Origin of the sequence: Mesorhizobium erdmanii (genome assembly GCF_013170725.1) — a bacterium.
GTDB lineage: Bacteria > Pseudomonadota > Alphaproteobacteria > Rhizobiales > Rhizobiaceae > Mesorhizobium > Mesorhizobium erdmanii.
This window is the reverse complement of sequence record NZ_CP033361.1, coordinates 1083676-1195347: the sequence shown is the minus strand read 5'-3', so window position 1 is coordinate 1195347 and position 111672 is coordinate 1083676. Positions and strand designations below refer to the sequence as shown.

At 63.9% G+C, this 111672-nt stretch carries 118 protein-coding genes and 1 tRNA gene (1 of these 119 only partly in view); 53 read left to right on the top strand and 66 right to left on the bottom strand.

The window, feature by feature from the left end; genetic code table 11:
• Positions 1–289: the beginning of a LemA family protein gene (locus EB233_RS05720; RefSeq protein WP_027053113.1), read on the bottom strand. Its footprint begins 350 nt before the window's first position; only the first 289 of its 639 coding nucleotides appear in the window; it begins with the start codon at positions 287–289; the stop codon falls past the left edge of the window.
• Between the two features lie 162 nt (positions 290–451).
• Here EB233_RS05720 and EB233_RS05715 point away from each other — a divergent pair, with 162 nt between their 5' ends.
• The 6 genes from EB233_RS05715 (at position 452) to EB233_RS05690 (ending at position 5771) form a co-directional block, all read left to right on the top strand.
• The gene (locus EB233_RS05715) at positions 452–703 is read left to right on the top strand and encodes a hypothetical protein (protein WP_064991253.1); all 252 of its coding nucleotides are present in this window, start codon (positions 452–454) and stop codon (positions 701–703) included.
• A gap of 13 nt (positions 704–716) precedes the next feature.
• Positions 717–1601, top strand: coding sequence for a pyridoxal kinase PdxY (gene pdxY, locus EB233_RS05710; protein WP_064991115.1), 885 nt, complete (start codon positions 717–719; stop codon positions 1599–1601).
• The gene (locus EB233_RS05705; protein WP_064991114.1) at positions 1598–2383 is read left to right on the top strand and encodes a DUF429 domain-containing protein; all 786 of its coding nucleotides are present in this window, start codon (positions 1598–1600) and stop codon (positions 2381–2383) included. The genes pdxY and EB233_RS05705 overlap by 4 nt, the downstream gene beginning before the upstream one ends.
• A gap of 167 nt (positions 2384–2550) precedes the next feature.
• Positions 2551–3195, top strand: coding sequence for a carbonic anhydrase (locus EB233_RS05700; RefSeq protein WP_064991113.1), 645 nt, complete (start codon positions 2551–2553; stop codon positions 3193–3195).
• Positions 3192–3626 (top strand): hypothetical protein, encoded by a 435-nt coding sequence (locus EB233_RS05695; protein WP_064991112.1) that lies wholly within the window; start codon positions 3192–3194, stop codon positions 3624–3626. The genes EB233_RS05700 and EB233_RS05695 overlap by 4 nt, the downstream gene beginning before the upstream one ends.
• A 90-nt stretch (positions 3627–3716) precedes the next feature.
• Positions 3717–5771 carry a M3 family metallopeptidase gene (locus tag EB233_RS05690; protein ID WP_064991111.1) on the top strand — a complete coding sequence of 685 codons (2055 nt, stop codon included), beginning with the start codon at positions 3717–3719 and terminating at the stop codon, positions 5769–5771.
• A gap of 156 nt (positions 5772–5927) precedes the next feature.
• On the opposite strand, the gene EB233_RS05685 is transcribed toward EB233_RS05690, so the two are convergent.
• From EB233_RS05685 to EB233_RS05670, 4 genes are all read right to left on the bottom strand, one after another.
• Positions 5928–7406, bottom strand: a complete 1479-nt coding sequence (locus EB233_RS05685) for a M81 family metallopeptidase (protein ID WP_064991110.1) — start codon at positions 7404–7406, stop codon at positions 5928–5930.
• A gap of 23 nt (positions 7407–7429) precedes the next feature.
• Complete coding sequence (locus EB233_RS05680) at positions 7430–8254, bottom strand: carbohydrate ABC transporter permease (protein ID WP_027053121.1); 825 nt, start codon at positions 8252–8254, stop codon at positions 7430–7432.
• On the bottom strand, positions 8251–9120 hold the full coding sequence (locus EB233_RS05675) for a carbohydrate ABC transporter permease (RefSeq protein ID WP_027053122.1): 870 nt from the start codon (positions 9118–9120) through the stop codon (positions 8251–8253). Before EB233_RS05675 ends, EB233_RS05680 begins: the two co-directional genes overlap by 4 nt.
• Positions 9121–9237: 117 nt before the next feature.
• Positions 9238–10470: an ABC transporter substrate-binding protein gene (locus EB233_RS05670; RefSeq protein ID WP_064991109.1), complete on the bottom strand. Its 1233-nt coding sequence runs from the start codon at positions 10468–10470 to the stop codon at positions 9238–9240.
• Between the two features lie 184 nt (positions 10471–10654).
• Between EB233_RS05670 and EB233_RS05665 the strand changes: the two genes are divergently transcribed.
• The 3 genes from EB233_RS05665 to EB233_RS05655 all read left to right on the top strand — a co-directional run bounded on the left by EB233_RS05665 (position 10655) and on the right by EB233_RS05655 (position 13441).
• Positions 10655–11425 carry an SDR family NAD(P)-dependent oxidoreductase gene (locus tag EB233_RS05665; protein ID WP_064991108.1) on the top strand — a complete coding sequence of 257 codons (771 nt, stop codon included), beginning with the start codon at positions 10655–10657 and terminating at the stop codon, positions 11423–11425.
• Positions 11426–11427: 2 nt separating this feature from the next.
• Complete coding sequence (locus EB233_RS05660) at positions 11428–12495, top strand: ABC transporter ATP-binding protein (protein WP_064991107.1); 1068 nt, start codon at positions 11428–11430, stop codon at positions 12493–12495.
• A gap of 64 nt (positions 12496–12559) precedes the next feature.
• A complete protein-coding gene (locus EB233_RS05655) occupies positions 12560–13441 on the top strand; it encodes a MurR/RpiR family transcriptional regulator (protein WP_027053126.1) in 882 nt (293 codons plus the stop codon).
• Positions 13442–13469: 28 nt separating this feature from the next.
• On the opposite strand, the gene EB233_RS05650 is transcribed toward EB233_RS05655, so the two are convergent.
• On the bottom strand, positions 13470–13781 hold the full coding sequence (locus EB233_RS05650) for a DUF167 family protein (protein WP_064991106.1): 312 nt from the start codon (positions 13779–13781) through the stop codon (positions 13470–13472).
• A 13-nt stretch (positions 13782–13794) separates the two neighbouring features.
• Complete coding sequence (locus EB233_RS05645; RefSeq protein ID WP_027053128.1) at positions 13795–14085, bottom strand: YggT family protein; 291 nt, start codon at positions 14083–14085, stop codon at positions 13795–13797.
• A gap of 145 nt (positions 14086–14230) precedes the next feature.
• Between EB233_RS05645 and EB233_RS05640 the strand changes: the two genes are divergently transcribed.
• The 6 genes from EB233_RS05640 to EB233_RS05615 all read left to right on the top strand — a co-directional run bounded on the left by EB233_RS05640 (position 14231) and on the right by EB233_RS05615 (position 17861).
• A tRNA-Ala gene (locus tag EB233_RS05640) sits at positions 14231–14306 on the top strand.
• Positions 14307–14629: 323 nt separating this feature from the next.
• Positions 14630–15379 carry a helix-turn-helix domain-containing protein gene (locus EB233_RS05635; protein ID WP_064991105.1) on the top strand — a complete coding sequence of 250 codons (750 nt, stop codon included), beginning with the start codon at positions 14630–14632 and terminating at the stop codon, positions 15377–15379.
• Between the two features lie 513 nt (positions 15380–15892).
• Positions 15893–16951: a SagB/ThcOx family dehydrogenase gene (locus EB233_RS05630; protein WP_244277757.1), complete on the top strand. Its 1059-nt coding sequence runs from the start codon at positions 15893–15895 to the stop codon at positions 16949–16951.
• A gap of 66 nt (positions 16952–17017) precedes the next feature.
• Positions 17018–17269 carry a hypothetical protein gene (locus tag EB233_RS05625; protein ID WP_064991103.1) on the top strand — a complete coding sequence of 84 codons (252 nt, stop codon included), beginning with the start codon at positions 17018–17020 and terminating at the stop codon, positions 17267–17269.
• A 4-nt stretch (positions 17270–17273) separates the two neighbouring features.
• Positions 17274–17516: a hypothetical protein gene (locus tag EB233_RS05620; RefSeq protein WP_154674578.1), complete on the top strand. Its 243-nt coding sequence runs from the start codon at positions 17274–17276 to the stop codon at positions 17514–17516.
• A 24-nt stretch (positions 17517–17540) separates the two neighbouring features.
• Positions 17541–17861, top strand: a complete 321-nt coding sequence (locus EB233_RS05615) for a hypothetical protein (RefSeq protein WP_064991102.1) — start codon at positions 17541–17543, stop codon at positions 17859–17861.
• Positions 17862–17918: 57 nt separating this feature from the next.
• Here the strand turns inward: EB233_RS05615 and EB233_RS05610 are convergent, their stop codons facing one another.
• The 5 genes from EB233_RS05610 to EB233_RS05590 all read right to left on the bottom strand — a co-directional run bounded on the left by EB233_RS05610 (position 17919) and on the right by EB233_RS05590 (position 21385).
• The gene (locus EB233_RS05610) at positions 17919–18869 is read right to left on the bottom strand and encodes an energy transducer TonB family protein (protein WP_064991101.1); all 951 of its coding nucleotides are present in this window, start codon (positions 18867–18869) and stop codon (positions 17919–17921) included.
• Positions 18866–19333, bottom strand: coding sequence for a TonB system transport protein ExbD (gene exbD / locus EB233_RS05605; protein WP_064991100.1), 468 nt, complete (start codon positions 19331–19333; stop codon positions 18866–18868). Before exbD ends, EB233_RS05610 begins: the two co-directional genes overlap by 4 nt.
• Before the next feature lie 13 nt (positions 19334–19346).
• On the bottom strand, positions 19347–20306 hold the full coding sequence (gene exbB, locus EB233_RS05600; RefSeq protein ID WP_064991252.1) for a tonB-system energizer ExbB: 960 nt from the start codon (positions 20304–20306) through the stop codon (positions 19347–19349).
• A 50-nt stretch (positions 20307–20356) separates the two neighbouring features.
• Positions 20357–21142, bottom strand: coding sequence for an ATP-binding cassette domain-containing protein (locus tag EB233_RS05595; protein ID WP_064991251.1), 786 nt, complete (start codon positions 21140–21142; stop codon positions 20357–20359).
• 90 nt (positions 21143–21232) lie between these two features.
• A complete protein-coding gene (locus tag EB233_RS05590; protein ID WP_155765419.1) occupies positions 21233–21385 on the bottom strand; it encodes a hypothetical protein in 153 nt (50 codons plus the stop codon).
• 163 nt (positions 21386–21548) lie between these two features.
• On the opposite strand from EB233_RS05590, the gene EB233_RS05585 reads away from it, so the two are divergent.
• Positions 21549–22277: a cysteine hydrolase family protein gene (locus EB233_RS05585; protein WP_064991099.1), complete on the top strand. Its 729-nt coding sequence runs from the start codon at positions 21549–21551 to the stop codon at positions 22275–22277.
• On the opposite strand, the gene EB233_RS05580 is transcribed toward EB233_RS05585, so the two are convergent.
• The 9 genes from EB233_RS05580 to EB233_RS05540 form a co-directional block, all read right to left on the bottom strand.
• Complete coding sequence (locus EB233_RS05580; protein ID WP_064991250.1) at positions 22235–23176, bottom strand: LLM class flavin-dependent oxidoreductase; 942 nt, start codon at positions 23174–23176, stop codon at positions 22235–22237. The genes EB233_RS05585 and EB233_RS05580 overlap by 43 nt on opposite strands.
• A 139-nt stretch (positions 23177–23315) precedes the next feature.
• Entirely contained in the window at positions 23316–23471 is a 156-nt protein-coding gene (locus EB233_RS05575) for a hypothetical protein (protein WP_010912229.1), read from the bottom strand.
• 303 nt (positions 23472–23774) lie between these two features.
• A complete protein-coding gene (locus EB233_RS05570) occupies positions 23775–24719 on the bottom strand; it encodes an ABC transporter permease (protein ID WP_064991098.1) in 945 nt (314 codons plus the stop codon).
• The gene (locus tag EB233_RS05565; RefSeq protein WP_064991097.1) at positions 24716–25771 is read right to left on the bottom strand and encodes an ABC transporter permease; all 1056 of its coding nucleotides are present in this window, start codon (positions 25769–25771) and stop codon (positions 24716–24718) included. The genes EB233_RS05570 and EB233_RS05565 overlap by 4 nt, the downstream gene beginning before the upstream one ends.
• Entirely contained in the window at positions 25771–27261 is a 1491-nt protein-coding gene (locus EB233_RS05560; protein WP_064991249.1) for an ABC transporter ATP-binding protein, read from the bottom strand. Before EB233_RS05560 ends, EB233_RS05565 begins: the two co-directional genes overlap by 1 nt.
• 243 nt (positions 27262–27504) lie before the next feature.
• Positions 27505–28536, bottom strand: a complete 1032-nt coding sequence (locus EB233_RS05555; protein ID WP_064991096.1) for a BMP family protein — start codon at positions 28534–28536, stop codon at positions 27505–27507.
• 149 nt (positions 28537–28685) lie between these two features.
• Positions 28686–29891, bottom strand: coding sequence for a 3-oxoadipyl-CoA thiolase (pcaF, locus tag EB233_RS05550; protein WP_064991095.1), 1206 nt, complete (start codon positions 29889–29891; stop codon positions 28686–28688).
• Position 29892: 1 nt separating this feature from the next.
• Positions 29893–30693 (bottom strand): CoA-transferase subunit beta, encoded by an 801-nt coding sequence (locus tag EB233_RS05545; RefSeq protein WP_064991094.1) that lies wholly within the window; start codon positions 30691–30693, stop codon positions 29893–29895.
• Entirely contained in the window at positions 30690–31547 is an 858-nt protein-coding gene (locus EB233_RS05540) for a CoA transferase subunit A (RefSeq protein WP_064991093.1), read from the bottom strand. Before EB233_RS05540 ends, EB233_RS05545 begins: the two co-directional genes overlap by 4 nt.
• A gap of 112 nt (positions 31548–31659) precedes the next feature.
• On the opposite strand from EB233_RS05540, the gene EB233_RS05535 reads away from it, so the two are divergent.
• Positions 31660–32430: an IclR family transcriptional regulator domain-containing protein gene (locus EB233_RS05535; protein ID WP_064991092.1), complete on the top strand. Its 771-nt coding sequence runs from the start codon at positions 31660–31662 to the stop codon at positions 32428–32430.
• A 230-nt stretch (positions 32431–32660) separates the two neighbouring features.
• On the opposite strand, the gene EB233_RS05530 is transcribed toward EB233_RS05535, so the two are convergent.
• From EB233_RS05530 to EB233_RS05515, 4 genes are read right to left on the bottom strand one after another with little or no spacing between them, the layout of a single operon-like run.
• On the bottom strand, positions 32661–33959 hold the full coding sequence (locus tag EB233_RS05530; RefSeq protein WP_064991091.1) for an NAD(P)/FAD-dependent oxidoreductase: 1299 nt from the start codon (positions 33957–33959) through the stop codon (positions 32661–32663).
• A gap of 2 nt (positions 33960–33961) precedes the next feature.
• Complete coding sequence (locus EB233_RS05525) at positions 33962–35338, bottom strand: glutamine synthetase family protein (RefSeq protein WP_064991248.1); 1377 nt, start codon at positions 35336–35338, stop codon at positions 33962–33964.
• 5 nt (positions 35339–35343) lie between these two features.
• Positions 35344–36627, bottom strand: a complete 1284-nt coding sequence (locus tag EB233_RS05520; protein ID WP_064991090.1) for a nucleotide disphospho-sugar-binding domain-containing protein — start codon at positions 36625–36627, stop codon at positions 35344–35346.
• 10 nt (positions 36628–36637) lie between these two features.
• Entirely contained in the window at positions 36638–37576 is a 939-nt protein-coding gene (locus EB233_RS05515) for a GntR family transcriptional regulator (protein ID WP_064991089.1), read from the bottom strand.
• A 252-nt stretch (positions 37577–37828) separates the two neighbouring features.
• Between EB233_RS05515 and EB233_RS05510 the strand changes: the two genes are divergently transcribed.
• The 9 genes from EB233_RS05510 to EB233_RS05470 all read left to right on the top strand — a co-directional run bounded on the left by EB233_RS05510 (position 37829) and on the right by EB233_RS05470 (position 45665).
• Entirely contained in the window at positions 37829–38893 is a 1065-nt protein-coding gene (locus EB233_RS05510; protein WP_064991088.1) for a polyamine ABC transporter substrate-binding protein, read from the top strand.
• A gap of 93 nt (positions 38894–38986) precedes the next feature.
• A complete protein-coding gene (locus tag EB233_RS05505; protein ID WP_064991087.1) occupies positions 38987–39829 on the top strand; it encodes an ABC transporter permease in 843 nt (280 codons plus the stop codon).
• Entirely contained in the window at positions 39822–40616 is a 795-nt protein-coding gene (locus EB233_RS05500; protein WP_064991086.1) for an ABC transporter permease, read from the top strand. The genes EB233_RS05505 and EB233_RS05500 overlap by 8 nt, the downstream gene beginning before the upstream one ends.
• Positions 40613–41686 carry an ABC transporter ATP-binding protein gene (locus tag EB233_RS05495; protein ID WP_064991085.1) on the top strand — a complete coding sequence of 358 codons (1074 nt, stop codon included), beginning with the start codon at positions 40613–40615 and terminating at the stop codon, positions 41684–41686. The genes EB233_RS05500 and EB233_RS05495 overlap by 4 nt, the downstream gene beginning before the upstream one ends.
• Positions 41687–41703: 17 nt before the next feature.
• On the top strand, positions 41704–42978 hold the full coding sequence (locus EB233_RS05490; RefSeq protein ID WP_064991084.1) for a glycosyltransferase: 1275 nt from the start codon (positions 41704–41706) through the stop codon (positions 42976–42978).
• Entirely contained in the window at positions 42975–43325 is a 351-nt protein-coding gene (locus EB233_RS05485; RefSeq protein ID WP_064991083.1) for a cupin domain-containing protein, read from the top strand. Before EB233_RS05490 ends, EB233_RS05485 begins: the two co-directional genes overlap by 4 nt.
• Positions 43326–43396: 71 nt before the next feature.
• Positions 43397–43738 carry a cupin domain-containing protein gene (locus EB233_RS05480; protein ID WP_064991082.1) on the top strand — a complete coding sequence of 114 codons (342 nt, stop codon included), beginning with the start codon at positions 43397–43399 and terminating at the stop codon, positions 43736–43738.
• A 22-nt stretch (positions 43739–43760) separates the two neighbouring features.
• On the top strand, positions 43761–44105 hold the full coding sequence (locus EB233_RS05475; protein WP_064991081.1) for a cupin domain-containing protein: 345 nt from the start codon (positions 43761–43763) through the stop codon (positions 44103–44105).
• A gap of 51 nt (positions 44106–44156) precedes the next feature.
• Positions 44157–45665, top strand: a complete 1509-nt coding sequence (locus tag EB233_RS05470) for an aldehyde dehydrogenase family protein (RefSeq protein ID WP_064991080.1) — start codon at positions 44157–44159, stop codon at positions 45663–45665.
• 69 nt (positions 45666–45734) lie between these two features.
• Here the strand turns inward: EB233_RS05470 and EB233_RS05465 are convergent, their stop codons facing one another.
• Complete coding sequence (locus EB233_RS05465) at positions 45735–46136, bottom strand: GNAT family N-acetyltransferase (RefSeq protein ID WP_064991247.1); 402 nt, start codon at positions 46134–46136, stop codon at positions 45735–45737.
• A gap of 96 nt (positions 46137–46232) precedes the next feature.
• On the opposite strand from EB233_RS05465, the gene EB233_RS32120 reads away from it, so the two are divergent.
• Positions 46233–46364: a helix-turn-helix domain-containing protein gene (locus EB233_RS32120; protein ID WP_279626498.1), complete on the top strand. Its 132-nt coding sequence runs from the start codon at positions 46233–46235 to the stop codon at positions 46362–46364.
• Between the two features lie 27 nt (positions 46365–46391).
• Here the strand turns inward: EB233_RS32120 and EB233_RS05455 are convergent, their stop codons facing one another.
• The 5 genes from EB233_RS05455 to EB233_RS05435 form a co-directional block, all read right to left on the bottom strand.
• Positions 46392–48464 carry a 3-hydroxyacyl-CoA dehydrogenase NAD-binding domain-containing protein gene (locus EB233_RS05455; RefSeq protein WP_064991079.1) on the bottom strand — a complete coding sequence of 691 codons (2073 nt, stop codon included), beginning with the start codon at positions 48462–48464 and terminating at the stop codon, positions 46392–46394.
• Between the two features lie 173 nt (positions 48465–48637).
• Positions 48638–49585 (bottom strand): ABC transporter permease, encoded by a 948-nt coding sequence (locus EB233_RS05450; RefSeq protein ID WP_064991078.1) that lies wholly within the window; start codon positions 49583–49585, stop codon positions 48638–48640.
• Positions 49586–49588: 3 nt separating this feature from the next.
• Positions 49589–50569 (bottom strand): ABC transporter permease, encoded by a 981-nt coding sequence (locus tag EB233_RS05445; RefSeq protein ID WP_064991077.1) that lies wholly within the window; start codon positions 50567–50569, stop codon positions 49589–49591.
• A gap of 1 nt (position 50570) precedes the next feature.
• Positions 50571–52085, bottom strand: coding sequence for a sugar ABC transporter ATP-binding protein (locus tag EB233_RS05440; RefSeq protein ID WP_244277755.1), 1515 nt, complete (start codon positions 52083–52085; stop codon positions 50571–50573).
• Between the two features lie 50 nt (positions 52086–52135).
• The gene (locus EB233_RS05435) at positions 52136–53149 is read right to left on the bottom strand and encodes an ABC transporter substrate-binding protein (protein ID WP_064991076.1); all 1014 of its coding nucleotides are present in this window, start codon (positions 53147–53149) and stop codon (positions 52136–52138) included.
• 221 nt (positions 53150–53370) lie between these two features.
• Here EB233_RS05435 and EB233_RS05430 point away from each other — a divergent pair, with 221 nt between their 5' ends.
• The 8 genes from EB233_RS05430 (at position 53371) to EB233_RS05395 (ending at position 63653) form a co-directional block, all read left to right on the top strand.
• The gene (locus EB233_RS05430) at positions 53371–55779 is read left to right on the top strand and encodes a glucan 1,4-alpha-glucosidase (RefSeq protein WP_064991075.1); all 2409 of its coding nucleotides are present in this window, start codon (positions 53371–53373) and stop codon (positions 55777–55779) included.
• A gap of 55 nt (positions 55780–55834) precedes the next feature.
• Positions 55835–56851, top strand: a complete 1017-nt coding sequence (gene gnd / locus EB233_RS05425; RefSeq protein ID WP_064991074.1) for a phosphogluconate dehydrogenase (NAD(+)-dependent, decarboxylating) — start codon at positions 55835–55837, stop codon at positions 56849–56851.
• Between the two features lie 22 nt (positions 56852–56873).
• Positions 56874–58250 carry a glucose-6-phosphate dehydrogenase gene (zwf, locus tag EB233_RS05420; RefSeq protein WP_064991073.1) on the top strand — a complete coding sequence of 459 codons (1377 nt, stop codon included), beginning with the start codon at positions 56874–56876 and terminating at the stop codon, positions 58248–58250.
• A 29-nt stretch (positions 58251–58279) separates the two neighbouring features.
• Positions 58280–58984, top strand: coding sequence for an ROK family protein (locus EB233_RS05415; protein ID WP_064991072.1), 705 nt, complete (start codon positions 58280–58282; stop codon positions 58982–58984).
• Between the two features lie 216 nt (positions 58985–59200).
• Positions 59201–59659, top strand: a complete 459-nt coding sequence (locus tag EB233_RS05410) for a Ros/MucR family transcriptional regulator (protein ID WP_027053170.1) — start codon at positions 59201–59203, stop codon at positions 59657–59659.
• A gap of 123 nt (positions 59660–59782) precedes the next feature.
• A complete protein-coding gene (locus EB233_RS05405) occupies positions 59783–60883 on the top strand; it encodes an aminotransferase class I/II-fold pyridoxal phosphate-dependent enzyme (RefSeq protein WP_064991071.1) in 1101 nt (366 codons plus the stop codon).
• Between the two features lie 262 nt (positions 60884–61145).
• Positions 61146–62384 (top strand): MFS transporter, encoded by a 1239-nt coding sequence (locus tag EB233_RS05400; protein ID WP_064991070.1) that lies wholly within the window; start codon positions 61146–61148, stop codon positions 62382–62384.
• Positions 62385–62600: 216 nt separating this feature from the next.
• The gene (locus tag EB233_RS05395) at positions 62601–63653 is read left to right on the top strand and encodes an aromatic ring-hydroxylating oxygenase subunit alpha (RefSeq protein WP_064991069.1); all 1053 of its coding nucleotides are present in this window, start codon (positions 62601–62603) and stop codon (positions 63651–63653) included.
• A gap of 41 nt (positions 63654–63694) precedes the next feature.
• Here EB233_RS05395 and EB233_RS05390 read toward each other — a convergent pair whose 3' ends face one another.
• A complete protein-coding gene (locus EB233_RS05390; RefSeq protein ID WP_064991068.1) occupies positions 63695–64339 on the bottom strand; it encodes a TetR/AcrR family transcriptional regulator in 645 nt (214 codons plus the stop codon).
• Between the two features lie 200 nt (positions 64340–64539).
• Here EB233_RS05390 and EB233_RS05385 point away from each other — a divergent pair, with 200 nt between their 5' ends.
• From EB233_RS05385 to EB233_RS05375, 3 genes are all read left to right on the top strand, one after another.
• Positions 64540–65433 (top strand): NAD(P)/FAD-dependent oxidoreductase, encoded by an 894-nt coding sequence (locus EB233_RS05385; protein WP_064991245.1) that lies wholly within the window; start codon positions 64540–64542, stop codon positions 65431–65433.
• Positions 65434–65510: 77 nt separating this feature from the next.
• A complete protein-coding gene (locus tag EB233_RS05380; protein WP_064991244.1) occupies positions 65511–66326 on the top strand; it encodes an oxidoreductase in 816 nt (271 codons plus the stop codon).
• Positions 66327–66401: 75 nt separating this feature from the next.
• Positions 66402–67262 (top strand): class I SAM-dependent methyltransferase, encoded by an 861-nt coding sequence (locus EB233_RS05375; RefSeq protein ID WP_064991067.1) that lies wholly within the window; start codon positions 66402–66404, stop codon positions 67260–67262.
• A gap of 71 nt (positions 67263–67333) precedes the next feature.
• Here the strand turns inward: EB233_RS05375 and EB233_RS05370 are convergent, their stop codons facing one another.
• The 6 genes from EB233_RS05370 to hemC form a co-directional block, all read right to left on the bottom strand.
• Positions 67334–68056 (bottom strand): glutamine amidotransferase, encoded by a 723-nt coding sequence (locus EB233_RS05370; protein WP_064991066.1) that lies wholly within the window; start codon positions 68054–68056, stop codon positions 67334–67336.
• Between the two features lie 18 nt (positions 68057–68074).
• A complete protein-coding gene (locus EB233_RS05365; RefSeq protein ID WP_064991065.1) occupies positions 68075–68554 on the bottom strand; it encodes a tellurite resistance TerB family protein in 480 nt (159 codons plus the stop codon).
• Positions 68555–68586: 32 nt separating this feature from the next.
• Positions 68587–70188, bottom strand: coding sequence for a heme biosynthesis protein HemY (locus EB233_RS05360; protein ID WP_064991064.1), 1602 nt, complete (start codon positions 70186–70188; stop codon positions 68587–68589).
• Between the two features lie 10 nt (positions 70189–70198).
• Entirely contained in the window at positions 70199–71671 is a 1473-nt protein-coding gene (locus tag EB233_RS05355; RefSeq protein WP_064991063.1) for a COG4223 family protein, read from the bottom strand.
• Positions 71672–71782: 111 nt separating this feature from the next.
• The gene (locus tag EB233_RS05350; protein ID WP_064991062.1) at positions 71783–72499 is read right to left on the bottom strand and encodes a uroporphyrinogen-III synthase; all 717 of its coding nucleotides are present in this window, start codon (positions 72497–72499) and stop codon (positions 71783–71785) included.
• A gap of 2 nt (positions 72500–72501) precedes the next feature.
• Positions 72502–73428 (bottom strand): hydroxymethylbilane synthase, encoded by a 927-nt coding sequence (gene hemC / locus EB233_RS05345; RefSeq protein WP_064991061.1) that lies wholly within the window; start codon positions 73426–73428, stop codon positions 72502–72504.
• A gap of 157 nt (positions 73429–73585) precedes the next feature.
• On the opposite strand from hemC, the gene tsaD reads away from it, so the two are divergent.
• From tsaD to EB233_RS05310, 7 genes are all read left to right on the top strand, one after another.
• Positions 73586–74671 (top strand): tRNA (adenosine(37)-N6)-threonylcarbamoyltransferase complex transferase subunit TsaD, encoded by a 1086-nt coding sequence (tsaD, locus tag EB233_RS05340; protein WP_171892284.1) that lies wholly within the window; start codon positions 73586–73588, stop codon positions 74669–74671.
• Positions 74668–75684, top strand: coding sequence for an NAD(P)H-dependent glycerol-3-phosphate dehydrogenase (locus tag EB233_RS05335; RefSeq protein WP_064991059.1), 1017 nt, complete (start codon positions 74668–74670; stop codon positions 75682–75684). Before tsaD ends, EB233_RS05335 begins: the two co-directional genes overlap by 4 nt.
• A gap of 37 nt (positions 75685–75721) precedes the next feature.
• Positions 75722–76018 carry a YciI-like protein gene (locus EB233_RS05330; RefSeq protein WP_064991058.1) on the top strand — a complete coding sequence of 99 codons (297 nt, stop codon included), beginning with the start codon at positions 75722–75724 and terminating at the stop codon, positions 76016–76018.
• Positions 76019–76056: 38 nt separating this feature from the next.
• Entirely contained in the window at positions 76057–76482 is a 426-nt protein-coding gene (locus EB233_RS05325) for an EVE domain-containing protein (RefSeq protein WP_027053183.1), read from the top strand.
• Positions 76437–77135, top strand: coding sequence for a class I SAM-dependent methyltransferase (locus EB233_RS05320; RefSeq protein WP_171892211.1), 699 nt, complete (start codon positions 76437–76439; stop codon positions 77133–77135). The genes EB233_RS05325 and EB233_RS05320 overlap by 46 nt, the downstream gene beginning before the upstream one ends.
• A gap of 69 nt (positions 77136–77204) precedes the next feature.
• The gene (locus EB233_RS05315; RefSeq protein ID WP_064991057.1) at positions 77205–77621 is read left to right on the top strand and encodes a DUF1761 domain-containing protein; all 417 of its coding nucleotides are present in this window, start codon (positions 77205–77207) and stop codon (positions 77619–77621) included.
• A gap of 15 nt (positions 77622–77636) precedes the next feature.
• Positions 77637–78380 carry a glycosyltransferase family 25 protein gene (locus EB233_RS05310; protein WP_064991056.1) on the top strand — a complete coding sequence of 248 codons (744 nt, stop codon included), beginning with the start codon at positions 77637–77639 and terminating at the stop codon, positions 78378–78380.
• A gap of 28 nt (positions 78381–78408) precedes the next feature.
• Here EB233_RS05310 and gcvA read toward each other — a convergent pair whose 3' ends face one another.
• Positions 78409–79338, bottom strand: coding sequence for a transcriptional regulator GcvA (gcvA, locus tag EB233_RS05305; RefSeq protein ID WP_064991055.1), 930 nt, complete (start codon positions 79336–79338; stop codon positions 78409–78411).
• Positions 79339–79468: 130 nt separating this feature from the next.
• Here gcvA and EB233_RS05300 point away from each other — a divergent pair, with 130 nt between their 5' ends.
• Entirely contained in the window at positions 79469–79738 is a 270-nt protein-coding gene (locus tag EB233_RS05300) for a hypothetical protein (RefSeq protein ID WP_064991054.1), read from the top strand.
• Positions 79739–79860: 122 nt separating this feature from the next.
• Here the strand turns inward: EB233_RS05300 and EB233_RS05295 are convergent, their stop codons facing one another.
• The gene (locus EB233_RS05295) at positions 79861–80397 is read right to left on the bottom strand and encodes a L,D-transpeptidase family protein (protein ID WP_064991242.1); all 537 of its coding nucleotides are present in this window, start codon (positions 80395–80397) and stop codon (positions 79861–79863) included.
• Between the two features lie 144 nt (positions 80398–80541).
• Between EB233_RS05295 and EB233_RS05290 the strand changes: the two genes are divergently transcribed.
• Entirely contained in the window at positions 80542–81225 is a 684-nt protein-coding gene (locus tag EB233_RS05290; RefSeq protein ID WP_027053190.1) for a response regulator transcription factor, read from the top strand.
• 181 nt (positions 81226–81406) lie between these two features.
• Positions 81407–81862, top strand: coding sequence for a cyclic nucleotide-binding domain-containing protein (locus EB233_RS05285; protein WP_027053191.1), 456 nt, complete (start codon positions 81407–81409; stop codon positions 81860–81862).
• 239 nt (positions 81863–82101) lie between these two features.
• Here EB233_RS05285 and EB233_RS05280 read toward each other — a convergent pair whose 3' ends face one another.
• The 7 genes from EB233_RS05280 to tesB form a co-directional block, all read right to left on the bottom strand.
• Complete coding sequence (locus tag EB233_RS05280) at positions 82102–82908, bottom strand: exodeoxyribonuclease III (protein WP_064991053.1); 807 nt, start codon at positions 82906–82908, stop codon at positions 82102–82104.
• Positions 82909–83255: 347 nt separating this feature from the next.
• Entirely contained in the window at positions 83256–83936 is a 681-nt protein-coding gene (locus EB233_RS05275; RefSeq protein ID WP_064991052.1) for an outer membrane lipoprotein carrier protein LolA, read from the bottom strand.
• 130 nt (positions 83937–84066) lie between these two features.
• Positions 84067–86724, bottom strand: a complete 2658-nt coding sequence (locus tag EB233_RS05270) for a DNA translocase FtsK (protein WP_064991051.1) — start codon at positions 86722–86724, stop codon at positions 84067–84069.
• Positions 86725–86928: 204 nt separating this feature from the next.
• Complete coding sequence (locus EB233_RS05265; protein ID WP_027053195.1) at positions 86929–87204, bottom strand: hypothetical protein; 276 nt, start codon at positions 87202–87204, stop codon at positions 86929–86931.
• Positions 87205–87530: 326 nt separating this feature from the next.
• Positions 87531–88892, bottom strand: coding sequence for an ammonium transporter (locus tag EB233_RS05260; protein WP_064991050.1), 1362 nt, complete (start codon positions 88890–88892; stop codon positions 87531–87533).
• A gap of 31 nt (positions 88893–88923) precedes the next feature.
• Positions 88924–89262, bottom strand: coding sequence for a P-II family nitrogen regulator (locus EB233_RS05255; RefSeq protein WP_013528889.1), 339 nt, complete (start codon positions 89260–89262; stop codon positions 88924–88926).
• 321 nt (positions 89263–89583) lie between these two features.
• A complete protein-coding gene (gene tesB / locus EB233_RS05250; RefSeq protein ID WP_064991049.1) occupies positions 89584–90444 on the bottom strand; it encodes an acyl-CoA thioesterase II in 861 nt (286 codons plus the stop codon).
• Between the two features lie 116 nt (positions 90445–90560).
• Between tesB and EB233_RS05245 the strand changes: the two genes are divergently transcribed.
• From EB233_RS05245 to EB233_RS05235, 3 genes are all read left to right on the top strand, one after another.
• A complete protein-coding gene (locus tag EB233_RS05245; RefSeq protein ID WP_064991048.1) occupies positions 90561–91820 on the top strand; it encodes a ubiquinone biosynthesis hydroxylase in 1260 nt (419 codons plus the stop codon).
• A gap of 254 nt (positions 91821–92074) precedes the next feature.
• A complete protein-coding gene (locus EB233_RS05240; protein ID WP_244277765.1) occupies positions 92075–92497 on the top strand; it encodes an IS110 family transposase in 423 nt (140 codons plus the stop codon).
• Entirely contained in the window at positions 92494–93000 is a 507-nt protein-coding gene (locus tag EB233_RS05235; protein ID WP_081294230.1) for a transposase, read from the top strand. Before EB233_RS05240 ends, EB233_RS05235 begins: the two co-directional genes overlap by 4 nt.
• Positions 93001–93195: 195 nt before the next feature.
• Here the strand turns inward: EB233_RS05235 and EB233_RS05230 are convergent, their stop codons facing one another.
• From EB233_RS05230 to EB233_RS05220, 3 genes are all read right to left on the bottom strand, one after another.
• On the bottom strand, positions 93196–93726 hold the full coding sequence (locus tag EB233_RS05230) for a hypothetical protein (RefSeq protein WP_064991047.1): 531 nt from the start codon (positions 93724–93726) through the stop codon (positions 93196–93198).
• Between the two features lie 261 nt (positions 93727–93987).
• The gene (locus EB233_RS05225; protein WP_064991046.1) at positions 93988–94344 is read right to left on the bottom strand and encodes a YciI family protein; all 357 of its coding nucleotides are present in this window, start codon (positions 94342–94344) and stop codon (positions 93988–93990) included.
• Entirely contained in the window at positions 94341–94568 is a 228-nt protein-coding gene (locus tag EB233_RS05220) for a hypothetical protein (protein ID WP_064991241.1), read from the bottom strand. Before EB233_RS05220 ends, EB233_RS05225 begins: the two co-directional genes overlap by 4 nt.
• A 219-nt stretch (positions 94569–94787) precedes the next feature.
• On the opposite strand from EB233_RS05220, the gene EB233_RS05215 reads away from it, so the two are divergent.
• Entirely contained in the window at positions 94788–95213 is a 426-nt protein-coding gene (locus EB233_RS05215; RefSeq protein WP_064991240.1) for an OsmC family protein, read from the top strand.
• A 214-nt stretch (positions 95214–95427) separates the two neighbouring features.
• On the opposite strand, the gene EB233_RS05210 is transcribed toward EB233_RS05215, so the two are convergent.
• From EB233_RS05210 to EB233_RS05175, 8 genes are all read right to left on the bottom strand, one after another.
• Positions 95428–96057: a YceH family protein gene (locus tag EB233_RS05210; RefSeq protein WP_064991045.1), complete on the bottom strand. Its 630-nt coding sequence runs from the start codon at positions 96055–96057 to the stop codon at positions 95428–95430.
• Between the two features lie 250 nt (positions 96058–96307).
• Positions 96308–98026, bottom strand: a complete 1719-nt coding sequence (locus tag EB233_RS05205; RefSeq protein WP_244277754.1) for a sulfatase-like hydrolase/transferase — start codon at positions 98024–98026, stop codon at positions 96308–96310.
• A 291-nt stretch (positions 98027–98317) separates the two neighbouring features.
• Entirely contained in the window at positions 98318–99097 is a 780-nt protein-coding gene (locus tag EB233_RS05200; RefSeq protein WP_027053204.1) for a succinate dehydrogenase iron-sulfur subunit, read from the bottom strand.
• Positions 99097–99534 (bottom strand): DUF3052 family protein, encoded by a 438-nt coding sequence (locus EB233_RS05195; RefSeq protein ID WP_064991043.1) that lies wholly within the window; start codon positions 99532–99534, stop codon positions 99097–99099. Before EB233_RS05195 ends, EB233_RS05200 begins: the two co-directional genes overlap by 1 nt.
• A 2-nt stretch (positions 99535–99536) precedes the next feature.
• On the bottom strand, positions 99537–101372 hold the full coding sequence (gene sdhA, locus EB233_RS05190; RefSeq protein WP_064991042.1) for a succinate dehydrogenase flavoprotein subunit: 1836 nt from the start codon (positions 101370–101372) through the stop codon (positions 99537–99539).
• A 1-nt stretch (position 101373) separates the two neighbouring features.
• Positions 101374–101772, bottom strand: a complete 399-nt coding sequence (gene sdhD / locus EB233_RS05185) for a succinate dehydrogenase, hydrophobic membrane anchor protein (protein ID WP_064991041.1) — start codon at positions 101770–101772, stop codon at positions 101374–101376.
• 2 nt (positions 101773–101774) lie between these two features.
• On the bottom strand, positions 101775–102194 hold the full coding sequence (sdhC, locus tag EB233_RS05180) for a succinate dehydrogenase, cytochrome b556 subunit (protein ID WP_064991040.1): 420 nt from the start codon (positions 102192–102194) through the stop codon (positions 101775–101777).
• A gap of 259 nt (positions 102195–102453) precedes the next feature.
• The gene (locus EB233_RS05175) at positions 102454–102885 is read right to left on the bottom strand and encodes a hypothetical protein (RefSeq protein ID WP_064991039.1); all 432 of its coding nucleotides are present in this window, start codon (positions 102883–102885) and stop codon (positions 102454–102456) included.
• 316 nt (positions 102886–103201) lie between these two features.
• On the opposite strand from EB233_RS05175, the gene EB233_RS05170 reads away from it, so the two are divergent.
• Complete coding sequence (locus EB233_RS05170; protein ID WP_027053210.1) at positions 103202–103564, top strand: hypothetical protein; 363 nt, start codon at positions 103202–103204, stop codon at positions 103562–103564.
• 113 nt (positions 103565–103677) lie between these two features.
• Here EB233_RS05170 and EB233_RS05165 read toward each other — a convergent pair whose 3' ends face one another.
• From EB233_RS05165 to EB233_RS05130, 8 genes are all read right to left on the bottom strand, one after another.
• Entirely contained in the window at positions 103678–104886 is a 1209-nt protein-coding gene (locus tag EB233_RS05165) for a GGDEF domain-containing protein (protein ID WP_064991038.1), read from the bottom strand.
• A gap of 74 nt (positions 104887–104960) precedes the next feature.
• Positions 104961–106157: a diguanylate cyclase gene (locus EB233_RS05160; protein ID WP_064991037.1), complete on the bottom strand. Its 1197-nt coding sequence runs from the start codon at positions 106155–106157 to the stop codon at positions 104961–104963.
• 164 nt (positions 106158–106321) lie between these two features.
• Complete coding sequence (gene leuC / locus EB233_RS05155; RefSeq protein ID WP_027053213.1) at positions 106322–107731, bottom strand: 3-isopropylmalate dehydratase large subunit; 1410 nt, start codon at positions 107729–107731, stop codon at positions 106322–106324.
• 288 nt (positions 107732–108019) lie between these two features.
• Positions 108020–108655 carry a class I SAM-dependent DNA methyltransferase gene (locus EB233_RS05150; RefSeq protein ID WP_064991036.1) on the bottom strand — a complete coding sequence of 212 codons (636 nt, stop codon included), beginning with the start codon at positions 108653–108655 and terminating at the stop codon, positions 108020–108022.
• A gap of 54 nt (positions 108656–108709) precedes the next feature.
• Entirely contained in the window at positions 108710–109522 is an 813-nt protein-coding gene (locus EB233_RS05145; RefSeq protein ID WP_064991035.1) for an amino acid ABC transporter permease, read from the bottom strand.
• 146 nt (positions 109523–109668) lie between these two features.
• On the bottom strand, positions 109669–110466 hold the full coding sequence (locus tag EB233_RS05140; RefSeq protein WP_064991034.1) for a transporter substrate-binding domain-containing protein: 798 nt from the start codon (positions 110464–110466) through the stop codon (positions 109669–109671).
• Positions 110467–110621: 155 nt separating this feature from the next.
• Positions 110622–111152 carry a MarR family winged helix-turn-helix transcriptional regulator gene (locus EB233_RS05135; protein ID WP_064991033.1) on the bottom strand — a complete coding sequence of 177 codons (531 nt, stop codon included), beginning with the start codon at positions 111150–111152 and terminating at the stop codon, positions 110622–110624.
• Complete coding sequence (locus EB233_RS05130; protein ID WP_064991032.1) at positions 111149–111562, bottom strand: organic hydroperoxide resistance protein; 414 nt, start codon at positions 111560–111562, stop codon at positions 111149–111151. The genes EB233_RS05135 and EB233_RS05130 overlap by 4 nt, the downstream gene beginning before the upstream one ends.
• Between the last annotated feature and the right edge of the window lie 110 nt (positions 111563–111672).

Below are 111672 nucleotides of genomic sequence, written 5' to 3'. Positions count from 1 at the left end.
CCGGCGTCACCGTGATCTGCGTTGCCTTGGCGCGCGCTTCGACAACCGCGTCGAGCGTGTCCTTTTCATGCGAGGCATAGCCTTTGACCGTTTCGACCAGGTTGGGAATGAGGTCGGCGCGGCGCTGATATTGGTTCAGCACCTCGCTCCAGGCCGCCTTGGCGTTTTCCTCCGCCGTCGGGATCGTGTTGTAACCGCAGCCGGCAAGCAGCGGCAGCACGATTGCCATCATCAGGAAGGCGGGCAGCGTGCGGAATGTCGATGGTCGAGCAAGGCGCTGGGCAAGCATGATGGTTCCCTCGGTAGAAGTTGCATGCGAAGCATTACCACAATCGGCGCGCAAGAAAACGGCCACCGGCCGCTACTGCCGCCCCGGAACGCTCCACGCCTCGCAAGGCCCTGTGATTGGCCGCGCGAACGCGATAAGGTCCGGTCAAAACGGGACATCATGATGGCGCAACGCCAGGACAGCGACAGGGAATCGCGCCGTATCCTCGAGCGCGTCGCGCAAGAGACCGATCCGGCCGGCACCTCCTTCGTGGCGCGGACGACGAAAGGCATGCGCGACCATGTCGCCGCCACCGACGCCGACCGCACCGATCCGATCGAAGTCTGGGGCACGCGCATTGGCAGGATACTCGGCCTGCTTCTGGCGCTGGGCCTGATGGTCTGGCTCGTGCTTTTCCTCACCCGGGGCAGCTAGGAATCAAAAAACAATGAGCGCCGAAAAACCCGACGCGCCGCGTGCGGTCATCGTCATTTCGAGCCATGTCGCCCGCGGTTCGGTCGGCAACCGTGCCGCCGTCTTCGCGCTGGAGACGCTGGGCTTTCCGGTCTGGGCGGTGCCGACCATTATTCTGCCCTGGCATCCAGGCCACGGCCGGGCGACGCGCATCGTTCCACCGCTCGACCAGTTCAAGGCGCTGATGGCCGATCTCGAGCGCGCGCCATGGCTGGGCGAGGTCGGCGCCGTGCTGTCAGGCTATCTGGGCGAAGCCGGCCAGGCCGAGGCCGTCGCCTCGCTGGTTGCCGCGGTCAAGGCCAGGACGCCGGGTGCCGTCTATATCTGCGACCCGGTGATGGGCGATTCCGGCGGCCTTTATGTGCCCGAGCCCACCGCCGCCGCCATGCGCGACCGGCTGATGCCGATCGCCGACATAGCCACCCCCAACCGTTTCGAACTGGAATGGATGGCCGGCGCGCCGCTGCCTGATTTGAAATCGGTGATCTCGGCCGCACTTCACGCCGGACCGTCGACCATGCTGGTCACCTCGGCACAGTCGATGATTTCAGGCGGCACCGGCAACCTGCTGCTCGACGGCACCCAGGCACTGCTCGCCGAACACCGCCTGATCGACAAGCCGCCAAACGGCCCGGGGGACCTGACGGCGGCCGTCTACCTCGCCCGCATCCTCTCCGGCCAGCCGCCGATCAAGGCGCTGCAATCGACCACGGCGGCGGTCTACGAAATCCTGGCGCGCACCTCAAAACGCGGCGGCGACGAATTGCAGCTTGAAACCGATGCGCAAAGCCTGTCGCACCCGATGGCCATGGTGCAGCTGCGCCACCTCACGCATCCGGGGCGGGACCGCCGGGCGTGACTTCGACGGAGGTTGTGCCGGCCAAGGTTGTGCTTGTCGGCGCCGATGGCTGCAAGGACGGCTGGATCGCCGTGCGGCGCGAGCCCGGCATGGCACCTTCGGTCAATGTCTTCGCCAGCTTCAGCGCGTTGCTCAAGGCAGTTCCCGACGACGCGGTGGTCGCCGTCGACATGCCGATCGGCCTGCCGGAGTTTTCGGGCAAAGGCGGGCGTGGACCGGAGGCGCTGGTGCGGCCGCTGCTCGGGCCACGCCAATCCAGCGTGTTTTCGATCCCTTCGCGGTCGGCGCTCTATGCCGACACCAGCGATTTCACCACCGTCGAAGCCTGGTACGCCGCGCATCGCAGGGCAAGCGAGGTGGCAAGGGCCACATCCGACCCGCCACGCGGCGTTTCCATCCAGGCCTTCGGCATCTTCTCGAAAATCCGCGAGATCGACACCTTGCTGATCGCACGGCCCGATCTGCGTGGCCGCATCTTCGAATCGCATCCGGAAGTCGCCTTCCGTCGCCTGAATGGCGGTGAGGCCATGCAATTGCCGAAGAAGATCAAGGGCAGCGTCAATCCGGCCGGCATGGCGGAGCGCAAGGCGCTGCTCTGCCGACACGGCTATGCCATGGACTTCCTCGACCGGCTGCCGCCGCGCGGTGCGGCCGCCGATGATTTTCTCGATGCCGCCGTCATGATGCTGATCGCCGGCCGCATCGCCGGCGGCACGGCCAGGCCGCTGCCTGACCCGCCACACTCTGACGGTTTTGGCATACCGGTCGCCATCTGGGCGTGACAGTATCGGCGGATGTCGCGCTTTGACGCATGGCATTTCTGCCCAGCCCCCACAATTCTGCATTGCTCGTGACGGGCTTTTGCCGTTAGAGCCTTTCACGATCGCACCATGAGTAAAGCACAATAGCAGAGCTGCCGCCTCCAACCCCGGAAAGGCCTTAGCCGCCCATGCCTCATCTTCCTGACCACCTCGTCGCCGGCTACCGCAATTTCATGAATGGCCGCTACCTCACCGAGAGCGGCCGCTATCGCGACCTCGCGCGTGAGGGGCAGGCCCCGGAGACGATGATCGTCGCCTGCTGCGATTCGCGCTCGGCCCCCGAAGCGATCTTCGACGCCGGGCCGGGCGAACTCTTCGTGCTGCGCAATGTCGGCAATCTGGTGCCGCCTTACGAGCCGGACGGCGAGTTCCATTCGACCTCGGCCGCGCTCGAATTCGCTGTGCAGAGCCTCAAGGTCAAGAACATCGTCGTCATGGGCCACGGCCGCTGCGGCGGCATCCGCGCCGCGCTCGACACCACATCGGCGCCGCTGTCTCCAGGCGACTTCATCGGCAAATGGATGAGCCTGATCGCGCCCGCCGCCGAGACCGTCGCCTCCAGCACCTTGATGACGGCGACGGAGCGCCAGACTGCCTTGGAACGCATATCGATCCGCTATTCCATCGCCAACCTCAGGACTTTTCCCTGTGTCTCGATCCTTGAAGGCAAGGGGCGGCTGTCGCTGCACGGGGCCTGGTTCGACATTTCGACCGGCGAGCTCTGGGTGATGAACAAGGAGACTGGCGACTTCGAGCGGCCAGTGCTGGAATGAACGGCGCGGCGCGCCGGGTGACGAACGTCCGCTCGGTCGTTTTAACGGCCGCCGCATTGCTTATAGCGATTATTGCCGCGCGCGCCGATGACGGCGCCATCATCAGCCGCTGGTATTCGGCGCTGCTGGTCGCAGACCGCACCGAACTCGCCGACCTGCTTGCCGACGACGTCCGGATCAAACTTGACGACCTTGGCATCGTTCAGAGCAAGCAGGAATTCATTGCCGCGCTCGATGAATGGAAGGGTGCCGTCGCGGGCGCCGCGATCCGCCATCGGATCGCAAAGAGCGAAGGCGGCGTCACAACGGTGATCGCCTGCTACGACTTCCCCGACAATGACGTGTTGATGCGGGAAACCTTCGCGGTGACCGACAACCACATCACCGCCAGCTCGCAAGCGGCCATCGCCGAAAACTGCGAGGGCTATTGAGCCGGACCGGCCAGCTGCCATATTGCGGGCTCGTGGGCCGCGCCCTACATCCGAGACACCCTCCTCCTTGATGCCAGCGAAAGACCCTCCATGCCCTCTCCGAAAGCCGTCGACCTCGCCGCCCATCCGCTGACCGCCTGGCAAGGGCCGCTCGGCCTACCTGATTTTGCCCAGATCGGCGACGGCGATTTCTCCCCGGTCTTCGACGCGGCGCTGAAGGCGCATGAGGCGGAGATCGATGCGATCGCCGGAAACAAGGATGCGGCGACCATCGACAACACGCTTGCCGCGCTGGAACTCGGCGGCGAGGCGCTCGACCACGTCTCGTCGATCTTCTGGTGCCGCGCCGGCGCCCACACCAACGATGCCATTCAGGCACTGGAGCGCGACATCTCGCCGAAAATGTCCAGGCATTTCTCGGCGATCTCGATGAACGAGAAACTTTTCGCCCGCATTGACGACCTCTACCAGCGCCGCGAGAGCCTCGGCCTCGACGCCGAAACCCTGCGGGTGCTGGAGAAGACCTGGAAAGGTTTTGTCCGCTCCGGCGCCAAGCTCGATGCCGAGGGCAAGAAGCGGCTGGCCAGGATCAATGAGGAACTGTCGTCGCTCGGCACGACTTTCGGCCAGAATGTGCTGGCCGACGAACGCGACTGGGCGTTGTTCCTCGACGAGGCCGATCTTGCCGGCCTGCCGGATTTCCTGAAAAGCTCGATGGCCGAGGCCGCCGAGATGCGCGGCCAGAAGGGCCGTTACGCCGTCACCCTGTCGCGCTCGATCTACGAGCCGTTCTCGACCTTCTTGGAACGCCGCGATCTGCGCGAGATCGCCTTCCGCGCCTTCACCATGCGCGGCCAGAATGGCGGCGCCTCCGACAACACGTCCGTGGTACGCGACATGCTGAAGCTGCGCGCCGAAAAGGCGAAGCTGCTCGGCTACGCCTCCTTCGCTGCGCTGAAGCTCGACGACACCATGGCCAAGACGCCGAAGGCGGTGCACGACCTGCTCGACCCGGTCTGGGAAAAGGCGCTGGAAAAGGCCGCCGCCGACCAGAAGGAGTTGGAACGGCTGGCGGCGGAAGCCGGCAGCAACGAAAAATTCGCCGCCTGGGACTGGCGCTTCTACCAGGAGAAGCTGCGCGCGGAAAAATTCGCCTTCGACGAGGCGGAACTGAAGCCTTATCTGCAGCTCGACCGCGTCATCAACGCCTGCTTCGATGTCGCGACAAGACTGTTCGGCATCACTTTCGAGGAGAGAAAGGGCATTGTCGCCTGGCATCCGGACGCGCGCGTCTTCGTCGTGAAGAATGCCGACGGCAGTGAGCGCGGCCTGTTCCTCGCCGACTATTTCGCGCGGCCCTCGAAGCGTTCCGGCGCCTGGATGAGTGCGCTGAAGTCCGGTTACAAGCTTGGCCACGGCTCGAAGCCGGTGATCTACAACATCATGAACTTCGCCAAGCCGCCTGCGGGAGAACCGGCGTTGCTGTCGGTCGACGAGGCGAAAACGCTGTTCCACGAATTCGGCCACGCGCTGCACGGCATGCTGACGGACGTCACCTGGCCGTCGGTGTCAGGCACTTCCGTCAGCCGCGATTTCGTCGAACTGCCCTCCCAGCTCTACGAGCATTGGCTGACGGTGCCGGCGGTGCTGGAAAAGCACGCGCTGCACGTTAAGACCGGCAAGCCGATGCCGAAAGCGCTGCTCGACAAGATGCTGGCCACGCGCACCTTCGGCGCCGGCTTCGCCACGGTCGAATTCACGTCTTCCGCCTTGATGGACATGGCCTATCACGCGCGGCCGGATGCCCCGGCGGAACCGCTTCGTTTCGAAACCGAAACGCTCGAAAAGCTGGACATGCCCGACACGATCGCGATGCGCCACCGCACCCCGCATTTCGGCCATGTCTTCTCGGGCGACGGCTACTCCGCCGGCTACTACTCCTACATGTGGTCGGAAGTGCTCGACGCCGATGCCTTCGCCGCCTTCGAGGAGACTGGCGATCCCTTCAACCCGGCGTTGGCCGAACGGCTGCGCAAGAACATCTACGCCGCCGGCGGTTCGAAGGACCCGGAAGAACTCTACACCGCGTTTCGCGGCAAGATGCCTTCGCCCGAAGCGATGATGGTGAAGCGGGGATTGGTGTAGCGCCGATCTCCCCCCTCGAGGGGGAGATGGCCGCAAAGCGGCCAGAGGGGGTCGGTCCGACAGGGCGCGACCTGCTGCGGCGGATGAAGGTTGGCGCTTCACGTGAGGCGACCCCCTCTGTCGCCTTCGGCGACATCTCCCCCTCAAGGGGGGAGATCAGCGGCTCTCCCAAGGATCCTTCACCCGTGGCCATACCGGCCGCGTCAGCTTCTTGTAGTCCGTCACCGCCGGGTTGCTGGGATACGAACTCGGCGCCGTGACATAGATGATCTCGGCGGCGATCGGCTCGAAGCCGGCGTAGAAATGGTTGGTCGACTTGATCAGCAGGATATCCTTGCCCAGCGGATCGACGCCGATGTTGGAGAAGATATCCGGCTCGAAGGTTTGCGTTCGGTTGGTGTTGAGGATGATGTCGACCTCGGTGCCTTCGATGCGGACCAGCGCGGTCGGCCCGAGCGTCACCCGGCTTGGTCCGAAACTCTGCCAGCCCTCGGCAACGGCCTTCAGCACCTTGACGCGCGCGTCGATCGGCTCACCGGCCTGCGGACCGGCCTTGCCGCCGAAACGCAGGTCGATGAGCGCGCCTTCGCCGGCGGCCAGGCAGAAGGTGACGGCGATCGGGTCCCAGATCGTTGCCACGCCGACATTGTCCAGCCCACGCGCCAGCATTCGGCGCAGCACGAACGTGCCGTCGCCGGGAACGCCGCCGCCGGGATTGTCCCAGACGTCGGCAATAACCACCGGTTTGCCCGGATTTTCAGCGCGAACCGCAAGCGCCCGGTCGATGCCATCATCGGTGTTCAGCATCGTCATCGCCGTCTTTTCGCGTAAGCCGTAGAGCTCGCGCCCGAGCCGCTCCGCCAGCGCGTCGCCCTTGGCCTTGTCATTGTCGGTGACGACAAGGATCCGCGTGCCCATTTCCGGCACGTCGGCCGCCATGAAGCCGTGGACGACCGAGACCGACAGCACGCCGTCCCTGCCATGCAGCGCCTTGATGCGGTCGACAAAGGAGCGCATCGGCTCGCGGCTGGTCGGCAGCACCTGGATCATGCGGCAGTCGAAGGTCGAAATGACGGGCTTGATCTCGCCCCGCGCCGCCGCCAGCCCAAGCTCGACGACATGCTCGCCGCGCTCGTAGAAATCGGTGTGCGGGAATTCGAGGAAATAGGCCATGATGTCGGAGGCCGCCACGCGCTTCGGCGTCAGATGGCTGTGCGGATCGAACTCTGAGGCGATCACCACGTCAAGCCCGACGATTGCCCGCACGCGCTCGAGCAGGTCACCCTCGCAATCGTCATAGCCCTGCGCCACCATGGCGCCATGCAGCCCCAGGATGACCGCATCGACCGGCAGCGCCGCCTCTAGCTGCCCAAGAATCTCGTCGCGCAGCGCCTCGAAGGTCTGCCGCTGCACTAGACCGCCGGGCTCGGCCCAGGTGGCGGTGCCTTCGATCACGGTCAGCCCTTCTTTCGCCGCGCGCCGGCGCAAGGCGACGATTGGCGAGGAACACAGTGTCGGCGTCTCGGGATGCTTGCCCGGCCCGGCATAGAACGCCATCTCGAACGAGGCCCGGTCGGTCGGGACCGGCGAGAAGGTGTTGGTTTCCGTCGCCAGTGAGGCGGTGAAGATACGCATGTAAACTCCGTGATGAATCGCGGCTATTTGACCGCCCCGAGCGCCAGTCCCCTGACTAGGTAGCGCTGCAGCCAGATGAACAGGATCGCCACCGGCAAGGTCGCCAGCAGCGTCGCCGCCATGACGTGGTGCCACTCGATCGTGTAGCGGCCCGCAACGAGAGAAAAGACCTGGATCGGCAGCGTGTAACTCTCCTGGCTGCGCAGCATGGTCAGCGCCACGACAAACTCGTTCCAGGCGTTGATGAAGGTGAAGATCGCCGTCACCGCGATCGCCGGCAGGCAAAGCGGCAGGAACACTTTGCGCAGGGTCAGCCAGCGGCCGGCGCCCTCCATCCAGGCGGCTTCCTCGAGATCGCGCGGGATGGTGTCGAAATAACTCTGCAGCATCCACACCGTGAAGGCGACGTTGAAGGCCATGTAGATGAAGCCCAGCGCCGTCGTTGATTCGACCAGCCCCCAGGCGGCCATCAGCCGGAACAAGCCAAGCACCAGCACGATCGGCGAAATCATCTGCGAGATCAGCAGGAATTGGCGGAAGGCGCCATAGCCGGCAAAGCGAAAGCGCGACATGGCGTAGGCGGCGGGAACCGAGATCAGGATGGCGCCGACAGTGGCGATAACCGACACGTAGAGCGAGTTGGCCAGCGCCTGGCCGAAGCCGGTCGCCACCCACATGTCGGAGAAGTTCGACCAGCGGAACTCGCTCGGCCACCATGTCGGTGACAGCACTTCCTGCCGTGGCTTGACCGCGGTCAGGAACATCACCGCGAAGGGAAACAGCGTCACCACGATCAGCGGCGCCAGCAGCAGCCAGGCGATGACGGTCCGCTTCAGCTTGCTGCTCATGCGCGCTGCTCCCGCATGGCGAGGCGTACATAGATCATGGTGAAGACCAGCAATATGGCGAACATCACCAGCGACACCGCCGAGGCTTCACCCAGTTTGCCGATGCGGAAGGCGAGCTTGTAGAGGTGGGTGACCAGGATGTCGGTCGAGTTGGCCGGCCCGCCCTGCGTCATCACCCAGATGATCGGGAACGAATTGAAGACATAGATGGTGTTGAGCACGATGGCGATGTTGATGAACGGTTTTAAGAGCGGAAAGGTGATCTCGCGGAACTGCTGCAGCGGCGTGGCCCCTTCGAGCGCCGCCGCCTCGTAAAGATCGTCCGGGATCGACGACAAGCCGCCGAGGAAGATCGTCGTGGTGAACGGCACCGTCACCAATATGCCGATCATCACCTGCATCGGGAAGGCGGTTTCCGCCTGGGCCAGCCATTGGATGTTGTGATCGATCAGGCCGAGGCCGAGCAGTGCCGAATTCAGCATGCCGCTTTCACCGCTCAGCGCCCAGCGCCAGACTACGGCGGTCATGGTCAGCGACACCGCCCAGGGCAGCATGATGATGACGCGGGCGACGCCGCGGCCATAGAAGTCGGTGTTGAGGATCATCGCCACCGGCACCGACAGCAGCAGCGCGCCACCGACCACCAGCACGGTCCACAGACCGGTGCGCCAGAGTGCCGCGACGAAGTCGGGATCGCCGATGAGCGCCGCGAAATTGGTCAGGCCGCTGAAGTCGCGCAGCTGGCCGAAGCGGCTGACATCATGGGTCGAGATCTGAATCAGGTCCCAGACCGGCCAGAAGATGACGACTGCCGCCAGGAACAGGCTGGGCAAGGTCAGGAGATAGGGCAGGAAACGATTTTGCATCGGCTGGCCTGGCTGGCGAATTCAGAATTCGCATCGGCAAGATGTGGCGCGCCCCGCCTGAGTCTGGGGCGCGCCACGGGCGCAGGGAGATACGCCCTTATGTCTTCGGCACTGTCCCTATTTCTTCAACACGGCATTGGCCTTGGCCGCCGCATCCTTCAGGCCTGCCTCGGGGTCGCCGCCGAGATAGATCTTCTGCATCGCGTCGGACGTGATCTGGGCGACTTCTTCCCAGCCCGGGATGACCGGCGCGAAGCGTGCGTCGGGCAAGAGCGCGGTGAAGGCGGCGAGGTCCGCGTTGTGGACGTAATAGTCCATCTTGGCCTCTTCCTTGTTCACCGGCAGGAAGCCTTCGCCTTGCGTGAACTTGGCGCGCTGCTCCGTGGTGAACAGGAAGTCCATCAGCTTCCAGGCTTCATCCTTGTTCTTGGAGTTCTTGAACATGATCATGGAATCGGTGACGCCATAGGTGCCGCGTGCGCCGGTCGGGCCGGCCGGAATGGCGGCGACGCCATATTTCAGGCTCGGCGCCTCGTCCTTGATCTGGTTGGAGAGGAAGGGCGCGGTGATCATCATGCCGACCTTGCCCTGCTTGAACAGGTTCTGCACGTCCTCGCGGTTGTTGGAGGTGACGCCCGGCTCCGTCAGCCCTTCGTCGATCATTGACTTGTAGAGCTTGGCGGCCTCGAGCGCGCCCGGGGTGCCGAGGCCCGACGTGCCGTCCTTGTTGAGGATCTCGGTGCCCTGCGACCACATCGCATAGTAGTAATAGACGTCGGTTTCGATCTCCTTGCCCTGCAGGCCGAAACCGAACGTGCCGGAGCCGAGCGCCTTGATCTTGCGCGCATCGTCCTGCAGCTCGGTCCAGGTTGCCGGCGGCTTGGCGATGCCGGCCTTCTCGAACAGCTCCTTGTTGTAATACATGGCGCGCGCCGAGGCGGCGATCGGCAGGCCGTAGGTCTTGCCGCCCATGATCGACGGCGACAGGAACGTGTCGATGAATCGGCCCTTGAATTCGGGCGTGATGTAGCCGTCGAGCGGCTCGGCGACATCCTGCTGGACGAAATCGATCAGCCAGCGCGTGCCGATGATCGACAGATCCGCATTGGTGCCGGCGGTGATGTCGGTGGTCAGCTTCTGCAACAACACATCCCACGGCACCACTTCGAACTTGACGGTAATGCCGGGGTTCTTCGCCTCGAATTCCTTCTTCACTTCCTCGAAATAGGGGCCGGTCTTGGCGCTGTATTCGGCGACGGTGACGCGCACTTCACCCGCATTCGCCTGCGCCGCGAAGGCCAGCATGCTCATTCCGGCCATCAGGCCGGCAGTCCATTTGGCAAGGCTCATCTCATCTCTCCCATTTGCTCCGCGCATTTGCGCTCCCTGTGCCGATGGGCTGGCACAAGATTTATGTGACTTTCCTACATTATCGATGAATTTACGGCATGCAAGCGGATTATTATGTTGCTTAATTACATTCCTTTCAATAGCCTGCGGGGGATCTGCCTGATCTGCGGAAGGAGCGAGCGCCGTGGTTTCGAAAGCCGAATTCGAAGGCAGGACTGCCGTCGTCACCGGGGCCGGTGGCGGTCTTGGCTCGGCGATCGTCGCATTGCTGGCAGACAGGGGCGCACGCGTGGTCGGCTGCGACCAGTCAGAGGAGGCGCTGGCAAGCCCGCGGCTGGCCTCGCGCCATGTCTTCAACCTTCTCGACCGGGCTTCGATCGAGGCAGGGATCGCTGCCGTGCTGGACAGGGATGGCGTGCCCGACATCCTGATCAACAATGCCGGCTGGACGCGCGCCGAGACGATTTATGCGCTCGACACCGACAGAATTGAGCACGAGCTCGATCTCAACCTGACCGGGGTGATGACCTTCGCCGACCCACTTGCGAAGGCGATGGCCGCGCGCGGTTCAGGTAGCATCGTCTTCATCTCGTCGGTCAATGCCATCGCGCATTTCGGCAACCCGGCCTACGCCGCCGCCAAGGCCGGCATCAACGCCTATGCCAAATCGGTCGCCGTCGAACTTGGCCGCAGCGGCGTGCGCGCGAACGTCGTCTGTCCCGGATCGATCCGCACCGCTGCCTGGGACCACCGCCTCGCCAAGGACCCGGAGATCCTGGGCAAGCTCAAGCGGCTCTATCCGCTCGGCCGCATCGTCAATGCCTCGGAAGTGGCGGAAGCAGTTGCTTTCCTTGCATCGGACCGCGCCTCGGGCGTAACAGGCGTGGTGATGCCCGTCGATGCCGGGCTGACCGCCGGCTGCCTGCCGTTCATCGACGACATATTGGGAGCGTGACCATGACCGACGTCCAGTTCCGCAACCTGTCGAAATCCTTCGGCCAGCACAGGATCCTCGAGGACATCAGCCTCGATATCAAGAGCGGCGAGTTCGTGGTGCTGGTCGGCCCCTCCGGCTGCGGCAAGTCGACCTTGCTGCGCATGCTGGCCGGGCTGGAGACGATCAGCTCCGGCGACCTGCTGATCGGCGGCCTCCGCGCCAACGACCTGCCGCCGCAGCAGCGCAACATCGCCATGGTATTCCAGTCCTATGCGCTGTTCCCGCACCTGAAGGCCTCGGACAATATCGGCTTCGGCCCGAAAATCCGCGGTGAGAGCCGCGCCGCGATCGACGACAAGGTCAAGAAGGCATCCGGCGTCCTCAACCTCTATTCCTATCTCGACCGCTATCCTCGCCAGCTCTCGGGCGGCCAGCGCCAGCGCGTCGCCATGGGCCGTGCCATCGTGCGCGAACCCTCGGTGTTCCTGTTCGACGAGCCGCTCAGCAATCTCGACGCGCAATTGCGCGTGCAGATGCGCACCGAGATCAAGGCGCTGCACCAGCGGCTGAAATCGACCATCGTCTATGTCACCCACGACCAGATCGAGGCCATGACCATGGCCGATCGCATCGTCGTGATGGATCGAGGCCGGATCCAGCAGGTCGGCGCGCCGCTGGAGCTCTATGACAGGCCGGCCAACAAATTCGTCGCCGGCTTCCTCGGCTCACCCTCGATGAGCTTTGTCTCCGGCGCTCTGAAGACAACGCCCGAAAAGACATGGTTCGAATCGGCCGGCGGCGGCCGGCTTGCCCTTGCCGGCAAGGCGCTGCCGGCGGGTAGCACCGTGGAGGCAGGCATCCGGCCCGAGCATTTCGTTATCGGCGAGGCGACCGACGCCATGGCGCTCAAGGTGGATGTCGTGGAGCCGACCGGTTCCGAGACCCATGTCTATGGCGCCATCGGCGCCGACACCGTGCGGGCCGTGTTCCGCGACAGGGTGCCGGTCAGGCCAGGCGATCTGCTGCCGGTCTCGGTCGATCCCGGCAACATCCATCTGTTCGACAAGGCGACCGGCCTGCCGCTATAACGCCACCCCTGCGAAGGCAATGGCATGAAGACGAAGCGACCAACGTGATGACGAAGACACGGGCATGAAGACGCCGGCCGACATCATCACGCGGCTGCAGCTGATGTCGCAGGACGGCACCAAATCGGACCGCCGGCTGGCTGGCCTTGTGCTCTCCGATCTCGATTTCGCCTCCAAGGCGGCGATCTCCGAAATTGCCGCGCGCGTCGGCGTCAGCGAACCGACGGTAACCCGTTTCTGCCGCAATCTCGGCTGCGAGGGCTTGCGTGATTTCAAATTCTATCTGGCGCAGGCCATCGCCATAGGCGGCCAGTATCTGTCACCCGAGCCGTTGAGCCGGGACGCCCGCGAGCAGCGCATCGCCACGGCCATCACCGAAGCGGCCGTTACGGCCATCCAGCGCGCCAGCGAGAACCTCGACATGACGACGCTGGTCGCCGTCGCCGCGCGGCTGGCGACGTCGGGCAACGTGCTGTGCATTGGCTCCGGCGGCATCTCCTCGATGATGGCGACCGAAATGCAGAACCGGCTGTTCCGGCTCGGCCTGCCCGTGCTGGCGCAGATCGACGGCCAGTTGCAGCGCATGTACGCTGCCGTCGCCACGCCGGAGACCACGCTGGTCGCCTTTTCGGTGTCGGGCTATGCGCGCTCGGTCATCGAGGCGGTGCAGGTCGCCCAGCAATATGGCGCCACCACGGTCGCCATCACCGCTCCCGATTCGGCACTGGCCAAGGCTGCCGACACGGTCATCCATTTGCAGCCGCTCGAGGATGGCAACATCTACAAGCCGACATCGTCGCGCTACGCGCTGCTGGCGATCGTCGACATGATCGTGACATCGGTGGCTGAGACGCGCGGCCCGAAAGTGCTGGAGAATTTGCGCCGCATCAAGCAGAGCGTGAACACGCTGAAGGTCGACGACCCAAGGCTGCCGCTAGGCGATTGACCCGGGCGCCGCGCGGCGAGGCGATGGACTATACGCCGAACGCCTCGATGCTCTTCGTCAGCATTTCCGGTTCGCCAACGACGCGCAGCGTCTTCAGCCGCGCCGTGCCGCCGGCAACAACTGAAACAGCCGATGCCGGCACCCCCAGCGTCCTGGCGACCAGCTTCTCCAGCGCTTGATTGGCGGCGCCGTTTTCCGGCACGGCGCGGACACGCGCCTTCAAATGGCATCGCCCGTCGGCCGATGTTTCGACGCCTTCGAGCCGATCCGAGGACGATTTTGGCGTCAGCCGCACGAACAGGTCGATGCCGTTCTCGCGAACACGGAACGGCGCGCTCATGCGGTCGCGGGGCTCACAGCACCAGCGGCGCAATCGTGGTGAGAATGAACTGCCTGATGAAGAACAGGATCAAGAGCAGGATGATCGGCGAAATGTCGATGCCGCCGAGATCGGGCATGAAACGCCGGATCGGCCGCAGCGCCGGCTCGGTCAGCCGGTAGAGCATGTTGCCGATGCTGCCGACAAACTGGTTGCGCGAATTGACCACGTTGAAGGCATAGAGCCAGGAAAAGATCGCCGAGGCGATGATGATCCACCAGTAGAGGTCAAGCGCCATGACGATTGTTTGAATGAGGGCGAGCATGCCGGTCTCCAATTGTTGCCGACATGTAGCCATTGCACGCCAAACCGGCAAGAGCCGGCTGCCATGCGCCAGGCAGCATGGATTTCGGCAAAACGCCGCCTTGACAGAAATCCGTCGCGCCCGATAAATGCGCCATCCGTTGGACGGGGCTGTAGCTCAGCTGGGAGAGCGCGTCGTTCGCAATGACGAGGTCAGGAGTTCGATCCTCCTCAGCTCCACCATCGGAATAATCTGTCTTCCATTTTTTGCGGCACTGGCAAGGTCCAGGCATCATCCGCCGCGACGCGATGCGCGTGCAGCGCCGATCTCCCCAAAATCGCCGTACACGATTTTCGCGATTCGGCAGGCGATGCGGTTGTCAATTGGACTTATGGCGATACCGACTGTCTGCTTGGCGCTGTTTTTTTTGGAACCTGCCTCATTAGACTGGCGCTATCAAATCAGTTTTTTCTGTGTGTTGTAGCGAGGCGTTTCGGCGGGGGCGACCGAAGGCGCTATATGGATTTCGAGTCGAAATGAAGCATCCGCCTGCGAAAGCAAAAAAGTGTCCATTCGCGAGAATCTCGGCGCAAATCTCAGACGGCTCTGCAAGGACCATGCCTCCGTTAGCGCGGTATGCCGTGAGTTGGGTATCAACCGTACGCAGTTCGAACGTTACCTGCAGGGGCAGAGCGTTCCCAACAAGGCCACTGCCAAGCTGATCTGTGACTATTTCCACGTCAACGAAGCCGAATTGTACCAGGACCCTGGCATTCCCGAGCCCAGGGATCCCGGCCTGCTGCCGATTTCCGAAAGCCTGTTCAACCAGATGATCCGCCCACCCGCCCCATCGATAGCGGGCGGCACCTATTTCACCTACTTTTCAATTCCGGGCCGTTCCGACCTCTTGATGCGCTCGGTGACCTTCGTGCGTCGCGAGGCCGAACTGGTCACATTCCGCAGGGTCACCGGATGGTCGGAACGCCGTGGCTCGACATGGGCGCGGGCGCGCGGCAACCACTATGGCGTGGCGATCTCGCGCCTGAACTGGATTTATTTCAGCGGCATCAACCGTCGCCAGACCGGCGAACCGTCGTTGATCTCCGTGCAATGGGCCCCAATCTCCGAACCGGTGCTGACAGGCAAGGCCATGCTTTTGACCGAGGCCGGACCGGCGTTCGTATCGGTCATCATGCGGCAGGATGTGTCCGGTATCCGGCCACGGCATGCGATCCGCATGGCGCATGTCATCGGTCTTGACGATCCGGGCGTCGATCAACTCGTCGTCAGCCTCGCCCGGGACGGGCTGGCCTGAAGCGTGTCGCGTTTGAACGGATTATGTGACGCACCTTAGGCCCTTGTTCTCATGCATGTCGTTCTCCCCAAACCGGGCCACGTCCGGACGACATGCATCGGCCGATCGCTTACGCTAAATAAGAATAAGAATATCCCGAAAGAGCGTATGCTGGCGATTGCCTACTCCATATCTGAGTAAAATCGATTTTTTAGACTTTGGTGCCAAGAAAGATATTTTAGATCACGTTGGCTTTACTGCAATTTTAATAAATCATTAACTCTTTCGAACTTACCTTTCTTCTTGCGGATCCCACGGTGAGGATCTTTCAACAGCCCCCATTGGGGGGCGGGGAAGGGATAAGAATGGCCAAGAAAGTGAACAGCGCCCCGAAGCTGACGGTTGTCGCGGGCACGCAGACCGTCTTCTTCTCGCAGGGCATGCACTACAACAAGCGCTGAAGTCGTTCGGCGCCGATGGGCTTTCGCCTGTCGGCGTCTCACATCCACAAAAACAGCATTCAGCATCATGAAAATGCGCTCTGCAAAAACCCTTGTCTTCTATCACGGGACCAACAAGATCACGGCCTGCAACTTCCTGACCAGAAGCGTCTTCGAATGCAGCCCCGAGGTGATCGGCCTTCTTGCATCCTGGGGCGAATGGGCCTCCACGGCGGAAATCGCACGCGCCCACGGATGGTCGAAATCAGACCTCAACGCCGTCGTCCCGCAATTGCTTGATTTTTCCGCCCTGGTCGCCGCCGGCTCGCCGCTGGCCGAACAGGAAACAGAATTTTCCGGACAGTGGAGTTGGGGTATCCCGACCGCGCTGATGCATTTCTGCGTCCAGGACGCCGAGTTCATGACCATTGAACAGGCCGAGGCACGCCAGATCGAACGCGCCGGTCACGTCGCGCAACCCGACCTTCTGCTCAAGAATGCCACGGGCGCCATTCGGCTGCCGAACGCACTCGACGACAACGAACTTCTGAGCCTGATGGCACGGCGCCGCACCAACCGCACCGCGGCCGCGCCCACCATCACGGCGCAGCAGCTTTCCGACTGCCTGTTCGCGGGCATGGGCATTACCGGCGAGACCGGCAATTGCGTCGGCGCCCTGCCCCTGGGCATGACCCCTTCTGGCGGCGCTCGGAACCCCTACGAGGCCTATGTTGTTGCGTTTGGCGTCGAGGGCCTGGAGCCCGGTGTCTATCACTATTCCGCCGCCGATCACGATCTTGGCAGGATCTCGGCCAACCATCTGCCGAAGATCTCCGAACTGGTCGGCGGGCAGGAATGGGCGGATGCCATGCCTTGCTTGATTCTGCTTTGCGCCAGGCTCGACCGCACCATGTGGAAATATGAGGATGCAAACGCCTACCGCGTCGTGCTGATCGAGGCAGGCCATATCGGCCAGAACATGATGCTGGCGGCGACCAGGCATAGGCTGTCGGCCTGCCCCACGGCGGCGCTCAGCCATTCAGCGATCAAGCGTCTTCTTGGCCTCGACCGCCTGACCGATGCACCTATCTATGGGTTGACGCTCTCGGCCCCGCAACCAAGCCCACATCCCGCGGGCCAGTCGATTAACTAACCGCCTATGTCCAGTGTAGCCAGTAACCCGTTCCAATAACTTAACTTCGACTACAGGAGCAACACGGTGATGAATCAGTCTTTACGTCAATCAGAGATTGATAGTCTTCAATATATCGCATCAATGACCAATGAACTGGTGCAGATGGCCGAAGCAGGCCGCTTTCCCATGATTTCATACCTGCTGGGCATGGCCTATGCCGAGGCCTTCGATGTCCTGCGCGGCGCACGGCCGACCCGGCATGCGCAGCTCAGCGGCAATCCGATGCATGCCAAGGTGCACGCGAAGGAGAACCGCGCGCAGCCAAGGACAGCGTAACCCGATGCAAATGTCAGCCGTATGCGGGGCGGGCGGCTCGCAGCCGAACCGATGGGAGACGCTCTGCGCGCTGCAGGGCCTTCTGCCGCTCCTGAGAAAGAACGCCGCCGACCTCGGCCGCATCGATATGGTCTACTGGTTCGACCAGGCCGACGCGGAGATCGCCAACATCATCAGGGGCCGACCTTCCGACGCCGCCGCGATCCCCGCCTTGATCGCCAGCAGCCGGCAAAATGAACATTCATAGATAGAGATTGAGGGGGACCCGCCGATGAACATGATCGCACCCATCAGAAGTGTCGACGCCAGAGACGGTGTCTTCAGCCGGCTCCATGCCCTGATCGCCTGCCGGCCGGCATCGTCGGATGCCGCGCGTGCCGAGGCCCGGCGACTGATTTCAGTGGCGATGGCCGAAACCTGGCAGACCGACAGCCTGTGGGGCGCGGCGGACGCCTTTCACGCCCATTTCGAGTTCATGATGCAGACCATCGAGATCAACGGCGCCGACGATCCGAACCTCAGGACGCTGCGCACGAAATGCCGCTTCTACCTGGAGCAAGTCGAAGCCCTGTGTCGGTCGATGAGCCACTGACTGCGATTTCTCGCGAAGGTCGTACAGTACCTGTATTTGGCCGGCCGAGCCCTTGCTCTAATTCTGCAAGTTGAACACGAACGGCGCCGTGCGGCTGACGCGCGAGCCGAGTTCCGGCGGCGGCGCCGGCACAGTGGCGCCCTGCAGCACGACGAGGGCGGCGCGGTCGAGGTCGGGATCGCCTGACGAACGGGCCACGCGCGCCGACATCACCCGGCCGGACGAATCCATCGTGAAGGTCACGTTCACATTGCCCTGCGCGCCCCTGGATTTCGCGGCGCCGGGATAGCGCTTGTGCCGATTGATCCATGCCGTCAGCCGTGATTCCCACTTGGCCTGGCTGACGCCTGAAACGCTGGCCGCCGATTTCGGCGCGGCCGCCCTGGCCGCCGGCTTTGTCTCCGGGCTTGCGGTGGCGACGGTCTTCGCCGGCTCGGCCTTTTCCTTCTTTGGCTTAGGCTTGGGCTTTTCGACCGGTCTTTTCGCCTTGGCCTGGACCGGTTTCTTTTCCTTGGGCTCCTCGGCGGGCTTCGGCTGTGGCAGCGGAACGACGACCTCCGGCGTCACCGCCTGGACGACGTCGGGAATGACCTCATCCGGTGGCGGCTGATCGACCGGTTCGGCCTCGGTCATCTCGGTCGGCACGATCTCGTCAGGCGGCACCGTTTCCGGTTGCTCGGAGGTCGCTTCGGCTTGGTCGGCCACTTTCTCGGGCTCGGCCTCGGTGACCTTTTCGGTCTGCTCGACAGGCTCGGTCCGGTCGGGCATCGCCGCATCCCGCATCGCGGCCTGTTCCGGCACCGCCGGCGTCACCACCATCGGCGCCATTTCGATCACCGGGGCCGGCGGCGGCCCGCCATCCATCTCGATCGGGCCGAAGCTTTGCACCGCATAAGCGACCGCGACATGGGCGCCGAGCACCAGCACCGCCGCACCTGTCCACAAGCCGAGATCGCGCCAGCCGAAGCGCGACAGCTGTATCGTGGGCAAGGCGGCGGACCGTGTCATGGCACGGCCGTTCCCGCCGGAGCCAGTGCCGGCGCGTCAGCCGCGGGCGCCGTCTCCAGGCCGACGAGCGCGATCTTCAGATAGCCGGCGCCCCGCAACAGGTTCATTGCTTCCATCAGGTCGCCATAGACGACCGCCTTGTCGGCACGCAGGAAGATGCGCGTCTGCTTGTCGCCCTTGGTCCTGCTGTCCAGCGTGGCGGCGAAAGCCGGACGCGGCACCGTGTCGTTGCCGATCGCCAGCGTCAGATCATCCTTCAATGTCAGGAAAAGCGGCGTCTCGGGCCGCGGCGCCGGCGTCGCCGTCGAGCCCGGCAAGTCGACATTGACGTCCACGGTCGCCAGCGGCGCGGCGACCATGAAGATGATCAGCAGCACCAGGATGACGTCGATGAAGGGCGTGACGTTGATCTCGTGGCTCTCCTCGAGATCGTCGTCCATGGTCTGTCGGATCCTGCTTCCCATGGCGTTGCTCCCGCTACTTCGCCGCCAGCGCCGTCGCTGGCGCCACCGTGCGGAAATCCAGGTCGCGGCTGACCAGCCGTTCGACGCCCGCCGACGCATCGGCGAGGATCTGCCGATAGCCGGCTATCGAGCGGGCAAAGACGTTGTAGATCACGACAGCCGGTATCGCCGCGACAAGGCCCATGGCGGTGGCCAGCAGCGCCTCGGCGATGCCCGGCGCCACCACGGCGAGATTGGTGGTCTGCGCCTGCGAAATGCCGATGAAGGCGTTCATGATGCCCCAGACGGTTCCGAACAGGCCGACGAAAGGCGCGGTGGAGCCGATCGTCGCCAGCACGCCGGTGCCGCGCGACATGCGCCGCGACGCCGCCGCCTCGATGCGCGACAGGCGCGAGGTGACCCTTTCCTTCAGCCCGTCGCCGCCGACGTGGTCGAGAGCGACGGCCGAGAGTGCGGTCTCTTCCTCCGCCGCCCGCACCAGAAGCGCGCCGGGGCCGCCGCTGCGGTCGAGCGCGCGGCTCGCCTGCCTCAGTGTCGCGGCATCGCCGATCGCACGCACGGCACGGCGGATACGCAGCTTGCCGCCGAAAATCTCCAGCGATTTGGCCAGCCATATCGTCCAGGTGACCAGCGATGCGAAGGCCAGTCCGATCATCACCGCCTTCACGATGATATCGGCGGCCATGAACATGCCCCATGGCGACAAATCGTGCGGCAAGGTGAGCTCCATCGCCCCCGCGCGCGCCGCCGCGACCGGCTGCGCCGGGGCCTTCGTGGGTGGTTCCACCGCCGCAGGGGTGGTGAGCTTAGGTGTCACGGGCGCTGGTGCGGCGGGTGCCATGGGTGCGGGTGCGGCTGGAGCCACGGGCATCGCGGCAGGGGCGGCGCCGGCAGGTTGCTCCTGGGCCACGGCGCTACCGCCCGCCAGGATCACCGATGCGACCAACGCCGCCAACAAACCATGTCTAGACAAGAGCTTCTTCCTTGTTGTCACAGCGGCCAGCCGTTTCCCCGCCGCGATCGTCATTGCACATAGCCAACCGGCTGGCCGGTGACCGGATGCGCGAACACGCCCATCTCCACGCCGAAAATGCCCTTGAGCACGTCGCCCCGCATGATTTCGCCCGGCGCGCCGCGGGTCAGCAGCTTGCCGTCCTTCAGCGCGATCAATTCGTCGCAATAGCGCGCCGCCATGTTGGGGTCGTGCAGCACCACGACGACGCAGAGGTCGCGTTTGCGGCTGAGTTCCCTGACCACCCCCAGCACCTCGACCTGATGGGCGATGTCGAGCGCCGAGATCGGCTCGTCGAGCAACATGACGCCAGCATTTTGCGCTACCAGCATGGCGAGCCAGGCGCGCTGCCGTTCGCCGCCGGACAATTCGTCGACCAGCCGGTCGGCGAAGCCGTCCATGTCGGTCAGCGCAAGCGCCTCCTCGGCATGCCGCCTGTCTTCCGCGCTGAAGCGGCCAAGCGCGCCATGCCAGGGATAGCGCCCGAGTCTTACCAGTTCGCGCACGGTGAGGCCCGTTGCCGCCGGCGTCGTCTGCGGCAGATAGGCGAGCGCTCGCGCGAGTTCGCGGGCACCCCATTGCGGCAACGGCCGTTTGGCGAAAGTGATGGCGCCCGAGCTTGCCGGTTGCTGGCGGGCCAAAAGCTTGACCAGCGTCGACTTGCCGGAGCCATTGTGGCCGATCAGCCCGTAAACGCGCGAACGCCGCAGCTCGAACGAGACAGGACCGAGCAGCGTTCGCTCGCCGACGGCAAACCGCACGGCGTCGATTTGAAAGGCAGTCTCGGCTCCCGCCACGGTCACGGCTTTTTCTCCAATGCGGCCGTCGGATTCCCGATTTCTGGCCTCGGCAGTCCGATGCCCGGTTGATTATAAAACATGACATTGCTAGTCAACATTGAAGATGACTTCAACAGTCAACAAATCGTCGTGACCGTCAATTTCGCCGCGAAATTCGCAAAACAGGGCTGCGGCGGCCATCGGATGGCAACCAATCTGGTCTCGGGCGCCATACGCCCGGCGGCGAGCGATCGCCCGCATGTCTAGAGCAATTCCAGGAAAAGTGTGTAACGGTTTTCCGTTCGGAATTGCGTAAAAACAAAGAGTTAGAGCGGTTCGACGATTCCATAAATCGCTGAACCGCTCTAGCATCTGGTGTCGGCGCATTGAACGATTATGCTTGGTCGAAAGCAGGGAGCCACCAATGATCAAGGCAACGCCGTTCGACTTCCCCTATGACGGTAGGCTGGTGGCTGGAAACACAGCGCTTGTGGTCATCGACCTGCAGCAGGATTTCCTGTCAACGACGGGCTACTTCGCCAGGAAGGGATATGACCTCTCGCCGCTGCGGGCGATCCTGCCCGCGGTGAACCGGCTGATATCGGCCGCGCGCAAAGCCGGCGTCGCGATTGTCCACACCAGGCAGGGCTATCGCGCCGACATGGCCGACATGACGCCTTACGAAAAATGGCGCCGCAAGCGTTCCGGTCTCGACGACACCGACGTCCTGCTGCGCTCGGGCGCGGGATTCCAGATCGTTCCGGAAATCGATGTCGCGCCGCATGACATCATCGTCGACAAGACCTGCAACAGTGCCTTCACCTATACGGATTTCGAGCTCGTGCTGCGCGCCCGGGGCATCACGCATCTGATGTTTTCCGGCTGCACGACCGATGTCTGCGTCCACACCACGCTGCGCGAGGCCTGCGACCGCAACTTCCAGTGCCTGACGATTCCGGATGCCTGCGCCAGCGGCGACAAATATGCGCACGAAGCCGCATTGCACATGGTGACGGTCGAGGACGGTGTCTTCGGCGTCCTCGCCGATTCACACGCCGTCATCGAAGGGCTGTCGCGGCTTGGCGACAGACCCGAAACGACAGAGGGGCCTCAGCCCGCTGCCCACGTCTCCGCCCCGTCGCGAGGCGGATAGGCTCCCGGCTGGAAGGCGTCATGCTCGCGGCGTGCGAGCGAGTTGCGCAGTAGGGCGATCGTTTCCCGGCCGGCCGTCACGATCTCGCGCGGCGTGTCGACGCCGACGATCATGAATTCGTCGATCCCGAGCCCGGCATAGGCAAGCAGCGACAGGGCGACCTGTGCCGGCGGCCCGGACAGGTCGGCCGCCTTGTGGCCGGTGGCGGCAGCGCCCCGGTGAATCCGCACCGGAAGCGCGAAGCGCAGTCTGCCGGCCCGGCCATGTTCGGCGGCCGCACCGCGCACCCGCTCCATCAGCCGCCGGACCTCGTCGATCGAGCCCGGCGCCAGTTCGAAGACATCGGCGTGCCGGCCGGCCACCTTCAGCGCCGTTCCGGACTGTCCGCCCATGCGGATGGTCAGGTCGGCGCCGTGCGGACCCTTGCGCTCGATATAGCCGCCCCTGATGCTGTAGAAGGCCCCTTCGTGGTCGAAGGGCCGCTCGTTCGACCACAGCCGCTTCAACAGCACCAGATATTCGTCGATGCGCTGCCAGATGACCGTGTGCCCGACCGGCCGCGACTCGGCATCGTCGTCATTCAGCGGCTCGCTGATCATCCGAAGCGCCAGCCGCCCGCCGCTTTTGCTATCGATCGATGCCAGCTGGCGCGCCGCCACGGTCGGTTCGATCACGCCGGCCCAGTGAGTCAACACCACTTCCAGCGACGCCGTGCGGTCCAGCACCTGGGCGGCAATATCCATATTGGTCAAGAGCCCGGCCGGATCGTCGACGACGATCTTCCGGAAGCCGCCATCCTCGATCAGCCCGAGCTTGGTGGCGGTCGCGGCGAGGTCGTAGAAGAAGGGAACGGCGTCGTCCGAGGACTTGCCTGGGACATGGGTGAATTCGACCGGCATTGTCATCTCCTCCATCGCTGGAATCATGGATGTGGTGAGATTCGAACCACGGCCGCGCGCAAACGCACCGGGATCCGGTTCATTCAACTCCGATTGACTTGATACAGTGGGGCAACCCGCCGCCTGCCGATCCGCTGACTTAGGGAATGAGTCCCAGAACGACGGCCCCGGTGAACACGAATGCAAGGGCAAAGACGAGATAGGCGAAAGCTCCGGCATAGGCCGGGCGAAATGTCTGGGCATTGGCCAGCCTCTGGCCGCTGCTGTCGGTCTGAGCGTTCTGGATATAGGACATATCGACCTCCGTCTCGCCGGTTAATCTATAAAACTTGTAGACTTTGTCGATTGCTATTTTTCGGCTGGCGGCAGAATAATTTTCTCGTTCATGGCGCAAAATTAGTGCCCATTTGCTGAGGTGGCCAGCGGAACAAACCGGTCGGCAAGGCCGTTCACATCGCTGCAGGCGTCCGAATGGACCTTCGGCCTCGGAACTGTTCGCGTAGCCCAAGTCGAGGCTGCGGCGAAGGCCGCGGCCGAAAAGCTCAGGCCGGTCACGGTGCAGCGCCCTCTCCGACCGCTTCGCGGCGAGGAACCAGGTCTACCGCTCTTCCCTTCGGAACGGCTTCAGCAGCGCTGACGGCGCCACCGCGTTGCGCGACATGAAAGCCATGGCAACGATGGTGAAGATGAAGGGTAGCATCAGGAACGCCTCGTAGGGGATATGCCCGAGCCCGCTCGCCTGCATGCGCAGTTGCAGGGCATCGACAAAGGCAAACAGAAGCGCCGCGCCCGCCGAGCGCCACGGATCCCAACGGCCGAACACGACCAGCGCGATCGCCACCCAGCCGCGCCCGGAGACGACGCCGAAGGTGAAGGCGTTGAACTGCGCCATCGACAGGAAGGCTCCGGCAAGCCCCATCAGCGCACCGCCGAGAATGACCGCCTGGAAGCGCGTGGCAATGACGCTGACGCCGGCGGAATCGGCCGCGCGCGGGTTCTCGCCGACCATGCGCACCGACAGGCCCCATGGCGTGCGGTAGAGCACAAAGGCGGCGAGCGGTATGGCGATGATTGCCATGTAGACCAGCGTGAACTGGTTGAACACCGCCGACCCGAGCACGGGAATATCCGACAGCACCGGGATCGGCAGCGTCTGGAAACCCTTGATCGCGGGCGGCACCGATTGCTGGCCGAAGATCAGCCGGTAGAGGAAATAGGCAAGGCCCGACGAGAACAAGGTCACGCCGATGCCGCAGACATGCTGGCTCAAGCCCAGCACCACCGTGAACAGCGCGTGCAGCGCGCCCATTAGCATGCCGGTCAGCACCGCCACCAGCACGCCGAGCCACAGGCTGCCGCTGAGGCTGGTGGCGGTGAAACCGGTCATGGCGCAAAGCAGCATGATGCCTTCGATGCCGAGATTGAGCACGCCGGCCCGCTCGGAAAACATCTCGCCGAGCGTGGCGAAGGCCAAAGGCGTGGCGATGCGGATGATGGCCGCCAGAAAGCCGACCTGAAAGATCTGTTCCAGCACCACGCTCATCGGGAAGCTCCGACGCGGCGGATGCGATAGGCGGTGAACAGCAGCGCCACCAGCATGGCGAGCAGCGCGGTTCCCTGGATGACGTCGCTAAGGAAGGCCGGCACGCCGGTTGCGCGCGACATTGCCTCGGCGCCGGTCATCACGGCGGCCAGGAAGATCGCCGCCGGCACGACGCCAAGCGGATTGAGCCGCGCCAGCATGGCGACGACGATACCGGAATAACCATAGCCCGGCGAGATGTCGCTCATTACCTGGAAATGCACGCCGCCGACCTCGCCGACGCCGGCGAGACCCGCGAGAGCGCCTGACAGCAGCGCGGTCGAGAGCAGCACGCGCTCGACATGGATGCCGCCATATCTGGCCGCTTCCGGGTTTTCGCCGGTGACCCTGATGCGGAAACCGAGCGTCGTGCGCGCAATGAGGAACCAGATCAAAGGTGCCGTGATCAGCGCCACGATAACGCCGAGATGCAGCCGCGTGCCTTCGATCAGCACCGGAAAATTGGCCGAATCCTCGATGGGCGGCGAGATCGGATAGCCGCTGAAACTGTCCTTCCATGGCCCTTCGATCAGCGCCATCAGCGCGTAGTAGATGACCGAGTTGAGCAGCAGCGAGCTCACCACGTCGTCGACCTTGAATTTCACCCGCAGTGTCGCCGGCACCAATGCGACCACGGCACCGGCGGCAGCACCGGCGATTGCCATCAGCAGCATGGCGAGCGGCCCCGGCATCGGGATCGCGCCGACAAAACAGCTCGCCACCGCACCGGCCAGCAATTGCCCTTCGGCACCGATGTTCCAGAATTTGGCGCGAAAGGCGACGGCCACCGCCAGCCCGGTGAAGATCATCGGGGCGGCGCGCACTAGCGTTTCGGTGATCGCGTAGCTGTCGCCGAGCGACGCGGTGAACATCACGCCGTACGATTCGAGCACACCGGCGCCGGCCAGCGCGATCAGGCCGCTGCACAGGATGAGCGTGGCGCCGATCGCCAGCAGCGGCAGAACCAGATTGAACCAGGCAGGTGTCGACGTGCGGACTTCCAGGCGAAACATCAGCCGTGCCCCTCCGCTCCGGTCATCAGCAGCCCCAATCGCCCGATTGTGGCATCGGCGCTGTCGAGCGTGCCGACGATGCGGCCCTCATACATCACCGCGATGCGGTCGCAGAGCACGAGCAGTTCTTCGAGGTCCTCGCCGATGACGATGATGCCGCAGCCCTTGGCGCGCATGTCGAGGAACTTTTCGTGGATGAACCGCGCCGCGCCGATGTCGAGGCCGCGCGTCGGCTGCGAGACAATCAAAACCTTCGGATCGAAAGCGAGCTCGCGCGCCAGCAGCGCCTTCTGCAGATTGCCGCCCGACAGCGCGCCGGCGCGCGTCATCGGTCCAGGGCATCTGATATCATAGGCCTTGATCTGCTCTTCCGCGAAGGCGCGGATCGCATCAGGCTTGAGCAGGCCCTTGGCGGAGAATGCCGCCGTGCCGATGCGCGGCAGCACCATGGAATCGGCGAGCGGCAGGTTGGTGACCAGACCCGTCGTCATGCGGTCTTCCGGGATGCGGCCAAGGCCGAGCGCCTGCACCTCGCGCGGCGAAAACCGCGACACTTTGTGGCCGGCGATCGTCATCCGTCCGGCGTCGGGTGCGCGCACGCCGGAGATCACTTCGGCGAGCGCGCGCTGGCCATTGCCCGAAACGCCGGCAATGCCGAGGATCTCGCCGGCGCGAACGGCAAGCGAGACATCGCGCAGCACGGTGCCCGCATGCTTCGAGGTGGAAATGCCGTCGAGCGTCAGCACAGCAGCACCGGGCGTCGACGGTCCCCTCGCCGGCGGCACGATCTCGTGGCCGCACATCAGCTGCGCCATGGCGGCCGACGTGGTGTTGGCCGGATCGTCGACACGGCCCGCGACACGGCCATGCCGCAGCACCGTGCAGCGATGGGTGAGCGCCCGCACCTCGTTGAGCTTGTGCGAGATGAAGATGATCCCGAGGCCCTGCGCCGCCATCGAGCGTAGCGCCGAGAACAGCCCGTCGACCTCGCTTGGCGCCAGCACCGCCGTCGGCTCGTCGAGGATCAGGAGCCTGGCGCCACGAAACAGCGCCTTGACGATTTCGAGCCGCTGCTGCTCGCCGACCGACAGCGTCGAGACCGGCAGGTCTGGATCGAGCGTCAACCCATGCTGGCGGCTGATTTCGGCGAGCCGCGCCAGCCCGCCGGCACGGTCGATCCGCCCCGATTTGCCCGGGATGCCGATGAGCAGGTTTTCCAGCACCGTCAGCCTTGGCGCCAGATGAAAATGCTGGTGCACCATGCCGATGCCGGCGGCCAGCGCATCGGCCGAACTGGTGATCCGCACTGGCCTGCCCTGGATCAGGATCTCGCCCGCATCCGGCGCATAGGCCCCGAACAGCACGTTCATCAGCGTCGTCTTGCCTGCGCCGTTCTCGCCCAGCAGCCCGAGGATTTCGCCGGGTGCCACGCTGAGGTCGACAGCCTCGTTCGCCTTGACCGCGCCAAAGCTCTTGGTGATGCCGCGCATTTCGATGAGTGGGGCGGGCGACAAGAGTGCTCCTTGGATTTGCATCCCGAGGGCAGCGCGAGGCCCCCCTCTCTGGCCTGCCGGCCATCTCCCCCTCACGGGGGAGATCCGATGTCACGTAGGCTTTCGCCAATCTTCTACGTTGCAGGAAGCGCCAAGATCGAAGCCGCCAATCTCCCCCCTTGAGGGGGAGATGCCCGGCAGGGCAGAGAGGGGCTTGGCGCTAACCTCGAGACGAAGCGCTTAATCCGAAACCGGCGTATTCTCGTCGACGTCCACCCGGAAATTGCCTTCCAGAATCTCGGCCTTCTTCTTCTCGACCAAGTCCTTGACCTCGGCCGGCAGCGTCTTGTCGAACTTATGGTAGGGCGCCAGGAACGACCCGCCCTTAGCCATGCGCGAGAAGTCGCCATAGTCCTGCGCCGTGTAGACGCCGGCCTTGACCAGTTTGATCGCCTGCTCGACGGTCGGGTACATGTCCCAGACCGGACCGGTGATCACCGTGTCGGGGCCAAGGCTCGACTGGTCGGACATGTTGGAGATGGCGAACACCTTCTTCTCCACCGCCGCTTCGACGACGCCGAAGCGCTCGGCATAGATGACGTCGACGCCGGCATCGATCTGGGCGATCGCGGCTTCCTTGGCCTTGGGCGGATCGAAGAAGGAGCCGATGAAGGCGACCTTCTTCTTGATGTTGGGATTGACCTCCTTGGCGCCGGCGAAGAAGGCGTTGACCAGCCGGTTCACTTCCGGAATGCCCATCGCCGCCACGGCGCCGACCGTGCCCGATTTCGACATCTTGCCGGCGATGATACCGGAGAGATAAGCGGGCTCGTGGATCCAGTTGTCGAAGACGCCGAAATTCGGTTCCGCCGGTCCGGCACCCGAACCAAACAGCCAGGCGGTCTTCGGGAACTGCTTGGCCGTGCGGCGCGACTCGCGCTCCGCGGCGAAGGCGTCGCCCAGCACCAGTTGGTAGCCGCCCTGCGCATATTCGCGCATGACGCGGCTGAAGTCGGCGGTCTGCACCTTCTCGGACCATTTGTATTCGATGCCGAGTTCCTTTTCCGCCTTCTGCAGGGCGACATGGATCTGGTTGTCCCACGGCTCCTCGATCGGCGTGGCGAAGATCGCCGCCACCTTCAGTTTCTTGTCCTTGGCAAAGGCCGCACCCGGCAGCATCGCCGCCGCAACGCCAAGCGCGCCCAGCTCCAGCACATTGCGTCGCGAAAGCCCTTCGCGTGTCGAATGGGATTTGTTCTTCCGGTCTTCCATCGCGTACCCCTCTGTTTGACAGCCGTGTCGAGCCGGCCGTTCCAAAAGACAAGGAACTATGGAACGGGTGCGGACTTTTGTCCACATGGTCAAATTTGGCGAGACGCCGAATTCGGCCCTGTTTCTCGCCTGCCAGCCGGAAGCCGCGGTCAGGCCCGTTCGAGCGCGATGGCGATACCCTGGCCGACGCCGATGCACATGGTGGCGAGCGCGTAGCGGCCACCGCGCTCGCGCAGTTCCAGCGCCGCCGTGCCGGAGATGCGGGCGCCCGACATGCCCAGCGGATGGCCGAGCGCGATGGCGCCGCCATTCGGATTGACGTGCGGTGCATCCTCGGCGATGCCGAGCTGGCGCAGCACGGCGATGCCTTGCGAGGCGAAAGCCTCGTTGAGCTCGATGACGTCGAACTGTTTCGGCGTCAGGCCGAGCCGGGCGCACAGTTTTTGCGTCGCCGGCGCCGGGCCGATGCCCATGATGCGCGGCGCGACGCCGGCGGCGGCGCCACCGAGGATGCGCGCGATCGGCGTCAGGCCGTATTTCTTGATGGCAGCTTCCGAGGCGACGATCAGCGCCGCCGCCCCGTCATTGACGCCGGAGGCATTGCCGGCGGTCACCGTGCCGCCTTGCCGGAACGGCGTCGGCAATCTGGCCAGCGCCTCGACCGTGGTGCCGGCGCGGGGATGCTCGTCCTTCGACACGACGACCGCATCGCCCTTGCGCTGTGGGACGGTCACTGCCGTAATTTCCTTGGCCAGCCGGCCATTGGCCTGTGCCGCGACCGCCTTGTCCTGGCTGCGCACGGCAAAGGCATCCTGGTCCGCGCGCGACACGGAATAGTCCTCGGCGACATTCTCGCCGGTCTCGGGCATCGAATCGACGCCATATTGCTTTTTCATCAGCGGATTGACGAAGCGCCAGCCGATGGTGGTGTCATAGATCTCCGCATTGCGCGAAAACGCGGTGTCGGCTTTGGGCATGACGAAAGGCGCGCGGCTCATCGATTCGACGCCGCCCGCGATCATCAATTCCGCTTCGCCTGATTTGATGGCACGCGCGGCGATGGTCAGCGCATCCATGCCCGAACCGCACAGGCGATTGACGGTCGAACCCGGGATTTCCTTCGGCAGCCCGGCCAGCAGCAGCGCCATGCGCGCCACGTTGCGGTTGTCCTCGCCGGCCTGGTTGGCGCAGCCATAGACGACGTCGTCGACCGCCTGCCAGTCGATGCCGGCATTGCGCTCGACCAGCGCCTTCAGCGGAATGGCGCCAAGATCGTCCGCGCGCACCGAGGACAGCGCCCCACCAAAGCGGCCGATCGGCGTGCGGATATAGTCGCAAATATAGGCCTCGGCCATGTCAGGCAGCTTTCCCTTTTCCTGTACCCTCATGCGCCGCCTTGGTGCGGGCCTGCAGGTCGCGCAATGTCTTGAGCTCGAGTTCGCTTGGCGCCGGCGTTTCGTCAAGCGCCTCGGCGAACCTGACTATCCAGCCACAGCTCTCCTGCACCTGCTGGCGCGTCACGCCAGGATGCAGCGACACGACGGTGAATTCCTTGGTTGCCGGGTCCGGCTTCCAGATGGCGAGGTCGGTGATCAGCAGTGTCGGTCCAGCTGTGTCGATGCCCAGCCGCTGGCGATGATCGCCGCCTTCGCCATGACCGAAGGAGGTGAAGAAATCGATCTTTTCGACCATGCCGCGCTTCGACTGCGCCATGGTGATGTAGACCTCCTTCGACGAGGTCGCGATCTCCGGCGCGCCACCGCCACCCGGAAGCCTCGTCTTGGGGTGGAAATAGTCGCCGATGACCGTGGTGTTGATGTTGCCGAACTTGTCGAGCTGCGCCGCGCCGAGGAAACCGATCGAGATGCGGCCGCCCTGCAGCCAGTAGCGGAACATTTCCGGCACCGCGACGGTGGTGACCGCGGTCTCGCACAGTTCGCCGTCGCCGATCGACAGCGGCAGCACTTCGGGAGCCGTGCCGATCGTGCCGCTCTCATAAATCAGGGTGATGTCGGGCGCGTGCGTCAGCCGCGCCACGTTGCAGGCGGCGGAGGGGGCGCCGATGCCGACAAAGCAGACATCGTCATTGCCCAGCGCCCGGCTGGCGGCGATGGTCATCATCTCGTTGGGAGTAAAGCCCAGCTGATTGTCGCTCATGCCGCTTTCCTCAGATGCTCGACCCGGGCCGCGAAATCGTCGGCGCTCTTCTCCAGGACATTAACCTGCATCCAGGCCTGGAATCCCTCCCTGTCGGCGGCGATCTCGTCCCATTCGAGATAGGCGGCGTTGTCGCGCGCATAATAGCCATGGGCGTAGGACGGATGCGAACCGCCTGGCACCACCGATATCGCCGCGATCGTCCAGCGCGGCAGCACGGTCAGATTCGGATGGAGATCGTCGAAATTGTCGACCACTTCCTCGACCGTCACCACGGCGCGTTTGGCCGCCAACACCGCTTCCTTCTGGATGCCGATAATGCCCTCGACCAGCACATTGCCTCGTCTGTCGGCCTTCTGCGCATGGATGAAAGTGACGTCGGGCCGGATCGAGGGAACCGCCGCCAGCACCTCGCCGGTGAACGGGCAAGAGATCGTCTTGATGTTCGGATTGACCGTCGCAAGGCCGGCACCACGATAGCCGCGGAACACCGCGCAGGGCAGGCCGGCCGCGCCCGCCTCATAGGCGTTGGCCATGCCGGCATGGCTGTGCTCCTCGACCTCGATCGACCTGGGAAAACCGTTCTCGATGGCATCGCGGGCGCGCCGCAGCAGGCCGACGCCGGGATTGCCGACATAGGAGAAGACGATCTTCTTCGCCATGCCCATGCCGATCATCTGGTCGTAGATCAGGTCCGGCGTCATGCGGATCAGGGTCAGGTCGCGAAACCCCTGGCGGATCGCCTCATGCGCGGCGGCGGTCGGGATCAGATGGGTGAAGCCTTCGAAGGCGACGGCGTCTCCATCGTTCAGATTCTCGGCCACGGCCTGATTGAGCGGCAGGAACTTCACCATCACCAGGACTCCAAAAGTTCGTATTGCGAACATTTGTTTTATATGTGATACTTTCTATTTGACGCGATAGGGCGGAGTCAACCCCGAGATGATGGCGACCCGAGGCGGTAAGATGGGCGAAGAAGCCGTTTCCCGTGACCATGTCGGCTCGCTCGAGCGCGGCCTTGCCGTGATGGAGATCCTCGCCCGCCACCCGTCGGGCATGACGCTGACCGAAATGGCCGAGGAGGCCGGCCTGACCCGCGCCGGCGCGCGCCGCTTTCTGCTGACGCTCGTCGCTGCCGGCTACGCCACTCAGGACGCCCGGGTGTTCTCGCTGTCGCCGCGCCTGTTGTCGGTTGCCCGCACGTGGCTCGGCGGCGGTTCGCTGTGGAGCTTCGCCGCGCCGATCATGCGCGCCGTGGCAACGCAGCTGAACGAGGCCTGTTCTGCCGCGATCCTGTCAGGCCACGATGTCGTCTACGTCGCCCGCATTCCCGGCCGGCGCATCCTCAGCGTATCGCTCGACGTCGGCACCAGGCTGCCGGCCTATTGCACCTCTATGGGGCGCATGCTGCTCGCCGGCCTGACGCCGGAGGAACTCGACAAGTTCCTGCACCAGGCGACCATCGAGAAGCGGACGCCGAAGACGATCACCGACGCCAGGCTGTTGGCCGGTGCCATCGGCAAGGCGAAGGTGGACGGCTTTGCCATCGTCGACGAGGAATTGGAACTCGGCCTGCGCTCCATCGCGGTGCCTATCCGCGACCGCTCGGGAAGCACGGTCGCGGCCATCAATGTCTCGACCCAGTCGGCGCGATTCGCGGTTGCGGAGATGGAACGGGAAATCCTGCCGATGCTGCTTGAGGCAAGGCGCAGGGTTGAGGATTTCTTTGTGGTTTAGGAGGCTTTGTCCAACCCGCAACGTCGGCGGGACAGCGCCCCCCTCTGCCCTACCGGGCATCTCCCCCACTTGGGGGGAGATCGGACGTCACGACGGCTTTCGCCAATCTTCAGCGTTGGAAAGAGGGCGTCGGGCCCGACGCTGCCAATCTCCCCCAAATGGGGAGATGTCCGGCAGGACAGAGGGGGGCGCCGTAGAGCGCTGGCGTTCGCCCTTCGCACCGCCACTCCTCAATGCTTGATCCGATCCCGCATCGCGTACCACAGCATGCCCAGCACATAGAGCGGGCCGCGCAGTGCCGTGCCGCCCGGGAACGGCATCGGCGTCAGCGTCGAGAACAGATCGAGCCTCGAGGCATCGCCGGTGATCGCTTCGGCCAACAGCTTGCCCGACAGCGTCGACAGGATGACCCCCTTGCCGGAATAGCCATGCGCGAAATAGACCTCGCCATAGTGGCCGACATGCGGCAGCCTCGATGTCGTCACCGACACCAGCCCGCCCCAGGCATGATCGATGCGGCAACCCTTGAGCTGCGGAAACGTCGCTTCCATATGCGGCCGCACGAAGCCGGCAATGTCGGCCGGCGGCGATGGCGTGTAACGTTCGCCGCCGCCGAACAGCAAGCGGCCATCCGCCGACATTCGGTAATAGTTGACGACGAAGCGTGTGTCGGACACCGCGACATTGGCCGGGATGACATTGCGCTTGCCTTCCAGCAGCTCGGTGGCGACGATGTAGTTGCCGACCGGCATGATGCGGTTGTTGACGCGCGGCTCCAGCCCATTGAGCAACGCATCGCCCGCCAGCACGACATGCTTGGCCTTGACCGAACCCTTCGCTGTCGAGACCCGGATCGAAGGCTCGCGCTCCAGTTTCACCGCCACTGAATTTTCGTGGATGGTGACGCCGGCAGCCACTGCCGCGCTGGCAAGGCCGAGCGTGTAGTTCAGCGGATGCATGTGGCCGCCAAGCGGCTCATACATCGCGCCGTGATAGGGCGTGTCGACCTTGGTGCGGGCTTCCGCCGCCGAGAGGATCTCGACGTCGCGGAATTTCATCACGCTGTCGAGGCACTTTGCCTCCTCTTCCAGATCCTTGAGATCGGAGCCGTTGACCGCACCGACCAGATGACCGGTGAGCCTGAGATCGCAATCGATGGCGTGGCGCTCGATGATGTCGAGCACCAGGCCGCGCGCCTCGAAGGCGAGGTCGAACAGCACCTTGGCCCGTTCCGGACCGTAGAGTTTGACCAGCCCCTTGGCGCCCTTGCGCAGGCCGGGGATCATCTGGCCGCCATTCCGGCCCGACGCCCCCCAGCCGATCTTGCCGCCTTCGAGCAGCACCACCTTCAGGCCGCGCTCGGCGGCATGAAGGGCGGCGGACAGGCCGGTGCAGCCGCCGCCGACGACCACCAAATCGGCCTCGACGTTGCCGGCAAGCGCCGGATGGTCCGGCGCCGGATTGGCGGTGGCGACGTAGTAGGATTTGCCGATATCGAGACCGGAATTGAAACCCGTCGAAGATGCCATGATCACACCTTCAGCAGCAAATGGTCGCGTTCCCAGCTCGTCACCACGCTCTGGAACAGGTCGAGCTCCACACTCTTGACGCGCAGATAGGTCTGGAAGAAATCCTCGCCGAGGAGTTTACCCACGGGGTCGCAAGCCTCGAAACGATCGAGTGCCTCCTCCATGGTCTTCGGCAGCGTGCTCTTGATCTTGTAGGCATTGCCCGTGGCTTCGGCCGAGCGCGCCAGCTTCTGCTCGACGCCGAGATAGCCGGCGAGCAGTGAACCCGCGATCGCCAGATAGGGGTTGGAATCGGCGCCCGGCAAGCGGTTCTCCACCCGACGCGCCGCGCGGCCACCGGCCGGCACGCGCAGGCCGCAGGAGCGGTTGTCATGCGACCATTCGATGTTGGCCGGCGCGCTGTGGTTCGGCCTGATGCGGCGGAACGAATTCACGTTGGGCGCGAACAGCGGCATGATCTCGGGCACGTATTTCTGCAGGCCACCGATGAAGTGGCCGAACATCTCGGTGTCGGCGTCATCAGCGCTGGCAAACAGCGCATTGCCGCCTTCGTCGACGACGGACATGTGCAGGTGCATCGAACTGCCGGCCTGGGCGGCGATCGGCTTGGCCATGAAGGTAGCGTGCATGCCGCATTGCTGCGCCGCCTGGCGGGTCAGCCGCTTGAACAGAAGCACCTGGTCAGCCAGCGGCAGCGCCTCGCCATGCAGGAGATTGATCTCCAGCTGCGCCGTGCCCGATTCATGGATCAGCGTGTCGAGCGGCAGTCCGGCGGCCGCGGCATAGTCGTGGACGCGACAGATCACCGGCTCGAACTCTTCCAGTGCCGCCATGTCGTAGGGATGCTGCACAGTTTCCGCGCGGCCATTGCCGCCGACCGGAGCCGTCAGCGGCCTGTCCGGATCGGGGTTGGGTGCGGTCAGATAGAATTCGAGTTCCGGCGCCACAACCGCCCGCCAGCCGCGCTGGCGGTAGAGATCCAGCACGGCGCGCAGCACGTGGCGCGGCGAGGCCATCCATGGCCTGCCGTCCATGTGGAAAGCGTCGGCGAAGACATAGGCCTTGCCGGCGCCCGCACCCGGCGCCAGGCACAGCGTCGAGACGTCAGGCACCATGCGCATGTCCGGGTCCGAATAGGCAAAACCCTCGTCGATGGAGCCGGAATAGCGGCCATCGATGCTGACCAGGAAAGCGCTGCTCGGCAGATAGAGCGCACGGTCTTCCAGCGCCTTGAGGAATTTGGTGGTCGGCAGCGCCTTGCCGCGCAGCACGCCGTTCATGTCGGGCACCAGGCATTCGACTTCCGTGATGCCGTGCTGGGCCAGCCAGGCCCTGGGGTCGTTGGAGATCGCAGCGATATTCGTGTTCATGTCGGGCATTTCGTTCAAGTCCGTATCAGAGAGAGTATGGCTTGCGCGGCCATTTCCGTTCCCGGGTTCAGCGCCATATGGGCTGCATTATCCTTGAGACGGGCGCGCATGGCGTCGTCGGCCAGCAGGCCGAGAATGGCTCTCTCCAATACTCCTTCGGTCCAGCCGTCACGGCCGATATGGTCGCCGGTGCCGGTCTCTTCGGCACGGCGCGCATTGTCGTGGCCGTCCCAGCAATAGGGCATGATCAGCGACGGCACGCCGAAGCGCAGCGCTTCGCAAAAGCTGTTGTTGCCGCCGTGATGGATGAACAGGTCCGACTTCGCCACCACCGAGGGCTGCGGGAACCAGGCGTCGAGATAGACATTGTCCGGCACCGCGCGATAGGCGTCGCGCAAGCCGCCGACATTGACGATGAAACGCGCCGGCAGCCTGTCGAAGACGGCGAGCATGCGCTCGATCAGGCCGACATCCATGGCGCCGAGACTGCCGAAACTGACATAGACCAGCGGCCCGACATTGCGCGGAAACACCGGCACCTCGAACGGTCCTTCCGACCGCACGCAACCTTCGAGATAGACGAAGCGCTCAGGATCGAGCGGCTTGGCCCGCTCGCGCCGCACGATGGCCGGCGTCAGCAGCAGATTGAGGTCGGGCGAGCTTTCCAGGAAGACGCCCTTGGGCAACGGCGCCAGGCCACAATCCGCGCGAAAACGGTTGAAGCGGTCATGCGCCGGCGCCGACGCCGAGAGATAGCGCGCCTCGAACGCGGCGCGCTGCGGGTCGTCGGCGCCCAGCCCCGACAGATAGGGCGGCACTCGCGCGTCTGGCAACTCCGTCTCGGCGCAGGAGACGACGCGCACCCACGGGCAGCCGGCGGCCGATATCGCCGGGAACATGATGACATTGTCGAGCACCACCGCGTCCGGCTTTAGCCGCGCCAGCAACTGGCGCAGCGGCACCTCGGCATTGACCGCAGTATCGACGATCGCCTGCCAGGTCGGCGCGACATACGTCTCGAGCTGGTCGATCGGGCTGAGCCGGAAATGCGGCAGGTGCCGGCGCACGAAGGCCTGCCAGTAGCTCTGGCGCTCGCTGTCGCTCAGCGGCTCGTCGGTCGGCAGCTGGTATTCCTGGAAACCATAGTCGGCAAAGACGCCGGAGAAGCCGGCATGGCAGATGAAGACCGGCCGGGCGCCCTTGGCACGCAGCGCCTGCGCGATGCCGACGCAATTCAATGCGGCGCCGAAGCTGGCTTCGGGAAACAGCGCGATGGTCGGGCTGGCTTTACGCGTCAATTAATCCTCGTCATTCCGGCCGGCGGATCATGCCGAACAGCGCGGGAGCCCCGCGGCTGGCCGCTTGCGGTCGCTGGTTGCGGGAGAGCCGCAGGTGAATGCGAAGCAGATCGGCAGCCACCTCATACTGCCGGCTTTCGAGATGGTCGAGTATGTTCAGGTGTTCCAGCAAGGATTGCCGCAGCCGGAAGACGTTGACGCCGGCATAGATGCCGGGCAGCCGGCGCAGCCTGAGATGATCGGCCAGCGCGTCGGCGACGAAGCGGTTGGCGCAGCCCTCGGCGACCATGCCGTGAAAATCCATGTCCAGCCGCTGGAACTCGCGCGTGTCGAACGCGGCATCCGGAAGCGCCGACAGCGCCTCCATGCCCTGGCGCAACGCCGCCGCCCTGGCGCCGTCCAGCCGGAAACCCGGCGTCAGGATCGCCGCGGGCTCCAGGAGCAAACGGAACTCATAGCTCTCGCCTTGCGCCTCAGGATCGTCGGGCGCGCGGCGGAAAAGCCAGGACTGTCCGGGCGCGCGATCCAGAAGATTCTCTTCCGTCAGTTTATTAAGCGCTTTTAGTACCGTCTTTCTGTCGGCGCTGTACCGTCGCATCAAACCGGCGGCGGTCACTGTCTGGTCCAGACGCCGGGCCGAGCGGTCGCGCAGGATTGCTTCGGCCAGCTCGTCTTCCTCCGCACTGGGAAGCTCGGCCGCAATGGCCGGCTGCGCGGCAAGGTCGATGGCCATGACATAGCCGGCATCGGCCTCCCAGCGCACGACCCCTCGTTCCGCGAGCAGGCTGAGCGCAGCCCGCACCGGCGTGCGCGACACATTGCAGAGCGAGGCGATCTGCTGCTCGGGCAGGCGCGTGCCGGGTTCGAAACCACGCTGGCGCGCCACATCCAGGATGCGCTGCGCCAGATCGAGATGGTTGGTGCGCGGTCGGCGTGCTGCGGCTTGCATGACTTATCTCGGCGGGCGGAAGTGACCGCATTGGTTTGACCGATCGCCGACGCGGACGCAATCGGCCAGATTCCTCGGTCGCCCAGTTTTCTAGTCGCTCGGCAAATTATGGATTGACGTACTTTTTTCTGCAATAGTACTGTCTGTACAAATCGGCGATAAAAAGACCGAGGGAACCGGATCGAAGGCAGCGGCGTGGGTCGCGCCCGGTCCAACACAGAATTCGACGATCAACCGGAATGGGAGTCTGCCATGACCGCTACCAGCCCGCGGCGCCGTGCGCTCAAGGTCTCTTCAATCGCACTCGGCCTTGCCTTGACGCTGTCGGCGCCGGCGATAGCCGCCGACCTCGTCATCTCCAACTGGGACGGCTATATGGCGCCCGACGCCATGGCAGCCTTCAAGACCGCCACCGGCGTTTCCGGCGAGGTGGTTGTGCACGCCACCAACGAAGAGATCATGGGCAAGCTGATTGCCGCCGGCGGCAAGGGTTATGATGTGGTCTTCGTCTCCTCGCCCTTCGCCGAAGTGCTGAACAAGCTCGGCCTGACCGAGCCGATGGACCACGCCAAGATCCCCAACCTCGCCAACCTCTACCCGGAAGCAACCAAGCTGCCGCACGATGTCGGCAACGCTTTCTCGGTGCCTTACACTTGGGGCACCACGGGCCTGTGCTACCGTTCGGACCTGGTCAAGACGGCGCCGACGAGCTGGAGCGATCTGCTCGCGCCTTCCGACGCGTTGAAGGGCAAGACCACCATGCTGGCGACAGATCGCTGGCTGCTGGCCGCCGGTCAGCTCGACAAGGGGTTTTCGGTCAACGAAACCGACCCGGCCAAGATGGCCGAGGTCAAGGACCTGCTGATCTCGGCCAAGAAGACCCTGCTCGCCTATGACGACACCACCTTCTATTCCAAGCTGGTGTCGGGCGAGGCGCTGATGGTGCAGGCCTGGGACGGCTGGTGCAATTACGGCATCGCGGAAAAACCCGAGATCAAATACGTCATCCCGAAGGAGGGGTCGGACCTCTGGGTCGATACGATGGTGGTGATGAAGGCCTCCGAGCACAAGGACGACGCCTTCAAGTTCATCAACTTCATGCTCGACGCCAAGAACCACGCCTGGGCGGCGCAGAACATCGACTACAAGGTGCCGAACAAGCCGGCGATGGAAAGCCTGCCGGCCGATTTCCTGGCCAAGTTCCCCAACATGGCGATGCCGGTGGCCGATCTCGTCAAGTTCGAGCAGCTGCGCGATGTCGGCGAAGCCCAGCGCGACTATTCCAAGATCGTCAGCGAGATCAAGGCCGCCCAGTAAGCAGCCCGGACATCACGGCCGGCGACGCTCCTGCCACCGGCCTTGAGCGGTACCCTGAAATTGTCCCAAACCCGACTCCGTTCCTCCCTGCTGATGGCGCCCGCGCTGGTCTGGCTGACCGCGCTGATGGTGGTGCCGTGCGCGCTGGTGCTGGCGCTCGCCTTCTTCCGGCGCGGTATCTATGGCGGCATCGACTATACTTTCACGCTGGAGAATTTCGGGCTGGTCTTCGACCCGCTCTATGCCGGCATCTTCCTCAAATCGGCGCGCATCGCCGGCACCGCGACGCTGTTCGCGGTGGTGATCGGCTATGCCGCCGCCTACGCCATCGCGGCCGCCCCGCGCCGGTGGCAGCCAGTTTTCCTGTTCTTCGCCGTGCTGCCGTTCTGGTCCAACTACCTGATCCGCACTTATGCCTGGATCGTGCTGCTCAACCGCGAGGGCCTGATCACGCAATTGCTGCGCTGGTTCGGCTACACCGGCGAGCCGCCGTCGATGCTCTATACCGAAGGCGCGGTCATCGCCGGCCTCGTCTACAACTATCTGCCCTTCGTCATCCTCGCCTGCTACGCGCCTTTGTCCCGGCTCAACCCGGAACTCGCCGAAGCCTCGCGCGACCTCGGCGCCTCCGCCGCCACGACATTCCGCCGTGTCATCCTGCCGCTGACCGTGCCCGGCATCGCCGCCGGCGCGGTCTTCGTCTTCGTGCTGTCGATCGGCAATTTCGTCACGCCCGCCCTGCTCGGCGGTGGCCGCTTCCAGATGATCGGCAATCTCGTCTACGACCAGTTCCTGACCGCCAACGACTGGCCCTTCGGCGCCGCCCTGGCGATGGCGCTGATCGCCATCATGCTCCTAGTGCTGATGGCCCAGGCGATGGCTGCCAACCGCGCCGCGGGGCGTGCGGCAGAGGCAAATGGAGGCGCCGATGGCTGAGCGGTCTCCAGCGACGCGGCGCACGCTCTGGGTTGTGCTTAGCCTCGTCTTCGCCTTCCTCTACATCCCCATTGCCGTGCTGGTCGCGCTGTCCTTCAACGAAGGCGGCTTGCCGACGGCGTGGTCGGGCTTTTCGCTGAAATGGTATGTCTCGCTGGCGCACAACTCCGCGATCCTGTCGTCCGCACTCAACACGCTGATCGTCGCATTGGTCTCGACGGCGATCGCCACGCTGCTTGGCACGCTGCTCGCGATCGGCGTCGAGATGCGCCGGCAATATGGCAAGGGCCTGGAAGCGCTGATCTTCGCGCCGATGATCATCCCAGACATCGTGCTGGCGATCGCGTTGCTGTCGTTTTTCTCGATGCTCAACCTGACCATGGGCTTGCACACCATCATCCTCGCCCATGTCGTCTTCAACCTCGCCTTCGTCTGCTCGGTGGTGCGCGCAAGGCTGAAGAGTTTCGACTGGTCGATCGTCGAGGCCTCCGCCGACCTGGGCGCCTCTGCGCTCACCACATTCCGGCGGGTGACCTTGCCGGTCATCGCGCCGGCCGTGGTCGCCGGTGCGCTGCTTGCCTTCACGCTGTCGGTCGACGAGTTCATCATCGCCTTCTTCACCGCTGGCGCCGGCCGCGCCTCGACCACGTTGCCGATGCAGATCTACGCCATGATCCGCTTCGGCATCACGCCGGAAATCAACGCGCTGGCGACCATCGTCATGGCGGTGTCCATCACCGCGCTGACCCTGTCGCAGCGGCTCAACCGGGGAATGATCGGCCAATGAGCGAACCGCGCACGCTGCTGGCCATCGATCAGGTGTCGAAGAATTTCGGCCGGGTCACCGCCGTCGACGCCATCTCGCTCGATATCCGCGAAAATGAATTCTTCGCTCTGCTTGGGCCTTCAGGCTGCGGCAAGACCACGCTGCTGCGCATGCTGGCCGGTTTCGAGACCCCAACCGACGGCCGTATCTTGCTCGACGGCAAGGATATCGCCAGGACGCCGCCCAACAAGCGGCCGGTCAATCTGATGTTCCAGTCCTACGCGCTGTTCCCGCATATGAGCGTGCGCGCCAACGTGTCCTACGGCCTCGAAATGGAATGTTTGCCGGCGAAAGAAATCCGCTCGCGTGTCGACGCCATCCTGGCGACCACCGAACTCGTCGCCTTCGCCGACCGCAAACCGGAGCAGTTGTCGGGCGGCCAGAAGCAGCGCGTCGCGCTCGCCCGCGCGCTGGTCAAGCGCCCCCGCCTGCTGCTGCTCGACGAGCCGCTCGGCGCGCTCGACAAGAAGCTGCGTGGCGCCATGCAACTGGAGCTGAAACGCCTGCAGCACGAGGTCGGCATCACCTTCGTCATCGTCACCCACGACCAGGAAGAATCGCTCGTGATGGCCGACCGCATGGCGGTGCTGAAGGACGGCCGACTGCTGCAATGCGACACCCCGCACGCAATCTACGAACATCCCGCAGACCGCTTCGTCGCCGACTTCATCGGCGTCATGAATTTTATCCCGGGCAAGGGATCAGCCGACGGCGTGATGGCTGCAAACGGCGCGCTCATCGCCGGCAAGGTTCCCGCCGCGCTCACATCGGGCGCACCGGCCGTGGCGTCGGTGCGGCCCGAGCGTATCCGGCTGTTCCCATCTGATGAGACCGCCAACCGCACCACCGGCATAGTCGAGGCGCTGGCCTATCAAGGGCTCGACCTGCAGCTGCATATCAGCACGGCCTTGTCGCCAAAACCGTTCCTGGTGCGCGTGACCGCTGACGCCGCCGACCGCAGGCCGGTCGCCGCTGGCAACCAGGTCGAGCTGGGCTGGGATGCCGCCGATGTCAGAATTTTCGCAGATTGATTGGAAGGAGAAGCCTGATGGCGCAGAAGACGATCGCGTTTTTTCCCGAAGCCGCCTATGGCCCGGCGCTCAATTCCGTCGGCATCGCGCAGGCCGTCGAGGCTCGCGGCCACAAGGCTGTATTTCTGTCCGATCCAGGTTTTGTCGAGGTCTACAGGGGCTACGGCTTCGAGGCGCATCCGGTAAACCTCTCCGAGCCGATGCCGCCCGAGCAGATGGCCAAATTCTGGGAGGATTTCATCAACGGCCACATCCCGAATTTCCGCAAGTCGCCCTACGATCAGGTCGACAACTACGTCAAGGATTGCTGGACCGCGATCGTCGACAGCGCAAAATGGGCGCAGAAGGATCTGCCGCGTGTTCTGGCCGCCATCAAGCCGGATATCATCTGCGTCGACAACGTCATCTTGTTCCCGGCGATCAAGCAGTTCGGGAAGCCATGGGTGCGCGTCATCTCCTGCTCGGAAAACGAGATCGAGGACGAGGATATCCCGCCGCATCTGTCGGGTTGCAGCGAGAACGACCATGCCGGGCATCAACGCTACCGCGACCATTTCAACGCGGTGATCAAGCCGATCCATGACGACTTCAACGCCTTCCTGAAGGCCAATGACGAGGCGCCCTATCCGGTCGGCCAGTTCTTCGAGGCCTCGCCCTATCTCAATTTGCTGCTTTATCCCGAGGCGGCGAAATTCAAGCGCCGCCATCCGCTGGATCCCCGACAATTCCAGTATCTCGAAGGCTGCGTGCGACAGGAGAAACCCTACACCGTACCGACCTTCGCCAAAAACAATGACGGGCCGCTGCTCTACGTCTCCTTCGGCAGCCTGGGCGCGGGCGATGTCGACCTTTTGAAGCGCATCATCGCCACGCTCGGCAAGACGCGCTATCGCGCGCTGGTCAATGTCGGCGGCTACAAGGACCAGTACGCCGACGTGCCCGGCAACGTCATCGTCGAGAGCTGGTTCCCGCAGCCTTCGGTCATTCCGCAGGTCGACGCCGTGATCCACCATGGCGGCAACAACTCGTTCACCGAGTGCCTCTATTTCGGCAAGCCGGCCATCATCATGCCCTATGTCTGGGACGGCCACGACAACGCCACCCGCGTCGAGGAAACCGGCCACGGCTTCGGCATGCCGCGCTACGACTGGAGCGATGCCGAACTGGTCGCGAAGATTGAGACCTGCCTGACCGATCCCAGGATGAAGGCAAAGCTGGCGAAGACATCGGCACAGATGCACGCGCAGAACGGTCCGGAAAAGGCGGCGGGTCTGCTGGAGGCGCTGCTTTGACCTCTTCCGCCCCGCACCTTTACCAGGCCTCGACCCGCACCGACCTCGTCGACTGGGGAGTCCAAGCCGATGCGCTGGAAGGCGCCTCGCATTCCACCGGCAGGCTGGTCCACAAAGGCCCGAACAACCAGCCGGAATCCGGCATCTGGGTGTGCACGCCAGGCCGCTGGCGGCTCTCGATCCCGCGCGATGAATTGTGCCATTTCGTCGCCGGCCGCGCCACCTACCGGTCGGATGCCGGCGAGGTGATAGAAGTCTCGGCCGGGACCGTGGTGATGTTTCCGGCCGGCTGGACGGGCGAATGCACGGTGCACGAGACCATGCGCAACGTCTACATGCTGGCCTGAGTAGCATGATCCCGAAAAGTGGAAGCCGGTTTTCGGACAAGATCATGCTTAAGCAAGAATAGGAGCAAGACATGTCGACACCGCATTGGCCTGACGCCGCGAGCGTGGAACTGGAGGATTGGGGCGCCGGCTCCAATACGCTGGCCGGTGCGCCGCGCGCCTCCGGCAAGATCCTGTCGCAAAACCCGGACGGATCGAGCGAATGCGGCCTGTGGTCCTGCACGCCTGGCACCCGCAAGGTCACTTTCGCCGCCGACGAATTCTGCCACTTCCTGTCGGGTCACGGCAGCTATGTCCACGACAATGGCGAGCAGATTCCGGTCGAGGCTGGCACGCTGGTGTTCTTTCCCGCCGGCTGGACCGGCATCTCCATCATCACCCAAACGCTGACCAAGGCCTTCATGTGCCGGTGAGCACTTTTTCAAGGAACTCCATATGACCACGCCGATCATGCAATCGCCGCTCGCCGTCACCGACCTCGTCGACTGGGGCGTCATCCCGACCATGATCGAGGGGCAGTCCCATACCTCGGGCAAGCTGCTCTACAAGGGACCGGAAGGGCGCTCGGAATGCGGGCTGTGGGTCTGCACCCCAGGCAAATGGCACTGCCACGTCACCCACGACGAATTCTGCCACTTCCTCGAAGGCCGCTGCACCTATGTCCACGACTCCGGCGAGGTTATCGACATCGAGCCCGACACGGCGGCCTTCTTCCCGCAGGACTGGAAAGGCGTCTGCATCGTCCATGAGACGATCAAGAAGGTCTACATGATCCGCTGAGCCTCGGCAGGGCGAATTCTCAAAAGGCTCTATGCGTGGCGAAGGACAAAAATGCATTTCTCCCCTGACCGGCCGACCTTCTTCGTCAATCCGGATTACCGGCCGATGGCCGGCGCGGCAAAACCTGTGGTCGATCCAGCGACGCTGGAAACCGTCGGCGCGATCGCGGCGGCCAGCGACGGCGAGATCGACGCCGCACTCACCGCCGCGACCAGGGCGCAGGCGGCGTGGAAGAAACTCGATGCCAAGAGCCGGGCAAAACACCTGCATGCCGTGGCCAACGCCCTCGAGGCGGCCGACTTCACCCGCTGCGCCGAACTGATGGTGCGCGAGATGGGCAAGCCCTATCCCGAAGCGATCGGCGAGATCGCCAACTGCGCGCCGATCTTCCGCTACTATGCCGAGATGGCGCGCGACGATGCCGGCAAGGTCGCGGGCACGACGCAGGCGGGCTCATTCCAGTATGCGCGCTACGAGCCTTATGGCGTCTCCGTCCACATCATGCCCTATAACTTCCCGATCCTGTTGATGTGTTGGACCGTCGCCGCGTCGCTCGCCGCCGGCAATGCCTGCGTCATCAAGCCGGCCGAGGCGACGACGCTGTCGACGCTCGACTACATGACCGTGTTCCGCTCGCTGCCCGAGGGCCTCGTCTCTTGCTTGCCCGGTGGGGCCGCCACGGCACAAGCCTTGATCACGTCCGATCGCACTCATGCGGTCGCTTTCACCGGCTCGGTCGCCGCCGGCAAGGTGGTAGCCGTGGCTTGCGCCGAACGCATGAAGCCTTGCGTCATCGAGGCCGGCGGCAGCGATCCGCTGATCATCAGCCAGCACGCTCCGCTCGACGTAGCGGCGGCCGGCAGCGTCACCGCCGCCTTCCACCTCACAGGCCAGGTCTGCACTTCGGCCGAGCGCTTCTTCGTCGTCGATTCGGTCCACGATCGCTTTGTCGAGTTGTTCGCCGAGAAGACGCGGGCGCTGCGCATCGGCAATGGCATGGACAAGACCGAGATCGGTCCGCTGGTCAGCGAAGCGGCAAGGGCGAAAGTGATGCGGCTGGTCGACGACGCCGTTCGCAACGGCGCCAAGGCCGTCACCGGCGGCCGCATCCCGCCGGCGCACAACACCGGCTGGTTCTATGAACCAACGATCCTGACCGGCATCACCCCGGACATGGCGATCGTGCGCGAGGAATGCTTCGGGCCGGTCGCCGCCATCTGCCGCGTGAAGGATTTCGACGAAGCCATCAAATTGGCCAATGACAGCCCGTTCGGCCTCGGCGCCTCCGTCTTCACCTCCGATCTCGCCGAAGCGCATGAGGCGGCCGAGCGGCTCGAAGCCGGCATGGTCTGGGTCAACAACCCGCTCATCGACAATGACGCCTTGCCCTTCGGCGGCTGGAAGGCCTCGGGCCTCGGCCGCGAACTCGGCCGCCAGGGGCTCGACGCCTTCCGCCGCTCGAAGATGGTCATCATCGACCACAGACCGGCGATCCAGGATTGGTGGTACCCCTATCCCGACAGCTGGTTCCGCGAGACCGGCGGCCGCAAGCACGTTTAGGTCGCCCCGGCAGGCTGAACACTCAATCAGACGCCGCCATCGACGGCCAGGTCGGACATGGACCCCGTGCTATCGTTCCCGGAACAGGAGATTCGCTGTTCCTTTCGAGAAGCCGAGCTTTGCGTAGAAAGGAACGAGGCGGTCGGGGCAATAGAGCTCGAAGCTGCGCACACTCGCCAGGCGATCGTGGTCAATGATACGCGTGACGATAGCCTGTCCAAGGCCTCTGCCGCGAAAATCCGCATGAACGATGACGTCGAAGATAAGTGCCTTGAAGGTGTAGTCCGTCAGCACACGCGCAAAAGCGACCAGCCGTTCATCCGAGCAAAGGCCGATTGCCAAATCGGAATGCTCGACCATTTTGACCACATCCTCGAAGCTCCTCCCGGCAGTCCACCATTCCTTCGTGTAGAGGTCGTACAGCCGAGGCCATCGTTCCCCCTCGAAGGTTTCAATCCATCGATCAGCCATGCCGGTCCCCACACCATGGGTCGCTATCGAGCGACAAGGTATGATCTGATCGGCAAGGTCCGCAACCGGTAGTCCCCGGTCGTTCAAGACAGTCGATTGAGCCCTGGTCCTTGGGGAGCGGCGCCCGGAACCGTGCATCGCCGCAACATCTACCGCAAGCTCAAGATCAAGTCGCGGGCCGGCCTGTTCGCCCGCTTCGTCGAGGTCATCGATGCGCGGATCCGATAATCGCCACCGCCCTCGTCGGTCGTTTGATCAGTCTGTTGCCTCCGCCTCCCAGGACCCGGTCTCGGCCATCCGCTTCAGCAGCAGCGCCGGCTTGAACACATCCTTACCGGTCCGCTGGTGCCAGTACTCGAGCCGCTCGACGATCCTGGCCGCGCCTTCGAGGCCGGCCCAGAACATCGGGCCGCCCTTGCCGATGGGAAAGCCGTAGCCATTGACCCAGACGACGTCGATATCGGACGCACGCGCCGCGATCTTCTCTTCGAGGATCTTCGCCCCCTCATTGACCAGGGGATAGAGCGTGCGCTCGATGATCTCCTCGGCGCAGATCGCGCGCGGTTCGATGCCCCGCTCGGCCGCCTTGTCGCGGATCAGCGCCTCCACCTCGGGATCGGCAACGCCCGCCCGTGCGCCGGCCTCGTAGAGATAGAAACCACGGCCGGTCTTCTGGCCGAAACGCCCCTGTTCACACAGCGTGTCGGCGATCACGGCCGTCAGGCCGCGCGCCTTGCGGTTGCGCCAGCCAATGTCGAGGCCGGCGAGATCGCCCATCTGGAACGGCCCCATCGGCCAGCCAAAATCGGTGAAGGCCTTGTCGATCTCACTGGGTGTCGCGCCCTCCAATAGAAGCGCCTCGGACTCCGAGCCACGCGCCGCCAGCATGCGGTTGCCGACGAAGCCGTGACAGACACCGACGACGACGGCCACCTTGCCGATCCGCCGCGCGAGGTCGACGACGGTCGACAGCGCATCCGGCGCGGTCTTGCCGGCGCGTACGATCTCCAGCAGCTTCATGACGTTGGCCGGCGAGAAGAAATGCAGGCCGAGCACGTCCTGCGGCCGCGAGATCGAGCCAGCGATTTCGTTGATGTCGAGATAGGAGGTGTTGGTGGCAAGGATGGCGCCCGGCCTGGCCACGGCATCCAGCTTGCCGAAGACTTCCTTCTTGACGGCCATGTCCTCGAACACGGCCTCGACGATGAGATCGCATTCGGCGAGATCGGCATAGTCGGTGGAGCCCTTGAACTGGGAAAGCCGCTGCCGCTTGGCCTCTTCGGTCAGGGAACCGCGCGAAACGGAGACGGCATAGTTCCTGTCGATCGTACCCAACCCGCGTTGCAACGCTTCCTCACTGGTTTCCAGCAAGGTAACCGGAAAACCGCCATTGGCGAAGGCCATGGCGATGCCGCCGCCCATCGTGCCGGCGCCGATGACACCGACGCGCGCGATCCTGCGTTTGGGCGTATCCTTGCCCGGCAGCTTTGCCGCCTCACGTTCGGCGAAGAACAGATGACGCTGCGCCCGCGACTGGTCGCCGGCGACCAGCTTCACGAATAGCGCGCGCTCCGCGGCAAGCGCCTCGTCGAAGGGCAGCGTGACGGCATTGCGCACCGCTTGCGCACAGGCGATCGGCGCTTCAAGGCCGCGCGCTCTCCTGGCGAGGTCGGCCGCCTCTGCATCAAAAGCCGCGAGGTCCGTTTCCTTCAGGCCGTCATTGCGATCGTGTACCGGCGTGAAGGGGCCGCCCTTACGGGCGATTTCTCGGGCAAAGTTCACCGCATGCGTGACCAGATCGCCTTCGAAGACAGCGTCGACGAGGCCTGCCCCATGCGCCTCGGCAGCACCGATCGGCGCGCCGGAAACGATCATTCTCAACGCCTTCACCGCCCCGACAAGGCGCGGCAGCCGCACTGTACCACCTCCACCCGGCAAGAGGCCGAGCTTCACCTCGGGCAGGCCGAGCTTGGCGCCGGCGTCGGCAACACGGAAATGGCAGCCGAGCGCCAGTTCCAGCCCGCCGCCGAGCGCGGTGCCGTGGATGGCGGCGACTGTCGGCTTGGCGATGGTCTCCAGCATCGCCACGATGGCGCGCAGATCCGGCTGCAGCACCGGCTTGCCGAATTCGGTGATGTCGGCGCCGGCGACGAAGGTCCGGCCGGCGCAGGCAATCACGATGGCTGCCACCGAAGCGTCGTCGCGCAAGGCAACCAGCGCCTGCATCAGCGGCTCGCGGACATGAAAGCTCAGCGCGTTGACCGGCGGATTGTCGATGGTGACGATGGCGACGCCACTGTCGTTCGCGACGCTGACGGAATTGGACAAGCGGAGCCCTCCCGAGGCCAACTGTGATCGCGCAAGGGTTTACTAGGCCGAGCCGCAAATGGAAACCGGCTGTCAGGCTGGCCCAACAGTTGGCCTGGGTAAGCGGATCCGCGACCGGCGACGGATCACGCCATGGATTGGCGCAGCAAGCCCCGGAATGACAAGGCGCGGACTCAACGCACCGCCTTTTCCCCACCCGCCGCCGTAATCACCCCGACAATGATCAGCCCGGTCAACAGCAGACGCACGCCGGCGCTGACGCCGAATGTGTTGAGCATGGTCAACAGCAGCACCAGGAACAGCGCCGCGCCCCACACCCCCGGCACGTTGGCCTTGCCGCCGGCGACAGACGTGCCGCCAATGACGACGACGGCGATCGAGGCGAGCAGATATTCATTGCCGATATCGACATTGGCGCCGCGGAAATAGCCGGCGAGGAGGGCGCCGTCGATGCCGCCGAGCGCGCCCGACAGCGTATAGGTGAGGAAGCGGATGCGGCCGACATTGACGCCGGCGAGCCAGGCGGCGCGGATATTCTGGCCGATCGCCAGCACCGAGCGGCCATAAATCATGCGTTGCAGGGCAATGGCGGCCCCGATGGTGAACAGCACGGTCAGCAACGCCAGCACCGGCACGCCCAGGATTTGCCAATTGGTGAAATCGGCAAAGCCCGGCGGCGGCTTGATCTGCAGCCCGCGCCCATAGCTGATGTCGATCGACTGGATGATGAAGCTCGCCGACAGTGTGGCGATGATCGGTGGAATGCGCAGCGCCCAGATCAAGAGGTAGTTGACCGCGCCGATCGCCGCGCCGCAGGCGAGCGCCGCCAGCAGACCGACGACGATCATGGAATCGCTGCCAGCCATCACCTTCATGGCAACCGCGCTGGCAAGGCCGATATTGGCGGGCAGCGACAGGTCGACATTGCCAGGTCCGAGCGTGATCACGAACATCTGGCCGACGCCGACGATGACGGTGAACACGGCGAGTGACAGGGCGGCCGTGACCATGCCGCCGGCGCCATAGCCGCCAGTGAAGGCGATCGTTGCCAGCCACACCAGCAGCGCACCGAGGAACGACCACACCCAGGGTTTGCCGGCCAGCGATTTCACCAGGATCATCGCTCACCTCTCCTTGCGGCTGATCAGCACCCGCGCCGCCAGCACGATGATCAGGATGGCGCCGTTGGCCGCCACCTGCCAGTCCGGCGGGATGTGCATGAAAGTGAGCAGCGGCGAAGCGGCCAGCGCCAGCGTCAGCGCGCCGATCACCGCGCCGATCGGCGACACCCGGCCGCCGACGAACTCGCCGCCGCCGAGAATGACGCCGGCGATCGCCAGCAGCGTATAGCCATTGCCGATATTGGCATCGGCCGAGGTGGTGATGCCGATCAGCGCCATGCCGGACAGCACGCCGAACAGGCCGGCCAGCGCAAACAGCACGATCTTGGTTCTGAGCAGCGACCAGCCGGCGCGCTTGAGCGCCGCCGGATTGCCGCCGGAGCCACGCAGGATCACACCATAGGAGGTGCGCATCAGGCCGAAATGGACGACGAGTCCGATCAGCAACGCCGCGATGATCGGGAAGGGAATGAAGGGCGGCTTGAACGACATGGTGGCCAGCAGCCAGTCCGGCGCCTTGCCGCCGGGTTTGGGCAGGACGAGAATCGCCAGCCCCTGCCAGACGAAGCTCATGCCCAGCGTCACCACGATCGACGGCAGATTGCGCAGGTGGATCAACGCGCCGAGCAGCGCGTAGATGCCGATCGATCCGAGCAGGATGGCGACACCGATCAGCGGCGCGTCCTTCAGCCAGGTCGCGGTGACGCAGCCGACGAAACCGACAAAAGTGCCGATCGACAGGTCGAGCTCATTGCCGGCGATGACGAACATCTGCGCGATCGTCGCCAGCGCGATCGGGATCGCCAGGTTCAGCATCAGGCTGAAGCCGAAATAGCTGATGGCGCGTGGATTGAGCCAGGCAATGGCGGCGAGCACCAGCGCCAGCGACAGCGCCGGCAGCAGCCCGCGCAGCAGGCGGGCGCGGGCCAGCGCGCCACGCTCGGCCGACGTCTTGGCGGTGGTGTCGAGACTCGCCGCCGTCATCTCAGGCCGCGTCGCCGAAGGAGGACTGGATGATCTTCTCTTCGGTCAGCTCGTCGCGGGTGAGGTTGGCGACGATGCGGCCGTTCTTGAAGACATAGATGTGGTCGCAATTGTCGAGCTCTTCTGTTTCCGTCGTGTACCAGAGGAAGGTGCGGCCATTTCGCGCCTCTTCGCGCACGAGGTCGTACACTTCGAGCTTGGTGCCGATATCGACACCACGCATTGGATCGTCCATCAGCACGATTTCCGCATCGGAGCCGAGCGCGCGGGCAAACAAAGCCTTCTGCTGGTTGCCGCCCGACAGCGAGAAGATGTTGTTGTTCATGTCGGGCGTGCGGATGCCGATCTTCTGTTGCCAGAACGCGGCGAGTTCCGCCTCGCGTTGCGGCGAGATCAGCAGCCCGTTGCGCAACCGCGCCAGCGAGCGGATGCCGATATTCTCGGCGATCGACCATTGCGGGAAGATGCCGTCCGACTGGCGGTCGCCGGCGACCAGGGCCACAGGCGCGGTCACTTCGATGCCGGGCCTGATGCGCTGGGCAGCGGCAAAGATCGCCAGCAGGAGATCCGTCTGGCCGTGGCCGGCAAGGCCGGCCAGGCCGATGATCTCGCCCGCACGCGCCACCAGTTCCTTGCCGTCCGCCTGCCGGGCGGGGCGTGCACGGACGCGCAACGGACCCGCCTCGGCCTTGGCCGTTTCGGTCATTGTTCCGCGATGGGCCTCCGCACCGCCCATCGCCGTCACCAGCCGGTCGCGGTCGAAGGCGTTTGCAGCGTCAGCGACGACCACCTTGCCGTCGCGCATCACCACGATACGGTCGGCGTTCCTGAGCACCTCGCCCAGCACATGCGAGATCAGGATGCAGCTTTTGCCGGCGGCGACGAAGCGGCGCACGAAAGCCAGCAGCTGACCGGCCGTATGCGCGTCGAGCGACGATGTCGGCTCGTCGAGGATGACGAGGTCGAGCCGGTCCTGCGTCACCGTGAAGGCGCGTGCCACCTCGACCATCTGGCGCCGGCCGATCGACAGGTCGCCGACGATATCCCAGGCCGAGATGCCATGGTCCGGGAAGATCTCGTCCAGCTTGGCGGTGATGAGTGTCGCCGCCCGGCGCCGCCAGCCGAGGCCCGAGAGCGACGCGTGATTGATGCGCGTGTTTTCGGCGACGCTGAGGTTGGGACACAGCGACAGCTCCTGGAAGACGCACCGAATGCCGAGTTTCTGCGCCCGCGACACCGAGTAATTGTCCTCGATGCCGCCATGCACGCCGATCTTGCCGCTGTCGGGTGCGAGCGTACCCGCCACCATGTGCATCAGCGTCGATTTGCCGGCGCCATTATGGCCGACAAGGCCGACGCATTCGCCGGGGCCGACATGGAAATCCACCCCGCCCAGCGCCCTGACGGCGCCGAAATGCTTTTCGGCACCGTCAAGTCTTATGATGTCAACATTGGCGGCGCGGAAATTTTTTTCGGCGCCGCTCAGTCCGATGATGTCAGCGTTCCCTTCAGGCATGCCTAGAGATTATCCGTGCGATGGTACGAAGGGCAACGCTGTCGTGACACTCACTTGATGTTGGCTTTGATCGCCGCCAGGGCGTCTTCCTGCGTGTATTCGTGCGTGGCGACGCCGCCTTCCTTGATCTTCGGCAGGGCTGCCTCGAAATCGTCCTGGGTGAAGGCCAGATACGGCACCAGCAGGTCGTGCGGAATGTCCTTGCGGCCGTCGAGCACCTGTTGCGCCACCCAGAAGGCGAGCGACGACACGCCAGGTGCGATCGACGCCGACCAGGTCTTGTAGCCGTCCTTGTCCTTCTGTTCCTTCCACCACTTCAACTCGTCCTGGCGGTTGCCCATGATGATGGTCGGGCGCGGCTTGCCGGCGGCGGCGAAGGCCTGTGCGGCGCCATAGCCGTCACCACCCTGGTCGACGATGCCGACGACGTCGGGCAGCGACGGCAGGATGGTCGCGACCGCCTTCTGCGCGGTCGTCTGGTCCCAATCGCCGGTCACCGAGCCGACGATCTTGAATTCGGGATGGGCGGCAACGCCTTCGAGGATGCCGGCATGGATGGCATCGTCGATCGAGGTGCCGGCCAGGCCGCGGATTTCCAGCAGGTTCCCGCCCTTCGGCTGGAACTTCGCCATCTGCTCGACTTCCTGCTTGCCCATGTCCTTGAAGTCGACGACGACGCGGTAGGCGCAAGGTTCGGTGACGGTGCCATCGAAGGAAACGACGACGATACCGGCGTCGCAGGCCTGCTTGATGGCGCCGTTCAGCGCATCCGGCGAGGCGGCGTTGATGACGATGGCGTCATAGCCCTGCAGGATAAGGTTCTGCACCTGCGCCGCCTGCGTCGGCACTTCCTTGTCGGCGGTGGTGAAGATGTCGGCCGCGCCGACGATCTTGTCGGCGACCGCCTTCTTGGTGACGATGCCGTAGCTGTCGAGCATCGCCTGCCGCCACGAATTGCCGGCGTAGTTGTTGGAGAATGCGATCTTCTTGCCGCTGGTATCGGCGAGCGCCGTACCGGAGGCGAGCATCGCCGCGAGGGCGCCCAAAACGAACAGTTTCTTCATGTCATACTCCTCCCGAGAGTTGCTTGGTCATGCTGATTGTGGATGAAGGTCGTGCCTGCGTGCCTGTCTTGCGTACCTGTTTTTTATCTATTGTCAGACAAAAGTGCAGAAGGGCGGCGGACTGTCAACTGCAATCCGCGACAGGCAGGCGATCAACTTGCGGTGCGATGATTGAAATGCCTCCGGTTGATGGGCTAGGCATGCGCACAGGAGGCCTTTGCATGGCAGTGACGCCGATCGTTCCCCCGGGCGCCCCGGGAATTCCGGCGCGCTGGACCTCAAGCGCCAAGAGCGGTGTCGGCACCGCGTTTTCAGCCAAGAGCCCGCTCTGGTTCACCATCAGCCATGGCATCTTGAACGAGATCTACTATCCACGTCTCGACAGCGCCTGCACGCGCGACATGGAGCTGATCGTCACCGGCCCCGACGGCTATTTCTCGGAAGAGAAGCGCGACGCCGCGCATACCATCGCGCCGTTCGAGGACGGCGTGCCGGGCTACAGGCTGACCAACACCGCGACGGACGGCGCCTACCGCATCGAAAAGCGTATCATTACGGATCCGAAACGGCCCGTTCTGTTGCAAGAAATCGCATTCGTAGCGCTGAAGGCTTCGGCGGCCGACTACCACGTCTACGCGCTGCTTGCGCCGCACCTCGTCAACGCCGGCATGGGCAACACAGCCTGGGCCGGCGAATACAAGGGCCAGCGCATGCTCTTCGCCACGGGGCGCGGCGGATCCCTGGCGCTGGTGTCCTCACTGCCCTGGCGTGCCTGTTCGGCCGGCTATGTCGGTTTCTCCGACGGATGGCAGCAATTGCAGAACGGCGGTGCGCTCGATCCCTCCTGCCAACGGGCGCAAGACGGCAATGTCGCCCTGACCGGCGAGATCGGCTTTTCCGCCGACGCGACAACGGCCTTGCTGGCGCTTGGCTTCGGCGCCTCGCCGGAGGAAGCGGCCGACCTTGCCCTGGCGAGCCTGAAGCAGGGCTTCGAGCCCGCGCGGAAGGCCTATATCGAGAACTGGCGCAAATTCCAGGCCCGGCTGGAAAAACTTGATCGCCACACCGCCTCCGGGCTGAACATATATCGTGTGAGCACGGGGGTGCTTGCCTCGCATCTCTCGGTCGCGAGACCCGGCGCCGCCGTTGCCAGCCTGTCGATACCATGGGGCTTCAACAAGGGCGACGACGATCTCGGCGGCTACCATCTGGTCTGGCCGCGCGACCTGGTCGAGACCGCTGGCGGTTTCCTTGCCGCCGGCGACGGCAAGCAGGCGCTGCAGATCCTGACCTATCTGCGCTCGATCCAGCAGCCGGACGGTCACTGGCCGCAGAATGCCTGGTCGGACGGCACCGCCTACTGGCCCGGCATCCAGATGGACGAATGTGCCTTCCCGCTGCTTCTGGCCGACGCCTTGCGCCGTACAGGCCACCTGCCGCGCGCCAGGCTCGCCGATTTCCTGGCCATGATCGAAAGCGCCGCCTCCTACATCGTGCGCAACGGCCCCGTCACCGGCGAGGACCGCTGGGAGGAAGACGCCGGATACAGCCCGTTCACGCTGGCCGTCGAGATCGCCGCGCTGCTGGCAGCGGCCGACATGTTGGATGTCGTCGGAAAGAATGAGCCGGCAAACTACCTGCGTGAAACCGCGGATTGCTGGAACGACCAGGTCGAACGCTGGACCTACGTCACGGGCACCCAGCTCTGCGCCGAGATAGGAGTCAGCGGCTACTATGTCCGTATCGCGCCGCCGGACGATGCGGGCGCCGCCGCGCCGAAGGACGGCTTCGTGCCGATCAAGAACCGGCCGCCGGGCGACACCGAAAAGCCGGCGGAAGCCATCATCAGCCCCGACGCTCTCGCTCTTGTTCGCTTTGGCCTCAGGGCGGCCGACGATCCGCGCATCGTCGGTACCGTCAAGGCTGTCGATGCCCTCTTGCTTTGCGATCTTCCGCAAGGCCCGGTCTGGTACCGCTACACCAGCGACGGCTATGGCGAACATGAGGATGGTGCGCCCTTCGACGGCACCGGCCGAGGACGCGCCTGGCCCCTGCTCACTGGCGAGCGGGCGCATTACGAGCTGGCGGCTGGCCGCAAGGAGAAAGCCACGCGGCTTCTCGAGAGCTTCGAGCGCTCGGCCGGCATAGGCGGCCTGCTGCCGGAACAGGTCTGGGACGCCCCTGACATGCCGGACCGCGAGCTGTGGCTGGGTAAACCGTCCGGCAGCGCCATGCCGCTGGTCTGGGCGCATGCCGAGCACATCAAGCTGTTGCGATCGCTGCGCGACGGCGCGGTCTTCGACATGCCGCCGCAAGGCGTCGAGCGTTACATCCAGGGCAAGACAAGCTCGCCGCTGAGGATATGGCGCTTCAACAACAAGATCCGCTCCATTCCGGCCGGCAAGGTTTTGCGCGTCGAGCTTTCGGCGCCGGGCGTTGTCCATTGGAGCAGCGACAAATGGCTGACCATCCAGGACCACAAGACCGGCGAAAACGCTTTCGGCGTTCATCTGGTCGACCTGCCGGTCGCCGAGCTGGAGCCGGGAGACACCCTCGTCTTCACTTTTTTCTGGCCCGATGCGATGCGTTGGGAGAATGTCGACTTCAGCGTCGGCATCGACGCATCATGACTGAAGCAGCGGGGTCGATAGATTTGTTCTTTCCTCAAGCAATCGGGACGAAACCATGCAGATCGGAATGATGGGACTGGGCCGGATGGGCGCCAACATGGTCCGCCGCCTGATGCGCGACGGTCATGAATGTGTCGTCTACGACATCAACGCGGCAAGCGTTGCCGCCCTGGTAGCGGACGGCGCGCTCGGCGCGGCATCCCTGACGGAATTCGTCGGCAAGCTCGCCGAGCCGCGCTGTGTCTGGCTGATGCTGCCGGCCGCGATCACCGGCAAGATCATCGATCAGGTTGCCGCCCTGATGGAGCCCGGCGACGTCGTCATCGACGGCGGCAATTCCTACTATCACGACGCCGTCGACCAAGCCGCGAAACTGGCAACCAAAGGCATCCACCTCGTCGATGTCGGCACCAGCGGCGGTGTCTGGGGCCTTGAGCGCGGTTACTGCCTGATGATCGGCGGCCCCGACGTCGCGGTGCAGCATCTCGATTCGGTCTTCGCCACGCTGGCGCCGGGCGCCGATGCCGGCGCCCCGACCCCGGACAAGGCTGCCGGGACGGCGCCTTTCGGCTATCTGCATTGCGGACCGAGCGGCGCCGGCCACTTCGTCAAGATGGTGCACAACGGCATCGAATATGGCGTCATGGCCGCGTACGCCGAAGGCATGAACATCCTGAAGTCGGCCAATGCCGGCAAGCGGCCGCGCACGGCGGACGCCGAGACCAGCCCGCTGGAAAGCCCGCAATACTACCAGTTCGACATCGACCTTCCCCAGGTCGCCGAGGTCTGGCGCCATGGCAGCGTCATCGGCTCCTGGCTGCTCGATCTGACCGCCGGGGCGCTGAAGAGCGATCCGGGCCTGGCGCAGTTCGGGGGCCGGGTATCGGATTCCGGCGAAGGCCGCTGGACGCTGAAGGCGGCGATCGACACCGGCGTACCGGCGCCGGTGCTGTCCTCGGCGCTGTTCGACCGCTTCTCCTCGCAAGGCGAATCCGAATTCGCCGACAAGCTGCTCTCCGCCATGCGCTATGCCTTCGGCGGCCATGTCGAGAAACCGAAGGCCGGCAAGTGACGCCACAGCAGGAGACGCACGCATGAGCCAGGAACGGTCCGACACGCTGGTGCTCTTCGGGGCCACCGGCGACCTCGCCCACAAGAAGATATTTCCAGCCCTCTACCAGATGGTCGCCAAGGGCACGCTCACCGAACCAGTGATCGGCGTCGCCTTCGACGCCTGGGATATCAAGCAGTTGCAGGACCGCGCCCGCGACGGCATCGTCAACGCGCTGGGCAAGATCGACGACAAGGTGTTCGCCAAGTTCGCCTCGCTGCTGCGCTATGTCAGCGGCGACTACCGCGATGCGGCCACCTTCGAGAAGTTGAAGACCGCACTCGGCAGCGCGCAGCGGCCGCTGCACTACATGGCGGTGCCGCCGACCATGTTCGAGACTGTCGTGCAGGGGCTCGAGCAGTCGGGCACCGCGCATGGCGCGCGGCTGATGGTGGAAAAGCCCTTCGGCCACGATCTGCAATCGGCGCGCTGGCTGAACCGGGTGCTGCATCTGGTGTTCGACGAACAGTCGATCTTCCGCATCGACCATTATCTCGGCAAGGAAGCGATCCAGAACCTGCTCTATTTCCGCTTCGCCAACTCCTTCCTAGAGCCGATCTGGAACCGCAATTTCGTCGAGAGCGTGCAGATCACCATGGCGGAGGATTTCGGCGTCGAAGGCCGCGGCAAGTTCTATGACGATGTCGGCTGCATCCGCGACGTCATCGAGAACCATCTGCTCAACATCCTGTTGCTGCTTGCAATGGAGCCGCCGGTCGGCCGCTCCGCCGACGACCTCATCGACGAGAAGGTCCAGGTGCTCCGGGCAATTCGTACGTTGACGAAGGCCGATGTCGTGCGCGGCCAGTTCACCGGCTATCTCGCCGAGCCCGGCGTCAAGCCGAACTCGCCGGTCGAGACCTTCGCCGCGGTGCGCTTCTTCGTCGACACCTGGCGCTGGCAGGATGTGCCGTTCTTCATCCGCGCCGGCAAGAACATGCCGGTGCATGTCACCGAGGTGGTGGTGCGGCTGAAGCGGCCGCCGCTCGACGTATTCGACCCGATCAAGCCCGCCGACCAGAACTACGTGCGCTTCCGCATCGACCCGCAGGTAGCGATTGCCATCGGCACCCAGCGCAAGGCGCCCGGCGACGACATGGTCGGCGAGCAGGTGGAACTTTCCGCGCTCGACAACTCAAAGGGCGACATGCCGCCTTACGAGCGCCTGATCGGCGATGCCATGAACGGCAACGGCCAGCTCTTCACCCGCCAGGACGCGGCCGAGCTCGCCTGGCGCATCGTCGGCCCGGTGCTCGGCGACACCACGCCGCCGCATCTCTATGAGCCGAAGACATGGGGACCGGCCGACGCCATGGCCGGTTTCGGGCCGCCCAATGGCTGGATCGACCCGGTGGCATAAGTTCCGGTGATATGAGTGGAGGAGACGTGATGGCCAAGGCAGTGAAGCAGACAGCACCTGACGCCGAGCAGATCGTGCTGACGATCGACATTGGCGGCTCGCACGTCAAGATCCTGACCAGCGCCGGCGGGCAGGAACGCCGGGACGACTCCGGCCCGGACCTGACGCCACAGCAGATGATCGACAAGGTCAAGAAGCTCGCCGAGGGCCTGCCCTACGACGTCATCTCGATGGGTTACCCCGGCCCGGTGCGTCACAGCAAGCCTGTGCTCGACCCCAAGAATCTCGGCAAGGGCTGGGCCGGCTTCGACTTCGACGCGCAGTTCGGCAAGCCGGTCAAGGTGGTCAATGACGCGCTGATGCAGGCCATCGGCAGTTATGAAGGCGGGCGCATGCTGTTCCTGGGTCTGGGGACCGGCCTCGGCGCGGCGATGGTCTTCGACAATGTCGGCCAGCCGATGGAGCTCGCCCATCTTCCCTACAGGAAAGGCCACAGTTTCGAGGACTATGTCGGCGAGCGCGGCCTTGAAAAGCGCGGCAAGAAGAAGTGGCGCATACATGTCTTCGACGTCGTCGACCGGCTGCGCGCCGCCCTCCAGCCAGACTATGTCGTCATCGGCGGCGGCAATGTCGACAAGCTCGACGAGTTACCGGCCGACTCCAGGCGCGGTGACAACACACGTGCCTTCGAAGGCGGATTTCGTCTGTGGCGAGACAAGACCCTGATCGTCTGATATTATTACAGTTTAGTATAGTTGTTCAAAATAACGTGTGACGCCGCGCTTAATCATTGCGTTGCGCAGATTTGCCGACTAGGAATTTCGCGCGCTGCCCCCCGCGTGCCTCCACTGGATACGCTTGAAGACGCTTCAACATTTTTCATTTTTTGTGCCTCGTCCTTTCGAAAAGAGTCCGATTTTCGAGGCCGTGCGCCATAGACGGAGAGAACAGTGACCGACGATAGCAACGACGCTCGCATCGACCTTCTCGAACTGACCGCCCACATCGTGTCCGCTTATGTCGAGAAGAACCGCCTGCCCGCCTCCGGTCTGGCCGACCTCATCGCCAGCGTCGCCTCCTCGATCGACGGATTGGGCAAGCCGGCCGTTCCGGTGGCGGCACCCCTGGTCCCCGCGGTCAATCCGAAGAAGTCGGTGACGCCGGATTTCATCATCTGCCTCGAGGACGGCAAGAAGTTCAAATCGCTGAAGCGCCATCTCGGCGTGCATTTCGGCCTGACGCCGGACGCCTATCGCGCCAAATGGGGATTGCCGGCGGACTATCCGATGGTCGCCCCCAACTATGCCGCTTCGCGCTCGCAGCTGGCGAAATCGATCGGCCTCGGCCGCAAGGCCGTCGAAGTGGCGCCCGTCAAGGCCAAGGGCCGGAAGGCCAAGGTTTCGGCCTGATCAATTCAGTCCTGAGCCAATATTTAGGACGACTGGAACAGAAGCCTGCCGGCGAAACCGCCTTGGCAGGCTTCATGTTTTTATGGCTTGGATAACCCACATGAGGATGATCTGGGGGAAGCCATGAACTACACCAGGATGGTGATCGAGAAGGAAGCGCCGGAGGAGTACGGCTACGACCGTATCCGCTACAATCTCTCCGAAAGCTCGATCGCCGACCAGAAGCTCTCCGACATCGGCCTGTCGCTGCCGGACCTGACGCTGTTCTATGGCGAGCATCGAGGCGACAAGGAGCTACGCACGCTCGTCGCGGCGCAGGATGCCGGCATTTCGCCCGACGATGTGCTGGTCACCGCCGGTGCCGCCGGCGCGTTGTTCATCATCTCGACTTCGCTTTTGTCGGCCAGCGATCATCTCGTCGTCATCAGGCCCAACTACGCCACCAACATTGAAACCCCAAGGGCGATCGGCTGCGCCATCAGCTTTGTCGACCTGGCCTTCGAGGACGGCTTCGCCATCGACGTCGGGGCCACCCAGGCGGCGATACGGCCGAACACGAAACTGATCAGTGTGACCTGCCCGCACAATCCGACCGGCACGATGATGTCGCGCACCGATCTCGACGCGCTGGTGGCGCTTGCAGAGGCCAGCAACTGCCATCTGCTGGTCGACGAAACCTATCGCGACCTTTCCTATGGCAGGCGCCTGCCCTCGGCGGCCTCGCTGAGCAGGAAGGCGATCAGCGTTTCGTCGCTGTCGAAAGCCTTTGGCATTCCAGGCATCCGCATCGGCTGGCTGATCACCAGGGATGCAGCGCTTCAGGAAACATTCCTGGCCGCCAAGGAGCAGATCGGCATCTGCGGCAGCGTCATCGATGAAGGCATTGCCCGCGGCATGCTGGAGCGCCGGGATGCCTTCTTGGGCGTGCTGCTGCCCGAAATGGCCAAGCGCCGCGATATCGTCCAGGCCTGGATCGACCGCGAGCCGCTGGTCGACTGGATCAGGCCCGAAGGCGGCGTCGTCGGCTTCCCGCGCCTCGATGTCGAACCCGGCTTCGACCTCGACCGCTTCTATGTCAACCTGCTGGAAAACCACGGCACCTATGTAGGGCCGGGCCACTGGTTCGAAATGGACAAGCGCTACTTCCGCGTCGGCTTCGGCTGGCCGACGGAAGCCGAGCTGCGGGGCGGGCTTGAGGCGATTTCGGCAGCACTGCGGCAGTAACTTCCACGTGCAGTTGAAGGAAAAGGGGCAGCGTCCCTTGATCCTGAACCGATTTTAACGCATATGCGCGCCGAACTTTATCAAGTTTCATTGGCCGGAACAGCGCCCATTCGGGAAGTGCCCCGCCGGCATCGCATCGGCCCGTAAATCGGTTCCGATTTTCGGAAAGCACGATGCGAAGACTAAGAAGTGTTGGAGCGTACTTTATGCGTCCGAATTGGACGCACGGCGTTCCAATGCAATCACAACGGGGCCTCATTGCATGACATCCGTAAAAACATCGCCGGAGCAGCGCTACGCCGCCTTCCGGCACAAAGCCTTCCTCAGCTACTGGACGGCACGCTTTCTCACCACTTTCGCGACCATGATCGTCTCCGTCGCTGTCGGCTGGCAGATCTATGATCTGACGCGCGATCCATTCGACCTTGGCATTGTCGGCATCGTCCAGTTCCTGCCATCGCTGCTGCTGGTGCTGGTCACCGGCGTCGTCGCTGACCGCTTCGGCCGCCGCCTGATCATGGCGTTGGCAACGGTGGTCGAGGCAAGCTGCGCGCTCGTTCTCCTGTATTTCACGCTGCGCGGCCTCGTCAGTCCGCTGCCGATCTTCGTCGTTCTGGCGCTGTTCGGCATGGCGCGCGCCTTTTACGGACCGGCCTCGTCGTCGCTGTTCGCCAATCTGGTGCCGCCGGAGGATTTCGGCAATGCGATTGCCTGGAATTCGTCCGCCTGGCAGACGGCGACCATCGTCGGGCCGGTCGCCGGCGGCCTGCTCTACGGCGTTTCGCCGGAGGCTGCATACGCCGTCGCCTCCGTGCTGATGCTGGTGGCCGGTCTGCTGATCTTCACCATTCCCAAGCCTGCCCAGCAGACCGCCACCGACAAGCCGACGATGGAGACGCTGTTTGCCGGCTTCCGCTACATCTGGAGCGAGAAGATCGTGCTTGGCGCCATCTCGCTCGACCTTTTCGCCGTGCTCCTGTCCGGCGCCTCGGCGCTGCTGCCGGTCTATGCGCGCGATATTCTTGAACTCGGCCCCTGGGGTCTCGGCCTGTTGCGCTCGGCGCCCGGCATCGGCGCCATATGCGTTGCGGTGTGGCTCGCCGGGCATCCGCTTCGCGACAATGCCGGCAAGATCATGCTCGGCTTCGTCGCGGCCTTCGGCGCCTGCACCGTATTGTTTGGCCTGTCGACCGCCACCTGGCTGTCGATCGTCGCATTGGCCCTCCTCGGCGCCACCGACATGTTCAGCGTCTACATCAGGGAAACGCTGATCCAGTTGTGGACGCCGGACGAAGTGCGCGGTCGCGTCAACGCGGTCAACCAGGTCTTCGTCGGCGCGTCCAACGAAGTCGGCGAATTCCGCGCCGGCACCATGGCGGCGCTGATCGGCACGGTGCCGGCGGTGGTCATCGGCGGCGTCGGCGCGATCGCGGTTGCGGGGCTGTGGGCCTGGCTGTTTCCGGCGCTGCGCAAGGTGCGGCATTTGAACGGGAGGAATTGAGGGACCGTTTGATTGGGTGATCAAGCGGTCCAGGCTGCGCCAACGATGTTTGATGGGATCGGCCGGCCAAACTACCCGTTCAAGATAATATCTAAGATCGGGCCGGCTGCTGAATGTCGGGTTTTGCGCGCGGGCTTGCACGCTTTGCGCAGCAGAGCCACGTGCTTGCGATGTCGCCCCGCTTACGACAGGATTGCCGCAACTGGAGGTTAGCCTATGACGCTGCGACTCGACCACCCGCCACTGGACACTCCGCCCGTGCAATACCTGAACCTGGACCCCTCGCTTTATATCCGCGATGATATCTGGCAGCAGGAACGGCGCGATATCTTCGCGAACACCTGGCAGTTCATGGGGCCTGTCGCCTCGGTCGCGACATCAGGTCAATACCTTGCCATCGACATCGCCGGCACGCCGGTCTTCGCCATCCGCGGCCGGGACGGGACCTTGCGCGGATTCAAGAACGTCTGCCGCCACCGGGGAGCGAGACTTCTGGCCGACGGCGCCGGCAAATGTGGGCTGATCGTTTGTCCCTACCACAAATGGTCCTTTGCCGACACCGGACGGCTGGTGCAGGCCCCGTGGTATGGCAAGGATCCCGCGATCATCGCCGAGGACTGGCCGCTGGAGACGGTGCAGTTATCCGAATGGCGCGGGCTGCTCTTCGCGGCACTCGACCCGAAGGAAAGTCTTCTGGATCAACTTGGCTCTCTGCCCGCCGAACTGGCGGACGAGCCGTTGGAGACCTATGCCGCCACCGATCAGGCCACCGTCAGCTTTGCGGCAAACTGGAAGATCTACACCGACAATTTCGTCGAAGGCTACCACATCCCCGGCACGCATCCCTCGTTCTACGCTGCCATCGACTTCGAAGCTTTCCAGACCACCGCCCATCCCGGTTATGTCAGGATGACCGCACCGCCGAAAGACGGTCTGTTCTATCGCGGCAAATGGCTTTGGATGTGGCCGAACTGGACGCTGTCGCTTTTCGATGGCGGCATGAACGTCAGCAGGATCAACCCGACCTCACCGCATCACACAGACCAGCACTACCATTTCTTCTTTGCCGATACCTCTGCTGAAGCATCCGAGAGCAGGGCGAAATCCGTGCAAGGCACCCTGGCCGTGGTGCGCGAGGACTACACGATCTGCGCCGACACGCATCGCAACTATGCCGCAGGGGCCTACAACTCCGGCCCGCTTTCGGGACGGCATGAGCGCGGTGTGCAGTATTTCCAGGAACGGGTCGCGACCGCACTGGGGCTGTGACCGCCCTGGCGTCCTGTCCGCCGGATAGTGCGCCGGCTCAACTATCCGCCCGCGTGTTCGTTGCGACCGTGAGCCGCGATGAACATGGCGACGGCCGAGCGGCAATAGGATTCGATCTCTTTATCGTCTTCTGCTCCGGCCTCATCGAAGCGTGCGATAATCAGAAGATCGGAGCCTTTGAAAAGTGCGGCAAACAAGCGGGCGGACCGGAGAGGGTCGGGCACGTTCAAGACAGCCTTGGCGTGCAACTGACGCAACAGGGCCTCGATTTGGGCGACGATATGGGCGGGGCCGGCTTCGTAGTGGACTTTGCTCAACGACTTTTGGCTCGGCGTGTCGGCCATGACCATGGCTTCGACGTTGCGGACGTCCGGGCGCAGCAGCGTGCGAAGCATCGACGATCCCACCGCCATAAGCTGATCCTCCGCCGAGCCATCGACGCCTTCAAAAAGCACCTGTGGGATTAACTGCTGACAGCGGGCCGCAAAGGCCGCGCCAAACAGCGCCTCTTTGTTCTCGAAGTGCCTGTAAATGCTGAGCTTCGATATCTTCGCTCGCTGGGCGACCTTGTCCAAAGTCGTCGCCTGAAAACCCAATTCCGCAAACAGTTCGCCTGCGGTGTCGACGATGGTTTGGCCGAGCGCCTCATTGGCGGGCCGGCCTCGGCGGCTTCGATTTTCCGTCATCGCAATTACAGTCCTTGACAGTATCGTAATTCATGAATTACGATACTACGCAGTTTCGGAAATTCCAAGAGTGGATTTTATCGTGTCCTCCAAATCAGCATTGCCTTGGCCGCCCACCGATATCGACCGCGCATCGCTGGACAATTCCGCGCGCCATGCTCAGCCCAACCCGCTTCATACGCAACACGGAGCCCATCACCATGGATGACGTCATCATCATCGGCGGCAGCTTTGCTGGCCTTGCCGCCGCCCTGCAACTCGGCCGTGCCCGCCGAAAGGTCACCGTTCTCGACACTGGCCTGCCGCGCAACCGCTTCGCCGGCCACTCGCATGGTATGCTCGGCCACGATCACAAGCCGCCGCTGGACATCCTGGCCGAGGCGCGCCGGCAGTTGGCGCGTTATCCTGCGATCAGTCTGGTCAACGCTCGGGTCGACAAAGTCTCCGGCGGCATCGACGATTTCTCCGTCCTCCTGAGCGATGGCGAACGCCTTTGGGCACGTCGGCTGATCCTGAGCTATGGCATCACGGACCAGATGCCCGATGTGCCGGGGTTTGCCGAAAGCTGGGGCACGTCCATCGTGCCGTGTCCCTATTGCGACGGCTTTGAAGTCGCCGGCCAACATTGGGGCCTCGTCTGGTCCGGCCCGCAGTCGCACAATCAGGTCAGGCTGTTCCACGATTGGACCGATAGGTTGACGGTCATCTCCGATGGCCACGACATCCCGGCCGATATTCGGGCCGATCTGGAACGTCGCAACACGCCTGTCGTCGATGGCCGGATCACTGAAATCGCCCGTCACGGCGGCCGTAATCCCACCCTCAAGCTCGATTCCGGCCGTGATGTCGCTGTCGACATTCTGTTCGCGCATCCGCGCAACAAGCCGTCCGCCGGCCTGCATGAATCACTCGGCCTCGCCACGGCCGCTACGCCCCTTGGCATCGTCCTCAAGGTTGATGAGCGCCGCGAAACAAGCATGCCCGGCATCTACGCCGCGGGCGACCTCACGAACCCCATGATCCCCTCGGTCACCACGGCATCGTGGCAAGGCGCAATGGCGGGCATCTTCGCCCAGCAGTCGATGCTGGTTTGAGAGCAGAGTTTCTCCGGTTCCAATTGGCCAACCCCAGCGGCGGCGCTCCAATCCAGAGCAAGAAGGAAGTGATCCTCATGAATAAGACGAGTCCCGGCGTCGCCCTGGTGACCGGCGCATCCTCCGGCATCGGTCTCGCCACCGCCAATGCCTTGCGGGATGCGGGCTTTCGAGTGTTCGGAACCAGCCGCCGTGCGACGGCGAAGAGATCGGACGGAATTACTATGGTGGCCTGTGATGTTACCGACGATGAGTCCGTGGCGAAACTGGTCGAGCGGGTCCTTGCCCAGGCAGGCCGCATCGACGTGCTCGTTAACAATGCCGGCATGGGCCTGCTCGGCGCTGCGGAGGAGTCTTCGCCGGTTCAGGCGCAGGCGCTGTTCGACGTGAACGTCTTCGGCGTCTTTCGCTTGACCAATGCGGTGTTGCCGACAATGCGACGCCAAGGAAAGGGCAGAATTGTCAATTTGAGCTCGGTGCAGGGTTTCATCCCGGGTCCATTTTTCGCGCTTTATTCGTCAACCAAACACGCCGTTGAAGGCTATTCCGAATCGATCGACCACGAACTGCGCCCGTTCGGGATTCGTGTCTCGTTGGTGGAGCCCGCCTACACCCGCACGTCCTTCGAAGAGAACCTCGCGAAGCCGGACCAGTTCCTGGACATCTATGACACGGCGCGCGCAACCATGAATGGAGCGGTACGGAAGGAGATGGACAATGGCGATGCGCCCGAAGTGGTAGCCCATACCATATTGGCGGCTGCGACCGATCCGGCTCCGAAAACGCGCTATACGGCTGGGAAAACGGCGCGTCAGATCAGTCTCCTGCGCCGTTTCGTCCCCGCTTCCGCATTCGACAAGAGCCTGCGAAAACGGTTCGGCCTACCGGTTTGATGCAAGCATCGACCGGCTTTCGTTTCGCAGTCGAAGGAGAGCCTGGTTAAGACCGCATCACAACTAGGATATGTCATGGCACAGCACAATGCGGATCGGGTCGCCGATTGGAATGACCAAAGCGGGGAGCGCTGGGTCGCCCATCAGGCGCGGCTCGACGCCATGCTGGCCGTGTTCGGCCAGGCCGCGATCGAAGCCGCCGCGCCCGTGACGGGCGAGCGCGTGCTGGATGTCGGCTGCGGCGCGGGCGCGTCAAGTCAGGCACTGGCCACCCTCGTCGGCCCGAGGGGCCAAGTGTTGGGCGTGGACATATCCGAATCGTTGATAGGCAGAGCGCGTGCACTTATGCCGCAGGATATGCCGATCGTGTTCGCAGTGGCTGACGCCAGCAGGGCCGAGTTGCCCGAGGGCGCCTTCGACATCCTGTTCTCGCGTTTCGGGGTGATGTTCTTCGACGATCCGACGGGCGCGTTCACCCATATGCGCCGCGCCCTCGAGCCGGGCGGGCGGGTCGCTTTCGTCTGCTGGCGTGGCGTGGCCGAGAACGATTGGATGCGCCTGCCGATGGTCGCAATTGAAGGCATCGTCCCGCCGACCGCGCCGCCCGATCCCGAAGCACCCGGCCCGTTCTCGTTCGGCGACCGCGGACGGGTGGCTCGCATCCTAACGGCAGCCGGCTTCACCGATATCGCTATCGAGCCCTTCGATACTTCCGTTCCGTTTGGTAGGGGTCCGACGCGGGACGCCGCGATTGACGACGCTGTTAACATAGCGCTCGAGGTCGGCCCGCTGTCGCGCGCGCTAGCTGATCAGCCCGATGACATACGCGCCCGCGCCTCGGCCGCGATTCGTGCCGCCTTCGCGGACTGCCCCAGTGAGCGGGCGGTGATGATCAACGGCGCGGCGTGGATCGTCACCGCGCGCAGTCCAGTATGACCGAGTATGGCGCAAAGCAGGCATCCATGCAGGCAGGTGTGATCGCTTTGGATCATACTCCCCAGCTCAGACTAATCCGCTCCTACCCCACGCCCCCCAAACACCATCCGCAAAAACTCGTCCAGCCAGCGCTTCAGGTGCATGTCCCAGATCAGCCTGCCGCCCAGATGGTCGCGGCCGGGCTGCGCGCCTGGCAATTCGAAACGGTGCGCGCCGCGCACCACCCAGCGCTGCATCATCACCCTTGTCAGTTCGCCATGGAACTGGATGCCCCAGGCATTGTCGCCGTAGCGGAAGGCCTGGTTGGGATAGGTGTCCGCCGTCGCCAGCAGCGTCGCGTCGCTGGGCAGCGAAAAGCCCTCGCGGTGGAACTGGTAGACCATGTCTGGCCAGTGCATCAGTTTCCGGCCGGCCTCGGTCGCTTTGAGCGGGTACCAGCCGATCTCGACCAGCCCGTCGCCGTGACCTTCGACCTTGCCGCCCAGATGATTGACCAGCATTTGCGCGCCGAGGCAGATGCCCAGGCATGGCCGGTTTTCCCTGAGCGGAATTTCCAGCCAGTTGGTCTCGCGGCGGACGAATTCGTCCTCGTCATTGGCGCTCATCGGCCCGCCGAACACCACCGTGCCGGCATGGTCATCCAGCGTTTCCGGCAAGGAGTCGCCCAGCGGCGGGCGGCGGATGTCGAGCTCGAAACCCTCTTCGATGAGCATGTGGCCGACGCGTCCGGGGCTCGAATTCTCCTGATGCAGCACGATCAGGATCTTTGGCTTCGAACTCGTTGCGCGCGGCATCGTCAGGCGAAATCCCGTCTATTCGTCGCTCGAAATTCCACGCGCGTCCGGCGCCTGCGCCGCCGCCTTGCGGCGCGCTTCGACCCGGTCGTGGCGCTCGACGCCGATCAGTTCGGCGACGCGCCACACCGTATTGTCCTCGAGCTCGTGCAGCTCGCCATCGGCATAGACGATCTCCCACATCAGGCCGATGAACGCCTTGCGCCCCTCGGCGTCGAGATGGCGCTTGAGCACGCTGGTGAAGGCATAGAGATCGATCGCCTCATTGTCGGCGCGCTCGCCCGCGGCGGCCAGCGCTTCCAATTCGGCGCCGCTGATCGAATATGTTTCGGCCAGCACTGCCTTGAACCGCTCCCACTCGACATCCTGGCGCACGCCGTCGGCGTTCATCACATGGTAGAGCAGCGCCGAAGCGGCAACACGAGGATCATCGCTGCTGGCGGTCGCGCCGGAACTGTTCGGCAAATCCCTGAGAAACGACAGAACGCGTTCGAACATCAATCCATTCCCAAACGGCCCAATGGCCAAAATCAAAACAGTCGGAACCGGCGCGGCGACTTTTCCGCTTCCTCGTCCGGATCGACGCCGGGATCGTCCGGCAGCCGCGCCAGCTCTTCGGCCGGCTCGACGGCCTCCGCGTCGGCCGGCACTGCCGCGAACGCAGCCGCCGTGACCGGCGTGACGTGGTCTTCGCTTCTATCGATTCCCTTGCCCGCCGCCTCGTTGCCCGCAGTGGCGTGCTCGATCGTATCGATCGGTTTTTCGCTGGCCGGCTTCGCCAGCGCCTCTATGACCGGCACCCGGGTCTCAGGCGCATCGTCGCGGCTGTCGATCAGCTGGCCAAGCCGCTCCATCGGCGCGCGCCACTCGAAGGCATCGAGCCGTCCGCTGACAGGCGATACCGGCGCCCAGCGTTCCGAAACGACGCCATCGGCGACCCAGGCCGGATCGCGCGGCGCCCGCACCGCCTTGGACAGCAGCTGCCGCACCTTGCCCTGGTCGCCGGTCTCGGCTTCCTCGATGTCGGCCAGAAGCAGATAGGCGCCCTCGCGCCGGTCCATCCGGATCGCCGCCTCGGCCTCGCGGCGGGCAGTCGCAAAATCCTGCGCGTCGAGCGCCGCACGCGCCACCGTCATCGACGATTCCGCGTGGTTCTTCTTCATTTCCTGCAGCTTCTTCGCCCGGTTGAGACGATCGAGCACGGCATCACCTGGCCTTGCATGCGTATAGAGCTCGGCGATCTCCGGGTGCGGCTCGGCCCTCCATGCCGTCTCTAGGATTTTCGAGCCCTTGCGCACATCGTTCTGCTTGAACAGCGCCGCAGCGGCGGCAATTGCGGCCGGCGCGAAATCCGGCCGCAGCTTGTTGGCCTCGATCGCCGCTGTCCTGGCGGCATTCGGATCGCTGTCGGCGAGCGATTGCGCCTTGGCGGTCAACAGCACGGCGCGGCGGCGATTGGCGGCGTCGCGCTCGATCTGTCGCGTCGACTTCTGCGCGTCGACCAGCTTCAGCGCACCATCCCAGTCGCCGCGCGCGGTCAATTCCTCCAGCGTCGATTCGGCCGCCCAGGCCAGTTGCGGCGCCATCACCGCGGCGCGGCCGGCATAGTGGCGGGCAGCGTTGCGGTCACCCAGGCGCTCGGCTTCCAGGTAAAGCCCGCGCAGGCCGAGCAGCCGCATTTCGGGATCGTCGAGCATGCTTTCGAACTTCTGGCGCGCGCCTTCATGGTCGCCTTCGAGCAGCGATGCCTGCGCCTCCAAGAGATGGATCAGCGGCTCCTGGTCGGAGCGGATCAGCTTGGCCGCTTCCTTGGTCTTCTTGCGGGCCAGCGCGCCATCGCCGGCGCCGGCGGCGATCATGCCGGTCGACAGCGCCTGATAGCCACGGTCGCGGCGGCGCACGCGGAAATAGCGCGAGATGGTGTAGGGGCTGTTCCACAGCGACTTGACCAGCCACCACAGGATCATCACCGCGGCGACGACGGTGACGACGGCCACCGCGGCCACCATCAGGCTGACCTGGTACTGGTAGCCGCTGAAGGTGACGACCATGTCGCCCGGCCGGTCAGCCAGCCAGGCAAAGCCCAGCCCGAGCGCGAAGACGACGATGAGGAAGGCGAGCAGGCGGATCATCGTGTTGCCCTCATGCCTTCATCGCGCCGGAGATCAGCGCGTCGACCTGGCTTTCGACCTCGATGCGCGCCTTCAGTTTGCCGGCAAAGTCGGCACCCGCCGCCTTCACGGCGTCCGGCAGTGAATTGTATTCGTTGAGCGCCTTGGCATAGTCACCCTGGGTGACCGCCACTTCCATGCGCGCGACGGTCTCCGGCGCGCCGGGACCTTCGACGGCGCCGATCGGCCGGACCTTGACCAGCGATTCGGCACTCGACATCAGGTTCTGCAGGAAGCCGGCATTCTGGTCGACCGGCGTTGCCGCGGCGACCATGGCATTGGCGGCGGCATCCATTTGCGAGGCGATCTCGGTACGGGTCGGCACGCCCTTTTCGGCATAGGGCCGCAAGGTCGCGAGTTCCGGCGCGTTGGGAGAGATCGCGGCCAGCGTATCGAGCTCGGCCGAGAACGGCGCGCCACGGTCGAGCGCCGCCTTCAGCGCCGAAGCGGCGATGGCGAGCGCGATCTTCGGCTGCGATGCCTGCGCCTCGACCTTGCCGGACAGCTGCGCCACCGATTGTTCCAGCGCGGTGAGCCGACCTTCCTGCGCCTTAGCCGCATCGCCCGCCGATTTCACCAGCGCGTCGAGGCCGGCCAGTTTCTCGTTGACCGGGCCGAGATCGACCGGTGCCGCGCTGGCGGCCTTGCCGAGGGCGGCGACCGCGGTTTCGATCTGCTTGACCTTGTCGCCGAGGGCCGCAAGCCCGGCATTGTCGCCGGCGCCGCCCTGTCCAACAGCCGATTTCAGCGCCGCGACATCGGCCTTTACCTGTTCCAGCCCCGAGGACAACCCGACCACCTTGGCCTCCGCGTCGTTGTTGCCCCCGGTTTCCTTCAGGCCGGCGATGTCGCTCTTCAGCGATGCGATTTCGCCGTTGACGCCATCGAGCGAGACGCCAGCGCCGGAACCCGGTACGCCAAGCAGACCGGCGAATTGCAGACCGCCGGCACCCGCCAGCGCAATGACACCGCCGATAATGCCGGCGGCGATGCCGTTGAGGCCGCCGCGCTTTGCCGGAGGAGGTGTTGGCGCCATCTTCTCGTCCCGTGCCCCGGTTCTTGCCTTGCTGTCGTCGCTGCGCTTGGCCGATGCATCCTCGAAGTTGTAGTCGGAGGCCTGGGCGCGATTGGCTGGCGCATCCGAACCGGGATAGGGCAACTCCGGCTCGGTGGCTTTGGCCCCGGCCTGCCCTGCTGCGGCATCGGCATGCTCCCAGGGTTCGAGATCGGCCTGGTCGGCATGCACCGGTTCTTCAGGCGTCTCCGGCTGCGAAGCATCCTTTGCTTCCTCCGCCATGGTCTCCTCGGCCTTCGCCTCGTCGGCCTGCGCCGCATCCTTGGCCGCATCCTCGTCGAGGATGCGGGAGACGGCGCCCGGATCGAGATCGATGGTCACCGGCTCGCGGCGGCTTTTCGAGTGTCGCATCTTCGGCGTCTTGACCATGCCGGGGCTCCGCAAAATTCGCTTCGTCTCAACGCCTGACGGCGCATGATGGTTCTAAAAAGGGTCTAGCACATCACCAAGCGGTGAAAAGGGGCGGTGTGATGACGCGGCTCAGGGCAGCCCTCGTAAAAGCGCCAGCAGCGCCTCCTCGTCGGGCTGCGCCGCGATGCGGATTGGTTTGCCGGCGCTATCGTCGAGAGCGGCGGCGACGCGGCTCGAGAGAGCGAAAAACAGTGTCTTTTCAAAGTACCCGTTCAGGATGGATCGGTTGGCCACATCCCGCATCGCGGCAGCGGCCTTGGCCGAATAGAGCAGCACCACGTCGACGGATCGATCCGACAGACGCTGAAGCAGCGCTTCATCCGAATAGCGCACCGCCAGCGTGTCATAAGTCTCGGCGGCATGAACCCCGACACCGGCCGTTTCCAACCGCTGTTCGAAGGCCGCGAACCGCACCCGCCCACAGAGATAGAGGATCGTTTTGCCGGAAAATGCCTTGGCCATGCTGTCGGCCAGCGCCTCGGCATCGCCGGGGCCTTCCCTGACCGACAAAAACCCGGCCTTGAGCGCCGCCTCGGCGGTCCTCTTGCCGACAGCATGACAAGGCAGGTCGGAAAGCACGGCCATCAGCTCTCTTGAAGCATGGCGCACGGCATTGGCGCTGGTGATGGCAACGGCTGCTACGGTGTCCGGAACGGCTCCAGCATCGACCGGCAACGCCATCGTCTCTGTCAACGGCAGGACAAGAGGCTGGAAACCCATCCCTTCCAACCGCCGGGCCGTGCGCGATGCGCCCGGTTCCGGTCTGGTCACCAGGACGCGAAGCATGGTCAGAACCAACCGTCGAAGAATTTTTCGCCGGCCTTGGCCCGCACCGTTCGCGCGGCTTCATCGCCGATGCGGACGGCGTCTTGTGCTGTCCCTTGCAGTTCGACCGCGTGCGACTGCGTGCCGTCGGGCGAGATGATCAGCCCGGCGAACGACAGCGTTCCGGCCTCGACCGCCGCATAGCCGGCGATCGGCGTGCGGCAGGAGCCGTCGAGCGCCGCCAGGAAGGCGCGCTCGCAGGCCAGCGCCTGTCCGGTCGCCACATCATGGATCGCCACCAGCATCTTCTCGACAGCGCCATCGCCGATGCGGGTCTCGATGCCGATCGCGCCTTGGCCCGGTGCCGATGGAAAACTGTCGAGAGGCATCAGATCGGTGGCGACATGCTCCAGACCCAGCCGCTTCAACCCGGCATAGGCGAGTATGGTGCCGGCGGCGACCCCTTCGTCAAGCTTGCGCAGACGCGTCTGCACATTGCCGCGGAACATCACCACGTCGAGATCCGGCCGCATCCGGCGGATCAGCGCCTGCCGCCTGAGCGACGACGAACCGACCTTTGCCCCGCGCGGCAGTTCGGCGATCGTCTTTGCCGCCTTGCCGACAAAGGCATCACGTGCATCCTCGCGCGGCAGGAAGGCTGAGAGTTCCAGCCCGTCGGGCAGTTGCGTCGGCATGTCCTTCGACGAATGCACGGCCATGTCGATCGCGCCGGCGAGCAGCGCTTCCTCGATTTCCTTGGTGAACAGGCCCTTGCCGCCGGCTTCCGACAAGGGTCGGTCCTGGATACGGTCGCCGCTGGTCGAAATGACGACGACCTCGAAAGCCGCCGCCGGCAGGCCATGCGCGGCCATCAGCCGCGCCTGCGTCTCATGCGCCTGTGCCAATGCCAGCGGGCTGCCGCGTGTTCCGATTCTCAAGATGGTTTGCATGGCGCGTGGTCCGTGATAACCCCCGGGCAGAGCATTTTGCAGCCAGGTGGAGCCACTTGGCGTCGCGGAAATGCGGCTAGGATAACCGAGGCCTTTCCGAGCTTTCTCCTAAAGGGGAAAGGCCTGACAAACAATCTCTTGGGATAGCGACGAATTGATCCGCGTTCTGGGCATCGAAACGAGTTGCGACGAGACCGCCGCCAGCGTCGTGGCGCTGGAGGGCGGCGCAGCACCGAAAATCCTGTCTAACGTCGTGCTGTCCCAGATCGAGGAGCATGCCGCCTTCGGCGGCGTCGTGCCCGAGATCGCCGCCCGCGCCCATGTCGAGGCGCTGGACGGCATCGTCGAGGCAGCCCTTGCCGATTCGGGCACGGCCCTCGCCGATATCGATGCGATCGCCGCCACTGCGGGGCCTGGCCTGGTCGGCGGCCTGATCGTCGGGTTGATGACGGCCAAGGCGATCGCCGCCGCCGCCGGCAAGCCGCTGATCGCCATCAACCACCTCGAAGGCCATGCCCTGACCGCGCGGCTGACCGACGGGCTGGAATTCCCTTATCTGCTGCTTCTGGTCTCCGGCGGCCATACGCAGATCCTTGCCGTGCGCGGCGTCGGCGACTACCAGCGCTGGGCCACCACCATCGACGACGCGCTCGGCGAAGCCTTCGACAAGACCGCCAAGATGCTCGGCCTGCCCTATCCCGGCGGGCCGAACGTCGAAAAGGCGGCGCAGGCTGGCGATGCCGCGCGCTTTGCTTTTCCCCGGCCGATGAAAGGCTCGGCGCAGCCCGACTTCTCCTTCTCCGGTCTGAAGACCGCGGTGCGCCAGGCGGCGACGGCGATCGAGCCGCTGAGCGACCAGGACGTCGCCGACATCTGCGCCTCGTTCCAGGCGGCGGTCGCCGATGCGCTGGCCGACCGGGTTTCCCGCGCCCTGGCCCGATTCAGCCAGACATTTCCCGGCACCAAGAACCCGGCGCTGGTGGTTGCCGGCGGCGTCGCCGCCAACCGCACCATCAAGGCAACGCTGGAGCGGCTCTGTGCCGAGGCCGGTTTCACCTTCGTCGCGCCGCCGCTCAAATTGTGCACCGACAATGCGGCGATGATCGCCTGGGCCGGCATCGAAAGGTTGCGGCAGGGCATGGCGCAGGAGAACGGATTTGATTTCGTGCCGCGCTCGCGCTGGCCGCTGGACAGCATCTCGGCGCCGATGGTCGGTTCCGGCCGGCGCGGAGCCAAGGCATGACCGGTAAAGCCAAGAACAGTCCCGGCAAGAGCGGCTGGCGCGTCACTGTGCTTGGCGGTGGCGCCTGGGGCACGGCGCTGGCGCTGGCCATGCTGCGCGCCGGCCACGCGGTGCGGCTGTTCGCGCGCGACCCGGAAACCGTCGCCTCGATCGGCCGTGGCGAAAACCCGCGCTACCTGCCCGGCATCGCGATTGCGCCCGGCATCGAAGCGACATCGGACATCAGGGCAGCGCTCGCCGGTGCCGATTGTGTGTTGGCAGTGACGCCGGCGCAATCCTTGCGGGCAACGCTGGCGCTCGCGAAAAACCATATGCCGAGCGCTATTCCGCTCGTTCTCTGCGCCAAGGGCATCGAGCGCGACACCGGTGCCCTGCTGTCGGCGATCGTCGAGGAAATCCTGCCGCAAAATCCCGTCGCCGCGCTTTCAGGCCCGAGCTTCGCCAGCGATGTTGCCAAGGGATTGCCGACAGCAGTCGTGGTGGCCGCCCGCGACGAAGTCCTGGCGGCTGACCTTGCCGCTCGGTTTTCCGCAGAAAACCTGCGCTGCTATTCGAGCGACGACCTGATCGGCGTCGAGATCGGCGGCGCCTTGAAGAATGTCTTCGCCATTGCCGCCGGCGCCGTCACCGGCGCCGGGCTCGGCGCCAGCGCCCAGGCCGCCATGGTGACGCGCGGCTTCGTCGAACTGCGCCGCATCGGTGCCGCCTTCGGCGCCAGGCCCGAAACACTGATGGGGCTTTCCGGCCTCGGCGACCTGCTGCTCACCTGCTCCTCCGCTCAATCGCGCAATTTCGCCTATGGGTTGGCGCTTGGGCAAGGCAAGCCGCTTGCCGGCCTGCCGCTGGCCGAGGGCGTGCCGACTGCGGCGATCGCTGCCCGCATCGCCAGCGAGCGCAACATCGATGCGCCGATCATCACCGCCGTAGCGGCCATACTGGACGGCACCATCACCATCCAGCAGGCCGTGACCGCCTTGATGACCCGGCCGCTGAAGACCGAGACCAACGACTGATCCCCAGAATTTCGATAGAGGAAACAGGAGAACGACCATGTTGTTTGCGTTTGTTTGCAAGGACAAGCCAGGAAGTCTGCAGGTGCGCCTCGACACGCGGCCCGAGCACGTCGCCTTTCTCGAAGGGCTGAATGGCGAGAAGAAGCTGGCCTTTGCCGGTCCGTTCCTCGACGCCGATGGCAAGCCCAATGGCAGCCTCGTGGTCGTCGAAGCACCCGACCTGGCCGCGGCGCAGGCGCTTTCGGCCGCCGATCCCTATGCCAAGGCCGGCCTGTTCGAAAGCGTCGAAATCCGCCCGTGGAACTGGACGTTCAACAAGCCGGCGGCTAGTTAATTCCGGTCACCCGCAACTGGGCCTCAGGGAGAATATGAATGAACTACTGGCTGTTCAAATCGGAGCCTTTCAAGTTCTCCTTCGAGATGCTGAAGGCCAAGGGCAAGGCCGGCACGCAGTGGGACGGCGTCCGCAACTACGCCGCCCGCAACAACATGAAAGCGATGCAGATCGGCGATCTCGGCTTCTTCTACCATTCCAATGAGGGGCTCAACATCGTCGGCATCGCCGAGGTCTGCGCGCTCGCCCATCCCGACACCACGTCGGATGACCCACGCTGGGAGTGCGTCGACATCCGTGCCTCCCGCGAAGTCCCCAACCCGCCGACGCTGGCGGACATCAAGGCCAATCCGAAGCTTGCCGAAATGGCATTGGTGCGGCTCGGGCGGCTTTCGGTGCAGCCGGTCACCCCGGCGGAATGGAAGGAAGTCTGCCGCATGGGCGGCCTGACGCCGGCTCCGTGACGGCGCTCACTCCGCATAGCGCCAGGCAATTCATCCTCGACAACACGGCGCTGATGGCGCCGCCGCATGTGCCCGAGGTTCTGCTGCATCTCGCCGATGAAGCGCACGATCTTTGGCAGCGGACCGAGGACGAACTGGTCGAGATCGGACTGCCGCCGCCCTTTTGGGCCTTTGCCTGGGCCGGCGGCCAGGGCCTCGCCCGCTATGTCATGGACAACCCCGGCACGGTGCGGGGCAAACGCGTGCTCGACTTCGCCTCGGGTTCCGGCCTCGTCGCCATCGCCGCCGCCAAGGCGGGCGCTGCCGGGGTCATCGCCGCCGACATCGACCCGTTCTGCGCCACCGCGATCGGCCTCAACAGCGAGGCCAACGGCGTCGCCATCGCCTTCCTCGGCACGGATTGCATCGGCACCGATGCGGGCTGGGACGTGGTTCTGGCCGGTGACGTTTTCTACGACAAACCCTTTGCCGACCGCTTGATGCCATGGTTCGCGACGCTCAAGGCGCGCGGCGCCGAGATCTTCGTCGGCGATCCCGGCCGGTCGTATCTGCCGAAATCGGGGCTGGAGCCGCTCGCGGTCTACGAAGTGGACGTCACACGCGCGCTGGAGGATTCGCTGGTCAAGCGCACCACTGTCTGGCGCTTTGCTTGACGCCATCGCCGAAGCGCTTGATACAACGGTGCATGCACGTCATATGGCCTGCGTCTGGAGGGGGAGCTCATGGATTTTTCAGCAGTGAACTGGGTGGCGGTGATCGCCGCCGCCATAGTGGCTTGGCTGTTCGGCGCCGCCTGGTACATGGCGTTGAGCAAGCCTTGGCTGAAGGCCGCCAAACTCGATCCGGCGACGATGAAGAAATCGCCGCTGCCTTTCGTCATCAGCTTCATCGCCGAACTGGTCATGGCCTATATCATGGCGCTGGTCGTCGGCGCGATGACCGGCGGTGAGCCGACATGGCTTGCCGGGCTGGTCTTCGGCTTCGTGCTCTGGCTGGGCTTTGTCGCCACGACGCTTTCGGTCAACCATCGCTACGAGAATTTCGGCTGGGACCTGACCCTCATCGACGGCGGCCACTGGCTGGGTGTCCTGCTGATCATCGGCGCGGTGATCGGCTGGTTCGGCGCCGCGGCAAGCTGAGACGGCGAGTTGACGATGGCGGACGAGTCCGGATTCCCACGCGACCAGGTGTTCACTCGGATCTGCCACGTCAAGGAAGGCTATGACGACAGGCGCCGCCACATCGTCAGGGAGTTCGAACGGCGCGGCGTGCCGGTTTATTTTTATACGGACTTTGACCGGCCGGATATCACTCCGGAGATCCTCAACGAGCTGGTCACACCCAGTTTTACCCACCCGCCGGCCATCTCGCTGGCGCTGAAGCATCTCGGCATCTGGCGCGATTTCCTCGAGACCGACCTGCCCTATTGCCTGGTCTTCGAGGACGACGTCTTTCTTGCCCGCGACTTCGTCGCCAAATTCCGGCAGGGGCTTTCCGAACTCGGCGGCCCGACGCGCAAGGCCGTCGTCTATCTCGGCAATGGCAGCAACTACTACACGCCGAGTTGGAAACTGCGGAAAGGCCAGAAGCTTTACCCGGCCTTGCACGCCAGATGTACCGATTCCTACCTCATCACCCGCCCGGTCGCCGAAGCCCGCTGCGCCTGGATCGAGCAGAACAAGATATACACCTCGATCGACCACCAGGTGGAACAGATGGACGAGAAGCTCGGCATTGAAATGCTGTGGTTCGAGCGGCCGATTGTCGAACAGGGCAGTGAAAACGGCGCGTTCCAGACGTCCATTTCGGCGAAAAACTACCCGCGTTTGTACAAAAGCCTGAAATGGAAATGGAAGAAATACACCCGCATGATCTTCGGCCACAACGCCCGGTCGTGAGCGAAAGCCTAGGCCCGGCGCGGCCGGCTCACGCCTCCGTGCCGTGCGTCCTGGCCGCTTCCTCGAGCAGCCATTCGCGAAACGCGACGATGCGCGGGTCGTCCTTCACGGTTTGCGGATAAACCAGGAAATAGGCGAACTCCGGCGCGACCTTGATGCCGAGCTCGAAGGGGCGAACGAGACGCCCTTGCGACAGGTCGTTGGCGACCATGGCGAAGTCGGCCAACGCCACGGCATTGCCGTCGAGTGCCGCCTGCGTGGCATCGGTGGAGGAGCCGAAGACGAGGGTGCGGCTGTCGTCGAAATCGTCGACGCCGGCCGCCTGCATCCACATGCTCCAGTTCGGCCAGGTGACGCCTTGCCGCGACCATTCGATATGCGCGAGCGTGTGCCGGAAAAGGTCGCGCGGTTCATTGAGCGGCGGGCCTGAAGCGAGCAACGCCGGGCTGCACACCGGGATGATGATGTTGTCGAACAGCCGGTGCGCGCAAAGCCCGGGATATTTGCCGGTGCCGAACCGGATGCCGATATCGACGTCGTCGCGCTCGAAGTCCCTGACGTCGTAGGTGATGTCGAAGCGCAACTCGATGCCCGGCCTTTGATGGCGAAAATCGTCGATGCGCCGCATCAGCCATTTTGTCGCGAACTGCGCATCGAGCGTGACTTTCAGCAGCGCCGTGCCGCGTGTCATCTTGCGCGCGCGGCTGACGGCGCGATTGAGCAGATCGAGAGCATCGACCGCCGCTTCAAGCAGTACATGGCCCGCTTCGGTCAGCCGCATGGTGCGGCTGGTGCGCGTGAACAGCACCAGATCGAGCTGATCCTCGATTTCCTTGACCTGGTGGCTGACCGCCGCTGGCGTCAGCCCGAGCTCGTCGGCGGCGCGCGTGAAATTGAGGTGACGCGCCGCCGCCTCGAAGGTTCTCAGTGCGCGTGTTCCAGGCAGGAGACGAGCCATCCGATCTCCAAATAAAACTTGATGATCTGAAAAGAACTACTCGTTTCTCGTTTATTTTTCAATCCGGCATGATGGCACCATCGAAACACCGTCAAACCGGATTTGATGTCCGGAGAACCGAGATGAAGTCATGTCCGAAATCGTTCTGAAGTCTCACACCCCACTCAACTCCCACGCGGGCATCGCATCCTGGCTGCGCGCCGCGATCGATTGGCTGCGTCAGGCGCGGGTCGCCGTGACCCTCCCGCACGAATCCATCGAGGGCCTTTCCGACAGCCAGCTGCGCGACATCGGCGCCGAACGCCACGACGTCGCGAGGGTGATTGACCGGGAACTCCGCGAAATCGGCCTGCTGGGGACGGGTTGGCAGAAGCCAGGTGGGGGAAGAATAGGGGAATAAGGCAGCGAGGCAGTGCGGCAATAGGGGAAGTCAGGGCGCCGGAACACACTTCCTACTGCCCTACTGCCCTACTGCCCTACTGCCCTACTGCCCTACTGCCCTACTGCCCTACTGCCCTTTCCCTATCTCACCACCCTCACCACTGTCCGGTCCGACAGCAGCGGCAGAAGCCGCATCATCGTCCGCGCGGTCACCGCGACGCAACCTTGCGTCGGCGTGAAACCCGGGCGCGACAGGTGGAAAAAGATGGCGCTGCCGCGTCCGCGGCGGCGCGGCGAAATATTCCAGTCGAGCACCAGGCAGGCGTCGTAGAGATCGTCGTCGCGCCGCATGCGTTCATGGCTGGCGCCATAGGGAATCTTGACCGGCTTGTTGTAGTTGCGGTCATCGGGCACTTCGCACCAGCCGAGATCGGGCCCGATCGGCGTCATCGCCAGCCGTGTCCGGCGCGCACCGGCAAACTGATCTCCACGGAAATATCCCGACAAGATGCGCATCGAGCCAAGCGGCGTGGCGCCATCGCCCTCCCGCTTGTCGGCCGAGATGCCGCCGCGCCCCAGAGCGCAGGCAAACACCGTTTTGCCGGCCTGCAGCAGGCCTTGGGTGGGGTGGCCTGGCCTTGCCCGCACGGTCAGAACGCGCAGGCGTTTTGCCAAAATTGCGCCGGCTGCATTGCGATCGCGTTTTTTCTTGTATGATCGTGCCACGGAACAAATCACTGTGATCGGCTATTGTGTCGGCCAGCTTCCGCATAAATACGCAGCGGTCAACTGAATTTCATTTTCAAAACAACGGATTGATCCATGACTTCACGCACCATCCTGATCGTCGACGACGATGACGACCTGCGCGGCACTCTGGTCGAGCAACTCGCCCTCTATGAGGAATTCGACGTGCTGCAGGAAGCGACTGCGGCAAAAGGCGTCACCGCCGCGCGCGGCGGCCTCATCGACCTGCTCATCATGGATGTCGGCCTGCCCGACATGGATGGCCGCGAGGCCGTGAAGATCCTGCGCAAGGGCGGCTACAAGGCACCCATCATCATGCTGACCGGCCACGACACCGATTCGGACACGATTCTGGGTCTCGAGGCCGGCGCCAACGACTATGTGACCAAGCCGTTCCGCTTCGCGGTGCTTTTGGCGCGCATCCGGGCCCAGCTGCGCCAGCACGAGCAGAGCGAGGACGCCACCTTCTCGGTCGGCCCCTACACTTTCAAGCCCAGCCAGAAGCTGCTCATCGACCCGCGCGGCGCCAAGGTGCGGCTGACGGAAAAGGAGGCCTCGATCATCAAATATCTCTATCGCGCCGACCAGAAGGTGGTGACGCGCGACGTGCTGCTCGAGGAGGTCTGGGGCTACAATTCCGGCGTCACCACGCACACGCTGGAAACCCATGTCTACCGGCTGCGCCAGAAGATCGAGCGCGATCCTTCCAATGCGGAAATTCTTGTGACAGAAAGCGGCGGCTACAAGCTGGTTCCTTAAACATTTCATTATCCAATGAGCAATTCCAGGAAAAGTGTAGGCGGTTTTCCGACCGGAATTGCGAAAGCCAAAGGGATAATGCGGTCTGGGCGGGACCGCTTTCGGGTGCGATCCTGTTAGGGGATTAAGGATTCACTCGTGAAGGAGGGATTGGACTGACCGTTCGGGGACGCAGCTAGAGATGGCGTTGGATGACGACATCCGCATCCTGTCCGCCGTGAGGCTCTTCGAGGGTTTCACGCAGGAACAGCTGCGCCTGCTCGCCTTCGGCGCCGAGACCACGCTGCTCAATGCCGACCGCAAGCTCTACCGCGAGGACGACGAGGCCGACTCCGCCTATGTCGTGGTCAGCGGCAAGATCGCGCTCTACCGGGAACAGGACGGCGCGCGCATCCCGATCGGCACCGCCGGACCGGGGACCATGCTGAGCGAACTGGCGCTGATTGCCGACACCAGGCGGCTGACAAGCGCTTCCGCCGCCACCGATGCCGAAGTGATAAGGCTCAGCCGCAAGATGTTCCGCCGCATCCTGGAGGAATATCCCGAGGTGGCGGTGAAGCTGCACGAGCGCATCTCCGAGGAATTCCAGGCCATGATCCGCCGCATCGAGGAGCTGGCGCCACGCTTTTCGGGATAGGCTGCTACAGCGATACAGAACCTCGAAGGCTGGCGGGGCAGCGCCCCCCTCTGTCCTACCGGACATCTCCCCCACGAGGGGGGAGATTGGATGTTATCCCGGCTTTCGCCCATCACTGATGTTGGAAGATCGAGCGGCGCGCCAAGTCTGCTGATCTCCCCCCTTGTGGGGGAGATATCCGGCAGGACAGAGGGGGGCGCGAAGGATCTCGACAGACCGTCTTTTTAGCGGCGACCCCCTCAATCCAGATCAAACCGCGCAATGACCGGCACATGGTCCGATGGCCGATCCCAGCCACGCGCCGCCCTCAATATTTCATAGCCGGCGAAATCAGGCACCAGGTTGGGCGACGACCAGACATGGTCGAGCCGCCGGCCGCGGTTGGACGCTTCCCAATCCTGCGCGCGATAGCTCCACCAAGTGTAGAGTTTTTGGTCCGAAGGCACGTTGAGCCGCATCAGGTCGACCCAGTTGCCGGCGAGCCGCATCGCCTCGAAGTTTTCCGTCTCGACCGGCGTGTGGCTGACCACGTTGAGCAATTGCTTGTGCGACCAGACATCGTGTTCGAGCGGCGCGATGTTGAGGTCGCCGACCAGCACCGAGGCGGACACTTCGCTGTGCTCGGCGCGGATGGAATTCATCTCGGCGACGAAATCGAGCTTGTGCCTGAACTTCCTGTTGATTTCGGGATCGGGCTCGTCGCCGCCCGCCGGAACATAGAAATTATGCAGCAGGATCGTCTTGCCGCCGGCCTGCACCGTCACCGACAGATGCCGGCTGTCCTCGATGTCGCAGAAGCGGCGCCTTTCGACGATCTCGATCGGGCGCCGCGCCACGGTGGCGACGCCGTGATAGCCCTTCTGGCCATGGAAGGCGATGTGCTGGTAGCCGAGCCTGCGGAACGCCTTTTCGGGGAACAGTTCATCGGGAACTTTCGTCTCCTGCAGGCACAGCACATCGGGCGCGTACTCATCGAGCAGGCGCTCGACGATCGGCATGCGCAGCCGAACGGAGTTGATATTCCAAGTGGCGATGGAAAAGGGCATGAGGCAAATCCGGACAGCGTGCAGCCAGTCAGGGCCGATGGACCCTGACGTTGAAGACGCCTTTTGAGGGAGTCAGCCCGGAAACTGCCAGCAGGGAGCCGCAAAGACAAGCCGGGCAGCGCCTACAACCCGCTCAGACGCGGCCTAAGGTACGCTGAGATTCAGGCCGAGTCGAGAAAGGTAGATTCCGAGAACCGGCCTATGCCGACCGTAGCCCTCATAGAGCGGATACCCTTGTGAGGGCTTCGGCCGGCGAAGGCCGGGCGGAGCGTACTTTTCGTACGGGAGCACCGGAAGCGCAGGAAGCCGCCATTCGCAGGCCGGCCTCACCTGAATATCTGCGTACCTTAGCGCGTCTTGGTGTTCAGCTCGCGGTTGGCCGTATAATCGATGGCAAAGGTGTCGGGCGCGAAGCTGACGCCTTCCTTGGTGTTGAAGATCATCACCGTGGTGTCTTTTCCCTGCGCGTCGGTGATGGTCCACTGGCGCAGGTCATAGGTCTTCGGATCGAACATCATCGTGATCATCGCATTGCCGAACACCGACTTGTCGGAGAGCTTGATGGTGGTGAGGTCGTCCTCTTCCTTGACGCTCTTGACGCGGTCGCCGGAGAGGTCGATGCGGTCGTCGAGCAGAAGCTTCAGCGGCGTCTTCGACAACGGATAGAGATCGGACGTGTTCATTTTCTTGTTGAGGATGACCACCGACTTGCCATCCGAGATCACCTTGAAATTCGACGACCCGTCATAGTTGAAGCGGATCTTGCCAGGCCGCTCCAGGAAGAACTTGCCGCCTGTCTGCTCGCCCTTGGGGCCGAACTGGACGAATTCGCCGCTCATCGATTTGACCGAGGAGAAATGGTCGGCGATCTTCTGCGCGGCCGGGGGCACGGCGGCTTGCGCCGAGGCCAGCAATTCGAAGCCGGGAACCACGTTGAGGGCAGCGGCACCCACGGCGACAAGGCCGAGGCCAAGCAGCTGGCGGCGATTCGGGGCGAAATTGCTGAGTGCGGAAAGATCGTTTTTCATGGCGGTCACTCTCGTGGTGATTCCTGTATCTGTCGTTTTCCTGAGCCCCCAGTTGGGCTGAAGTTTGGCGACGCGCTGCAAGGTTCAGGTTCAACGCGCCGCAAGGTTCAAGGTTGCGGCCGGCCTTCCATCAGAATTTGTCGTCTTCGGTCGGCACCAGGATTTCGCGTTTTCCGGCATGGTTGGCCGGGCCGACAATGCCTTCCTTTTCCATCTTCTCGATGATCGAGGCGGCCCTGTTGTAGCCGATGCCGAGGCGGCGCTGGATGTAGCTGGTCGACGCCTTGCCATCGCGCAGCACCACGGCCACCGCCTGGTCGTAGGGATCGTCGGAATCCTCGAAATTGCCGCCACCACCGGACCCGCCGCCCTTGCCGGACGGTTCGTCGTCGTCCTCGTCGTCATCCTCGGTGATGGCGTCGAGATATTCAGGCACGCCCTGAAGCTTCAAGTGCCCGACGATCTTCTCGACCTCGTCATCGGAGACGAAGGGGCCGTGCACGCGTTGGATGCGGCCGCCGCCGGCCATGTAGAGCATGTCGCCCATGCCGAGCAGCTGTTCGGCGCCCTGCTCGCCCAGAATGGTGCGGCTGTCGATCTTCGACGTCACCTGGAAGGAGATACGGGTCGGGAAATTGGCCTTGATCGTGCCGGTGATGACGTCGACCGACGGGCGCTGGGTCGCCATGATGACGTGGATACCGGCGGCACGCGCCATCTGCGCCAGGCGCTGCACCGCGCCTTCGATATCCTTGCCGGCGACCATCATCAGGTCGGCCATCTCGTCGATGATGACGACGATATAGGGCATCGGCTCGAGATCGAGATTCTCGGTCTCGTAAATCGCCTCGCCGGTCTGGCGATCAAAGCCGGTCTGCACGGTGCGCGAAATCTTCTCGCCTTTTTTCTCCGCCAGTTGAACCCGCGCGTTGAAACCGTCGATGTTGCGCACGCCGACCTTGGACATCTTGCGATAGCGGTCCTCCATCTCGCGCACGGTCCATTTCAGCGCCACCACGGCCTTCTTCGGATCGGTGACGACGGGCGTGAGCAGATGCGGGATGCCGTCATAGACGGAGAGCTCCAGCATCTTCGGATCGATCATGATCAGCCGGCATTCCTGCGGTGTCAGCCGGTAGAGCAGCGACAGGATCATGGTGTTGATGGCAACCGACTTGCCCGAACCGGTGGTGCCGGCGACCAGCACGTGCGGCATCTTGGCGATGTCGACGATGACCGCCTCGCCATTGATGGTCTTGCCCAGCGCCAGCGCCAGCTTGGCCTTGGTCGTCTCGAAGTCGCGGCTGGCCATGATCTCACGCAGGTACACCGTCTCGCGCTTGGCGTTCGGCAGCTCGATGCCGATGGCGTTGCGGCCGGGCACCACCGCGACGCGGCAGGCGATCGCGCTCATCGAGCGGGCGATGTCGTCGGAAAGGCCGATGACGCGCGACGATTTGATGCCGGGTGCCGGTTCGAGCTCATAGAGGGTGACCACCGGGCCCGGGCGTACGGCTATGATCTCGCCCTTGACGCCGAAATCCTCCAGCACGCCCTCGAGCAGACGTGCATTCTGTTCCAGCGCGTCCTTCGACAGGCTCGGATCCTTGGCCACGTTCTTCGGTTCGGACAGGAAGTGCAGCGACGGCATTTCAAACCTGTCCGAGCCGATCAGCGAGGTCTGCGCCTCACGCTGGACGCGCGCGCCCGGAGCCGGGCGCGGTGCCGGCGCCTCGACGCGGGTGGCGGCGTCGGAACGGAACTGCTGCACCTTGGCCGTGGGCGCCACACGGCGCTGGGTGACGGGCTCCTCGTCGAAATCCATGTCCTCGTCGTCGCGGTCGAAGACGTCGTCATCGTCGGGATCGACGGTAACGCTGCGGTCATTGACCATGGCGGCGAAGAATTCCGGTTCGACGCGGGCGCGGCCATCATGGCTCATCCGGCTCTCGGCGAACTCGGCCGATTCGACCCGCTCGGCTGCGCGGCGCCAGGCGCTGGCGCGCGGCTCCATCTCCGGCTCGTATTCGTCCCGCTCCTGCCTGCGGCGCAGGGCACGTCGATGCATCCACGCGCGCAACGACAGCCACCAATGGGTGATGGCGCCAAGCGCCAATATGCCCTCGTCGCCCTCATCCTCGTCATTGTCGAACAGGAGATCGTCCTCGCGCGGGTCCGCGGCTGCTGGCTCTTCCATCACCGCAAAGCCGTTCTTGCGGCCGATCAGCGCCGAGCCATAGGCAAACAGCCACAATGTCGGCGCAGCCAGCAGCACGGCGAGCACGCTGGCGATCAGGCCGGTCGGATAGCCGCCGATGAGGACGCCGGGAATCTTGAGCACCATGTCGCCGAAGACGCCGCCGAGGCCGGTGGGCAGCGGCCAGGTCTTGGGTGGAACGATGCAGCCGGCGATGGCGGCGGCGAGCAGCGCGAAACCGAACCAGAACAGCCCGCGCTTGGGCAGCCTGTCGACACCGCGCGCCGAAAACAGCAGGTACCCCCAGATGACGGCAGGAACCAGCGCCGCAACCGCGGCAAGGCCGAAGAACTGCATCGCAAGGTCCGAGAACACGGCGCCGGCGTAGCCCATGGCGTTGGTGACGGTGTTGTTGGTGGCGTGCGAGAAGCTTGGATCGGCAACGTTCCAGGTGGCAAGGCTGGCAACGCCAAACGCGACCGCCAGGAACAGACCGGCACCGACCAGCCGGCCGACCTGCCGCCGCGCGAAAGCCTGGATGCCGTGCCCCGTATCGGTCAGCGCGAGCGGTGCTGAAGCCCCTGAACGCATGCTCTTCCCCGTCAGATTGCCTGGCCCGAGCGCGTGACACACTCCGGCAGATTCGGATGCCAGACTATGCGTGGGAAGGTTAAGGGCGCATTAACCATGGCTTTTTACCAACGCCTCATCCAAACAAAGATGGCGGGCCGAAGCCCGCCATCCTTGTCTTGAAACGACGAAACGATCAGGCCCTTCCGGACCGATCTCGCGCGATCACTTGTGACCGGCATACATCATCAGGTTGGCGCAGAATTCGGCATGAGGCTTGCTCATCGCCGCGTCCTGGCATTCCTTCATCATCGTGTCCTGCTTGTCCTTGGCCGTCGAGGCCCAGGCTGCCTTGAAGTCCGCTTCCGACTTCATGGTCTTCATGCCGGCATCGGTGAAGAACGGTGCCATGTTGTCAGGTTCGTCGAGCGCGCCAGCCAATGCAAAGCCGCTGACCATGGAAAGCGCGAGTGCCCCGAGGCAAATGTTCTTGAGCTTCATCAGAAAAATTCCTTCCCTGTGTTGTAAAACACGAACGTCGGAACGACGATCGCATTCACAGTTCGGAGCCATGGCGCTCGATGTTTCCTCGAAAAGCTTGCTCACGCGAACGTGATTGCGCAAAGCTGACCCTGGTCAGAACGAATTACCAAAAAAAGAGGCCCGGATCGCTCCGGGCCTCAAGGCGTGAGCCTCTTTCGAGAACGTCACGACGGGATCTCTGGAGCAATTCCGGGAAAGCCGAATAGCGGTTTTCCCGGAACTGCGGGAGGAGATATAGGGCCGGCAGGAGGAGGGTTCCGCCGGCCCCGTAGGCTAAGTTGGCCTTACGGCACCACTTCGCCATGCTGGGAAATGTCGAGGCCCTCGACCTCCTCCTGTGTCGTCGGACGCAGGCCGACCAGCGCCTTGACGATGTAGAGGATCACGAAGGTGGCGATCGCGGTCCACGCGATGGTGAAGACGATGCCGTAGAGCTGCTTGGCAATCGAAGCGTCTTTGCCGAGCGCATTGATCGCCGGATCGGCGAGCACGCCGGTCAGCAACGCACCGACCACACCGCCGACGCCGTGGACGCCAAAAGCGTCGAGCGAGTCGTCATAGCCGAACATGTGCTTCACTTTGACCGCCGAGATGTAGCAGACCACGCCGGCGACGATGCCGACGATGAAGGCGCCGGTCGGGTTGACGAAGCCGGAAGCCGGCGTCACCGCGACGAGGCCCGCGACAGCGCCCGAGATGATGCCAAGCACGGAAGGCTTCTTGGCGACAATCCATTCGGCGAACATCCAGGCCAGAGCCGCCGCGGCGGTGGCGACCTGGGTGTTGAGCATGGCGGCACCGGCAAGGCCGTCGGCCGCGAGTTCCGAACCGGCGTTGAAGCCGAACCAGCCAACCCACAGCAGCGAAGCGCCGATCACCGAGTAGACCAGGTTATGCGGCGCCATGTTGGTGGTGCCATAGCCTTCGCGCTTGCCCAGAACCAGGGCGCAGACCAGGCCCGCGACACCGGCGTTGATGTGAACGACCGTGCCGCCGGCGAAGTCGAGCACGCCGGCCGCGCCAAGGAAGCCGCCGCCCCAGACCCAATGCGCGATCGGCGCATAGACGACCAGCAGCCACAGCGCCATGAAGATCAGCAGCGCCGAGAACTTCATGCGCTCGGCGAAGGCGCCGGCGATGAGGGCAGGCGTGATGATGGCGAAGGTCATCTGGAACATCGAGAAGACGAATTCAGGAATGTTCGCCACACCTGGCAGCCACAGCGTCGAAACGGTGATGCCGTGGTGGAAGAACCTCGAAGCGCCGCCGATATAGTTGTTCATGCTGGCGGATTCGTTGGTAGAGAAGGCCAGCGAGTAGCCGAACATGAACCACAGCACCGTCACCAGGCAGGTGATGGCAAAGCTCTGCATGATCGTGGCGAGTACGTTCTTCTTGCGCACCATGCCGCCGTAGAACAGCGCCAGGCCCGGGATGGTCATCATCAGCACCAGCGCCGTCGAGGTCAGCATCCAGGCCGTATTGCCCGTGTCGAGCACGGGGGTTGGCGCGGCAGCTGGTGCGGCCGCGGCGGCAGCCGGAGCTGCTTCCTGCGCGAAGGCGGCGACGCTGCCCAGTGCTGCGAGAGCAAGCGAGCCCAGAAGGGCCGCCCGTCCCGTCGTCTTCAAGGTGGAAGGAATATTCATTGAACTCTCCGTTGGAATGGCTGGTCGCGGCTTAGAGCGCGTCGGTGTCTGTTTCGCCGGTGCGGATGCGCACCGCCTGATCGATGCCGAAAACAAAGATCTTGCCGTCGCCGATCTGGCCGGTCTTGGCCGCGGCGGTGATGGCCTCGACGGCCTTGTCGACCATGTCGGCACTGACCGCGACCTCGATCTTGATCTTCGGCAGGAAGCTGACCGCGTATTCCGCGCCGCGATAGATTTCCGTATGTCCCTTCTGACGCCCGTAGCCTTTGACTTCGGTGACGGTCAGGCCCTGGATGCCGACGGCGGTAAGCGCTTCGCGTACCTCGTCGAGCTTGAACGGCTTGATGATTGCCATCACGATTTTCATAAGGTTTCACCCTTTGCTGTTGCGGTCCCCCGCGTTTGCACACCTTCACCGATCCCAATGAGCCGGAGAGTGCTCCCAAGGATTCAAGCTCCGTGCCAAGTGCCGAAGCAGCACGTTAACCTGTTGTAAACAAAGGGAATGAAGCGACTGTAGCCAGCAGGCGCCAATGCATGCCGCACGCCATCTGCTCAAAAATTATGCAGTTTTTTAAAAATGCCTAATTTGCCGGCCTTGTGTGTAGTCCCGAAAGGGCCAGCCGGGTTTTCCCGGACAAACGTTTTCGTTTGTCCAGTGATCCTGCTCAAACAAGACTCGCAATGCTCAACGCTTGAGCCGGATCAAGCCTTCCTGGGCCATCGAGGCGATCAGCGTGCCGTCACGGGCATAAAGCGTACCGCGGCTGAAACCGCGTGACCCGGAGCTCGACGGGCTGTCCTGCGCATAGAGCAGCCAGCCTTCGAGCGAATGCGGCCGGTGGAACCACATCGAATGGTCGAGGCTCGCCGCCTGGATGTCGGGATCGAACAGGCCACGCCCATGCGCGAAGGTCGAGGTGTCGAGCAGCGTCATGTCGGAGAGATAGGCGAGCAGCACCGAATGCAGCGCGCGGTCGTCGGGAACCGGCCCGGCAAGGCGGATCCAGACATTCTGCCGTGGCGGCAGTTTGTCACGGCTTTCATAGTGCTGAAGATTGACCGGCCTGAGCTCCAGCGGCCGCTCGCGCGCCCAGAAGCGGCGCACCGCTTCCGGCACACGCTCAGCCGTTTCGAGCAGCTGCCGTTGCGTCTTCAACCCTTCCGGCGGCGGCACGTCGTCGGGCAGTGCGAACTGGTGCTCGAGCCCCTTCTCGTCGACCTGGAACGAGGCCTCCAGCGAAAAGATCGCCTGACCATGCTGGATCGCCAGCACGCGCCGGGTGGTGAAGGAGCCGCCGTCGCGGATGCGGTCCACCTCGTAGATGATCGGCACCTTGATGTCGCCCGGCCGCATGAAATAGCCGTGCAGCGAATGCACGAAGCGGTCCGGCTCCACCGTACGTTGCGCCGCCACCAGCGCCTGGGCGATCGTCTGGCCGCCGAATACGCGCTGCCACTCCACCTGCGGGCTGCGACCACGATACAGATTGTGTTCCAGCTTCTCGAGGTCGAGAATGCGCAGGAGCTCGTTGATCGCCGCCGTCATGTTTTGTGACCTCGCCGCAAAATTGCTATGGCGGTTTCCGACAGGAAGAACGAGCCGTCAAGGGCGCAAGCGCCGGTCGGCGCGCCTCAGGGTCGCCGAGAGAAGGAGCCAGGACAATGGAACGCAAGACGGACGGCAAGACCAGATCCGGGCTCGATGTCCTGGTCGCCGGCGCCGGCTATGTCGGGCTGGCCACCGCCGTCTCGCTGAAGCAGGCGCGGCCCCATTTGGCCGTGGCGCTTGTCGATGCCGCGCCCGCCGGCGCCTGGCAACGGGACGGCCGCGCCTCGGCCATTGCCGCCGCCGCATGCCGCATGCTCGACCAGCTCGACATCTGGGCCGAGATTGCGCCGCAGGCCCAGGCGATCACCGAGATGATCATCACCGATTCGCGCAGCGCCGACCCGGTGCGCCCGGTGTTCCTGACCTTCGGCGGTGAAGTCGCGCCGGGCGAGCCCTTCGCTCATATGGTCGCCAACAAGTCCTTGAACGGTGCTTTGCGGGCCAGAGCCGAAAAGCTCGGCATCGACATCATCGAAGGCGTGGCGGTGCAGGGCTTCGAGACCAATGGTGCCGGCATATCAGTGCATCTGGCCGACGGCGCCGCGCTGACGGCTCGGCTGCTGGTCGCCGCCGACGGCGTCAATTCGAAGCTGCGCGACATGGCCGGCATCAAGACGGTAAAGTGGGAATACGACCAGTCGGGCATTGTCTGCACCGTGGCGCACGAGCGTCCGCACAATGGCCGCGCCGAAGAACACTTTTTGCCAGCGGGCCCCTTCGCCATCTTGCCGCTCAAGCCGGACGCGGACGGCACCAACCGCTCGTCGATCGTCTGGGCCGAACGCACGGAAGACGCCAAGGCGCTGGTGGAGGGCGACGACCTCGTCTTCGAGCATGAACTCGAACGGCGTTTTGGCCTGAAGCTTGGCGAAATCCGCGTCGCCGACAAACCGCGCGCCTGGCCGCTTGGCCTGACCATCGCGCGCGCCTTCGTCGCGCCGCGCGTCGCCCTTGCAGGCGACGCCGCCCACGGTATTCATCCGATTGCCGGCCAGGGCCTCAATCTCGGCTTCAAGGATGTGGCGGCCCTTGCCGAGGTGATCGTCGAGGCCGATCGGCTCGGCCAGGACATCGGCGCGCTCGACGTGCTCGAGCGCTATCAGCAATGGCGCCGTTTCGACACGGTGCAGATGGGCATCACGACCGATGTGCTGAACCGGCTGTTTTCCAACGACATCACCCCATTGCGCACCGTGCGCGACATCGGCCTCGGCCTCGTCGAGCGCATGCCGCGCCTGAAGGAATTTTTCATCCGCCAGGCATCGGGGCTTTCCGCCGCCACGCCGCGGCTGTTGAAGGGTGAGGCGATCTGACCGTCTCGCAGCGACACACGACCTCGTCATCCACGGGCGCAGCAGGAGCGAAGCTCCGTCGCGGAGACCCTAGGATCCTGTGTGTTGTTCCCATGCTATGATTGAAGTGGGAAGGAGACCGAGAGGATCCTGGTCGTCTTTTTGAGGACAGGCCGCGGCATGGCTCGGTCCCTTCCCACCGGTGAACCCATCAACCTGAACAGTTGCACGGGGCTGTTAGCTGCAGACCCCGCACCACAGGAAGAGGCGTGGACATGATAATTCAGAACTATGTCGGCTGCGACATCTCCAAGCAGTGGCTCGATTTTTTTGATGAGACAAGCGGTCGGTGCCAGCGCATCGACAACCAGGCCGATGCGATAGCTGCTCATGTGGCAGGCCTTCACCCCGGCCAGGATTTTGTGGTCATGGAAGCGACAGGCGTCCATGACCGGCTGCTGCGCCATGCCCTGGCCAAGGCAGGTGTGGCGTTCTCGCGGCACAACCCGACACACACCCACAATTATGCGAAGTCGACGGCGCGACGCGCCAAGACCGATCCTCTCGACGCCAGGATGCTGAGCGGCTATGGCCGCCGCTATCACCCTGAAGCCGAGCCGGCGCCGCGTGAGGAAGACGAACATCTTCAATCGCTTGCCGCTACCGCGATCAGCTGGTCGATACCAGGGCAAACTTGAAGAAGCAGCTCAGTGAGGCTTTTGATGAGATCGTCATCGCCGGGTTCGAAGAGATGATCACTGACTTCAACACACGCATCAAGGCGCTCGAGAGCCGGATCGCCGAAGCCATTCGTCAATCCGAGGATACTGCCCGCGACAATGCGCTGATGGTTTCCGTGCCCGGTGTCTCCAAGGTCACCGCGTTCTCCCTGCTGGCGCACCTGCCCGAGCTCGGCCTGCGCTCACCCAAGTCGATCGCCGCACTCGCCGGCCTTGCCCCCTTCGACAACAAGAGCGGCAAGCTCAACCGCAGGAGCCAGATCCAGGGTGGCCGATCGCGTGTGCGCCGTGCTCTCTACATGGCTGCGCTCGGCGCCATCCGAGCTTGTGAGCGCTTCAGAGCTTTCTATACCGCCATCGCAGTCCGCTCAGGCTCGAAGAAGCTCGCCATCATCGCCGTCGCAAGGAAGCTCCTCGTCGTCCTCAACGCCATCATTCGAGACAAAAAAGCTTTCGCATGAACACAGTTGCCATGCCGGGACCTTGGTCGGAGGGTGCGCGCAGAATTCTGCACCGTGGCGGCGCTTCCGAGTCCCGGCATGGATCCCTTGGGCTGCGGAGCAGCTCCAGGGGTCTGCGCCGTCGCTTCGCTCCTTGCCCGGCCATAGGATGACGAAGTGATGGGCGTTTCGCGCCAATCGCCAAGGCCGGCGATCTCAATTCACCTCGAAACCCAGCTTCTGCCTCAACCTCAGAACCCGCTGATCAGCGATCCTGATGCTCTGCTCGCCGCCCTGGGCCACCCGGTTCAGCATCCGCAGCAGATCCTCCCTTTCATGCGGATCGAGGCGTTCGCGCAGGAACGGCGCCAGCTTGTCGATGACAATGGTGGTGTCGTCGATCTGCGAGGCGGCCCATTTGGCGTAGACAACCGCCTCGTCGGTCTTCTTGGGACCGTCGGCGATCTGCGAAATCACCTCGCGGATGACGGCTTCGCGCTTTGGCAGCACAGGACCTTGTTCCGAAACAATGGCGGTGATCAACGTCGCGGCGGCCACCACCGGATCGTCGATCGCCGTCAGCGGCGACAGCGCGGCCTGATTGCGCAGCTTCTTGCGACGGATGTTGCCTTGCACGCGCCCGACGACATCGGCGACCTCGCGCGCGGCGTCGTTCATGGCCTTCATCCGGTACCACCAAAACGCCGCCGCTCCGAGCACGCCAAGGACAGCAATCAGGAAAGGCATGCCGATATCCCCCAAGTCTTGCGCGACGATAGGAGAACTCGTGGTTCGCTTCAACACGCAAGAGTTGCCACCACGCCTTCGTCATCCTCGGGCGAAGCAGGAGCGAAGCGACGTCGCGGAGACCCCCGGAGTTGCTCCGCAGCCCAAGGGATCCATTCCGTGACAGAGGCCGCGAAAGCCGCGGACAGCCGGCGCGTTCTTTCACGCCACCTCTGTCCGCCGGACACAGCCGGATCGGCCGCTTCGGCCTCGACCCGTCATCTACGACCCCGGTATGTCGTAGATCGCCCGCACCTCGATCGTGCCGAGTTCGGCCAGCGGAATGCCGGCGGCGATGTCCAGCGCTTCCTCGAGATTGCCGGCTTCGACCATGACGAAACCGAGCAACTGCTCCTTGGTCTCGGCGAACGGACCATCGATGATCAGCCGCTTGCCCTGGCGCCGGCGCACCGTCTTGGCCGTCTTCACCGACTGCAGCGCCTCGGCGGCGATCAGCTTGCCTTGCTGATCCAACGCCCTGTCATAGGCCAGCGAATCGGCGTCGAGCTTGGCCCCTCTCTCGGCGGTGAGCGCGTAAAGGTCCTTTTCCTCGCCATAGACCAGGCACACGTACTTCATTTCCAGCTCCCTTGTTGTGACGGACCATAGGATGCGGTGGCGAGCGTGTCAGCCCTGCCTTCGACCCCCGCCGCATGGTCGAGAAGGCATGCCGCGACTCCGATGATGGCGACCGCCGCCATCAGCCTGCCAAAGACCGGCGCCGGCGGGTCCAGCCAGAAGTCTTCCTGTCGCTGAGGCCGGTCGCCTGAGCTCTTCCACAGCGCGAAAAACAGATTGTCCATGCGAACCTCCATCCGACCACGATCCCGTGGCCGCCCTCAGGACGACCGGCCCCGATGGAAGCCGACATTTTTGCGCGCGCTTTATTTGGAAGAAATTTTGCCGCTGATGCCGATGTCCCCGTTTCGCGGCCATGGCGCGATGGCCTTCCCTCGCGCCCGCGCTATAGTTGGGAGGAACGCTGGCGCCGGGCCGGCGCAATCGAGGCCAAGGAGGACTTCATGGACCGCACAGCAAACGCCGTCTGGAAAGGCAATCTGAAAGAAGGCAAGGGCACGCTCGACAGCCAGAGCGGCACCCTGAAAGGCACGCCCTATTCGTTCAAGGCGCGCTTCGAGGATGAAAGCGGCAAATCCGGCACCAATCCGGAAGAGCTGATCGCGGCCGCGCATGCTGGCTGCTACGCCATGCAACTGTCGCACTTCCTGGCCGAGAACGGCACGCCCGCCGCCGAACTCGACGCCAAGGCCGTGGTGACGCTGGTTCCAGGCACCGGCATCACCGGCAGCGCCATAACGCTGGTCGGCAAGGTGCCGGGCATCGACGCGGCAAAGTTCAAGGAATTGGCCGAGAAAGCCAAGGCCGAATGCCCGGTGTCGAAAGCGCTCGGCGCCATCGACGTTTCACTCGACGCGAAGCTGGGGTGAACGGTGGTTTATTGACAAGCCGCGTTCCGTCGCGCCCACCTCTGCCCTGCCGGGCATCTCCCCCACGAGGGGGGAGATCGGCAGCTTCGCCGTCCGGCCTCTTCTGCGACGTTGAAAATTGGCGAAAGCCGGCGTGACATCCAATCTCCCCCCTTGTGGGGGAGATGTCCGGCAGGACAGAGGGGGGCGCTGTCCCGCCAATGTCTCTAGTGAGCTAGCCGCCCAGCGCTTCGATCTTCGCCCGTAGCGCGGCAACCTCTTCTTCCAGCGCCTGCACGCGCGCTTCAAGATCGAAGGAAGGCATCGATGTCGCGCTCCGTTGAACCGCTAGTGCCGCAACATCCACTGGCCCGCTCAACAGATGCACGTAGCGGTCCTCGCGCTGGCCTGGTCCTCGCGCAATTTCCTGGATCAGCGGCGGCCGGCGGCCGATCAGCATGTTGAGTTCAGCGCGTAAATCCTCGATCGACGAAAACCGCGCCATGCGCTCGCTTCGCGCCAGCAATTCATGGGCCGTCTGCGGCCCGCGCAACAGGAGCAGGCCGATGAGGGCGGTCTGCGGCGTGGTAAGCGAAAAGCGCTGTGCCATCTGATGCTCGTAGCGCTCGACACGCGACCCGAACATCTGCCGCACCAGCCCCTTCTGCTCAAGCAGCTTCAGCCCCCGGTGCACCTCGGTCTGTTCCAGCGCCATCACCGGCTCGCGCGCCGTCTTCTGGTTGGCGGCGGCAAGTGCTGCGTTGAGCGTCAGCGGATAGACATCCGGCGTCAGCTCCTTCTTCTCGATCAGGCAACCGAGCACGCGCGCTTCGACGGGACTAAGGATAGGAAGGTCGTCGCTCATGAAAGTTGTTCAGCCTCCCGGCGGTAAAACGCGGTTGCAAGGGCATGTTTCCCCGCCCGGCCGGCCTCATCCCTGACCGCCGCGGCAAGATTCATTGCATGGTGATCATAGCGCGGTTCGAGGTAGCGAGCGATTGCGGTCCGGACTAGACCAGAGCCCATTCCGGTGTCTGGCTTTTCTGCTCGATCAGGTCACGGATTTCAAGGCGCGATCTGGCATCCAACCTATGCAATGGGTCACACGCTGGCATCTAATCCAACTCGACTTTGGCCGCCACGTCCGTCCGTGACGGTTTCAGCTTCCAGAACGATCTGACGAGCACATCTTCGGCATAGATCGCCTCGTCGAACCGGGCTTGTCCAAACACTTCCGCCAGCGTCGGGCGATCCCCGAGTAGCGAGACCCCGAAGGCAGCCTGATCGTTCGCCAGCGGCACGCCCAGCGCGTCAAGGATAGTGGGAAATATGTCAATCGTCCCCGAGATCCCGGTATACGCCTCTGAGGAAATGCCGTCCCCCGACAGGGAGAAAAAGTTGCGTCGGTCGTACTTGTTCAGACGATCCGTCACAGTGCTCGGCGCGCTAAGGTGGTCGCTTTGCAACGCCAGAACTGTGTTTGCCATCAGACCTTCGGCCTCGGCTTCGTGGATGAAGTCCGCGATGAGCATGTTCGTGCATTTCACGGCATGGAGGATGTTGGGGGTCTGTCGGGGAAGTCCCGTCTTGCCGATGCATTTGTCGGTCAGGTAGCCATCAATCGCATGACCGCCGCTGACGGCGATCGTCAGCGAGAACGGTCTGCCGTCTTGCTGCGCGCGCCTCAAAACGTCGAGGCTCATATCCAGTACCTGGGCGTCGTCGGCGCCGAATGTGCTGCCAGGCCCGCCGACGGCGGCCTCCACCTCGGCTCCCCCCATAATCGACGAGTAGCCATGCGACGCATAGAATGAACCCTGACCGGTAAAGCCGAGCGGCCAACCCGAAATGAAGTTCTGCCGATAGCCTCGTGCCTTTAGAACGTCGCCCAGGCATGTCAGGCCTGGCAGGAATTGCGAATTCTCCTCCAGATATTGGCGCGTTGTGAAATAAGTCATCAGCAACGGCGTTCCGCAGTTCGCCGCCACCATCCCGGCCATGGAGTTGTTGGTGTAGGCAAGTTGCACCATGTTCGTCGCCGAAAGGCCGCCCTTGTCGAATTCGAGCAGCGGATCCATGACGTCGCCGAACTCCGCCTTGTCCATGTAAGTGCGCTCGGCGCTCTCGATGAAGATGTGAACGAGGTTCTTTGGCGCGCCCGCCACGGCCTCCGGTCTTGTTAACGCAGTGATGTCGACGAACCGTGTGGATAGAAAATCATGCAACGGGTTGGGATACATCGCTGCGGAGATCGGACGCGTGAGCATCGGGTTAGCCGCCAGGAAGAACGTCATCAAGGCGACATCCAATCCTCTGGTCAGCGTGCCGCGCGCCTTCAACGCGCCAAGTCCGACGAGGACGACCACAATGACCAGTATCGTGCCTCCGGTATGTAGCAGATACTCAAAGACGACAGCGGGCGTCAGGATGCCCGCATCGACATGCATGAACATCGCACCCCAGTCAAAATAGCCGAAGACATTTTCGAGATAGACATAGACGAGGAATAAAAGGCCGGGGAAGAGCGAGAAATAGAGCCTGAACCGCCCGCTTTCCCGCCCATCCGCCTTCTTGTCCCGGAAGCCGTCAAGCAAGAGAAGCGCGATCAAAATGCCCAGGCCGAGAGCGGCAACAAACCTCTTTTCCTGCAAATGGATCAGTGAAACAAGCCAGGTCAGCGACCCCACTGTTGTGGAGCTGATCAATAGCCCGGATACTGTGTAACGATTTATGATGACGCAGCGCATAACTTTGCTCTCAAGCGACAAACTCGAAAGTGGATATCGAGAATCACTTAAAGCTATACTAAAGAAATGCTGCACGATCTCGTGCATCAGGCAATCAATTACTTGCAGTACTGCTAATATAGGATCGTCGAAAAAACCTCAGCCGGGGCGAATGGCATGTTTGAAACAGCGGTTAGGGCTCGGCGCGCCGGCAATTCACGAGCGGTCGACGCCCCACCCCAATCAGAGCAGACCAGGCAAGGCGACAGCGCCTCATGCTTCACCTTGGCGACTGGCGAAAGCCGCAATGACAGCCAAATCTCCTCCTTGTGGGGGAGATGTCCGGCAGGACAGAGAGGGGCGCGAAGGATCTCGGCCTGAGAATGTTAAGCGGCAGGCCTAGACCCGCCGCTCCACCATCATCTTCTTGATCTCGGCAATCGCCTTGGCCGGGTTGAGGCCCTTGGGGCAGGTCTGCGCGCAGTTCATGATCGTGTGGCAGCGATAGAGCCGGAACGGATCTTCGAGATTGTCGAGCCGCTCGCCCTTGGCCTCGTCGCGGCTGTCGATCAGCCAGCGATAGGCCTGCAGCAGCGTCGCCGGGCCTAGATAGCGGTCGCCGTTCCACCAGTAGCTTGGACACGAGGTCGAGCAGCAGGCGCACAATATGCACTCATAGAGCCCGTCGAGCTTTTCGCGGTCTTCATGGCTCTGCAACCATTCCTTGGCCGGCGTCGGCGAGACCGTCTGCAGCCAGGGCTGGATCGAGGCGTGCTGGGCATAGAAATTGGTGAGGTCGGGCACCAGGTCCTTGACCACCTGCATATGCGGCAGCGGATAGACTTTGACAGCGCCCGAAATGTCGTCGCAGCCCTTGGTGCAGGCCAGCGTATTGGAGCCGTCGATGTTCATGGCGCAGGAGCCGCAAATGCCTTCACGACATGAGCGGCGCAAGGCCAGCGTCGGGTCGATCTTGTTCTTGATCCAGAGCAGCGCGTCGAGCACCATCGGCCCGCAATCGTCCATGTCGACGAAATAGGTGTCGATGCGCGGGTTCTCGTCATCGTCCGGCGACCAGCGGTAGATGCGGTATTCGCGCAAATTGGTGGCGCCTTCCGGCTTCGGCCAGGTCTTGCCCTGCTGGATCTTCGAGTTCTTGGGGAGCGTCAGTTCGACCATTACCTCAGGTCCTTTCGGATGACGAGCTTCAGCCCGGACCAGATTTCATTGATGCCGGCGACCTTGACGTCGACAAGGTCGCGCTTGAGCGCTTGCGCGCGCACGACGCCTTCGGTGACATCGGTCGGCACTTTCGAGGCCTTCTTCGGCCAGGACACCCAGACCATGCCGTCTCGCTTGATCGCCGCCTCGACATCGCCGAGGCGATCCTCGATCTCGGCGCGCTGCCTGGTGAAGGCGTGGACGGCATCGTATTTTTGACGGCTGCCCGAAATGCCGGACCAATCGGCCAGCCGGTCGACCTCGGCAAAGGCCACGGCCTCCGCCAGGTCGTCGAGCTCCGCCGGCAGCGCGATGAAGGCGGCGACCATGCCATCCTTCAGGCCAAGCTTGGCCGGAAGGGGCGTGCCGGAATATCCCGTCGCCGCCATGGCCATCGTCAGTACACCCTGGCCTTCGGCGCGATCTTGGCGAGACTGATGCCGCCGTCCTTTTCGGCCAGCAGTGGCTCGGTGTGCACGGGCCGGTAAGAGAGCGTCACCTTGCCGTCTTCGCTCAGCCGCGCCAGCGTGTGCTTGCGCCAGTTGGTGTCGTCGCGCGCCGAAAAATCCTCGCGCGCATGGGCCCCCCGACTCTCCTTGCGAGCCTCGGCGCCATAGACCGTGGTGATGGCGTTGGCCATCAGGTTTTCCAGCTCCAGGGTTTCGACCAGGTCGGAATTCCAGATCATCGAGCGGTCGGAGACTTTTAGATCCTTGAGTTCGCCCCAGAGTTCCGAAATGCGCTTGCAGCCGTTCTCAAGTGATTCCTGGGTGCGGAACACGGCGGCGTCTTCCTGCATCGCCTTCTGCATCTTTTCGCGCAAGCTGGCCGTCGGCGTCGAGCCATTGGCGTGGCGCAGCCGGTCGAAGCGGTCCATGATCTTTTCGACCGAGGCCTCGTTGGGCGAAGGGATCGGCGCCTTGCGATCGATGACCTGGCCGGCGCGGATCGCCGCCGCGCGGCCGAACACCACCAGGTCGATCAGCGAGTTCGAGCCAAGTCGGTTGGCGCCGTGCACCGAGGCGCAGCCAGCCTCGCCGACCGCCATCAGGCCGGGCGACACCTTGTCCGGGTTTTCCGCCGTCGGGTTCAGCACCTCGCCCCAGTAATTGGTCGGTACGCCGCCCATATTGTAATGCACCGTCGGCAGCACCGGGATCGGCTCCTTGGTCAGGTCGACGCCGGCGAAGATCTTGGCCGATTCCGAAATGCCGGGCAGCCGCTCATGCAGCACCGCCGGGTCGAGGTGGTCGAGATGCAGGAAGATGTGGTCCCTCTTCTTGCCGACGCCACGGCCTTCGCGAATCTCCAGCGTCATGCAGCGCGAAACGACGTCGCGCGAGGCAAGGTCCTTGGCCGACGGCGCGTAGCGCTCCATGAAGCGCTCACCTTCGGAATTGACCAGATAGCCGCCCTCGCCGCGCGCGCCCTCGGTGATCAGGCAGCCGGCGCCGTAGATGCCGGTCGGGTGGAACTGCACGAATTCCATGTCCTGCAGCGGAAACCCGGCTCTGGCCGCCATGCCGCCGCCGTCGCCGGTGCAGGTGTGCGCGGACGTCGCCGAGAAATAGGCGCGGCCATAGCCGCCCGTCGCCAGCACCACCATCTTGGCCGAGAAGCGGTGAATGGTGCCGTCGTCGAGATTCCAGGCGACGACGCCGGTGCAGGCGCCGTCCGGCTCCATGATCAGGTCGAGCGCGAAATACTCGATGAAGAACTGCGCGTTGTTCTTCAGCGACTGGCCATAGAGCGTGTGCAGGATGGCGTGGCCGGTGCGGTCGGCGGCGGCGCAGGTGCGCTGCACCGGCGGGCCGTCGCCATAGTTCATCATGTGGCCGCCGAACGGCCGCTGGTAGATCTTGCCCTCTTCGGTGCGCGAGAACGGCACGCCGTAATGCTCGAGTTCGTAGACCGCGGCCGGCGCCTCGCGCACCAGATACTCCATGGCGTCGACATCGCCCAGCCAGTCCGAGCCCTTGACGGTATCGTACATATGCCACTGCCAGGAATCCGGGCCCATATTGGACAGCGAGGCGGCGATGCCGCCTTGCGCCGCCACCGTGTGCGAGCGGGTCGGGAACACCTTGGTGATGCAGGCGGTGCGCAGGCCCTGTTCGGCCATGCCTAGCGTGGCGCGCAGGCCGGCGCCGCCGGCGCCGACGACGACGACGTCGAACTTGTGGTCGACAAAAGTATAGCCTGCCGTGTTGGCTGATTTCGCGTCCTTGGCCAACTCAGCCTCCGAATGCCAGCTTGAGCAGGGCGAAGATCGAGGCGACGCCGACCGCTACCGTGAAAAATGTGTTGAGCGCGATGAGCGCCAGCTTCATGCCTTCGCCGTGCACGTAGTCCTCGATGATCACCTGCATGCCGAGCCGCATATGGTAGAGCCCCGAGACCAGCACCAGGGTCATCACCAGCGCCACGAACGGATTGGCAAGCGCTGCCCGAACCTCGGTATAACCAGCGCCGTTGAGCGCGATCAGCAAACCGACGAAGAACAGCGTCAGCGGAATGTTGGCGAGCGCCGTCAGCCGCTGGCGCCAGAAATGCTGCGTCCCCTCGCGAGCCGAGCCGAGACCGCGGACCTTCGCCAGCGGCGTGCGCATGTCGGTGTTGTTCCTGCCGCTCATGATCAGTGTCCCCGCGCCATATAGCCGGCGATCCAGATCAGCAGTGTGAGCAGGATCGAGCCGGCCAGCGTCGCCCAGGCGATCTTCGAGGCTGTGTGCTTTTCGAGGCCGGCGCCCGTATCCCAGACCAGGTGGCGCACGCCACCCAGCATGTGGTGCATCAATGCCCAGGTGTAACCGAACAGGATGAGCCGGCCGAGCCAGGCGCCGAAAGCCCAGTTGACCCAATCGAAAGCGCCTTGCGAGCTTGCCGCCGCCATCAGCCAGACCGCGACCAGCAGCGTGCCGAAATAGAGCGCTCCGCCGGTGATGCGATGGATGATCGACATCGTCATGGTGATCGGCGGCCGGTAGATCGTCAGGTGCGGCGAGAGCGGCCGTTCACGTCTGGCGAATTCGCGGGTGGCTGGTGATTTGCTCATGGCTCCCCCAGGTTCGGCGTCTCTGGCGCCGCGGGTGGAAATGCGGCATCGCCGCTTCCGGTTGCGACTTCGGACAGCCGGTTTCTAATGCTCTTTTTGCACCGCGTCAAAGCCAGAAAACCGTTTCGAAAACGTAATTTAGTCTGACTAAAAGGCGGGGCGGGCCTTCAATCGATTAGGGGTGGAGGACCCAAAGCCGGCTCGATATCGCTGCAGTGCAGCATGCCTGGTCCACAGCCCGGTTGTGGCGGGTTTCGCGCTATCGCTTGCAGGTGCGCGGCGTCGAGCCCCTCTTCATCACCAGCGCCTCACGCCCGTCGATCACGATTGCGTTATGCGTGGCTGCCTCCTGATAGCGGCTGGACTGGTTGGCGGGCGATGCCACAAACTCTTCGGTCGCGCCATCCGGCTCGATCACCCGCAACGACGAGCCGAGATTCTGAATGGTGATCGCGCGCCCGTTGCCGCATCCATAAGTTGCCGTTCCCACGGCCGATCGCGGCGCGGTGAGATCTGTGATGATCTTGTTGGTCGCCGGTGCCGGGGGCGCCGCCGCGGCTGCGATGGACTGCTGAGCCGGCGCCGACGGGGCGGTGTTGGCCACCTTCGGCGTGCCATCCTGCGGCACGCAGGCAACAACGGTAACGAGCAACGGAAAAACGGACACAAAAGCCGTCCGGCGTAGCGCCATATGCTGTCCTCCCCCACGGCAACTAGCCACGATGACGCGCCAAGATCAAGATTGCTGCGGCGTTACCCTTGGATCCGTTCGATGCCGGCCGCGATGGTGCGGCCAAGCATGGCCGAATGATGGCCAACGGGGTTTTCCCCCAATCGGAAATTAACCATGTTTGACGAGACATCGCCGCGCTGGCGGGCCAGCCTCTTAACAAAGGTTAAGAAAAGGTTAATTTCTGATTCGAGGAGGCGTGCATGCCGCCCGGAGCCGCGCCAGCGGTTTCAGTCGACGAGATGCATCCCGTCAGACCTCTAACCTGGAGGACGCCATGCGTTCCAAATCGAGCAATTCGCGCCTGGCGGCGCTGGCACTGACCGCACTGGCCACGGGGTTCGCCGCCCCGGCGCTGGCCGACGGGCGCCATCAGGATCGCGTCTACGCCGATTCCTTCGGCAATCTCGTCATCGACAGTGCCGCCGGCTACAAGCGTATCATCGTCGGCGAAGGCAAGTTGGCCAAGCAACTGTCCGACTACACCAGCGCCGGCCAGCCCAAGGTGATCTACCAGAACGAGGCCGACGAGGTCTCGGGCTACAGCGATTGCTACCGGCCGCCGGTCTTCGTCAAAGGCCGCAGCTACATGTACGGGCTGTCCGATGGCGAAATGCCCGAACTCAGCCCCTGCCGCTAGAGCAATTCCAGGAAAAGTGTGTAACGGTTTTCCCGGGAGAAGCGCACGGCGCTTCCCCTTAGGAATTGCTCAAAAAACAAAGCGTTAGATCAGGATGACGATTCAACCAAACGTCATCCTGATCTGAAGTTGACGGCGATCGCGTTGGACGGCCATTCGCCTCCCGGCCCGGCTGAGATACGCACGCAGTCGCGCCCGGCATTCTTCGCCAGATAAAGCGCCTCGTCCGCGCGCCGCATGAGATCGGCACTGGTTTCACTGGGATGAAGTTCGGCAACCCCGAAGCTCGCGGTGCAGCGATTGTCAGCCGGCAGTCCATCGATGGGCAACGCGCCGAAGGCGCTGCGCGTGCCTTCCGCGAACAGCCGGGCGGCCGCCAGATTGGTTCCCGGCAGAATGATGGCGAATTCCTCGCCGCCGATACGGCCCGCGACATGCCCGGTGGCGGCCCCTCGCAGGAAACCGGCAAAGGTCTCGATCACCCGGTCGCCGGAGGCGTGGCCGAAATTGTCGTTGATGCTTTTGAAATGATCGAGATCGGCGATGACCAGCGTGACCGGCGCGCCTTGCCGCAAGGCGCCATGCACGGCCTGCTCGACCTCGCGCGTGAAGGCACCGCGATTGAGCAGTCCCGAGAGTGTATCGATCTCCGACTTCGAGGTCACTTCGGCCAACACCTCACGCACCAGGATCGCCAGCACCAGCAACGCCACGGCCAGGGCAAAGACAGTGCCGAGCGATTGCGACACCAGCGCGTAGTTGCTCTGCAGATAGGCTTGCGGATTGGCGCCCCAGCCGCCGAGCGCATGCGCGATGAACGGCTTGGAGGCGAATTGCACGCCGCTGGCGGCCAGCACCGCCATCAAGATGCGATCGAGCCGGCCACGCTTTTGCCTGGACGACCAGACAATGGCCAATCCGACGAATTGCATGATGGCATAGGGAAGCTGGTAGGCCATCATGCGGGCCAGTGACTGGCGCGGCAGGTCCTGTACGAAATAGACGGTGATGGTGGCGGCGACCAGAAAGAGCAGCATCGGCGGCCATGGCGGCGCGACGCCGTATTTGCGGGCCAGTCCGGCATTGAAGGCCATGGTGGCGACTAGAAAGACCGCGAAGGCGGTAACCACCGGGATCCGGGCATCGGTGAAGGCGGGAATGCTGAATTCGATCGCCGAATAGGCCATGCCCAGGACATAGCCTGACGCAAACCAGCGCGCCGGTGCGCGACCGACATCATGGAACGCGACCGCCAGGAAGGATGCCGCCAGCAGGCCGGCAACCGACAGGTTGATCAACAGGATGAAGTTGGCTCCGCTCATCTCTTTCCACGCCCTACGCCCGAGCTAAACATCGACGGGCGAAAAAGACGTTAACGTGAGTTTGGATACACGCCTCAGCCGGTCCAGGACGGCTCCGGCACGAACAGTGTTTCCGGCCGTTCGTAGGAGAGGCGCACGCTGTCGCGGCCATTTTTCTTGGCTTTGTAAAGCGCCTCGTCCGCACGGCGCATCAAGGGCTGCAAGGCCTCCTCGCCACTGCGGGCCGCCACGCCGAAACTGGCGGTGACCTTGGTGCCGGGGGGAAGCCCGTCGACACCGCCGGCCGAGTAGAGCGTGCGCACCGCCTCGGCGAACAGCCGTGCGGCGGCGAGATCGGTAAGAGGCAGGACGACCGCGAACTCCTCGCCGCCAATGCGTCCGGCAGCCCCGCGCGCGCCGGCCGCCGTGCGCAGCTTGGCGGCGAAATCGGCGATCACCCGGTCGCCCGCGGCGTGCCCATGCACATCGTTGAGCGCCTTGAAATGGTCGAGGTCGGCCAGCACCAGCGCCACAGGAAACTTCGCTGCCGCGCAACGCTGCAACAGGAACTCCGCCCGCTCCTCGAAGCCGCGCCGGTTGAGCAGGCCCGATAGCGGATCGGTATAGGTCTCGGCCTTCAACGCCTTCATCACGTCGAGCGCGGCGGCGGTGAACAGGCAAAGCGCGATCAGCAACGACAGCAGAGCATGCGACAGCAGCGCCGTCGTCCAGTAGGACGAGCCGTAGAACCCGTCATAGCTGGTGAATGGCCCATGCGCGATAACGACGATCAAAGTGCGCACGAAGAAATTCAGGCCCGACAGCAGCGACAGCACGAACAGGATTTTCTCGGTCGGGCCGTTGTTGCGTACCGGCCGCAACTCGGCGGCAACCAGGAGGCTGATCCCGCCAAAGCCGAAATTCATTGCCAGAACGCGCCAGGTGAGATCCGGCGCGACGAACAGGAACCAGCAGAACGACGCCAGGCCCCCGCCAGCCAGCACGCCGATCCCGACAAAAGGCACCTTGCGGCCATAGCGGGCGACGATGGCGCCCGACAGGCAGCAGCCGGCGAAGGTGAAGCAGATGTTGGAGACCAGCTTGGTCAGCGACATGCCGATAGGCAAGGTGAAATACTGCAGTAGAAATCCCAGGGCCGAAACACAGTAGCTGAACCCCAGCACGGCCAGATAGGGGCGGTGGCGCTGATAGGTCCATAGCACGAGGAAGGCCGCGCCGAGTGCCAGCGCGATCGTTGGATTGAGCAGCGCTATATACAGACCGGTGTCCAAAGGACGATGACTTCCCCTCACTGACGTCGGGGAAGACTTTAGACCGCAAGCGCAAACAAGCAGTTAAGCGCGGGCAAATATGCGGCCCGCACGAATGAAAAAGACCCCGGAACCGCAAGGCGATCCGGGGTCTGGCAAGTCACCAAAACGTGTGGACGGGACGTTTATTTCCAGTCGCGGATGTCGACGAAGTGGCCGGCGATCGCCGCCGCCGCCGCCATCGCCGGCGACACCAGATGGGTGCGGCCCTTGAAGCCTTGCCGTCCCTCGAAATTGCGGTTCGAGGTCGACGCGCAACGTTCATGCGGCTTCAGCCGGTCGTCGTTCATGGCCAGGCACATCGAGCAGCCCGGCTCGCGCCAGTCGAAACCCGCGGCGCGGAAGATCTTGTCGAGGCCCTCGGCTTCCGCCTGTTCCTTGACCAGGCCCGAGCCCGGCACGATCATCGCATCGACATGCGCACTGACCGTCTTGCCTTCGACCACCTTGGCCACGGCGCGCAGATCCTCGATGCGGCCATTGGTGCAGGAGCCGATGAAGACGCGGTCGAGCGTGATGTCGGTGATCTTCGTTCCCGGCGTCAGGCCCATATAGTCGAGCGCGCGCTGCTTGGAAGTGCGCTTGTTCTCGTCTGATATGTCGTCCGGGTTCGGCACGATGCCTTGCACGGAGACGACATCCTCGGGCGAGGAGCCCCAGGAGACGATCGGCGGCAGTTTCGCCGCGTCGAGCACGATCACCTTGTCGAAATGCGCCCCTTCGTCGGACTGCAGCGTCTTCCAGTAGGCGAGCGCCGCATCCCAGGCCGCGCCCTTGGGCGCGCGCGGCTTGTCCTTGACATAGGCGAAGGTGGTTTCGTCGGCGGCGATCAGGCCGGCGCGGGCGCCGCCCTCGATCGACATGTTGCAGATCGTCATGCGGCCTTCCATCGACAGCGAGCGGATCGCCTCGCCGGCATATTCGATGACGTAGCCGGTGCCGCCGGCCGTGCCGATCTCGCCGATGATGGCGAGGATGATGTCCTTGGCGGTGACGCCTTCCGGCAACTGGCCGTCGACGCGCACCAGCATGTTCTTGGCCTTGCGCTGGATCAGCGTCTGCGTCGCCAGCACATGCTCGACCTCGGACGTGCCGATGCCGTGCGCCAGCGCGCCGAAGGCGCCATGCGTCGAGGTGTGGCTATCACCGCAGACGATGGTCATGCCGGGCAAGGTGAAGCCCTGCTCGGGGCCGATGATGTGGACGATGCCCTGGCGGATATCGTTCTCGGAATAGTATTCGACGCCGAAATCCTTGGCGTTCTTGGCCAGCGCCTCGACCTGGATGCGGCTCTCCTCGTTCTTGATGCCGAACTTGCGCTCGGGCGAGGTCGAAACATTGTGATCGACCACGGCCAGCGTCTTCTCCGGATGACGGACTTTCCGGCCGCTCATGCGCAGGCCTTCGAAGGCCTGCGGGCTGGTCACTTCATGGACGAGGTGGCGGTCGATATAGAGCAGGCAGGTGCCGTCGTCCTGGCGGTCGACAACGTGGTCGTCGAAAATCTTGTCGTAGAGGGTGCGCGGTGCGCTCATGTGCGTAAATCCGTCGATATGAGAATGGGAAAGAGCAGGTGCCGGCAAGCCTTGGTCCGGCGCAACGCCCTGGACAGGTCGGCCTAGCTAAGTCGGCTGGTCAAAGCGCCGCTGACGCGCGCGGAAAAGCGCGACGGCAGGCGTTTCCTGTCCTGCAGCACGAACCCTTTGTAGGCCGGATCGCCAAAAAGCTCTTCCATGGCGGGGTAGATAGCAATGTTTTGGCTTTTCGGCAATTGCGGCTTGCGCGACTCCTCCTTGTATCAGAAGGGAAGAAGAAGGCAGCGCTCACATCACCTCGAACACAAACGTCTTCACCAGCGCGTCCGGTTCGGCGATGGCGTAGCAGCGGAACCATGAGCTTTGTTCGACCGGTCGCCATTTCCTCGTCCGCGTCAGTTCGTCGAACACCGCCTGAAAGCCGCCGCTTTCAAACACCTGGTCGCGCACGGTGAAGATGGCGTGGCCGCCCTTCTGCGTGATGCGCACCAGTTCGTGCAGGCTTGAGGCCGGCGCGTGGCTGATAGTGAAGACGCCTGTCGAGAAGAAGGCGCGGAAATGCCCGTCCGCCCAGGGAAGCGGTCCGCCGAGCATCGCCTGCTTCAGCTCGCTATAGGCGTTGCGGCTGCCGGCGATCTTCAGCATGTCGTCCGACAGGTCGAGGCCGGCAATGTCGCCATAGCCCAGCGCTTTCAGCGACGGTCCCGACAGGCCGGTTCCGCAGCCGGCATCGAGCAGCGGCCCCTCGCCCGCCGGTACATGGCGCGCCACCCAGGCGGTGATCAGGAACGGCAGCAAATAACCGAGCGAAGCTGTTTCGCTGTCATAGGTCGCGGCCCATGCGGCATAGGCCTGCGCCAGCGTTTCCGGCGTGTCGGCTCCGTAGACGGAATCGAGCGCCGCATTGGCCTTGTCGACGATCATGAGACCTCCTCAACGAGATATGCCGGGGATCGTAGCGCCGTCTTCGCCGGAAAACTATTCCTCATGCTGGTTCCGCAGCCGCCGTTCCAGCGCCCGCAGCGCCAGCGACAGGCCGACGGTCAGGATGAGATAGATATAGGCCACGATCGAATAGGTCTCGAAGAAGCGGAACGAGCCGGCGGCATAGACCTTGCCCATCTGGGTGATGTCGGCGACGCCGAGCACCGAGACCAGCGAGGAATCCTTGACCAAAGCGACGAAATCATTGCCGAGCGGCGGCAATATGGTGCGGATCGCCTGCGGAAAGACGATCAGCCGGAAGCGTTGCGAGCGGCTCAGCCCAAGCGCCTTGGCCGCCTCGATCTGGCCTTTCTCGACTGACTGGATGCCGGCGCGAAACACCTCGGAGATGAAGGCGGAGTAGCCGATGGTCAGCGCCATGATGGCGCGCCACAACAGCGACACGTCGCGCACCAGCAATTCGCCGAGATAGCCCGCGCCCTGCAGCGGCGCGGTCAGCGTGTTCCATGCCGCGACCAGGGCTGGCGCGCCGGCAAACGCGATCCAGAACAACAGCACCAGGATCGGCACGCCGCGGATGATCTCTACATAGAAGCGGGCGACCTGGCGCAGCCAGGGCGAGCCGGACAGCCCCATCAGCGCGATGCCGAGACCAATGATCGACGCCAGCGCGAACGCCACCACGGTGACGAAGACGGTGATGCCGATGCCCTTGGCAACGGTGGCGAAGACCTGGGCATAGAGATCGCTGGCGGCGATGAACAAGGCCGCGGCCAAAGCCAGGACGGCAGCGACGGCGAGCCACCAGGGGAACTCAGTTTTGGTGGAAGTCGGTCCAGCGGACATCAGAAGATGCCGTGGGTGCGGAAATCCCGGAAGGGCTGCGCCAAGGCGCCTCCCTCTGGCTTGCCGGACCCGGCAGGACACAGGGGGGCGCTCAGGCGCAAACTAGGCGCGAGGTTCTGCACAGCCACTGTCGTCGACAAATGGGACTACTGACCCATCTTGTAGTCAAGGAACCACTTCTTGTTCAGCGTATCCAGGGTGCCGTCCGCCTTCAGTGCCGCGATCGCGGCGTTGACCGGCTTCACCAGGTCGGATCCCTTCGGGAAGATGAAGCCGAAGTCCTCGGTGCCGAGCGGGCCGCCGATCAGCTTCAGCTTGCCTTCGGAGGCATCGACATAGCCCTTGCCGGCGGTGCCGTCGGTCAAAACGACATCGACGTCGCCTGACTTCAGCGCCTGCACCGTGGCGCCGAAGGTCTCGAACAGTTTGATGCGGGGGTTCTGCTCGTTGCCGTCGAGCACGCTGTAGACGGCTGTGTAGAAGGGCGTGGTGCCCGGCTGCGCGCCGATCAGCCCGTCCTTGAAGGCACCGAAGGTCTTGGCGTCGGTGAAGCGGCTTTCGTCGCCGCGAACCAGCATGAACTGTTCCGAGCGCATGTAGGGGTCGGAGAAATCGACCTTCTCCTTGCGGTCGTCCTTGATGGTGATGCCGGTCATGCCGATGTTGTACTGGTTGTCGGAAACCGCCTGGATCATCGCGTCCCAGGAGGTGTTCTGGTACTCGACCTTGAAATTCAGCCGCTTGGCGATTTCGTTCATCGCGTCATATTCCCAGCCGATCTGTTTTCCGGTCTTGGGGTCGATGAACTGCAGCGGCGGATAGGCGTTTTCGGTCACCACCACCACCTTTTTGCCGCCGAGGTCGGGCAGCGCCTGCGCGAAGGCGGCAACGGGCGCAAGCATAAGGGCAAGCAGGCCGGCCAGCAGCAGTTTCGACTTGGTCATGACACACTCCGAAAATTGAAAGCGCCCGGATGGGCTTACAGAAAATCCGGCGCCGACTTTAGCTTTCCGCAAACGCCACGCAAGACGGTCCGCTGCGTCAGCACGCTCGAAATGGGATTCGCATGCCTGAATTCAGAGATTTCGGGATGATCTGGTTACGTCGAACCGGAAACCGGCGCTTCCGCATCCGCCGACGCGTCTTGCGCGACGGCATTGCGCAAGCCGGCCACGAGATGGGTGAGCGTTGCGTGCAGCGCTTTCGCTTCGGCAGGCTGCAGCGGCACGCTGCAGGCAAGGGCCAGGGACACGTCCTTTATGCGCCCGCGCAGCGCCTGGCCCTTCGCCGTCGGCTCGACCAGCACCCGGCGCTCGTCGGCGGCATCGCGGCGGCGGGTGACGAGGCCGCCCGCCTCCATCCGCTTGAGCAACGGCGTCAGCGTCGCGGAATCCAGGCCGAGCGCCTCGCCAAGCGCGCCCACCGTGCTCGGCGCATGCTCCCATAGGGCCAGCATGGCCAGATATTGCGGGTAGGTCAGGCCGAGCGGATCGAGCAACGGCCGATAGAGCTTCGTCATCAGCCCGCTCGCCGAGTAGAGCGCGAAGCAAAGCTGCTGGTCGAGCCGCGGCACTGTCCCGGCGGCCTCCGCCGGGACGTCGCTGGCGCTGTCTGTGGTCCTTCCCGTCATGCCGCCTTTACCGAAAGCGCTACCTCGACATTGCCCCTGATGGCGTTCGAATAGGGGCATATCTTGTGTGCCTCCGATACAAGCGCTTCCGCAGCCGCCTGATCAAGGCCTTTCGTCTCCGCCGCCAGCGTGACGCCAAGCCTGAAGCCCTCGCCGTGGGGAAGCAGGCTGACGGTCGAGGTTACCCCCGCATCCGTCAGCGGCAGCTTCTGTTTGCGCGCGACGAAGCGGATGGCGCTTTCGAAGCAGGCAGCGTAGCCGATGGCGAAAAGCTGCTCGGGATTGGTGGCGCCGCCCGGCCCACCAAGCTCCTTGGGCATCGCCAGATCGACCTTGAGCAGGCCGTCGCTGGTCTCGCCATGGCCGGCGCGGCCGCCGGTGACGTGAGCCTGTGTGGTGTAGAGTGCCATATCAAATCTCCAATTACATTGTGCACGATTATTTAGTACACAAGATAATATGTCGTCAAGGCACCAATTGCTGCATATTCACCGATGCTCGAATGATGGCAGGCCCCCGA

Bases quoted from the DNA above. Each gene is read 5' to 3' on its own strand.
- EB233_RS05200 (WP_027053204.1), bottom strand. From the start codon at position 99,097: ATGGTCGAACTGACGCTCCCCAAGAACTCGAAGATCCAGCAGGGCAAG.
- EB233_RS05400 (WP_064991070.1), top strand. From the start codon at position 61,146: ATGACATCCGTAAAAACATCGCCGGAGCAGCGCTACGCCGCCTTCCGG.
- EB233_RS05395 (WP_064991069.1), top strand. From the start codon at position 62,601: ATGACGCTGCGACTCGACCACCCGCCACTGGACACTCCGCCCGTGCAA.
- EB233_RS05495 (WP_064991085.1), top strand. From the start codon at position 40,613: ATGAGCGAACCGCGCACGCTGCTGGCCATCGATCAGGTGTCGAAGAAT.
- gnd (WP_064991074.1), top strand. From the start codon at position 55,835: ATGCAGATCGGAATGATGGGACTGGGCCGGATGGGCGCCAACATGGTC.
- EB233_RS05655 (WP_027053126.1), top strand. From the start codon at position 12,560: ATGAAGACGCCGGCCGACATCATCACGCGGCTGCAGCTGATGTCGCAG.
- EB233_RS05270 (WP_064991051.1), bottom strand. From the start codon at position 86,724: ATGCGTTCAGGGGCTTCAGCACCGCTCGCGCTGACCGATACGGGGCAC.
- EB233_RS05585 (WP_064991099.1), top strand. From the start codon at position 21,549: ATGATCAAGGCAACGCCGTTCGACTTCCCCTATGACGGTAGGCTGGTG.
- EB233_RS05375 (WP_064991067.1), top strand. From the start codon at position 66,402: ATGGCACAGCACAATGCGGATCGGGTCGCCGATTGGAATGACCAAAGC.
- zwf (WP_064991073.1), top strand. From the start codon at position 56,874: ATGAGCCAGGAACGGTCCGACACGCTGGTGCTCTTCGGGGCCACCGGC.
- EB233_RS05350 (WP_064991062.1), bottom strand. From the start codon at position 72,499: ATGCTTCGCGTCCTGGTGACCAGACCGGAACCGGGCGCATCGCGCACG.
- leuC (WP_027053213.1), bottom strand. From the start codon at position 107,731: ATGAGCGCACCGCGCACCCTCTACGACAAGATTTTCGACGACCACGTT.
- EB233_RS05430 (WP_064991075.1), top strand. From the start codon at position 53,371: ATGGCAGTGACGCCGATCGTTCCCCCGGGCGCCCCGGGAATTCCGGCG.
- EB233_RS05490 (WP_064991084.1), top strand. From the start codon at position 41,704: ATGGCGCAGAAGACGATCGCGTTTTTTCCCGAAGCCGCCTATGGCCCG.
- EB233_RS05510 (WP_064991088.1), top strand. From the start codon at position 37,829: ATGACCGCTACCAGCCCGCGGCGCCGTGCGCTCAAGGTCTCTTCAATC.
- EB233_RS05175 (WP_064991039.1), bottom strand. From the start codon at position 102,885: ATGGCGCTACGCCGGACGGCTTTTGTGTCCGTTTTTCCGTTGCTCGTT.
- EB233_RS05355 (WP_064991063.1), bottom strand. From the start codon at position 71,671: ATGGTCAAGACGCCGAAGATGCGACACTCGAAAAGCCGCCGCGAGCCG.
- EB233_RS05525 (WP_064991248.1), bottom strand. From the start codon at position 35,338: ATGCCCGACATGAACACGAATATCGCTGCGATCTCCAACGACCCCAGG.
- EB233_RS05470 (WP_064991080.1), top strand. From the start codon at position 44,157: ATGCATTTCTCCCCTGACCGGCCGACCTTCTTCGTCAATCCGGATTAC.
- EB233_RS05645 (WP_027053128.1), bottom strand. From the start codon at position 14,085: ATGCTCGCCCTCATTCAAACAATCGTCATGGCGCTTGACCTCTACTGG.
- EB233_RS05385 (WP_064991245.1), top strand. From the start codon at position 64,540: ATGGATGACGTCATCATCATCGGCGGCAGCTTTGCTGGCCTTGCCGCC.
- EB233_RS05315 (WP_064991057.1), top strand. From the start codon at position 77,205: ATGGATTTTTCAGCAGTGAACTGGGTGGCGGTGATCGCCGCCGCCATA.
- EB233_RS05265 (WP_027053195.1), bottom strand. From the start codon at position 87,204: ATGAAGCTCAAGAACATTTGCCTCGGGGCACTCGCGCTTTCCATGGTC.
- EB233_RS05205 (WP_244277754.1), bottom strand. From the start codon at position 98,026: ATGCACGAGATCGTGCAGCATTTCTTTAGTATAGCTTTAAGTGATTCT.
- EB233_RS05475 (WP_064991081.1), top strand. From the start codon at position 43,761: ATGACCACGCCGATCATGCAATCGCCGCTCGCCGTCACCGACCTCGTC.
- EB233_RS05565 (WP_064991097.1), bottom strand. From the start codon at position 25,771: ATGTTTCGCCTGGAAGTCCGCACGTCGACACCTGCCTGGTTCAATCTG.
- gcvA (WP_064991055.1), bottom strand. From the start codon at position 79,338: ATGGCTCGTCTCCTGCCTGGAACACGCGCACTGAGAACCTTCGAGGCG.
- EB233_RS05590 (WP_155765419.1), bottom strand. From the start codon at position 21,385: ATGCGGGCGATCGCTCGCCGCCGGGCGTATGGCGCCCGAGACCAGATT.
- EB233_RS05435 (WP_064991076.1), bottom strand. From the start codon at position 53,149: ATGAAGAAACTGTTCGTTTTGGGCGCCCTCGCGGCGATGCTCGCCTCC.
- EB233_RS05465 (WP_064991247.1), bottom strand. From the start codon at position 46,136: ATGGCTGATCGATGGATTGAAACCTTCGAGGGGGAACGATGGCCTCGG.
- EB233_RS05685 (WP_064991110.1), bottom strand. From the start codon at position 7,406: ATGCGTATCTTCACCGCCTCACTGGCGACGGAAACCAACACCTTCTCG.
- EB233_RS05195 (WP_064991043.1), bottom strand. From the start codon at position 99,534: ATGGCCATGGCGGCGACGGGATATTCCGGCACGCCCCTTCCGGCCAAG.
- EB233_RS05130 (WP_064991032.1), bottom strand. From the start codon at position 111,562: ATGGCACTCTACACCACACAGGCTCACGTCACCGGCGGCCGCGCCGGC.
- EB233_RS05450 (WP_064991078.1), bottom strand. From the start codon at position 49,585: ATGATCCTGGTGAAATCGCTGGCCGGCAAACCCTGGGTGTGGTCGTTC.
- pcaF (WP_064991095.1), bottom strand. From the start codon at position 29,891: ATGGCCGAGGCCTATATTTGCGACTATATCCGCACGCCGATCGGCCGC.
- EB233_RS05135 (WP_064991033.1), bottom strand. From the start codon at position 111,152: ATGACGGGAAGGACCACAGACAGCGCCAGCGACGTCCCGGCGGAGGCC.
- tesB (WP_064991049.1), bottom strand. From the start codon at position 90,444: ATGACGGCGGCGATCAACGAGCTCCTGCGCATTCTCGACCTCGAGAAG.
- EB233_RS05515 (WP_064991089.1), bottom strand. From the start codon at position 37,576: ATGCAAGCCGCAGCACGCCGACCGCGCACCAACCATCTCGATCTGGCG.
- EB233_RS05500 (WP_064991086.1), top strand. From the start codon at position 39,822: ATGGCTGAGCGGTCTCCAGCGACGCGGCGCACGCTCTGGGTTGTGCTT.
- EB233_RS05260 (WP_064991050.1), bottom strand. From the start codon at position 88,892: ATGAATATTCCTTCCACCTTGAAGACGACGGGACGGGCGGCCCTTCTG.
- EB233_RS05145 (WP_064991035.1), bottom strand. From the start codon at position 109,522: ATGTCCGCTGGACCGACTTCCACCAAAACTGAGTTCCCCTGGTGGCTC.
- EB233_RS05290 (WP_027053190.1), top strand. From the start codon at position 80,542: ATGACTTCACGCACCATCCTGATCGTCGACGACGATGACGACCTGCGC.
- EB233_RS05555 (WP_064991096.1), bottom strand. From the start codon at position 28,536: ATGGAAGACCGGAAGAACAAATCCCATTCGACACGCGAAGGGCTTTCG.
- EB233_RS05220 (WP_064991241.1), bottom strand. From the start codon at position 94,568: ATGGACAATCTGTTTTTCGCGCTGTGGAAGAGCTCAGGCGACCGGCCT.
- EB233_RS05580 (WP_064991250.1), bottom strand. From the start codon at position 23,176: ATGCCGGTCGAATTCACCCATGTCCCAGGCAAGTCCTCGGACGACGCC.
- EB233_RS05360 (WP_064991064.1), bottom strand. From the start codon at position 70,188: ATGATCCGCCTGCTCGCCTTCCTCATCGTCGTCTTCGCGCTCGGGCTG.
- EB233_RS05480 (WP_064991082.1), top strand. From the start codon at position 43,397: ATGTCGACACCGCATTGGCCTGACGCCGCGAGCGTGGAACTGGAGGAT.
- EB233_RS05405 (WP_064991071.1), top strand. From the start codon at position 59,783: ATGAACTACACCAGGATGGTGATCGAGAAGGAAGCGCCGGAGGAGTAC.
- EB233_RS05415 (WP_064991072.1), top strand. From the start codon at position 58,280: ATGGCCAAGGCAGTGAAGCAGACAGCACCTGACGCCGAGCAGATCGTG.
- EB233_RS05275 (WP_064991052.1), bottom strand. From the start codon at position 83,936: ATGAAAAACGATCTTTCCGCACTCAGCAATTTCGCCCCGAATCGCCGC.
- EB233_RS05255 (WP_013528889.1), bottom strand. From the start codon at position 89,262: ATGAAAATCGTGATGGCAATCATCAAGCCGTTCAAGCTCGACGAGGTA.
- EB233_RS05225 (WP_064991046.1), bottom strand. From the start codon at position 94,344: ATGAAGTACGTGTGCCTGGTCTATGGCGAGGAAAAGGACCTTTACGCG.
- EB233_RS05170 (WP_027053210.1), top strand. From the start codon at position 103,202: ATGCGTTCCAAATCGAGCAATTCGCGCCTGGCGGCGCTGGCACTGACC.
- EB233_RS05535 (WP_064991092.1), top strand. From the start codon at position 31,660: ATGGGCGAAGAAGCCGTTTCCCGTGACCATGTCGGCTCGCTCGAGCGC.
- EB233_RS05670 (WP_064991109.1), bottom strand. From the start codon at position 10,470: ATGAGCCTTGCCAAATGGACTGCCGGCCTGATGGCCGGAATGAGCATG.
- EB233_RS05570 (WP_064991098.1), bottom strand. From the start codon at position 24,719: ATGAGCGTGGTGCTGGAACAGATCTTTCAGGTCGGCTTTCTGGCGGCC.
- EB233_RS05700 (WP_064991113.1), top strand. From the start codon at position 2,551: ATGCCTCATCTTCCTGACCACCTCGTCGCCGGCTACCGCAATTTCATG.
- EB233_RS05300 (WP_064991054.1), top strand. From the start codon at position 79,469: ATGTCCGAAATCGTTCTGAAGTCTCACACCCCACTCAACTCCCACGCG.
- EB233_RS05630 (WP_244277757.1), top strand. From the start codon at position 15,893: ATGCGCTCTGCAAAAACCCTTGTCTTCTATCACGGGACCAACAAGATC.
- hemC (WP_064991061.1), bottom strand. From the start codon at position 73,428: ATGCAAACCATCTTGAGAATCGGAACACGCGGCAGCCCGCTGGCATTG.
- EB233_RS05245 (WP_064991048.1), top strand. From the start codon at position 90,561: ATGGAACGCAAGACGGACGGCAAGACCAGATCCGGGCTCGATGTCCTG.
- EB233_RS05660 (WP_064991107.1), top strand. From the start codon at position 11,428: ATGACCGACGTCCAGTTCCGCAACCTGTCGAAATCCTTCGGCCAGCAC.
- EB233_RS05165 (WP_064991038.1), bottom strand. From the start codon at position 104,886: ATGAGCGGAGCCAACTTCATCCTGTTGATCAACCTGTCGGTTGCCGGC.
- EB233_RS05150 (WP_064991036.1), bottom strand. From the start codon at position 108,655: ATGATCGTCGACAAGGCCAATGCGGCGCTCGATTCCGTCTACGGAGCC.
- EB233_RS05280 (WP_064991053.1), bottom strand. From the start codon at position 82,908: ATGCCCTTTTCCATCGCCACTTGGAATATCAACTCCGTTCGGCTGCGC.
- EB233_RS05715 (WP_064991253.1), top strand. From the start codon at position 452: ATGGCGCAACGCCAGGACAGCGACAGGGAATCGCGCCGTATCCTCGAG.
- EB233_RS05390 (WP_064991068.1), bottom strand. From the start codon at position 64,339: ATGACGGAAAATCGAAGCCGCCGAGGCCGGCCCGCCAATGAGGCGCTC.
- EB233_RS05325 (WP_027053183.1), top strand. From the start codon at position 76,057: ATGAACTACTGGCTGTTCAAATCGGAGCCTTTCAAGTTCTCCTTCGAG.
- sdhC (WP_064991040.1), bottom strand. From the start codon at position 102,194: ATGAGCAAATCACCAGCCACCCGCGAATTCGCCAGACGTGAACGGCCG.
- EB233_RS05575 (WP_010912229.1), bottom strand. From the start codon at position 23,471: ATGTCCTATATCCAGAACGCTCAGACCGACAGCAGCGGCCAGAGGCTG.
- EB233_RS05230 (WP_064991047.1), bottom strand. From the start codon at position 93,726: ATGCCTTTCCTGATTGCTGTCCTTGGCGTGCTCGGAGCGGCGGCGTTT.
- sdhD (WP_064991041.1), bottom strand. From the start codon at position 101,772: ATGAGCGGCAGGAACAACACCGACATGCGCACGCCGCTGGCGAAGGTC.
- EB233_RS05440 (WP_244277755.1), bottom strand. From the start codon at position 52,085: ATGCCTGAAGGGAACGCTGACATCATCGGACTGAGCGGCGCCGAAAAA.
- EB233_RS05330 (WP_064991058.1), top strand. From the start codon at position 75,722: ATGTTGTTTGCGTTTGTTTGCAAGGACAAGCCAGGAAGTCTGCAGGTG.
- EB233_RS05210 (WP_064991045.1), bottom strand. From the start codon at position 96,057: ATGAGCGACGACCTTCCTATCCTTAGTCCCGTCGAAGCGCGCGTGCTC.
- EB233_RS05310 (WP_064991056.1), top strand. From the start codon at position 77,637: ATGGCGGACGAGTCCGGATTCCCACGCGACCAGGTGTTCACTCGGATC.
- EB233_RS05445 (WP_064991077.1), bottom strand. From the start codon at position 50,569: ATGACGGCGGCGAGTCTCGACACCACCGCCAAGACGTCGGCCGAGCGT.
- EB233_RS05505 (WP_064991087.1), top strand. From the start codon at position 38,987: ATGGCGCCCGCGCTGGTCTGGCTGACCGCGCTGATGGTGGTGCCGTGC.
- EB233_RS05560 (WP_064991249.1), bottom strand. From the start codon at position 27,261: ATGCGCGGCATCACCAAGAGCTTTGGCGCGGTCAAGGCGAACGAGGCT.
- EB233_RS05285 (WP_027053191.1), top strand. From the start codon at position 81,407: ATGGCGTTGGATGACGACATCCGCATCCTGTCCGCCGTGAGGCTCTTC.
- pdxY (WP_064991115.1), top strand. From the start codon at position 717: ATGAGCGCCGAAAAACCCGACGCGCCGCGTGCGGTCATCGTCATTTCG.
- EB233_RS05695 (WP_064991112.1), top strand. From the start codon at position 3,192: ATGAACGGCGCGGCGCGCCGGGTGACGAACGTCCGCTCGGTCGTTTTA.
- EB233_RS05620 (WP_154674578.1), top strand. From the start codon at position 17,274: ATGCAAATGTCAGCCGTATGCGGGGCGGGCGGCTCGCAGCCGAACCGA.
- EB233_RS05610 (WP_064991101.1), bottom strand. From the start codon at position 18,869: ATGACACGGTCCGCCGCCTTGCCCACGATACAGCTGTCGCGCTTCGGC.
- EB233_RS05370 (WP_064991066.1), bottom strand. From the start codon at position 68,056: ATGCCGCGCGCAACGAGTTCGAAGCCAAAGATCCTGATCGTGCTGCAT.
- EB233_RS05540 (WP_064991093.1), bottom strand. From the start codon at position 31,547: ATGGTGAAGTTCCTGCCGCTCAATCAGGCCGTGGCCGAGAATCTGAAC.
- EB233_RS05690 (WP_064991111.1), top strand. From the start codon at position 3,717: ATGCCCTCTCCGAAAGCCGTCGACCTCGCCGCCCATCCGCTGACCGCC.
- EB233_RS05680 (WP_027053121.1), bottom strand. From the start codon at position 8,254: ATGAGCAGCAAGCTGAAGCGGACCGTCATCGCCTGGCTGCTGCTGGCG.
- EB233_RS05335 (WP_064991059.1), top strand. From the start codon at position 74,668: ATGACCGGTAAAGCCAAGAACAGTCCCGGCAAGAGCGGCTGGCGCGTC.
- EB233_RS05240 (WP_244277765.1), top strand. From the start codon at position 92,075: ATGATAATTCAGAACTATGTCGGCTGCGACATCTCCAAGCAGTGGCTC.
- EB233_RS05615 (WP_064991102.1), top strand. From the start codon at position 17,541: ATGAACATGATCGCACCCATCAGAAGTGTCGACGCCAGAGACGGTGTC.
- EB233_RS05140 (WP_064991034.1), bottom strand. From the start codon at position 110,466: ATGACCAAGTCGAAACTGCTGCTGGCCGGCCTGCTTGCCCTTATGCTT.
- EB233_RS05650 (WP_064991106.1), bottom strand. From the start codon at position 13,781: ATGAGCGCGCCGTTCCGTGTTCGCGAGAACGGCATCGACCTGTTCGTG.
- EB233_RS05545 (WP_064991094.1), bottom strand. From the start codon at position 30,693: ATGAGCGACAATCAGCTGGGCTTTACTCCCAACGAGATGATGACCATC.
- EB233_RS05215 (WP_064991240.1), top strand. From the start codon at position 94,788: ATGGACCGCACAGCAAACGCCGTCTGGAAAGGCAATCTGAAAGAAGGC.
- EB233_RS05675 (WP_027053122.1), bottom strand. From the start codon at position 9,120: ATGCAAAATCGTTTCCTGCCCTATCTCCTGACCTTGCCCAGCCTGTTC.
- EB233_RS05380 (WP_064991244.1), top strand. From the start codon at position 65,511: ATGAATAAGACGAGTCCCGGCGTCGCCCTGGTGACCGGCGCATCCTCC.
- EB233_RS05530 (WP_064991091.1), bottom strand. From the start codon at position 33,959: ATGGCATCTTCGACGGGTTTCAATTCCGGTCTCGATATCGGCAAATCC.
- EB233_RS05365 (WP_064991065.1), bottom strand. From the start codon at position 68,554: ATGTTCGAACGCGTTCTGTCGTTTCTCAGGGATTTGCCGAACAGTTCC.
- exbD (WP_064991100.1), bottom strand. From the start codon at position 19,333: ATGGGAAGCAGGATCCGACAGACCATGGACGACGATCTCGAGGAGAGC.
- EB233_RS05320 (WP_171892211.1), top strand. From the start codon at position 76,437: ATGGAAGGAAGTCTGCCGCATGGGCGGCCTGACGCCGGCTCCGTGACG.